The sequence below is a fragment of the Streptomyces sp. S.PB5 genome (assembly GCF_030403745.1).
Taxonomy (GTDB): domain Bacteria; phylum Actinomycetota; class Actinomycetes; order Streptomycetales; family Streptomycetaceae; genus Streptomyces.
Map to the genome: position 1 here is coordinate 228,942 of NZ_JAQMWP010000008.1, position 113,282 is coordinate 342,223.

The following is a 113,282-nucleotide window of genomic DNA, read 5'->3' on the forward strand; positions in this document are numbered from 1 at the left end:
GTCGCTGTCCGACACGGTGGAGCAGCACCTGCCCGGCCTGGTGCGCGGCGCCGGCAACGACGGCCGCGCCATCACCCTGCGCGCCCTGCTCACCCACACCAGCGGCCTGCACGACTTCACCACGGACACCGGGGGCCTGATCCCCCTCACCCCTCGTCAAGCAGTCCGAATCGCCCTCACCCACCCTCCGACCGCCCCCGGCCGCTACTCCTACTCGAACACCAACTACGTCGTACTCGGCATGGTCGTCCGGCGGCTCACCGGCCAGTCGTACGCCACCGAGGCCGAGCGCCGCATCATCGACCCGCTGCGCCTGACGGGCACCTCGTTCCCCGGTTCCGGCACCGCCCTCCCCGCCCCGCACGGCCGCGCCTACGACACCGACGGAACCGATGTCACCGAGCTCGACCCACGGGTGGCCGGTGCCGCCGGCGAGTTGGTGACCACGCTCGCCGATCTCGACCGCTTCTACGCGGCGCTGCTGGGCGGCGAACTCCTGCCCCCGCGCCGGCTGCGCGAGATGCTCGACACCCGCGCCGCACACGGCCTGTACGGCATGGGGCTGTTCCCGGTGAAACTGCCGTGCGGCACCACGGTGTGGGGGCACAACGGCCGTATCACCGGCAGCTACGTGCGGAGCGCTGCCGCCGTGGGAGGCCGACGCGTCCTGACGTTTCGCGTGAACACGACGGCGATTGCGGACCCCGGCCTCGAACCGCGGTTGCTCGCCGCCGAGTTCTGCCCTCGCACCTCCTAGAACGACCGGGCCCCGCACGTGGATCCCGGCCACCGACACTCGTTCGAGTGATCTCCGGAGCCCCGCGCCGGGGGCCCCGCCGGGAGCCCTGAGTCAGGAGCCCCGCGTCGGAAGCCCTACCGGCCCCCCTACAACGGCACGATGTCCGGCGCCCCCAGCCGCGCCGCGTCCGCCGTCAGGTCGTCCGGCTGCCGCTGCGACTCCCGCTCCGCCTCCACCCGCTTCTCGTAGTGCTCGATCTCCCGCTCGATCTGGTCCTTGTCCCATCCGAGCACCGGCGCCATCAGTTCGGCCGCCTCCCGCGCGCTGCGCGTCCCCCGGTCGAAGGTCTCGATGGAGATGCGGGTCCGCCGGGTCAGCACGTCGTCCAGATGCCGCGCCCCTTCGTGCGAGGCCGCGTAGACGACCTCGGCGCGCAGATAGTCGTCGGCCGCCTGCAGGGGCTCGCCCAGCGTGGGATCCGCGGCGATCAGTTCGAGCACCTCCTCCGCCAACGAGCCGAATCGGTTCAGCAGATGCTCGACGCGCACCACGTGCAGCCCGGTCCGGGCCGCGATCCGCGCCCGCGCGTTCCACAGCGCCCGGTACCCCTCGGCGCCCAGCAGCGGCACGTCCTCGGTGACGCACTCGGCGACCCGCAGATCCAGCCCGTGCACCGCCTCGTCGACCGCGTCCTTGGCCATGACCCGGTACGTCGTGTACTTGCCGCCCGCCACGACCACGAGCCCCGGCACCGGATGCGCCACGGTGTGCTCGCGGGACAGCTTGCTGGTCGCGTCCGACTCGCCGGCGAGCAGCGGCCGCAGTCCCGCGTACACGCCCTCGACGTCGTCGCGCGTGAGCGGCACCGCGAGGACCGAGTTCACGTGCTCCAGCAGGTAGTCGATGTCCGCGCTGGAAGCCGCCGGGTGCGCCTTGTCGAGATCCCAGTCGGTGTCGGTCGTCCCGATGATCCAGTGCCGTCCCCACGGGATGACGAACAGCACGGACTTCTCGGTGCGCAGGATCAGTCCGGTCGTCGACTTGATCCGGTCCTTGGGCACGACCAGATGGATGCCCTTGGAGGCGCGTACGTGGAACTGACCCCGCTCGCCCACCATGGCCTGGGTGTCGTCGGTCCACACACCGGTCGCGTTGACGATCTGCTTGGCGCGGATCTCGTACTCCCCGCCGGCCTCGACGTCCTGCACCCGGGCCCCGACCACCCGTTCGCCCTCGCGCAGGAACCCGGTCACCCGGGCCCGGTTGGCGACCTGCGCCCCGTACGCCGCCGCGGTCCGCACGAGCGTGGCGACGAAGCGGGCGTCGTCCATCTGGGCGTCGTAGTACTGAAGGGCACCCACCAGCGCGTCCTTCTTCAAGGCGGGCGCGATGCGCAGTGCGTGACGGCGGGTCAGATGGCGGTGCATCGGCAGGCCGCGCCCGCGTCCGCGCGCCATCGACATGGTGTCGTAGAGCGCGACGCCCGATCCGGCGTAGAGCCGCTCCCAGCCCTTGTGCTGGAGCGGATACAGGAAGGGCACCGGCTTCACGAGGTGCGGGGCGAGCCGTTCCAGCAGCAGTCCGCGCTCCTTCAGCGCCTCCCGCACGAGGGCGAAGTCGAGCATCTCCAGATAGCGCAGCCCGCCGTGGATGAGCTTGCTGGACCTACTGGAGGTGCCTGACGCCCAGTCACGTGCGTCGACCAGGCCGACGGACAGCCCGCGTGTCACCGCGTCGAGGGCGGTCCCGGCACCGACCACGCCGGCGCCCACCACCAGTAGGTCCAGCTCGCGCTCGGCCATGGCGGCCAGTGCCTCGGCTCGCTGTGCCGGCCCCAGTGTCGCTGTCCTCACCGCTGCCTCCTGCTGTCGGTCGGAGTGGCCCGGTCCGTATCCCCCATGCCCAAATTCTGACCGGCTTGCCCAAGTTCAGCCACCAGTCGCCCCACCCTGTGGACAACTTTCACGGAGGCCCCGGCGGAGACACACGGAATCAATCTCGTATTCCGGTCAGATTTACTCCTAGTCTGACATTGCGCTCGCTCGTCCAGTCCACAGGGCTTGCGCACCTGTCCCGCTTCGGTTATTGGGAAGGACGGCCCACGCCATGCCCGCAGATCTCGCCGTCATCGGACTCGGCCCCTACGGACTCCCCCTGGCCCAGGCCGCCGTCGCCGCCGGCATCCCCACGCTCGGTTATCGCACCGGCCCCGAGCCGGGCTCCCTCAGCCCCGCCGAACTGCGCCGGATGCTCTCGGGGGGCTTCCGGCCGGCCACCTCGCCCGCGGAACTGGGCCGCGTGCGCACCGCGGTCATCTGCGCGCCCACCCCGCGCGCGGCGGACGGCGGCCTCGACCTCACCCAGGTGGAGTCCGCGGCCCGCACTCTCGCCGCCGAACTGCGCCCTCACACCACGGTCATCCTGGAGTCCCCGGTCCCGCCGGGCACCACGGAGAAGCTCCTGCGCCCCCTCCTCGAAGAGGGCTCCCGCCTCCGCGCGGGCCGCGACTTCCACCTCGCCTACTCCCCCAGCCGCGTCGACCCCGGCAACCGCGACTTCACCCCCGCCAACACCCCGAAGGTCATCGGCGGCCTGACCCCCGCCTGCACGGAATCGGCCGCGGCCTTCTACTCCCGCCTCACCGACAAGGTGGTACGCGCGCGTGGACTGCGCGAGGCGGAGACGGTCCAGCTCCTGGAGTCCAACTTCCGCCACGTCAACATCGCCCTCGTCAACGAGATGGCCGTCCTCTGCCACGACCTCGGCGTCGACCTCTGGGACGTCATCCGCTGCGCGGAGACCAAGCCCTTCGGCTTCCACTCCTTCCGCCCCGGCCCCGGCGTGGGCGGCCACGCGGCCCCCCAGGACCTGACCGCCGCCCCGGTCGGCCGCAGCCTGCGCTTGGTGGAACTCGCCCAGCAGGTCAACAGCCACATGCCGCGGTACGTCGTCCAGCGCGCGGCCACCCTCCTCAACGAGCACGGCAAGTCGGCGAGAGGCGCCCGCGTCCTCCTCCTGGGCATCACCTACAAGCCCGACCTCGCCGACCAACAGGCCACCCCCGCCCATGAGATCGCCGTCCGTCTGATGGAACTCGGCGCCTCGGTCAGCTACCACGATCCGTACATCCCCTCCTGGAACGTCCTGGACCGCCCGGTCCCGCGCGCGGACTCCCTCTACGAGGCCGCCGCCGACGCCGACCTGACGATCCTGCTCCAGCAGCACCGGACGTACGACCTCCAGGGCCTGTCGGTGAAGGCGCAGCTGTTGCTGGACACGCGGGGGGCGACGCCGACGGGGGCGGCCCACCGTCTCTGACGGCGAAATTGGCTGGTGGACGCGGTCGGTACGGCTGCTACTGTTCGGCGACTCGCCTCCCCGGCGAGCCTCGTCGCACAGTCGTGCGCACACCTCACACCGCTCGTTCGCCAGTCCCATGGGGGGATCTCTGTCATGACCCAGCCAGCCCCGCCGCAGCAACCCGCCGACGGCAACCCGTTCGCCCAGCAGCCGGCCCCGGTACCGCAGGCCCCGGTACCGCCGGCCGCCCCGGCCCAGGGCAACGTCGCGCTGGGCGTGGTCGCCGGCGTCGTGGTCGCCCTGATCACCGCGGGCATCTACGGCTACATCCTCAAGGCCACCGAGCGCGAGATCGGCTACGCCGCGATCGGCGTCGGCCTCGCCATCGGCTTCGTCGCGGGCAAGGTCGGCGGTGCGAACCCGGTGCTGCCGATCGTGAGCGCCGCGCTGTCGCTCGCCGCGGTCTGCCTGGGCCAGCTCTTCGGCGTCGCGTTGATCATGGACGCCGGCGAGGACAGCGTCACCCTCACCACCGTGCTCACCGAGTACTCCGACCTGGTCGTCACCATCTGGAAGGAGTCGTTCGACGCGATGAGCTTCCTGTTCCTCGCGATCGGCGCCTTCGCCGCGTTCTCCGGCGCCAAGAAGGCCGTGGCCTGAGCCGTGCCCATGCGCGTACTGCTGCTCCTGACCGGTCCCGTCATCGCCGTATGGGGCGGTTTGCTCGCCTTCGACGTACGCGGTGCCGGGACCGCCAGGGCGGAGCACGCCCGGCTGGACCTCTGACCGGCTTCCCCCGGTACCCGAAAGGGCCCGCCCACCTCCCGGTAGACGGGCCCTTCCACGTCGTACGGTCTACCGCTGGTGCTGCGAGTCCGCGACCGTGACCTCGACGCGCTGGAACTCCTTGAGCTCGCTGTAGCCGGTGGTGGCCATGGCGCGGCGCAGGGCGCCGAAGAAGTTCATGGAGCCGTCCGGGGTGTGGGACGGGCCCGCGAGGACCTCCTCGATGGTGCCGACCGTGCCGAGGTCGACCTTCTTGCCGCGCGGAAGCTCCTCGTTCACCGCCTCCATGCCCCAGTGGTTGCCCTTGCCGGGCGCGTCGGTGGCACGGGCCAGCGGGGAGCCCATCATGACCGAGTCGGCGCCGCAGGCGATGGCCTTGGGAAGGTCGCCCGACCAGCCCACGCCGCCGTCCGCGATGACGTGCACGTACCGGCCGCCGGACTCGTCCATGTAGTCACGGCGGGCCGCCGCCACATCCGCGACCGCGGTCGCCATCGGCACCCGGATGCCCAGCACGTTCCGCGTGGTGTGCGCCGCGCCGCCGCCGAAGCCGACCAGGACGCCCGCCGCGCCGGTGCGCATGAGGTGCAGGGCCGCCGTGTACGTGGCGCAGCCGCCGACGATCACCGGGACGTCGAGCTCGTAGATGAACTGCTTCAGGTTCAGCGGCTCGTGCGAGCCGGAGACATGCTCGGCCGAGACCGTCGTACCGCGAATGACGAAGATGTCCACGCCCGCGTCGACGACGGCCTTGGAGAACTGCGCCGTGCGCTGCGGGGAGAGTGCGGCGGCGGTCACCACGCCCGCGTCCCGCACCTCCTTGATGCGCTGGCCGATCAGCTCTTCCTTGATGGGGGCGGCGTAGATCTCCTGGAGGCGCCGGGTCGCGGTCTCCGAGTCCAGGCCGACGATCTCGTCGAGCAGCGGCTGCGGGTCCTCGTACCGCGTCCACAGGCCTTCGAGGTTCAGTACGCCGAGGCCGCCGAGCTCGCCGATGCGGATCGCGGTGGCCGGGGAGACGACCGAGTCCATGGGGGCGGCCAGGAACGGCAGCTCGAAGCGGTAGGCGTCGATCTGCCAGGCGATCGAGACCTCCTTCGGGTCGCGCGTACGACGGCTCGGGACGACGGCGATGTCGTCGAAGGCGTACGCCCGGCGGCCGCGCTTGCCGCGCCCGATCTCGATCTCAGTCACGTGTGTGGCCTTTCCCTGATGCGTTGCAGCGCCTTCCAGTATCCCCGACGGGTACGACAAGGGCGGCCCCGGATACTCCCGGGGCCGCCCTCACGCGCGCGTGGTCTTCAGGAAGGACTCACTTGCGGCTGTAGTTCGGCGCCTCGACCGTCATCTGGATGTCGTGCGGGTGCGACTCCTTCAGACCCGCCGAGGTGATCCGCACGAAGCGGCCCTTGGACTCCATCTCGTCGATGGTGGCCGCGCCCACGTAGCCCATGGTCTGGCGCAGACCGCCGACGAGCTGGTGCAGGACGCTGGAGAGCGGGCCGCGGTAGGGCACCTGGCCCTCGATGCCCTCGGGCACGAGCTTGTCGTCGGAGCCGACCTCGGCCTGGAAGTAGCGGTCCTTCGAGTACGACTTCGCCTGGCCGCGCGACTGCATGGCACCCAGCGAACCCATGCCCCGGTACGACTTGAACTGCTTGCCGTTGATGAACTGCAGCTCGCCGGGCGACTCCTCGCAGCCCGCGAGCAGCGAGCCCAGCATCACGGTGTCGGCGCCCGCGGCGAGCGCCTTGCCGATGTCGCCGGAGTACTGCAGGCCGCCGTCGCCGATCAGCGGGATGCCGGCCGGGCGGGCGGCGAGGGAGGCCTCGTAGATCGCGGTGACCTGCGGGACGCCGATGCCGGCGACGACACGGGTCGTACAGATGGAGCCGGGGCCGACACCGACCTTGATGCCGTCGACACCGGCGTCGATGAGGGCCTGGGCGCCGTCGCGGGTGGCGACGTTGCCGCCGATCACGTCGACGGAGACGCTGGACTTGATCTTCGACATCCAGCTGAGCGCGTTGCTGTTGTGGCCGTGCGAGGTGTCGACGACCAGGAAGTCCACCCCGGCCTCGGCGAGCGCCTGGGCACGCTCCAGGGCCTCCGGGCTGGCGCCGACGGCGGCACCGACGAGCAGACGGCCCTCGCCGTCCTTGGCGGCGTTCGGGTACTTCTCCGCCTTGACGAAGTCCTTGACGGTGATGAGGCCCTTGAGGACGCCCGTGTCGTCGACCAGGGGAAGCTTCTCGATCTTGTGTCGGCGCAGCAGCTCCATGGCGTCGCCGCCGGAGATGCCGACCTTGCCGGTGACCAGCGGCATGGGGGTCATGACCTCGCGCACCTGGCGGCTGCGGTCCGACTCGAAGGCCATGTCACGGTTGGTGACGATGCCGAGGAGCTTGCCGGCCGGGTCGGTGACCGGGACGCCGCTGATGCGGAACTTGGCGCACAGCGCGTCTGCCTCGGCGAGCGTGGCCTCGGGGTTGACGGTGATGGGGTCGGTGACCATGCCGGACTCGGACCGCTTCACCAGGTCGACCTGGTTGACCTGGTCCTCGACAGAGAGGTTGCGGTGCAGCACGCCGACGCCGCCGAGGCGGGCCATCGCGATCGCCATGCGGGACTCGGTCACCTTGTCCATGGCGGCGGACAGCAGGGGGATGTTGACCCGGACGTTGCGGGAGATGCGGGACGAGGTGTCGACCGCGTTGGGGAGCACCTCGGACGCTCCCGGCAGCAGCAGCACGTCGTCGTAGGTCAGCCCGAGTGTCGCGAATTTGCCAGGCACTCCGTCGACGTTTGCAGTCATGACACCTTCCCCAATGGCCTTGATCGGTGCGGATGTCCATGCTAACGGGAAGGAAGGGTCCCGAATTCCACGGTTCCGTCCGGCTACCGGCTTCGTATGTTCGTACGGAAAACGGGGGCGGCCTGTTCAACAAAGGCACAACGCCAGGACAACCCCAGGGGACAGCGGCAGGAACCAGCAGCGGGGACTACTGCTCGGCGAGCGCCCGTAGCCGGCTCAGTGCCCGGTGCTGGGCCACCCGGACCGCGCCCGGTGACATTCCCAACATCTGTCCGGTCTCCTCGGCCGTCAGCCCGACCGCGATCCGCAGCAGCAACAGCTCCCGCTGGTTCTCGGGAAGGTTGGCGAGCAGCTTCTTGGCCCATTCGGCGTCACTGCTGAGCAGCGCCCGCTCCTCGGGGCCGAGCGAGTCGTCCGGTCGCTCGGGCATCTCGTCGGACGGCACGGCCGTGGACCCGGGGCCCCGCATGGCCGCGCGCTGCAGGTCGGCGACCTTGTGCGCGGCGATGGCGAAGACGAATGCCTCGAAGGGGCGGCCGGTGTCCCGATAGCGCGGCAGCGCAAGCAGTACCGCGACGCAGACCTCCTGCGCCAGATCCTCCACGAAGTGACGCGCGTCGCCGGGGAGCCGGGACAGCCGGGTGCGGCAATAGCGCAGCGCCAGTGGGTGGACATGGGCGAGCAGGTCGTGTGTCGCCTGCTCATCCCCGTCGACGGCGCGGTGGACAAGCCCACCGATCACCGTCGTCTCGTCCTCGCGCATCGGTCCATGGTGCCTTGCGGCCGATTCATCCGTGGCACCGCGTCCGATGTTGTGCACCGAAGCGTTATGAGCAGGTGCGCCGGAACTCATCCCCTGCGCCCTCCCCTTCCGCTCGACCGACTCGTCCCCGAGAGACTCCACACCTCAAGGATGCGGCATCGCCGCCGAAACAAGCACCGGGCACGATGACCCGCGCCCCAAAGGGGCGCGGGGCGAGACATTGTGCGGCTCCGCCGCGTGGGCGCGACCAGCCACGACGCGCCCGCAGCCGAGTTCTCAGCGAACCAGACCCCACCGGAACCCGAGAGCGACGGCATGCGCCCGGTCGGACGCACCCAGCTTCTTGAACAACCGACGGGCGTGCGTCTTGACCGTGTCCTCGGACAGGAACAGCTCCCGCCCGATCTCCGCGTTGGACCGCCCGTGGCTCATACCTTCGAGCACCTGGATCTCCCGCGCGGTGAGCGTCGGCGCCGCCCCCATCTCAGCTGACCGCAGCCGACGAGGAGCAAGCCGCCACGTCGGGTCGGCCAGCGCCTGAGTCACGGTGGCCCTCAACTCGGCCCGCGAGGCGTCCTTGTGAAGGTAGCCACGCGCCCCGGCGGCAACGGCCAGCGCCACCCCGTCGAGGTCCTCGGCCACGGTCAGCATGATGATCCGCGCACCCGGGTCGGCCGACAGCAGCCGCCGCACGGTCTCGACGCCGCCCAGCCCGGGCATGCGTACGTCCATCAGAATCAGGTCCGAACGATCGGCACCCCAGCGGCGGAGGACTTCCTCGCCGTTGGCCGCGGTCGTCACGCGCTCGACGCCGGGCACGGTCGCGACCGCGCGGCGGAGCGCCTCTCGGGCAAGCGGGGAGTCGTCGCAGACGAGGACGGATGTCATGGCCGCCCTCCGCAGCTGATGCACGTCACCTTGAGCCTCCAGGCTGGTACGAAATCGTCACCTGTGCGGTCGACCGTCTCGGACGCCTGCCCGAGCGCTTAGTTGTTTCAACCGCCTCCGCACTCTCAACGACGGTCACTCGAAAGAGTTACGGGGCCGTGTGCCATCTTCGGCACTCTACGTGAGGGTGCGGACACGGTGCAGACATGCACGACGGACCCACAACGTTTCATCACAACCAGTGCCCCGTTTAGCCCCTTTTCTTCCCTTTTCCTGGTGTCTGAGGCTAGATTCGCAATGAGTCATATTTTCATCTCCTTAGATCGCAGATGTACGGTCGTAGCCACCGAATCCGCCACAGAACGGCAACAAGGGGTCACGCAATGGCAGATTTCTCCCGCCTTCCCGGACCGAACGCGGACCTGTGGGACTGGCAGCTTCTGGCTGCCTGTCGCGGGGTGGACAGCTCGCTCTTCTTTCATCCGGAGGGCGAGCGAGGAGCGGCCCGGAGCGCTCGCGAGAACTCGGCCAAGGAGGTCTGCATGAGATGCCCGGTGCGCGCGCAGTGCGCGGCGCACGCGCTGGCGGTGAGAGAGCCGTACGGCGTGTGGGGCGGGCTGACCGAGGACGAGCGCGAGGAACTCATGGGGCGGGCCCGCAACCGGCTGATGACGGCGTCATCCGTCGGCGGGCACGCGGTATCGAACAACTGAAGGAACGTTTCTTCAAGTAAGGGCACGCGCACGCGTGCCCTTACTCACTTCCGCCCCGCCGCGACGGCGAGCTGGTCCAGCGTCGCCGCCACCGCCGGCACCTGGGCCAGATCCGGCAGCGTCAGCGCCACGATCTCCCGCCGCACCGCCGGTTCCAGCGTGACCGTGCGCGCACCCCGTGGCCGTACGGACTCGATCGCGAGCTGGGGCAGGACGGCGACCCCCAGGCCCGCGCCCACCAGTCCCACCACCGCCGGGTAGTCGTCGGTCGCGAAGTCGATGCGGGGAGTGAAGCCCGCGCCCTCGCACACCTCGACCAACTGCCCACGGCAGCGCGGGCAGCCGGCGATCCAGGGCTCGCGCGCGAGTTCGCCGATGGCGACGGACTCGGCGCGCGCGAGCCGGTGCCGGTCCGGCACGAGGGCCACGAGGCGGTCCCGCAGCAGGGGGCGTACGACGAGGTCGTCCCACTCGTCGCCGCCGCCCGCCGCTCCTTCGTACCGGAAGGCGAGGGCGACATCGCAGTCCCCTTCCCGCAGCATGCCGACGGACTGCGGGGGTTCGGCCTCCTCCAGGGAGACACGGGTGCCCGGGTGGGCGGCGCGCAGCGCGGCGAGCGCGGTCGGTACGAGGGTGGAGCTGCCGCTGGGGAAGGAGACGAGGCGGACGCGGCCGGCGCGCAGGCCCGCGATGGCGGCGACCTCCTCCTCCGCCGCCGTCAGTCCGGCGAGGATCCCGGCCGCGTGCCGCACCAGTGCCTCGCCCGCCTGGGTCAGGCGCATCTCACGGCCGCTGCGGATGAGCAGCGGGGTGCCGACGGAGGTCTCCAGGGCCTTCATCTGCTGGCTCACCGCGGGCTGGGTGCAGCCCAGTTCGCGGCCGGCGGCGGAGAAGGAGCCGGTGGTGGCGACGGCGCGCAGGACGCGGAGGTGGCGGGCTTCGATCACGGGTCGAGGATAAGCCGACCTTTGATACGGCGCCCAATAATGCGTGGCGCCTTTGATGACGGCCCCTTACCGTGCCGTACATGAAGCTTCTCTCCGTGAACCTGGGCCGGGCGAAGGCCGTGTCGTACACCGACAACCCGGAAGGACTGACCGGGATCGACAAGCAGCCGGTGGCGGGGCCGGTGCGGGTCGCGGCGCCCGGGCCGAAGGGGATCGGCGGGAGCGGCCTCGCCGGCGACGACGTGTGCAAGCGGCAGCATCACGGCGGCGACGATCAGGCGGTCTACGCCGTGGCCCGCGAGGACCTGGACGTCTGGGAGCGCGAGCTGGGGCGGACGCTGACCAACGGCGCGTTCGGCGAGAACATCACCACGCTCGGTCTGGACGTCTCCGGGGCGCTGATCGGCGAGCGCTGGCGGATCGGGCCCGAGGTGGTGCTGGAGGTCACCAGCGCACGGATTCCGTGCGGCACCTTCCAGGGCCATATGGGCGAGCAGCGGTGGGTGAAGCGGTTCACGGCGCAGGGCGCGCCGGGGGCGTATCTGCGGGTGATCCAGCCGGGTGAGATCCGTTCCGGCGACCCGATCGAGCTCGTGCACCGGCCCGACCACGACGTGACGGTCGCGCTGGCGTTCCGCGCGACGACCACCGAACGGGCCCTGATGCCGAGGATGTTGGCGGCGGGTGAGGCGCTGCATCCGGAGGTGCGCCAGTGGGCGCGGGAGTACCTGGAGAAGTACGGTGAGCCCGGCGGCGAAGAGGCCTGACGGCAAGCGGACGCACTCGGTCCAGGTCATTAACCTTGCGCCATGACAACGGCATTGATTACGGGATCGACCGCGGGCATCGGTGCCGCGTTCGCGCGGCGCCTAGCGGCCGACGGGCACAACCTTGTGCTCGTCGCCCGCGACACCAAGCGGCTGCGCGAGCAGGCGACCGAGCTGCACGACCGGCACGGCGTGGAGGTGGAGGTGCTCACCGCCGACCTCGCCACGGACAAGGGCATCGAGTCGGTGGCCGCACGGCTCTCCGACCGCAGGAACCCGGTCGACCTGCTGGTCAACAATGCGGGCTTCGGCAACAAAGGCCGCTATCTCGACGTGTCCATGGCCGACGAGCTGAAGATGCTCAAGGTGCACTGCGAGGCGGTGCTCCGGCTGACGTCGGCGGCGGCCGAGGGGATGCGGGAGCGGGGGCGCGGCGGGGTCGTGAACGTGGCGTCGGTGGCGGCGTTCGTGCCGCGCGGGACGTACGGGGCGTCGAAGGCCTGGGTCGTGCAGTTCACTCAGGGGGCGGCGAAGGATCTGGCGGGGAGCGGGGTGCGGCTGATGGCGCTGTGCCCGGGGTTCGTGCGGACCGAGTTCCATGAGCGGGCCGGGATGGGGACCGACAACATCCCGGGGTGGATGTGGCTGGACGCCGACAAGCTGGTGGCGGCGGCCCTGAACGACCTCGCGCGGGGCAAGGCGGTGTCGATTCCGGACCCGCGGTACAAGGCGCTGATGGGCGTGGTGAAGGTGGTGCCGCGGGGGCTGCTCGGCGGGATCAGCTCCCGGACGGGGCGGAAGTACGGGCCTCAGTAACCGCACCGGGATCGCACCCCGGTGGGAGAATGGTGCTGTTCAACCGGACCCAGGGGGCCGGAGGCGCCACCATGACCTTCGTACAGCTCATCGACTGCAGGACCAGCCGGTTCGACGAGATGAACCGGCTGATGGACACATGGGTCGAGCAGACCAAGGGGAAGCGGACGGCGACGCACACCACCATCGGGAAGGACCGGGGTGATGCGTCGCACTTCGTCGAGATCGTGGAGTTCCCGTCGTACGAGGAGGCGATGCGGAACTCGAACCTTCCGGAGACCGACAAGATCTTCCGGGAGATGGTCGCCCTGTGCGACGAGATGCCGACCTTCACCGATCTCGATGTGGTGCGGGACGAGCAGCTCTACGCCACCACCTGTCGGCGGTTCTTCGAGACGCTGGCGGCGCCGGGCGAACTGCCGCCGCTCAACGACCTGCTCATCGAGGACTACCACGATCACGATCCGTCCAACGACCAGGACGTCATCGGGCTGGACGCGGTGCGCGCCGAGGTCGGGATGTGGCGGGGGGCGTTCGACTTCGGATTCACCATCCATGAGCAGATCGCCCAGGGTGACCGGGTGTGCACCCGGTGGACGTGGAACGGCACGCACAACGGGGACTTCATGGGGATCCCGGCGAGCGGCAAGCGGGTCACCATGACCGGGACCACCATTCACCGCTGCGCCACGGACGGGAAGATCGCCGAGGGCTGGTGGCAGTACGACCGGCTCGGGCTGATGGCGCAGTTGGGTGCGCTGGACGATCTGGAGCAGTAAGGCGAAGGCCCGGCACCCGTGTCTGGCGGGTGCCGGGCCTTCTGCGAGCTACGAGCTAATCAGCTCAGTGGGAGTGGCCGTGGCCGTGACCGGCGGCGGCCGGCTCCTCCTCTTCCTTCTTCTCGACGACCAGGGTCTCGGTCGTCAGGAGGAGGGAGGCGATGGAGGCGGCGTTCTCCAGGGCGGAGCGGGTGACCTTGACCGGGTCGATGACGCCGGCCTTGACCAGGTCGCCGTACTCGCCGGTGGCGGCGTTGAAGCCCTGGCCCTTGTCGAGCTCGGCGACCTTGGAGGTGATGACGTAGCCCTCCAGGCCGGCGTTCTCGGCGATCCAGCGCAGCGGCTCGACGACGGCCTTGCGGACGACGGCGACACCGGTGGCCTCGTCGCCGGTCTTGCCCAGGCCGCCCTCCAGCACCTTCGCGGCGTGGACGAGCGCGGAGCCACCACCGGAGACGATGCCCTCCTCGACCGCGGCGCGGGTCGCGGAGATGGCGTCCTCCAGACGGTGCTTCTTCTCCTTCAGCTCCACCTCGGTGGCGGCGCCGACCTTGATCACGCACACGCCGCCGGCCAGCTTCGCGAGGCGCTCCTGGAGCTTCTCGCGGTCCCAGTCGGAGTCGGTGTTCTCGATCTCGGCCTTGATCTGGGCGACGCGGCCCACGACGTCGGCGGAGTCGCCGGCGCCGTCGACGATGGTCGTGTCGTCCTTGGTGATCGTGACGCGGCGGGCGGAGCCCAGCACGTCCAGACCGGCCTGGTCGAGCTTGAGGCCGACCTCCTCGGAGATGACCGTGGCGCCGGTGAGGACCGCCATGTCCTGCAGCATCGCCTTGCGGCGGTCACCGAAGCCGGGGGCCTTCACGGCGACGGCGTTGAAGGTGCCGCGGATCTTGTTGACGACCAGGGTCGACAGGGCCTCGCCCTCGACGTCCTCGGCGATGATCAGCAGCGGCTTGGAGGAACCGCCCTGGATGACCTTCTCGAGGAGGGGCAGCAGGTCCTGGATCGAGGAGATCTTGCCCTGGTTGATCAGGATGTACGGGTCGTCGAGGACGGCCTCCATACGCTCCTGGTCGGTGACGAAGTACGGGGACAGGTAGCCCTTGTCGAAGGCCATGCCCTCGGTGAAGTCCAGCTCCAGACCGAAGGTGTTGGACTCCTCGACGGTGATGACACCGTCCTTGCCGACCTTGTCCATCGCCTCGGCGATGAGCTCGCCGACCTGCTGGTCCTGGGCGGACAGCGCGGCGACGGCGGCGATGTCCGCCTTGTCGTCGATCGGGCGGGCGGTGGCCAGAAGGTCCTCCGACACGGCTGCTACGGCCGCGTCGATGCCCTTCTTCAGCAGCGCCGGGGAGGCACCCGCGGCGACGTTCTTCAGGCCCTCGCGGACCAGCGCCTGGGCGAGCACGGTGGCGGTGGTCGTACCGTCACCCGCGATGTCGTTGGTCTTGGTCGCCACCTCCTTCACCAGCTGCGCGCCGAGGTTCTCGTACGGGTCCTCGATCTCGACCTCGCGGGCGATCGTGACACCGTCGTTGGTGATGGTGGGGGCGCCGAACTTCTTGTCGATGACGACGTTGCGGCCCTTGGGGCCGATCGTCACCTTGACCGTGTCGGCAAGCTTGTTGACGCCGCGCTCGAGGGCGCGACGGGCGTCCTCGTCGAACTTCAGGATCTTCGCCATGGGAGCGGTTCAGCCCTCTCGGAAAACGTGGGTGAAACGAACTGCGCCCCTGACGCCCGGATTCATGAGGTCGCGGGGGCCCGGGGCGCAGCTCAAAGCAAAAAATGTGCTTCGCTGAGGAAGCGAAGCGAACTACTTCTCGATGACCGCGAGGACGTCGCGGGACGAGAGGACGAGGTACTCCTCGCCGTTGTACTTGACCTCGGTGCCGCCGTACTTGCTGTACAGCACGATGTCGCCGACCTTCACGTCGAGCGGCAGGCGCTCGCCGTTCTCGAAGCGACCCGGACCGACGGCGAGGATGACGCCCTCCTGGGGCTTCTCCTTCGCGGTGTCCGGAATGACCAGGCCAGAGGCCGTGGTCTGCTCGGCGTCGAGCGGCTGGACCACGATGCGGTCCTCGAGCGGCTTGATGGCAACCTTGGAGCTGGCGGTCGTCACGATCCGACCTCCCCCTTCGGAGATCTCACGGGGTTAACTGTCTGAGGTGGCGACCAGGTCGATCCGTCGTCGCGGGTGCCGGACCTGCCCGTCGCTGTTGGCACTCTCCAGGGGGGAGTGCCAGAGCCGAGACTATGACTGTGATTAGCACTCGGTCAAGCGGACTGCTAATCCGGCGCGAGAGCCGAGCGGATCGGGTGGGGTGCCGTGAGTGCCGCCGCGCCCGGCGTCGGCGTGCCCGTTCCCGGGACTCGGTCCTCCAGCCGCCCTAGACGTAGTCCTCCAGCCTGCCCACCCTCAGCCCCGCCCCCCGGATCTCCTCCAGCACCCGCTCCGTCCGCTCCACCAGCGGCAGGCCGGTCGGGTCCTGGGACGGTACGGAGACGATGTCGCCGGGACCCAGCCGCCGGGGGCCGTCGGTGTACGTCAGGGTGCCGTCGCTGTTCATCGCGGCCCGCCACAGGACCACCGCGGAGATCTGGCAGTGCGCCGCCGCCCGGAGGGTGGTGTCGTCGTACGTGCCGTGCGGCGGGCGGAAGAGGCGGGGCCGGACGCCGAAGCGGGCGTGGAGCTTCTCCTGCTGGCCGCAGATCTCGGTGCGCTGGCCGGCGTAGGGCAGGCCGCGGAGGGCGGTGTGGTCGAGGGTGTGGTTCTGGATGGAGGCGCCGACCGACTGGAGGCGCGCGAAGTGGCCGTAGCCGGGGCCGACCACGCTGTCCGTGAGAAACATGCTGACCGGGAGCCGCAGCTCACGGACCAGATCGATGAAGCGGGGGTCCTGTTCGGCGCCGTCGTCGTAGGTGAGGAAGACGACCTTGTCACCGGTGGGGACGCGGTGCACGACCGGGACCTGGACGGCTCCGGGGGCCCGCCGGGGCGGCCGGTCCGAGGGGCCTGCGGCCTGGGCGCAGCCGGTGAGGAGCACGGCGGCCAGTGCGGCCGCCAGCAGTGTCCTCACAAGTAGTCCTCCAGCCGCGCCACCGCGTACCCCTCGGCCGTGATCTTGTTCAGGAACCGGCGGATCATGTCAGGCATCGTGCCCTTCCAGTCCTCCCGGCCGCGGAAGTGACTCAGCACGATGTCACCCGGGTGGATGTCCCGGTCCCACTCGCGGTAGTCCCAGCGGTCGACGAAGACCTCCTCGTTCCACAGCGGCGCGTACTTCACCCCGCAGGCCTTCGCGGCGCGCAGGGTGTCCTTGTTGTAGTTGCCGAAGGGCGGGCGGAAGAGTGCCGGCCGCTTGCCGTAGCGCTTCTCGATGACGTCCTGCATGCCGCAGATCTCGTGCTTCTGGCGGGCGTAGGACAGGCCGGGGAGGTAGGGGTGGTGGAGCGTGTGGTTGTTGAGTACGACGCCCCTGTCCTGCATCCGCTTGAAGTAGCCGTAGTCCTCCTTGACCAGGTAGTCGCTGAGGAAGGCCGTGTACGGGATCTTCAGCTCGCTCATCATCCGCAGGAACGCCGGGTCCTTCTCGGCGCCGTCGTCGATGGTGAGGAAGACGATCTTCTGCTTGGTCGGGATCGTGGTGAAGACGGGCGGCAGGCCCAGCTCGGCATGGCCGTCCACCTCGAACCCCTTGCGGGTGGTGATCCTCGGCTTCTTCGCGGGCGGTGCCGGGGGCGTCAGCGGGACCTTGACCAGGCCCCAGCGCTTGGCGATCCTCGCCTGGGCGCGGAGCTTGGTGGCGTACGAGTCGAGGGCCCGGGCCGGGGGTGCCTTCAGGGGCTGCTGGCCGGGGGCGGGGCGGACCTCCTTCGCGCCGCCGCCCTGTGTACAGCCCGAGGCGATGGCGGCGACGGCGAGGACGGCGAGGCCGATCCGGAGGCGTACCCCTTGACCCGACCGGTTTTTGTCATTTTGTACTACTGATCCCATGGCGCCGGATCTTCGCAGGCCACCGCCCCGTTCCCGGCCCGACACCGCCGCCGGAAGCGCCACGTCCTCCGACTGGCCCACAATGAACCGGTGAACGACCTCGCCCCTCTCCTCACCCCCGAGGGCCGCGCCCTCCTCGACGAAGTGCGCGGCACCGCCCCCGCCGACGAGCTCGCCGTCGCCACCCGGCTGCGCCGCGAGCACCCCGCCGAGCTGGTGTCGGCGGCGCTCGGCCAGGCGCGGCTGCGGCAGCGGGCGGCGGTGAAGTTCGGCGCCGAGGACGCGGGCCGGATGTTCTTCACACCGAACGGGGTGGAGCAGTCGACGCGGGCGAGCGTGGCCGCCTATCGGGCCGAGCGCATGAAGGGGCTGGGCATCACCTCCGTCGCCGACCTGTGCTGCGGGATCGGCGGCGACGCGATCGCGCTGGCACGGGCCGGCATCAGGGTCCTCGCCGTGGACCGTGACCCGCTGACGGCAAAGACGGCCCGGGCGAACACGGAGGCGCTGGGCCTGTCCGACCTCATCGACGTCAGAGAGGCGGACGTCACGGAGGTCGACACCGCCGGTTACGACGCCGTGTTCGTGGACCCCGCCCGGCGCTCCGCCAAGCGCGGCCGGATCTTCGACCCGGAGGCCTACTCCCCGCCCCTGTCCTGGGCGATCGAAACGGCCCTCAGGGCCCCGCACGCCGCCCTGAAGATCGCCCCCGGCATCCCGCACGAGGCGGTGCCCGCCGAGGCCGAGGCCGAGTGGATCTCCGACGGCGGGGACGTGAAGGAGGCGGTGCTGTGGTTCGGGACGGCACCGGGCGCCGTCCGGGCGACCCTGCTGCCGGGCCCCCGCACCCTCCTCGGGCGGGGTCTGCCGGATCCCGAGGTCCGGCCCGTGGGACGGTACTTGTACGAGCCCGACGGCGCCGTCATCCGCGCCCATCTGGTCGCCGAGGTGGCCGAGGAGCTGGAGGGCGGCCTCGTCGACCCGACCATCGCCTACATCACCGCCGACGAACGGCACCTCACCCCGTACGCCACCGCCTACGAGATCACCGACCGACTCCCCTTCAACGTGAAGAAGTTGAAGGCGCTGCTGCGGGAGCGGGAGGTGGGGATCCTCACCGTGAAGAAGCGGGGGTCGGCGGTGGAGCCGGAGGAGTTGCGCAAGAAGGTGAAGCCGCAGGGGCCCAACTCGGCGACGGTGTTCCTGACCCGGGTGGCGGGGGCGCCGACGATGCTGATCGGCGCCCCCGCGTGACAGGACTCAGCGGAGGGTGAGGCGGGTCTCGGAGTCGACGCGGGTCAGTTTCTCCGGGTTGCGGACGTAGTAGAGGCCGCTGATGTGGCCGTCCTCGACGCGGAACGCCACGACGCCGTCGAACTCGCCGCCCAGGCTGAGGGCGAGGGCCGGGTTGCCGTTGACCACGGTGGGCGCGGCGGTGAGCGTGGCGCCGTTCTTGGCCATGGCGCCGAGGATGAAGCGGGCCACCTTGGAGGCGCCGGTGATGGGGCGCGGGGCGGCGACCTTGATGCCGCCGCCGTCGTTCAGCATGACGACCTCGGGGGCGAGTACGTCGAGGAGGCCCTGCAGGTCCCCGGTCTCCAGGGCGTGCTGGAAGGACTCCAGGGCCGCCCGGGTCGCCTTCACGGAGGCCGACTGGCGGGGGCGGCGGGCGTCGACGTGCTTGCGGGCGCGGTGGGCGATCTGGCGGACGGCGGCGGGGGTCTTGTCGACGGCGGCGGCGATCTCGTCGTAGTCGATGTCGAAGACCTCGCGCAGCACGAAGACCGCGCGCTCGGTCGGTGACAGTGTCTCCAGGACGAGCATCAGCGCCATCGACAGGCTCTCGGAGAGCTCGGCGTCCTCGGCCACGTCCGGGGCGGTGAGCATCGGTTCGGGGAGCCAGGGGCCGACGTACGACTCCTTGCGGCGGGTCATCGTGCGCAGCCGGTTCAGGGCCTGGCGGGTGGTGATGCGGACCAGGTAGGCGCGGTGGTCCCGGACCTGTGCCAGGTCGACGGCGGCCCATCTGAGCCAGGTCTCCTGGAGGACGTCCTCGGCGTCAGCCGCCGAGCCGAGCATCTCGTAGGCGACGGTGAAGAGCAGGTTGCGGTGGGCGACGAAGCTCTCGGTCGCCGGGTCGGTGCCGTGCTCGCTCATGTCTGCGGTTCCCCCTCGTTCCTTCGCGGCCTTCGGCTAGGCCGCCTGTTCGGCGGTGGCCGGCGTCCGGGCGCCCTCGGCTTCCTTGGCCCGCAGCAGCTCCTGGCGCCCCGGGTCCTTGGCCCACCAGGTGTGCCTGCCGGGCTTGCGGGCCTCGTAGCCCAGCTGCCAGACGGTGCTCCAGCAGATGATCTCCTTGACCTTCGCACCCGGACGGCCGCCGATGTGCTGCTTCTTGGCGATGTCGTCCTTGGTGGCGACCTGGAAGATGCCGTAGCGGCGGCCCAGGCTGATGCAGGTACCGGCGAACCCGACGCTCACCGGCGCCGGCCGGGTCCCGGCGAGCCGGGCAAGTACGGTCTCGGCGGCCTGCGGGCCCAGCTGGACCGCCGACTGGCAGCCCATCCGGAACGGCAGGTCCGAGGGCGCCGCCGAGTCGCCGGCCGCGAGGATGCGCTCGTCGTCGATGCTGGTGAGCGTCTCGTCGGTGCGGAGCCGGCCCAGGGCGTCGGTGCTCAGCCCGCTGCGCAGGGCCAGGTCCGGCACGCCGAACCCGGCGGTCCAGATGGTCACCTCGCTCGGCAGCTCACGCCCGTCCGCGAGCCGGACGGCGTCACGGGTCACCGCGGCGACCTTGGTGCCGCGGCCGTCGAGCACGGTCACCCCGAGCGCGGCCAGCCGCCCCGCGACCGAGGCCCGGCCGCGCGGGTGCAGGGTGGGACCGAGGTCCCCGCCGCAGACGAGGGTCACCTTCCGCCCCTGCTCGGCCAGTTCGGCGGCGGTCTCGATACCGCTCGGGCCGCCTCCGACGATCGTCACCGGCGCGGTGGCGGGCGCGGCGTCGAGGACCGGGCGCAGCCGCTCGGCCTCCTCGACGCTGGCGATCGGGTAGGCGAACTCGGCCGCGCCGGGCACGGTCGGGTCGGCGCTGCCGCTGCCCACGGCGTACACGAGGTAGTCGTAGCGGAGGGTGCCGCCGACGCCCAGCTGTACGGCCCGTCCGGCCGCGTCGATCCGGGTCACGGTGTCGACGACCAGCTCGACGCCCTTGGCCAGGACCTTGCCGTAGTCCACGGCCGCGTCGCGGGTGCCGGCGATCTGCTGGTGCAGCCGGATCCGCTCGACGAAGACGGGGCGGGGGTTGACCAGGGTGACGGTGACGTCGGCGCGCGCGGTCAGCCGGTTGGCGGCCATGACTCCGGCGTATCCGCCGCCGATCACGATGACTTCGGTGTTCCGGTTCATGGCGTCTCCTCGGTCGTTTCCGTCGTTTCCGTCGTTCTTGGGGGTTCGGCCACAAGACACCGGGGGCGTGACGACCGTGACAGGATGTGACCCAGATCACTCCACAGGGGGTTCGGGGAGTTCACGGAGCTTCGCCGCCAGCAGCTCCCGCTCCCGCCCGTTCCGCGCCAGCCCCGCCGCCCGCTCGAACTCCGCCCGCGCCTCCGCCGTACGCCCGAGGCGGGCCAGCAGGTCGGCGCGGACGCTGGGGAGGAAGTGGTAGTCGCGCAGGGCGGGCTCCGCGGCGAGCGTGTCGACGATGGCCAGGGCAGCCGCCGGGCCCTCCGCCATCGACACGGCGACCGCGCGGTTCAGCTCGACGACGGGTGAAGGAGCCCGGAGGGCGAGGAGACCGTACAGCGTCGCGATGGTGGGCCAGTCGGTCTCCTCGTACGTGTACGCGTGGGCGTGGCAGGCGGCGATGGCGGCCTGGAGGGCGTACGGGCCGGGGGCGCCCGTGCGGGTGGCGTCGGCGCGGGCGAGGGCCTTGATGCCGCGGGCGATGAGCATGCGGTTCCAGCGGCGGCGGTTCTGGTCCTTGAGGAGGACGGGGGCGCCGTCGGGGCCGGTGCGGGCGGCGGTGCGGGAGGCCTGGAACTCCAGGAGCGAGGCCAGGGCATGCACCTCCGGTTCCTTCGGCATCAGGCCGGACAGGACACGGGCCAGCCGGAGGGCGTCCTCGCACAGGCTCGGGCGGAGCCAGTCGTCGCCGGTGGTGGCGGCGTAACCCTCGTTGAAGATCAGGTAGATGACGTCGAGCACGTCGCCGAGGCGGGCCTCGCGTTCGGGGCCGTAGGGGACTTCGAAGGCGACGTTCTTGGTGGCGAGGGTTCGTTTCGCACGGACGATGCGCTGGGCGATCGTCGGCTCCGGGACGAGGAACGCGCGGGCGATCTCGGGGGTGGTGAGACCGCCGAGGAGGCGCAGGGTGAGGGCGATACGGGCCTCCGGGCCGAGCACCGGGTGGCATGCGGTGAAGACCAGGCGGAGCAGGTCGTCGTCGATGTCGTCCGGGTCGGTGGGTTCGGCTGGCGGGGCGGTCGTCGTCTCCAGGTCGCGGCCGATCTCCTGGAGCTTGCGGGCGTAGTTCTCCCGACGGCGCACCAGGTCGACGGCGCGGCGCCGGGCGGTCGTCATGAGCCAGGCGCCCGGGTTGTCGGGGACACCATCCCGAGGCCACTGCTCCAGGGCGGCCACGAGGGCGTCCTGGGCGAGCTCCTCGGCGATGCCGACGTCACGGACGATGCGGGTGACGGCGGCGATGACTCGGGGGGACTCGATACGGAAGACGGTTTCGATGGCGGGGCGGACGTCGGTGTCGCCGGGGGACCGTGGGCTCACAGTCCCCCATGCAACACCCGCGAGCGCCGCCCGCCAAGGAGACTCAGCCTTCCGCGATCTCCCGCACCTCGCAGGTGACCGTCCAGTGCTCCTCATGCACCTTCAGGAACCGCTTGGTCCACTCCAGGGCCTCAGCCATGTCCTTGCACTGCATGATCGCGTACCCGCCGACGACCTCCTTGGCCTCGGTGAAGGGCCCGTCGGTGACGGAGATCTTGCCGCCCTCCCAGTGCACTCGGACACCCTGTGCGGAGGGGATCAGACCGGCGGTGTCGAGCATGACGCCGGCCTTGGTGACCTCCTCGATCAGCTCCCCCATGCGCTGCATCAGCTCGGGGCTGGGGCCTTCGGCGGGGGCGGTGGACTCGTCGATCTGCACGAGGGAGAGGTAGCGGGGCATCGGTGGCTCCTAGGGTCGGGGGCCGGTTCCTTTCCGGCCTCTCGACCATGCGTCGATCGGGGACACCGGGGATCGACACACGCGCCGAAATTCATCGAAGATCTTTTACAGGCGGTCAGTCGGCGAACTCCTTGAGCTCCTCGGTGTCCAGGGTGAAGCCGACCGGGTCAGGCAAGTCGATCGCGGCGCCGAAGGCCCGGCTGGTGATCGAGCGGTACTCGCCCTTGTCCGGATCGGCGTACACGACGACGCTGGACGCGTCCCGGTCGATGAGCAGGTAGACGGGGATCCCGGCGGCCGCGTAGCCGAGCGGCTTGTCGATGCGGTCGCGCTGGTTCGTGTCCTGGTCGCGGGAGGTGACCTCGACGGCCATCAGGACACCGTCCGGCTCAGCCCACTCGCCCGCGCCGACGAAGTGTCTGCGAGGCGCCAGAGCACCGTCCGGCCTGGCCCTCCCCTTGCGGTACTCCTCGATCCTGAGCTCCCGCTCCGAATACAGCCACAGATCTGGCCGATGCTGCATGCACATCCGCTGAAGCCAGGCGATGATCTCGCTGTGGTTACCGTCCGGCACGGGCTTGACCACGACCTTTCCGTTGATGAACTCCAGCCGCACCAGCTCGTGCGCCTTGCGGGCGAGCTCCTCGAAGTCCTCGACGAGCATCTGGGGCTGATGGTCGGATGTCATGGGGGTCATGGCGTCGCCTCCTCCCCTCCATCCTGCCCCGATCACGGGCGGACCGTGCTGCAAGGTCGTCATGCGCCTGCTCCTTCCTGTGTACGACGTCCTGTGCGCAGAGCGGCACGCAGTTGCCCCGCATGGGCGTGCACCCGGTCCGCCGGGAGACCGGGCCGCCCACCCCGGCAGCCGTCGCACAGCCCGCCGCGCATACCGCCACCGCTCTCACCCGGCTCGCCGCACGCCGTGCACACGACCTCGTAGCGAACGGGCTGCACGGGCTCCGGCTCGGGCGGCAGCTTCTCCAGGAGCCGGGCGCGCACGAAGCCGAACGCGTACTCCACTCGCTTCGGAAGCCCCGACACCATCGCCTGCACCAGCTGCGCCTCACCCGCACCCCGCGCGAACCATTCCGCCGCGCTCTCCTCCAGCGCCCCGCACTCCCCCGCCGAGAGCGTCAGCCGCGCGTCGATCCGCCCGAGCCGGGCGAGCACGTTGAACGCCGCCGAACGCACCGCCTGGGGCGAGAGCTTGGTGACCGGTGCCTCACCGGCGAGGAAGGGGTCCCACCAGGCGTCGTCGCGGGCGGTACGGGAGAAGAACGTGTGCCAGACCCAGCGGGGACAGCCGTCGACGGTCACCGGTCGGCGTACGCGGCGCAGATGGCCAGCCGCGGAGAGGTTGTTGAGGGCGGTGCCGATGGCGCACTGGCCGTACGGGAGGTGCTTGGCCAGCGTCTTGATGGAGATGTCCGCCTCGTCGTCGAGCCGGTCGAGGTAGGCGGCGATCGATGCCTCGCGGGCGGGGAGGTGGGTGAAGTCCCGGCCCGTGCGGGGCTCTTGGTCGGGCGCGGACTTCTTTCCGTACCCCGGATTGGCCTTCGGGTGGGCGGACGGGGGCAGGGCAGCACTAAGCTGGGCGACAGCCATGGATCGAGTCTCTTTCGATCTGACGGTGAGACCCCCGCGTGGTGTTCCAGCACCCACGGGGGTCGATGCTTTCGTGGCGCACGCTACACGCCCGCCACGCTCCGCCGCGACCCGATCACGAAAAGTCATCTCGCCTGGCCAGCAAGGGGACTTGGGAGGGTGGGTGGGTTGAGCCACCCACCCATTCCTTACAAGAAGGGTCTCGAATCCCGACCCCCGAAGCTCAAGCGCCGACGTGCGTGACCGGGTCCGGATGCTCCCCGCGCTACCTGACGGCCGAACCGAACTGAACCCCCGTGTACTGCGCCCCCACCGACTTCCCGTCCAGCATCACCGCCGCCTCCGTCACAACCCCCTCGGCCCGCCCCCACAGCACATACACCCGCCCGTCGCCGTCACCCGCCCCCGGCGCTCCGACGGTCAGATCCGCGTGGCCGTCACCGTTGAGGTCGAGGAGACGCAGGGAACCGCCGAACCCGTCGCCCTGGTCGGCGGTGCCCGGCATACCGGGGGTCCCGGGCGTGAACAGCTGAGCGCCGATGCCGGTCGGGCCGGTGCGGGTGCCGGGCAGGACAAGGACGGCGCCCGAGGCGTCGGAGCGTCCGTCCTCCCCGTGCGCCGTCCCGATCAGGCCGACGGCCAAGTCGTCGATGCCGTCCCCCGTGATGTCCCCGGTGGCCAGCGCACCGATGTCCCGCCCGGCCAGCATGGCCGCCGCAGGTGTCCCCCGCACAGCCCGGTCGAGGGTCGTCCAGGTGTCGCGGGGCCGCACCCCGCCGGGGGAACCGAGGGCGATGGTGCCGACGCCCGCGTCGGTGGTGGCACCGCTCAGGACGTCGTCGTAGCCGTCTCCGTTGAGGTCGCCGTGTACGGCAGCGGCCGCCCCCGGGAGCTCGTAGCCCGGCACGCCCAGCCCCGACGCCGAACCGGAGTACAACCGAACGCAGGTGTTCTGGACAGTGGCCCCCGGACCGCAGACCCCCTTCAGGGTGAGCTCGTCACGGCCGTCCCCGTTCACGTCCCCCACCGAGCCGTCCCAGACGTCGAACCGTCGGAAGTCGTCCGCGAAGTCGCTCTCGCGGGCCGGGGTCCCGGAGCGCGAGAGCGGGCCGTACCGGATGGTCCCGGCGCCGCCGGGGGACGCGGCGTCGGCCGCTCTCCGGATCGCGGGGACCAGGACCAGGTCGAGGCGCCCGTCGCCGTCGAAGTCCCCCATCACCGGCATGTTGTCGGCGACCCGGGTGACACCCGCCGTGAGCAGCCCCCGGGGCCCGCCCCACACCACGACCGCCCCGTTCTCCCGCACCCCGCCGCCGAGCACGAGGTCCGCGTACCCGTCGCCGTCCAGGTCGCCCTTGAACGTCGGGGCGCCCAGCTGCTCCATGTCCATCGGCCCGCCTGGAACCCCCTGGGTGAGGCGGCTGATGACGACCCGTCGGTTGGTGGACGGGCCGTGGGGTCCGCCGTAGAGGACGGTCACGTAACCGGCGCCCGTTCGGTCGGCCAGCGCATAGCCGTCCGGGTCGTGGAACGTGGCCCCGGGGGCGGTAATCACCAGGTCCTGGTAGCCGTCGCCGTCGAAGTCGTCCCGCGAGAGGGCCCGGACCTCCTCGCGCGCCCGTTCCGGCAGACCCTGCGGGACCGACCCGATCGAGAGCAGCCCCGCCAGCAGCGGCACGCTCCACGGCACGTACGAACGCAAGGAGAACATCTCGGGACCCCCTCACCGGGAGCGGACGGGAGCGGACAACCCCGCCTCCGTCCAAGCTAGTTGACGGCGTACCCGAACGCGGCCTTCGCGTAGGGCGCCCCGACCGTCTTCCCGCCGAAGGCGAACGCCGCGTCGGTCACGATCCCCGCCGGCCGCCCCCGCAGCGACCACACCGCCCCGTCCCCGGAGTTCTCGTGCGCCGCCGACACCGCCAGGTCGGCGTACCCGTTGCCGTTGATGTCGAGGAGCCGCACCGCGGCGCCGAAGTCGTCGCCCGACTCCACGGCGCCGGGGACCCCGGCCGTGTCCTGGCTGAAGCCCTGGGCGCCCTTGCCCGTCAGACCGCCGGGCCCGCCGTACAGCACGTCGACGACACCCGCGCCGTCGTCGTAGCCGAGCTCCTCCCCGGGCGCGCCGACGGCGACGTCGTCGTACCCGTCGCCGTTGATGTCCCCGGCGGAGACGGAGGCGCCGAACAGGTCGACGCTCTCCTTGCCGCCGGGAACTCCTGGGGTGTTCTGGCTGTACGTCTTCCAGGTGGCCTCGGGTGAGAGTCCGGCGGCCGAGCCGAGGGCGACGGTGATGGTGGACCTGTCCTCGTCGCCGCGGACGAGGTCGTCGTACCCGTCGTCGTTGACGTCCCCGAAGGCCGCCTCGCCGGTCCCCTCGGGAGCGGCGGCGGAGGTGAAGACGCCTCCCGAAGCCGAACCGGAGGCAGAGGCCAGGTAGAAGGCCGAGCCATAGCCCCCGTCACCGATGTAGTACGTCAGCGCCAGGTCGTCGCGCCCGTCGCCGTTGACGTCCCCCGCAGCCGCGTCCAGCACGTCGTAGTACCGGAAGTCGTCGGAGCCGAAGGCCTTCGCGGCGGCCGGCCTGCCGGAGCGCGAGAGCGGGCCGGTCCACACCGTGGCCGTCGTGCCGTAAGGGTCGTCGACCTGGGAGCGGCCCGTGCGGAACAGGGCGAGGTCCTGCTTGCCGTCGCCGTCGAAGTCACCGGCGCGCGTGATCGCGGCGGGGACGGACACGCCGCCGGACAGTCCCCTCCTGCCGCCCCAGACGACGACCGCGTCCCGCACGGAGGAGGTGTGCCCGACGATCAGGTCCGTGCGTCCGTCGCCGTCGAGGTCGCCCTTGGACAGCTGGACGCCGAAGCCCTCGCCCGTGGCGGCGGCGCCCGGAATCCCGGTGGTGGCACGGCTGATGACGGTCCGTCGGGTCTTGTCCAGGCCGTGCTTGCCGCCGTACATGACGACGACGTGGCCCGCCTCCTGCTTCCCGCTCACGGTGGCGTTCGGGGCGCCGACGGCCAGGTCCTGGTATCCGTCCCCGTCGAAGTCGTCACGGACGGAGCCCGGCGTGGCCGCACCCGCGCTCCCCGTCACGGCCGGGAGCGCTCCAAACGCGAGCACTCCCGCCACGAGCGGCACGGCCCAAAGCTTGTACGAACGCCAGGTGGACACCAGGAAACCCCCTTGTTACGGCACCGCGGTCACCGCAACAGACCCGCCGGGGCACCCGAAAGTTGTATGAGCCCTTCGCGGCCTCGTCCTCAGCGCAGCGACTCCCACAGCTCGCTCGCCTCGGGCTCGTCCGCCACCACCCGGTTGGGGTCCGACGGGGCCCGCACGACCGGCATCATCACCGTCTTGACCCGGTCCGACGACAGGCCCTTCAGGCTCTCTCCGAGGCTCATCAGCTCGCTGAGGGAGTCGAGGCCGGTGTCGGTGGTGAGGCTGCCGGTGACGGCGTCGGCGACCTTGTAGAGCTTGGCCGGGCTGGTCAGCAGGTCGGTGGCGGCGATCTGCTCCAGCAGCGCCTTCACCAGCTTCTGCTGCAGGCCTATGCGGTCGAGGTCGCTGCCGTCGCCTATGCCGTGCCGGGTGCGGGCGAGCGCGAGGGCCTGCTTTCCGTCCAGATGGTGGGTGCCCGCGTCCAGGGTCAGATGGCTGCTGCTGTCGTCGATGTCCTCGTCGGTCGTCACGGTGACTCCGCCGAGGGCGTTCACCAGCTTCGCGAAGCCCGAGAAGTCGACCTCGATGTAGTGGTCCATGCGGACGTCCGTGATCGACTCGACGGTCTTCACGGCACAGACGGGGCCGCCGACGGCGTACGCGGTGTTGAACATCGCGCGGTACGCCATCGCCGTGGACCCCCCGTCCTCCAGCGGGCACGAGGGGCGGGTGACGAGCGTGTCGCGCGGGATGCTGACGATCGTCGCCTCGGTACGGCCGGCGTCGATGTGCACGACCATCGCCGTGTCGGAGCGGGCGCCGGTGCTGTCGCCGCCGCCGAGCTCCTGGTTCTCCTTGCCGCTGCGCGAGTCGGAGCCCAGGACCAGGATGTTCAGGGCCTCGGTGGGCAGCGGGGAGGCCGAGGCGGACGCCGAGGGGGCCGGGGCCGCCGGAGTCGTCACCGGCTTCGCCGGGCGGTCGTCGCCGAGGGCGCCGTTGATGTCGACGCTCTTGATGTTGTCGTTCAGATGCCAGTACGCCCAGCCGCCCGCCGCCGCGCCCAGCACCAGCACCCCCGCGAGAGTGAGGCCGGCGGCCCTCAGTACCCGGGACCGCCGGCCCGCTCGTCTGCCTTCGTCGTCTCCGCTCACGGGGAGGAACGTAAGTCCGAATTACTACGAGGAGCGTGCTCAGGGCATGTTTCTTCGGAAAATCTCAGACTTCTCAGCCCGGCGTCACGGTCGGTACGGGTTGCCGAGCCCGGCGTCCGGGTCGGCGGCGCGGGACCTTTCGAAAGTTTCGGCCTGACAAGCGACTGGCTTCGGGGCAGCGTGGGGTCGATCCGCTCAGACCGCCGGCGGCGCCCCCGTACTGCTGCGCACCACCAGACTCGTCGCCAGCTCCACCCGCGTGGCCGCCGGGGTCCCCTCCTCGCGCGCGAGGTCGAGCACCAGCTTGGCCGCCGCCTCGGCCATCTCGGTCAGCGGCTGCCGTACGGTCGTCAGCGGCGGCCCGACCCAGCGCGCGACCGGCAGATCGTCGAAGCCGACCACGCTCAGGTCCTCCGGGATCCTGAGCCCCAGCTCGCGCGCGGCCTCGTACAGCCCGAGCGCCTGGAGGTCGTTCCCGGAGAAGACGGCGGTCGGCCGGTCCGGGCGGCGCAGCAGCTCCAGACCCAGTCGGTAGCCGGCCTCGTGATGGAAGTCGCCGTTCTTGATGAGCGCGGGGTCGACCGGGAGCCCGGCGGTCTCCAGGGCCGCCCGGTAGCCGTCGATCCGGGCGCGGCTGCACATCATCCGGGACGGCCCGCTGATCGCGCCGATCCGGGTGTGGCCGAGGTCGACGAGATGCCGGGTGGCGGCGAGCCCGCCCTGCCAGTTGGTGGCGCCGATGGAGGGCACGTCGGCGCCGGGGTCGCCGGCCGGGTCCATGACGACGAACGGGATGGCGCGGCTGGTGAGCAGGGCGCGCTGGGACTCATCGAGGCCCGACAGCACGAGGATCACCCCGTGCGGCCGCCGGGCGGCGACCTGGTCGGCCCAGGTCCGCCCGGGCGTGAGCCGCCCCGCGCTCTCACTCAGCACGACGCTCAGCCCGGCGTCCCGGGCGACGTTCTCCACGCCCCGGATGACCTCCATCGCCCAGGCGCTCTCCAGTTCGTGGAAGACCAGGTCGATCAGGGGCGAACGGCTCGCCTCGGCCCGGCGGCGCCGGTAGCCGTGGGCGCGCAGCAGTTCCTCCACGCGGGTGCGGGTCGCCGGGGCGACGTCGGCGCGGCCGTTCAGCACCTTCGAAACAGTCGGCGCCGAGACGCCGGCCTCGCGGGCGATCTCTGCGAGCGTCGCCGTCTGCGTCGAACGGCCGATTGCTGGGGCTGTCGTCCTGGATTCAGCGGGCTCCGGGGGTGTCATGGCGGCGATCGTATCCCTGCACGACCTCTTGACGAACCCTTCTCACCCGCCTAGGTTCCCAAAACATTCGGCACGTATATCGAAACATTCGTTAGGGACATTCGATTAGGGACATTCGTGAGGGCCTTCACCCTGACAGGAGTTTCATGACCACCGCCCCTTGGCGTGACCCCGCCCTGCCCGCCGCCGCCCGCGTCGACGACCTCCTCTCCCGGATGACCCTCGCGGAGAAGACCGCCCAGCTCTACGGCGTGTGGGTGGGCGCCCGCACGGACGGCAACGGTGTCGCCCCGCTGCAGCGCGAGATGACCGCCGACTACGACTGGGACGAGCTGATCACCCACGGCCTCGGCCAGCTCACCCGCCCCTTCGGCACCGCCCCCGTGGACCCGGCGCTGGGCGCGCAGGCACTGGCCCGCGCCCAGCGCCGTATCGCCGAGGCCGGCCGCTTCGGCATCCCGGCCCTCGCCCACGAGGAGTGCCTGGCCGGCTTCACCGCCTGGCAGGCCACCGCCTACCCGGTCCCGCTCGCCTGGGGTGCGAGCTTCGACCCGGCGCTCGTCGAGGAGATGGCCCGGCACATCGGCCGGGACCTGCGCACGGTCGGAGTCCACCAGGGCCTCGCCCCGGTCCTGGACGTCGTCCGCGACCCGCGCTGGGGACGGGTCGAGGAGACCATCGGCGAGGACCCGTACCTGGTCGGCACGGTCGGCGCCGCCTATGTGCGGGGCCTGGAGTCGACCGGGATCGTCGCCACCCTCAAGCACTTCGCCGGGTACGCCTCCTCGGCGGGCGCCCGCAACCAGGCGCCGGTGCGGGCGGGCGTCCGCGAGCTCGCCGATGTCACGCTGCCGCCGTTCGAGCTGGCGCTGCGCGAGGGCGGGGCGCGCTCGGTGATGGCCGCGTACAACGAGACGGACGGCGTCCCGGCCTCCGCGGACCCGGGTCTGCTGACCCAGCTCCTGCGCGAGGAATGGGGGTTCACCGGCACGGTGGTCGCCGACTACTTCGGCATCCGCTTCCTCCACACCCAGCACCGCGTCGCCGGCTCCAAGGCGGAGGCGGCCCACGTGGCGCTCACGGCGGGCCTGGACGTCGAACTGCCCACCGTCGAGTGCTACGGAAAGCCGCTCCTGGATGCCGTGCAAGCGGGCGAGGTCCCCGAGGCGCTCATCGACCGCGCGGTCCGCCGAGTCCTCCTCCAGAAGTGCGAGTTGGGCCTGCTGGACGCGGACTGGGCCCCGGAGCCGCCCACCAGGATCGACCTCGACTCGACGGCGAACCGCGCGATCGCCCGCCGCCTCGCCGAGGGCTCGGTGGTCCTGCTGGACAACCCCGACGGCATCCTCCCGCTCTCCCCCGACACCAGGATCGCGGTGGTGGGACCCCGGGCGGCCGACGCGCTGGCGATGCTCGGCTGCTACTCCTTCCCCTCCCATGTCCTCACCGAGCACCCCGACATCCCGATGGGCATCGAGATCCCGACCGTCCTTCAGGCCCTGCGCGCCGAACTCCCGGACGCCAAGGTCACGTTCGCGGAGGGCTGCGACACCTCGGACCCCGACACGGCCGGCTTCGAGGAGGCGGTGGCCCGGACCTCCGAGGCGGATGTGTGCCTGGCGGTACTGGGCGACCGGGCGGGCCTCTTCGGCCGGGGCACCTCGGGCGAGGGCTGCGACGCCACCGACCTCCGACTGCCGGGCGTACAGAGCGAGTTGCTGGACGCGCTGGTGGCCACGGGCGTCCCCGTGGTCCTGGTCCTTCTGACGGGCCGCCCGTACGCACTGGGCCGCTGGCAGGGCCGACTGGCAGCGGCGGTTCAGGCGTTCTTCCCGGGCGAGGAGGGCGGCCCGGCCGTGGCGGGAGTGCTGTCGGGCCGCGTCAACCCGTCCGGCCGCCTCCCGGTGAGCGTCCCACGGGTCCCGGGCGGCCAGCCGTGGACCTACCTCCAGCCCCCGCTGGGCCTGGCGGGCGAGGTCAGCAACCTGGACCCCACCCCGCTGTACGCCTTCGGGCACGGCAGGTCGTACACGACGTTCACCTGGGAGAACGTCGAGGGCACCGAGGAGAACATCGGCACGGAGGGCTCGTACGACCTGACGGTGACCGTCCGCAACACCGGCGACCGCGAGGGCGCCGAGGTCGTCCAGCTGTATCTGCACGACCCGGTGGCGTCGGTGACCCGTCCGGACGTCCGCCTGATCGGCTACCAGCGCGTGGAGCTGGCGCCGGGCGAGGCCGCCCGGGTCTCCTTCCACTTTCACACCGACCTGTCGGCCTTCACAGACCGTTCACTCCGGCGGGTCGTCGAACCGGGCATCCTGGAACTGCGGTTGGCGGCGTCCAGCACCGACGTACGGCACACGGCCCGGCTGAATCTCACGGGCCCCGTACGGGTGGTGGGCCCGGACCGCGTACTGCGCTGTGAGACGGAGGTGTCGGGACCGGCCTGACCTCCGCGCCTGGGGAAGGCTCACCATGGACAGATACGTCCATCATGAACTGCGGTCCGTCTACACGGCGTTGGCCGCCCTCGCCGTCGGTCTGGCGGTGACGGGCGGCGTACGCGGGGCGCCGATGACGGCCTACGGGGCCGGCAAGTTCGCCCTGGGCCTGGTCGCCTTCACCGTGGTGTCCACGCTGTTGGGGGCGACCCGGCTCAAGTGGGTCGGCGAGATACGGGACTTCGAGGCCGCGGTCCCGCTGGCGGCGCCCCCGGCGGACGGCGTCGGTCTGCGCCGCCACCCCCTCAACTGGTGGCTCTTCACCGTGATGTCGGTCCCCACGTTCGTCCTCGCCATCGCCTGGGAACCCTGGATCGCCCTCCTCCCCCTCTGGCCGGCCCTGGCCTGGCTGGGCCAGGCATGGCTGGCGGTGGACTGGGAGCGGCGCAACGGGCGAGTCCTGTGGCGGGGCCTGGACTCGGACGCGCCGTGGAAACTGGCGTATTCCGTGGGCGAGCCCGGCGGCGCCGGCGCGGGGGCGCCAACCAGGACGACATCGGCCTAGGTCGGGGGCGGGGCCGGGCGGAACCGCACAGGAGCAGGTCCGCACAACCCGCACGGCCTCCCCCTGTGGCACAATCCGCCGACGCACCAGCGCGCGACGGGGGAACACGATGGACAAGGGCACCGCCGACAGACCCCTGACGGCCCGCGAGCAACCGCCCACCACCGGTGCTCACCCCTTCTCCGCACCCCGCGAATGGCTCCTCACCGCGTCCATGCTCGCGCTCGCCTCGCTGCCGCTCCTCGTCCTCGTGGCACTGCCGGCCCTCCTCGTCATGACGGACAGCGCGGCGACGGCCGCCCCGTTCGCCGTCCTGACGACCCTCGCCGTCCTCGGCGCCATCGCGGCCCGCAGACGCCTCCCGGGCCGGGCGGTACGGCCGCACGACGAACCGGAACTGGCGGCACTGGTCCAGGACGTGGCCGAGCGGCTCGGTTTCCGCGCCCCGCTCCTGGTGCGGATCGTCCCGGACGTACAGGCCTCCCTGAGCCGGGCCAGGGTCTCCGGTGTCCGGGCCTACGTCCTGGTCCTCGGCCTGCCGGTCCTCCGCACCCTGAGCGCCGACCAGCTTGCGGCCCTGGTCGCGCACGAGCTGACGCACGCCCGGCACGTCGGTCACCGCCGCACGGCCTGGCTGCTCATGGCCCGCCACGTCCTCGGGACCGAACTCAAGCCCCGCTTCCGCCCCTTGGCCCCGGTGGCCACCCCGCTCCTGCGCGCCTCCCAGCCCCGGGCCTGGCGCACGGAGACGGACTCCGACGCCGACGCGGCCCGCCTCCTCGGTACGGCGACGACGACCGCGGCACTCGAACGCTCGATCCTGCTCGGCGCGCTGTACGAGAGCTACGGCCTGCGCTGGTGGGACGCCCTCGCCCGGCACGACGGCGGCACCTTCCCGCAGGACTTCTACGAGGCCCTGGACAGCGCCCTGCACGACCCGCACGTGATCCGCACCATGGCCCGCGCCGCCGCGGACCACGACGCCCTCGACCCCTACGCCACGGCCGACCACCCCCCGCTCGTCCACCGGCTGGCCGCACTCCCGGACGCCGAGGCCGTCACGGCGTACGGCGATGAGCCGCTGCCGCTGCACACGGGCCCGGCGCTGGAGCAGTGGTGTGTCGCCCAACTGGCCGACGAACAGGCCGGGCCCCGCCGCCGACGCCGTGACCGGCAGCCCGCCCCTCGCCCGATACGCCTGCTCGCCCTGCCGCCCGAGGAGCTCCGCCGGCTCGTCGACCACGAGGGCCCGTCGCCGCTGCGGGCCGCGACCCGCCAGGACTCCCCCGCCCAGGCCCTGACCAGCGCGCTGGACGCCGTCGCCGACGGCAGCTGGCCCCGGCTGGCCCGCCGCATCGAGCCCGGCATAAGCCGGGCCCCCGCCTCCGTCCGTCCGGCGTACTCCCGGACCGTCCTGGCCGGGGCGATGACCCTGGCCCTCGCCGCCGTGCTCCGCGACGCGGGCTGGACCTACCCGAGCCGCTGGCGCACCGGCGTGCTCACCTCGCCCGACGGCATGGTCGTCGACGTGAACGAACTGCTCACCGTGGCGGTGGAGACCGGCGACACGGCCCCCGTCCGGGCGCTGCTCGCAACGGAGGTGGCCGCATGACCCGTACCAGCCTCGCAGTGCACCGCCAACGCCCCCTGCGCGTGGCCCTGTTCGGCCTCACCGTGACGCTCGTGGGGTACGCCCTGCTCGCCGCGTGGCTGGGCGGGCACGCGTACGCCATCGAGTACACCCGGGAGCACACGGCGACCTCGATGGGCGACGTCGTCGAGCGGGGCGTCGGTCCCGACGGCGACGACATCCTCGTCCGCTGGCAGGACCGGTCCGGCCGCACCCACGTCCAGCGCTTCCCCGACCGGGATGCCACCTCCTACACGGACGGCACCACCTTCCTCGTGGCCTACGACCCGGCCGAGCGGAACCCGAGCGGCCGGCCGATCGACTGGCAGGACATCCCCAAGAACGACGGATACGAGGACGATCTCCTCGGCGGGGCCGTCTTCAGCGGGTTCGTCGCGGCCGCGCTCTGCGGCGTCTGGGCCCACCGCGGCCTGCGCTTCCGCCGACTCGTACGCCGTCCCGGCCGCCCGGCGACGGCCCTGGTGCGGACCGGCGAGCGCAGGACGGGCCCGCTGGGCCAGGGCCTCCCGACGACCTGGCTGGTCCTCGACGACGGCACGGGCCCACGCCGGCAGCGCGTCATGTGGCACCCCGCGCTGGACGAACTCCCCGACGGCGTCCCGGTCACCGTCCACGGCCGCCGCACGGCACTGGTGGTCCTCCCGGACGGCACCCGCCTGGTCCCGCTGGGCCGCCTGCACCGCCATGACCCCCGGCAGACCCCCCTGGACGTCCCCTCGACCGTCCGCGGCGACCTCCGCGACTCCTTCATCGTCCCCGCCGGTACGGTCCTCCACCCGGTCCGCCCCTGGTGGCGCCCGGTCCTGCCCTTCACGACGACCGGAGCCGGCCTGGGCATCGCCATGGCCTACCTCGACGGCGACGGCACCCTGGTCTCCACGGTGGCCCTCACCCTGGCCTTCACGACCCTGCTGACCTCGGCCTGGGCCCTGCTGTCTCCCCAGCCGTGACCCCGTTGTCAGTGACGGCCCCTAGATTCCGACCATGGAACCGAAACTCCCGCAGTCCCTACCGCCGGGCAAGATCATCGAGTCGTACGGCCGCTCGGCACCACTGGTGTGGATGAGCGACGGCCACGTACCGGACGCGGACGACTGGTGGCGCCGCCTGTACGCCGAGCGGGCACGGACCGGCCTGTATCCCGTACTGCTCGAGTACTGCGAGGACTTCTCCGAGCTGAACGTCGGCAGGAACAACCCCGTGGACGTCGCCACCTACCTCCGCGGCCGGTGGAGACCCGGCTCCTGGCCAAGCTTCCCGCAGTGGCCGGGCCTCGCCGCCCCGGCCGCGACGGGGCTGGATCCCGATGTGCGCGCGGCGGAGGTCGCCACCCACGTGGTCCGTGAGCACTGGGCCCACTGTCTGGCCCTGGTCCAGGTGGAGCGGGGCGCCGACGCGGCGGCCGCCCTTCACTGGCCGGGCAGCTACGACGCCTTGACAGCCCTGCTCCACTCCTGGGAGGACCGCTTCGACACCCGGGTCGTGGCCTTCACGCACGGCGGCATGTTCCTCTCGGCCGCGATACCCCCGAAGGACCTCCACGAGGCCCACGTCCTCGCCTCGGAGCACTATCTGGCCTGCCCCGACGTCTTCCACAACAACTTCGACGACTGGGAGAACACCTACCCGCAGGAACTGCTGACCCAGCGGCAGTGGTACTTCTGGTGGGACTGAGCCCCCGCTAGCCCTGCACCGACTCGAACCGCCACCGATGCACGGCCCGGCTCACCAACCCGCCGTCCGGCTCCGGTAGTTCGGGCAGCTCGGCGTCGTACTCCGCGTCCCACCACGTGATGACGAGCACCCGGTCCTGAGGCGCCCGGAAGGTCTCCCGCCGCAGTGGCGCGACCGCCAGCTCCTGTGCCCGCGCCCAGGCGAGCAGTTCCGCGCCCCGCCCCTCGACGGCCCGCGCCTCCCACATCAACGCGACCGTCACGAGTAGCCCGCGGCGGAGCCGCTGTTGAATGCAGTCTCCTTGCTGACCTCGTGCACATGATCGTGGCCGGGGACATGCGGATCCGTCACCGGCAGCGAGGAGTCCGCCGACAGGTCCCAGCTGGAGGCGGGCCGGTTGCGCGCGACCATCTCCGCGCCCAGGGCGGCCACCATCGCCCCGTTGTCCGTGCACAGCTTCGGCCGCGGCACCCGCAGCCGGATCCCGGCCGCCTCGCACCGCTCCTGGGCGAGCGCCCGCAGCCGCGAGTTGGCGGCGACCCCGCCGCCGATCATCAGGTGGTCGACGCCCTCGTCCTTGCAGGCCCGCACCGCCTTCCGGGTCAGCACGTCCACGACCGCCTCCTGGAAGGAAGCCGACACGTCCCGCACCGGCACCTCCTCACCGGCGGCCCGCTTGGCCTCGATCCAGCGGGCCACGGCGGTCTTCAGCCCGGAGAAGGAGAAGTCGTACGCCGGGTCGCGCGGCCCCGTGAGCCCGCGCGGGAAGGCGATCGCGTTCGGGTCGCCCTCCTTGGCGTACCGATCGATGACCGGACCGCCGGGGAACCCGAGGTTCAGCACGCGCGCGATCTTGTCGAAGGCCTCACCGGCCGCGTCGTCGATGGTGGCGCCCATGGGCCGCACATCGGAGGTGATGTCGCTCGACAGCAGCAGGGAGGAGTGGCCCCCGGAGACCAGCAGCGCCATCGTCGGCTCCGGCAGCGGCCCGTGCTCCAGCTGGTCCACACAGATATGGGAGGCGAGGTGGTTGACCCCGTACAGCGGCTTGCCCAGCGCGTACGCGTACGCCTTCGCGGCGGAGACACCGACCAGCAGGGCGCCGGCGAGACCGGGACCGGCGGTGACGGCGATGCCGTCGAGGTCCCTCGCGCTCACCCCCGCCTCCTTCAGCGCCCGGTCGATGGTCGGCACCATCGCTTCCAGATGCGCGCGCGAGGCGACCTCGGGCACGACCCCGCCGAAGCGGGCGTGCTCGTCGACGCTGGAGGCGATGGCGTCCGCGAGCAGGGTCGTGCCGCGGACGATGCCGACGCCGGTCTCGTCGCAGGAGGTCTCGATGCCGAGGACGAGGGGTTCGTCAGCCATTGATCTCGGTTCCTTGTTCGGAGGTTGAACCCGCGGCGGAGCCGCTGTCGGATTGCATGGTCAGGCGCATGACCAGGGCGTCGACATTGCCGGGCTGGTAGTAGCCGCGCCGGAACCCGATCGCCTCGAAGCCGTACCGCTCGTACAGCTTCTGCGCGCGGACGTTGTCGATCCGGCACTCCAGCATCACTTCGGCGCATTCGAAGGCGGTGGCCGCCCGCAGCAGTTCGGTCAGCAGCAGTCCGCCGAGGCCGGTGCCCCAGTGGTCCCGGGCGACGGCGATGGTCTGTACGTCCGCCCCCGCGGCGGAGCCGCTATCAGATGCAGTCCCGGACGCGGCGAGCCCTGCGTACCCGACGAGCCGTCCGCCGTCCTCGGCGACGACGTACCGCCGGGTGGCCGAAGCGCCCCGCGCATGCGCCAGCTCGGACCAGAACATGCCCCGCGACCAGGCGTCCTCGGGGAAGAGGTCCTTCTCCAGTTCCAGCACGGGATCGATGTCCCACCAGCGCATCTCGCGCAGCACCGCGGTCACTTGGGGGTGACCACCTTGTAGTTCTTCGGCACCTGCGCATCGGGCCGGCGCAGATACAGCGGCCGCGGGGCGTCGAGTTCCTGCCCGGCGGCCAGCCGCTCGGCGGCGAGCGCGGCGAGCGCGGCGGCCGACACATGCTCGGGCTCACGCGCGTCCGGAAAAGTGTCGGGGTAGAGCAGCGCACCGGCCCCGACGGCGGGCAGGCCCTTCACGGCCTCGGCGATGTCGGCGGGCCGGTCGACGGCGGGCTCGGTGACCCGCGTCCGCGCGTCGGCGTAGCGGGCCCAGTAGACCTCCTTGCGCCGGGCGTCGGTGGCCACGACGAAGGGGCCGTCCTCGATGTCGGCGGCATGGGCGAGCCCGTCGAGCGTGCACACACCGTGCACGGGGACGCCGAGGGCGAGCCCGAAGGTGTCGGCGGTCATGAGCCCGACGCGCAGTCCGGTGTAGGGGCCGGGCCCGGTCCCTACGACGATGCCGGTGACGGCGTCGAGCTTCAGCCCGGCCTCGGCGAGCACACGGTCGACGGCCGGCAGCAGCAGCTCCCCGTGCCGGCGCGCGTCCACCTGACTCGACGAGGCGATGACATCCGTCCCGTCGTGCAGCGCGACGGTCACGGCGGGGGTGGCGGTATCCAGAGCGAGCAAGAGCACGCAAACAGCCTACGGCTCCCGCGCCGCACGTATCGCCGCCCCGGTCGGACGCTCACCGACTGCTAACGTCACCGAGGATCACGCCGTACGACAACAAGGTGGACGACCGTGCCAAGCACCAACGCCGGGATCGTGACCGGACTCACCGCGGCGGCCCTGATCACGGTCGGTGTCCTCGCCTACCAGGCCTCGGCGACGGTGCCCGCCTCCCTCGGCACCCGGCACACGACCGGCGACACCGCGGCGGCCGCCTCGAAGGCGCCGCGCGACACGAAGCACCCCACCGCCCTGCCCGCCGCCTCCGGCAAGGGTGAACGGGTCGTCTACTCGGTGGACGACGACCGGGTCTGGCTGGTCGGCGCCGACGACAGGGTCCGGCGCACGTTCGCGGTCACCCCCGGCTCGGTCGACCCGGCCCCGGGCTCCTACTACGTCACGTCCCGCTCGAACTCGGTCACCGGCACCGACGGCACGCCCATCGAGCACGTCGTCCGCTTCACCAGCGTCGACGGCGTGACGATCGGCTTCAGCGCGGCGGTGGGCGGCACGGCGCCGGAGACCGACCCGACCGTGCGGACGGGCGGCATCAGGGAGTCCCGCGAGGACGGCAACGCGATGTGGGACTTCGCCACGATCGGTCAGAAAGTGACCGTGATCCGGTGATCCGCTAGGCGGCTCGGCGCTGCTCGGTCCCGTGCGGCTGGAGTGTCTCCCGGTCCGGCACCCGTGGCGGTGTGGAGATCGCGTTCGCGGCGGCACACGCCGCCAGCAGGTCACGCATGGGCACCGCGGACACCGCGGATGCCGTACGCGGCGCCGTCTCGTCTCGTTCCGTGGCCGACATGGACGCCTCCTGAGCACCGGGGGCAGGCGTAGTTAGGTAGACCTAACTACGAACTGGATACCATGTGACCACGCACACGACCGCAAATGCAATAACTTGCCGACGTCTTGTCGGAATATTCATCCACCGATCCTCAAGCGCATCGCGGACCGGGACTACGGATCGCGGACAGGGACCGCGGACAGGGGACCAGAGGCCAGAGGGTCAGGCGGCCAGCACCCCGAGGTCGACGGCCGCCCAGCGGCCCCCGAGCCCGGTCAGCGTCACATGCCGCACCTCGTCCGTGGTGTCCCCGACGGCCCGGTGGATCTGGACCTGGAGCCGGTCGTCCGTCAACTCCTCGACCTTGCCCTCACCCCACTCCACGACGATCACCGAATCGGGCAGCGAGACATCGAGATCGAGATCCTCCATCTCGTCGAGCCCGCCGCCGAGGCGGTACGCGTCGACGTGGACGAGCGGCGGCCCGTCCCCCAGGGACGGATGCACCCGGGCGATGACGAAGGTCGGCGAGGTGACGGCGCCCCGGACCCCGAGCCCTTCCCCGAGCCCCCGGGTCAGCGTCGTCTTGCCCGCGCCGAGCTCCCCGCTGAGCATCACCAGATCCCCGGCGCGCAGCAGTTTGGCCAGTTTCAGGCCCAGTTCGCGCATCTGCTCGGGGGAGGTGACGGTCAGCTCGGTCGGCTCAGCCGGGCTGTGCGGTGCTGCTGGTTCCATAGCCACCCACGGTAGCCCCTGCCGGCACGGCCCCCGCGCGGGTGAGGAGGTCGGCGAGACGGTCGGTGACCACTTCCGGGTGTTCCAGCATCACCAGATGCCCGGCGTCCGGCACGAGCACCAGCTCGGCGTCGGGCAGCAGCCCGGCGATGGCCTCGCTGTGCTCGCTGGGCGTGACGAGGTCGCCGATCCCGGCCAGCACGAGCACCGGGAAACCCTTGAAGTGGGCGAGCGCCTCGGTCTTGTCGTGATCGGTGAACGCCGGATAGAACTCCGCGACCACGTCGATCGGCGTCCCCTCGATCATCCGCTCGGCGAACCGCGCGACGGCCGGATCGACATCCCGCGACGCGAACGAGTACCGCTTGATGATCCCGGCGAACAGATCGGCGGTCGCCTGCCGCCCCTTCTCCACCAGCGCGGCCTGCTGCCCCAGCGCCTTCAGCACCCCGGGCAGGATCCGCCGCACGGCATTCACCCCGGCGACCGGCAGCCCGAAGTTGACCTCGCCGAGCCTCCCGGACGACGTACCGACGAACGCGGTGGCGACGACCCGGTCCCGGATCAGCTCGGGATACTGGTCGGCCAGGGCCATCACGGTCATCCCGCCCATCGAGTGCCCGACGAGCACGAGCGGCCCGTCCGGCGCGGCGGCGTCGACGACGGCCTTCAGATCCCGCCCCAGCTGCTCGATGTCGACCGGCACCCCGTCCCGCACCTGCCGCGCCCCGCGCCCGGACCGACCGTGGCTGCGCTGATCCCAGTACACGGTCCGTACGACGCCCCGCAGCGCGGCCCGCTGGAAGTGCCAGGAGTCCTGGCTGAGGCAGTAGCCGTGGCTGAACACGACGGTGACGGGCAACGGCGCCTTGCGACCGAACAGCCGGCGCCGGCGCGGCGCGGACCCGCCCTCCGGCTCGACGTCGTCGACCTCGTAGTACAACTCGGTGCCGTCATCGGCGTACGCCTTGCCGGGCGTCCCGCGCAGCGCGCCGTACGGCCCGGCGGAGTCCAGCGCGAGCCGCGCCTTCTTGCGCATGCCGCGTCCGACGGTCATCCGCTCGATGGCGACACCGGCGGCCGCCCCGGCCGCCACCACGCCTATCGCGGCGCCCGCGATCCCGGTCGCCCTGCGCCAGTTCCCGGTCGCCCCCGTGGCGGCGGAGGCGACGGCCATGACAGCCTCCGCGCTGCTCTCGCTCACGTACCGCTCCTCTTCACCGGACTGCCGGAACTGGTGGACTGCTGTTGGCTTGCTACAAGTGCTGTGCCGGCAATGGTGTGTTGCCGATGATGTACTGCCGAGATTGTGCTTTCCGAAGCTGTGCTTCCGAAGGCGTGCTGCTGATGACGTGCTGCTGAAGCGGTTACCCCGCTTGTCCCTCATTCACATAGACGCGGGGGACCCGACTTCCGATCCGGGTGACGATCTCGTACGCGATCGTCCCGGCCGCCTGTGCCCAGTCCTCGGCGGTGGGCTCACCCCGGTCGCCGGCCCCGAAGAGGATCGCCTCCGACCCGGGCTCGGGCTCGTCCCCGCCGAGGTCGACGACGAACTGGTCCATCGCGATGCGCCCCGCGACGGTCCGCCACTTCCCGCCGACCAGGACCGGCCCGGCACCGGAGGCATGCCGCGGGATCCCGTCCGCATATCCGACCGGCACCAGCCCGAGGGTGGTCTCGCCGGGCGTGACGTAGTGATGCCCGTAACTGACGCCGTGACCCCCCGGAACCCGCTTCACCAGCGCGAGGGACGCGGTGAGCGTCATCACCGGGCGTAGTCCGAGCTCGGCCGAGCTGCCGATCTCGGGGCTCGGCGAGATGCCGTAGACGGCGACCCCGGTCCGTACGAGATCGAAGTGCGCCTCGGGCAGCGTGAGCGTGGCCGGCGAGTTGGCGATGTGCCGCACCTCGGGCCGGACACCGGCCTGTTCGGCGTGCGCGACCATCTCCCGGAACCGGTCGAGCTGGGCGGCGATGGAGGGGTGGCCGGGTTCGTCGGCGCAGGCGAAGTGCGACCAGAGCCCGGTGACGCGGACCAGTCCGTCCCGCTCGGCGCTCAGCGCGGCCCGGACGAGCCGGTCCCAGTCCTCCCCCGGCTGACATCCGTTCCGCCCGAGCCCGGTGTCGGCCTTGAGCTGGACACGGGCGGCCCGTGAGGCCCCCTTGGCGGCCTCGACGACCTCCTCCAGGGCCCACATCCCGCTCACGGCGACATCGAGACCGGCCTCGACGGCCTCCCGCCACGGCCCGCCGGGAGTCCAGAGCCAGCACATGATGCGTACGTCGTCGAACCCCTGCCGCCGCAGCTCCAGAGCCTCCTCGGGCGTCGCCGTGCCCAGCCAGGTCGCCCCCGCCTCGACGGCCGCCCGGGCACACCGCACCGCCCCGTGGCCGTACGCGTCGGACTTCACGACGGCCATCAGGGCCGCCCCCGGCGCGAGGGCGCGCAGGGTCCGCACGTTGGCCCGCAGGGCGGCCAGATCGATCTCGGCGCGAGCACGCAGCGGCGCGCTCGGCACGGCAGGGTTCTCACTCATGGCGCCCCCAGTCTCTCAGAGGGGTCGGACAGTCCCTCCGGACAGGCCCTAGCCCCCGGCTCTGCGCCCCCACACATAGACCCGATCACCCTTCTTCAGCACACCCCACAGCTTCCGCGCGTCCCCGAGCCGCAGATTGACGCACCCCATGGACCCGACGGTGGTGAAAATGCTGCCGTAGACGGCGTGAAAGGCCTGCCCGCCGCTGAAGAACTGCGCATAGGGCATGGGCTGGTGATACAGCGTGGACACATGGTTCTTGTGTTTCCAGTAGACCTTGAACCACCCTGTACGCGTCCGGTCCCCGACCCGCCCGCTCCGCATCGGCACCGGCCCGAAGACCACCTTCTTCCCCTTCTGCACCCAGGTGATCTGCCGAGTGAGATCGACACAGGCGACCCGATAGCTCCGCACAGGACACTTCTTGGCTGCGTTGGGATTCTCCCTGGCGGACAGATACTGCATCCGAGCCCAGGTGACAGGCCCCGCGAACCCGATCGCCGGCTTGATCTTCTGCTCGACCTGGAAGGCCCGGATGACCTTGCAGTCGCCCTTCGACTGCTTCCCGTCCACCTTCAACTTCAGCCACCGCTCCACCTGCCGCTGAAACGGCCCCCGCGACTTCGTACACGCCACCCGGGCCACCGCATCGCCCAACGGCACATATTCGACGAGGTCGTACGTCCCCGGCGCGGCGTCGGCAGGCTCGACGGCATCCTCCTCGGCGGTGGGCGCATAGACCTGCGGCGCGAGCACCTGATCCGGGGTGTCGACCTGCCAGGGCTGATACTCCCCGGGCACGAGCTCGGCCTCGGGGCCGGAGGCGGGGGGCGCGGGTTCGGCGACGGCGGTCCCCGCGGTGGCCACGGGGAGGACGGTGACGGCGACGAGGAGCACTGCGGCACTCTGACGGGCGATACGTCTGCTGATCATGCGATCAGAGAAACGCGACGACGGATGAGCCCGGGGATGCCGCGCGGCGGGGTCACCCTTATTGACCAGGGGTCACCGTCAGCCTGTCCGGCGTTTGAGGACGAGGCCCCTCAAGGGCCGACGGGGGTCTGGGGGCGGAGCCCCCAGGGACGGGAACGGGAAGGGGCGGCGGGGGCGAAAAAGCCCGCCGCGCACCCCTACCCACCCCGAACATCCCGCCAGGCCCCCCGAACCCCCTCCGCCACATCCTGCGCCCCCACCGGCGCCCCCTCCGCCGCGAACCGCCCCGCCAGCCCATGCAGATACGCCGCCACACTCCCCGCGTCCACCGCGGACAGCCCCGCCGCCAGCAACGACCCCGCCAGCCCCGACAACACGTCCCCACTCCCCGCCGTGGCCAGCCATGACGTCCCGGTCGGATTCACCCGCACCGCCCCACCCCCCGAGTCGGCAACCAAGGTCGTCGACCCCTTCAGCAGCACCGTCGCCCCGTACCGCCCCGCCAACTCCCGTACGGACTCCAGCCGCGCCCCCTCGACCGACTCCCGCGCCACCCCCAGCAACGCCGCCGCCTCCCCGGCATGCGGAGTCATCAGCGTCGGCGCGAGCCGCCCCCGCACCGCATCGGCGTCCGCCAGCCGCAGCCCGTCCGCGTCGACCAGCACCGGCACGTCCGCGGACAGCACCTCCGCCACGGTCGCCGCGTCGTCCCCGATCCCCGGCCCGACGACCCACGCCTGTACCCGCCCGGCCCGCTTCGGCCCCTGATCCGACACCAGCGTCTCGGGAAACCGGGCGATGACGGCCTCCGCGGCGGGCCCGACGTACCGCACAGCCCCGGCTCCGCCCCGCAACGCCCCGGCCACGGCCAGCACGGCGGCCCCCGGATACCGGGCGGACCCGGCGGCGATCCCGACGACCCCCCGCCGGTACTTGTCGCTCTCCACCCCCGGCACCGGTAGCAGCGCGGCCACGTCCGCATGCTGCAGCGCCTCCAGCTCGGCGTCGCCGGGCGGCGGTTCCAACCCGATGTCGACGAGCCGCACGGACCCGGCGTACTCCCGGGCCGGATCGATCAGCAGCCCCGGCTTGTGCGTCCCGAAGGTGACGGTCAGGTCGGCCCGGATCGCGGCCCCCCGCACCTCCCCCGTGTCGGCATCGACCCCACTGGGCAGATCCACGGCCACGACACCGGCCCGGGACGCCTCGACGACCGACGCCAACGCGGCCGCCTCCGGCCGCAGCCCGCCCTTACCCCCGATCCCGACGATGCCGTCGAGCACGAGATCGGCCCGCAGAATCGCCTCCTCCACACGACCACCACCACCGGAACCACCACCGGAACCGGAACCAGAACCGGCGTCACCGGAACCGCCACCGACCCCGACCACCACACCCCCGGCCCGCCGCAAGGCCGCAAGCCCCCCGCCATGAGCCCGCTCCGGCGCGAGCAGCACCGCCGTGACCCCCGCCCCCCGCCGGGCCAGCCGCGCCCCCGCGTACAACGCGTCCCCGCCGTTGTCACCGCTCCCCACCAGCAGCACCACCCGGCTGCCGTACACCCGCCCCAGGAAGTCAGCGCAGGCGGCGGCCAGCCCGGCCACCGCCCGCTGCATCAACGCACCTTCCGGCAACCGCGCCATGAGCTCCCGCTCGGCCGCCCTGACCGTCTCCACGCTGTACGCAGTACGCATGCGTCCGAGTCTCCTCCACGCGTGACGAACTTCGCGATCCGCGAAGCCCGTGCGGCACGAACCCGAGGAGCTCACCCCTCAGCGATCACCACCGCCGAGGCCACCCCCGCGTCATGGCTCAGCGACACATGCCACGCCCGCACCCCGAGCTCAGCGGCCCGCGCCGCCACAGTGCCGGTGACCCGGACCCGGGGCTGCCCGCTGTCCTCCACGTACACCTCGGCATCGGTCCACTGCAGCCCGCCCGGCGCCCCCAGCGCCTTTGCCAAGGCCTCCTTGGCGGCGAACCGGGCGGCGAGCGAGGCGATCCCCCGCCACTCCCCGCTGGGCAACAACAACTCGCTGTCGAGAAACAGCCGCGCCGCCATCCCAGGCGTCCGCTCCAACGACGCCGCAAACCGCTCGATCTCCGCCACGTCGATCCCGACACCGATGATGCTCATGCGGAGCACCCTACGAGGAGGCGACCGCCCGGCTCACTCCACCGTCACCGACTTGGCCAGGTTCCGCGGCTGATCCACCTCGTTCCCCCGAGCCGTCGCCAGCTCACACGCGAACACCTGCAACGGCACCGTCGCCACCAGGGGCTGCAGCAACGTAGGCGTGGCCGGAATCCGGATCAGATGGTCGGCGTACGGCACCACCGCCTCGTCCCCTTCCTCCGCGATCACGATCGTCCGTGCACCCCGAGCCCGGATCTCCTGGATGTTGGACACGATCTTGTCGTGCAGAACGGACCGCCCCCGGGGCGACGGCACGACCACCACCACCGGCAGATCCTCCTCGATCAGGGCGATCGGCCCGTGCTTCAGCTCCCCCGCCGCAAACCCCTCGGCATGCATGTAGGCGAGCTCCTTGAGCTTCAACGCCCCTTCCAGCGCCACCGGATACCCCACGTGCCGCCCGAGGAACAGCACGGTGTCCTTCGAGGCCAGCGACCGCGCCAGCGCCCGCACCGGCTCCATGGTCTCCAGCACCTGCTCGACCTCCGCGGAGATCTGCGAAAGGTCCCGGATGACGGCGGAGATCTCGTCCCCCCACTTGGTCCCCCGCACCTGCCCCAGATACAGGGCCACCAGATAGCAGGCCACCAGCTGCGTCAGAAACGCCTTGGTCGACGCCACCGCCACCTCGGGCCCGGCATGCGTGTACAGCACCGCGTCCGACTCACGGGGGATCGTCGAACCGTTCGTGTTGCAGATGGCCAGCACCTTCGACCCCTGCTCGCGCGCGTGCCGCAACGCCATCAGCGTGTCCATGGTCTCCCCGGACTGCGAGATGGCGATCACCAGCGAGCGCGCCCCGAGGATCGGATCCCGGTACCGGAACTCGCTCGCCAGTTCCACCTCGCAGGGAATCCGCGTCCAGTGCTCGATGGCGTACTTGGCGATGAGCCCCGCATGGAACGCCGTACCGCACGCGACGATCACCACCTTGTCCACTTCCCGCAGCTCGGACGCGCTGATCCGCACCTCGTCCAGCGTCAGCGAACCGTCCGCGTCGATCCGCCCCAGCAGGGTGTCGGCGACCGCCTTCGGCTGCTCGGCGATCTCCTTGAGCATGAAGTAGTCGTAGCCGCCCTTCTCCGCGGCCGAGGCGTCCCAGTCCACGTGGTACGACCGGACCTCCGCCGGACGTCCGTCGAACCCGGTGACGGTCACCCCGTCCCGGCGCAGCTCGACGACCTGGTCCTGGCCGAGTTCGACCGCCGATCGCGTATGGGCGATGAAGGCGGCGACATCGGACGCCAGAAAGGCCTCCCCCTCGCCCACACCCACCACGAGCGGCGAGTTCCGCCGCGCCCCCACCACCACGTCCGGCTCATCCGCGTGCACCGCGACCAGCGTGAACGCCCCCTCCAGCCGCCGGCACACCAGCCGCATCGCCTCGGCGAGATCAGCGCACGCCGAGAACTCCTCGGCCAGCAGATGCGCGACCACCTCGGTGTCGGTCTCGGAGGCCAGCGCATGCCCCCGCTCCGCCAGCTCGGCCCGCAGAGACGCGAAGTTCTCGATGATCCCGTTGTGGACGACCGCGACCCGTCCCGCGTTGTCGAGGTGGGGATGCGCGTTCGCGTCGGTCGGTCCGCCATGTGTGGCCCAGCGGGTGTGCCCGAGCCCCGTCCCGCCGGTCGGCAGCGGCCGGTCGACGAGCTCCTTCTCCAGATTGACGAGCTTCCCGGCCTTCTTCGCGGCCGCCAGCCCCCCGTCCGCCAGCACGGCGACCCCCGCCGAGTCGTATCCCCGGTACTCCAGCCGCTTCAGTCCGGCCATCACGACATCGAGCGCCGACTGCGACCCCACATAACCCACGATTCCGCACATGCGCCGCACCCTAAGGGCAAACAACCACCCGGACAGCACCCAAACCCGCCTCCCCCTGCCCGATTTCGGAAATTCCCACGGCCGTACGAGCGCCTTTCCGCGCAGCTCACCGCGCCGCACACCGGAGCCGTAGTGGAGGCGTGACGGACCCCACCCGCCATCCCGTTCAAACTCCGTTAACAATGGACTGTGATCTCTCCGGTCTCCTCGATGCCCCGGAGCGCCCACCGGCCAAGGCCGGAGGCGACTCCCTACGTCGACCTCACCCGTTCCGAGTGGAGCGCGCTGCGCGACAAGACGCCGCTCCCGCTCACCGCCGAGGAGGTCGAGAAGCTGCGCGGCCTGGGCGATGTCATCGACCTCGACGAGGTGCGGGACATCTACCTCCCGCTCTCCCGCCTCCTCAACCTCTACGTCGGCGCCACGGACGGCCTCAGAGGCGCGCTGAACACCTTCCTCGGCGAACAGGGCGCCCAGTCCGGCACCCCCTTCGTCATAGGGGTCGCGGGCTCGGTCGCCGGTGGCAAGTCCACCGTCGCCCGGCTCCTGCAGGCCCTGCTCTCGCGCTGGCCCGAGCACCCGCGCGTCGAGCGCGTGACGACGGACGGCTTCCTGCTCCCCACCAAGGAGCTCCAGGCCCGCGGTCTGATGTCGAGAAAGGGTTTCCCGGAGTCGTACGACCGCCGGGCCCTGACCCGTTTCGTCGCCGACATCAAGGCCGGCAAGGACGAGGTGACGGCCCCCGTCTACTCCCACCTCATCTACGACATCGTCCCGGACGAGAAGCTCGTGGTCCGCCGCCCGGACATCCTGATCGTCGAGGGCCTGAACGTCCTGCAGCCCGCCCTCCCCGGCAAGGACGGCCGCACCCGCGTCGGCCTCGCCGACTACTTCGACTTCAGCGTGTACATCGACGCCAGCCCCGAGGACGTCGAGCGCTGGTACCTCAACCGCTTCAAGAAGCTGCGCCAGACGGCCTTCCAGAACCCCGACTCGTACTTCCGCAAGTGGACCCAGGTGTCGGAGGAGGAGGCCCTCGACTACGCCCGCACCCAGTGGCGCACCATCAACCGGCCCAACCTCATCGAGAACATCGCCCCGACTCGCGGCCGAGCCACCCTGGTCGTCCGCAAGGGCCCCGACCACAAGGTCCAGCGGCTGCGCCTGCGCAAGCTGTGAACTCCCCGGCGGGGCCTGTTAGATAGGCGTCATGCTGCATCTGCGCCTGATCACCCCGGCCGACAGGACCGACGACGTGGTCCGCCTGATCGAGAAGATGGTCGGCACCACCCACCTGGTCGTGATGCCGGGCGCCGCCCGCAACCCTTCGGGGGACGTCGTGATGTGCGATGTGGCCCGCGAGGCCGGCGACGAACTCATCGGCGCGCTACGGGCGTTGGAGCTGGACGAGACCGGTTCCATCGCCGTGGAGAACATCGACCTGTCGCTGTCCAAGCGCGCCGACAAGGCCGAGGAGGAGGCGCCGGGCGAGGGCGCGGACGCGGTGCTGTGGGAGCACCTGGCGGACGCGACCCACGAGGAGTCGACCCTCTCCGTCACCTACCTCGCCTTCCTCACGCTGGCCACGATGATCGCCGCCTGCGGTGTCGTCCTCGACAACGCGATCCTCATCGTGGGCGCGATGGCGGTGGGCCCGGAGTTCGGGCCGCTGGCCGCGTTCAGCACCTCGATCGTGCAGCGCCACCCCGGACTGGCCCTGCGCTCCCTGAACGCCCTGCTGGTGGGCTTCGCGGTGGCGATGGCGGTGACGGTCGGCTTCAGCCACTTCATGGACTGGGTGAACCTCTTCAGCGACGAGCAACTGGACGCCCTCCGCCCCAACACCAACTTCATCTACCGCCCCGACTGGTTCTCCTTCGTCGTGGCCGTACTCGCCGGCTGCGCGGGCACCCTCTCGCTGACCTCGGCCAAGTCGGGTGCCCTGGTGAGCGTGGCCATCTCGGTGACGACGGTCCCGGCGGCGGCGAACGCCGCGGTGGCCTTCAGCTACGACGAGTACAAGCAGGCCTGGGGCTCCACCGAACAACTCCTGCTGAACCTGCTGGGCATCGTCCTGGCGGGCACCCTCACCCTGCTCGTCCAGAAGTGGCTCTGGAGGCGCCCCAGCAGCAGCGCCCCGTAAGGGGCGCGGGGCTGTGCTGAATTTGCGGCTACCGCCGCGCGGGCGCGACCAGCCACAGACAACCCGCGGCCCGCAACGCACAGAACCCCCCACCCCAGACCCGGCGACTTAACCCAGCGCCGACTTCACCGCATCAGCCAACCGCCCCGCCACAGACCGAGCCTGATCAATATCCGCCGCCTCGACCATCACCCGCACCAGCGGCTCGGTCCCGGACGGCCGCAACAACACCCGCCCGGTCTCACCGAGCTCCCGCTCCGCATCGGCCACCGCGGCCGCAAGATCCGCGGAGGTCCCCACCCGGGAACGATCCACGTCCGGCACATTGATCAGCACCTGAGGAAGCCGCTCCATCACCGCGGCCAGCTCCCGCAGCGACCGCCCGGTCTCCGCGACCCGAGCCGCCAGCATGAGCCCGGTCAGCGTCCCGTCACCGGTGGTCGCGTGATCCAGGATGATGACGTGCCCGGACTGCTCACCGCCCAGCGCGTACCCGTGCTCCTTCATCGACTCCAGCACATACCGGTCACCGACAGCGGTCTGCACCAGCTGAAGCCCCTCCCGCTCGAGCGCCAGCTTGAACCCGAGGTTGGACATGACGGTGGCGACCACGGTGTCGGCGCGCAGCGCGGAGCGCTCCCGCATGGCCAGCGCCAGTACGGCCATGATCTGGTCCCCGTCGACCTCCTCACCGGTGTGGTCCACGGCGAGGCACCGGTCGGCGTCCCCGTCGTGCGCGATGCCGAAGGCGGCCCCGTGCTCGACGACCGCGGCCTTCAGCAGACCGAGGTGGGTCGACCCGCACCCCTCGTTGATGTTGAGCCCGTCCGGCGACGCACCGATCGTGATGACCTCGGCCCCGGCCCGGGTGAACGCCTCCGGCGAGACCCGCGCCGCGGCGCCGTGCGCCTCGTCGAGGACGATCTTCAGCCCGTCGAGCCGGTTCGGCAGGACGGCGATCAGATGGGCGACGTACTGGTCGAAGCCCTCCAGATACTCCCGCACCCGCCCGACACCCGCACCGGTGGGCCGGTCCCACGGCTCCCCGTGCCGGTGGGCCTCGTAGACCGCCTCGATCCTGTCCTCGAGCTCGTCGTCGAGCTTGTGCCCGCCGCGGGCGAGGAACTTGATGCCGTTGTCGGGCATGGCGTTGTGGCTGGCCGAGAGCATGACGCCCAGGTCGGCGCCGAGCGCCCCGGTGAGGTACGCGACGGCCGGCGTCGGCAGCACCCCGACCCGCAGGACGTCGACGCCCGCACTGGCGAGCCCCGCGACCACGGCGGCTTCCAGGAACTCCCCGGACGCGCGCGGATCCCGTCCGACCACCGCTGTCGGCCGGTGGCCCTCGAACGAACCCGCCTCGGCGAGCACATGGGCCGCCGCCACCGACAGACCCAGCGCCATCTCGGCGGTCAGGTCCGCGTTGGCGACGCCACGCACGCCGTCCGTGCCGAAGAGTCGTCCCACTTGTCCTCCTGATAGAGCGTCGCTTTCGAAAGATCCCGAAGATCCCGAGGTGATCGTTCGATCGCACAAGCCTCAGAGCGTCTTGTGCCGTTATACGCCTATGCCTGTGATAAACGAACGCCCCGGCGGCACAGTGGCGTGCCGCCGGGGCGTTCGGACGTACTGCTGATGCGCAAGTACGAAGTACAGGCAGCGAAGATTAACGCTTGCTGTACTGCGGAGCCTTACGGGCCTTCTTCAGACCGGCCTTCTTGCGCTCGACCGCACGGTCGTCGCGGCGGAGGAAGCCGGCCTTCTTGAGCGGGCCGCGGTTGTTGTCGACGTCGGCCTCGTTCAGCGCACGGGCGACACCGAGACGGAGCGCACCGGCCTGACCGGAGACACCGCCACCCGCGATGCGGGCGATGACGTCGTAGCGGCCCTCGAGCTCGAGCACCTTGAAGGGCTCGTTGACTTCCTGCTGGTGCACCTTGTTCGGGAAGTAGTCCTCGAGGGTGCGACCGTTGATCTTCCACTTGCCGGTGCCCGGGACGATCCGGACGCGGGCGATGGCGTTCTTGCGACGGCCCAGGCCGGCGGCCGGCTGCGGGTCGCCGAAGCGGGACGCGAGCGACTCGGAGGTGTACTCGCCCTCGACGGGGACGTCCGACTCGGTGGTGTAGCTGTCGATGTCGACAAGCTCGGTCTCGGTCTCTTCGACCGGCTGCTCAGCGGTGGTCTCGGCCACGATGCTCCTCAGATTCTTTTCTGTTTAGGGGGTGGCCGGAACTACTGCGCGACCTGGGTGATCTCGAACGGCACCGGCTGCTGGGCAGCGTGCGGGTGCTGGTCGCCCGAGTAGACCTTCAGCTTCGAGAGCATCTGACGGCCCAGGGTGTTCTTGGGGATCATGCCCTTGACGGCCTTCTCGACGGCCTTCTCCGGGTTGTCACGGAGCAGGTCGTCGTAGCGGACGGAACGCAGACCACCCGGGTAGCCGGAGTGGCGGTACGCCATCTTCTGGGTCCGCTTGTTGCCGGACAGGTGCACCTTGTCGGCGTTGATGATGATGACGAAGTCGCCCATGTCCATGTGCGGGGCATAGGTCGGCTTGTGCTTGCCACGGAGGAGGTTCGCGGCGGTGGTGGCCAGACGGCCCAGGACGACGTCCTGAGCGTCAATGACGTGCCACTGGCGAGTCACATCGCCGGGCTTGGGGCTGTACGTACCCACTTCTCAGCCTTCTTCTTCTTCAGGATGGGTGCTGACACAAGGCATCACTGAAGCGATCGTGCAGCTGGGGACGACAGAAGCCGGGACCCTGCCCGTATGCCGCCCACTGGTAACTGCTCCAGGGAACCTACGTAAGGGCCACTCGTACGAGAACGAACCAGCCAATACGCATAACAAACCGCAAGAGTACTAGCGCGGCCCCGGACGGGTCAAAACGAGGACGCGCGACAGCCCCTCCCGTCCCCCGTCTAAGATGCGCCCCATGAGCTACGGGCAGCAGGGGGGACCCCCGTCCCAGTGGGATCCCTGGAAACCGAATTCCCAGCAGCCGTGGAACGGCGGCGCAGACGGCCAGACCCCGGACTGGGCCGCACTCGCCGAGGCGTCGGAGACCCGCAACAAACGCCGCAAGCTGCTCTTCATAGGCGGCGGCGCGCTCGCCACCGTGGCGATAGGCACGGCCGTCGCCGTGGCCGTCGTGTCGGCGAACGGCGACAGTGAGGCGTCCACCACATCCTCGCTCCCCGCGACCGCGGACATTCCCAGCCAGTCCGCCACGGCCCCCTCCTTCGCCCCGACCAGCGCCCCGCCCCCGCTGGACCCGAAGGACTTCGTCTCCAGCAAGACCAAGGACACGGACCCGCTCGGCGCCACCATCCTCTTCCCCGGCACGCAGCTGACCATGGGCGAGACGCTGTACAAGAAGGGCGCGACGGCCGAGACCAAGAAGTGCGCCTCGGCGGCCAAGGGCACCCTCCCGAAGGTCCTGACGGCCAACGACTGCACCCTCCTGATGCGGGTCTCCTACATCAAGGACGGCGTCGCGGTCACGGTCGGCGTCGCGGTCTTCGACACCGAGGCCCAGGCCACCAAGGCCAAGACCCAGGCCGACAACAGCAGCGTCGTGGCCTCCCTGTCCGGAAAGGGCATCAAGCCCTTCTGCGACGGCGCCATCTGCCGCACCACGACCAATTCCTACGGCCGCTACGCCTATTTCACGACCGCCGGCTTCATCAACGGCAAGGACGTGACGGAGAAGAGCACCGCGGTCACCTCCATCGGCAACGATCTGGCCGAATTCACCTTCCGCCAGATCCGCCGCCGAGGCGAGGCCCAGGCATCTGCGGCAGCCCAGGAGGGCTGACCGCCCGGAGTGCGGGACCGCCCGCTTCCCCTCAGGAAGCGGGCATGGTGTCGAAGTAGCTCACACCACTGCGCTGGAAGCCCTGGGCGGCCTTCTCCGCCTCCTTGGCCGAGAGCCGCTTGCCGCCCTGGTAGTAGAGCCAGTCGACCTTCATGTCCCAGGCCCGTTCGCCGGTGAACGGCAGGTCCACGAACCAGGTGTTGAAGTTGATCGCCATGTCGGCACGCGGCGCGTAGTCCGCGCCGCTGCGGTAGAGGGTCTTGCCGTCGAAGCTGTACGCGACCGAGTCCTTCGTCACCGTGATCAGCACGGTGTGCCAGCCGGCCATGCTCTTCTCGGTCTTGCGGGTGACGCGGTCACCGTCCTCGGCGTGCCGCCAGGTGGTGGTGTCGAGCTTCGGTCCCGGTGCACCCCAGCCGCCGTTCGGCATGTACTCGTTGTCGAGCTCGCTGTACTTGTTCCCCGATCCCCCGATGGTGAAGAACGTCTGGTTGATGTGGTCGCCATTCTCACCTGAGGTCGGCTTGTCGGTGAAGTGGATGCGTGCCGCATAGGTGCCGGTGCGGAACTTGGCCTCCTTCGTGCCGAGGGCGGACTGAAGGGTGCCCTTCTTCGTGCCGTCGGTGGCGGCGCGCAGATTGAGCACCTGCCCGCCCTGCGCCTCGTCGTCGGCGGGGAACGAGACGCCCTTCGCCGACCAGGTGCCGTCGATACCGGGTCCGCCCTTGCTGGTCCGCACCAGCCAGCCGTGCTTGAACAGCGCGGTGTCCTTCGGCCCCCGGTAGGCGAAGTCGTCGAAGAACCCCCCTTCGGGGAGCTCGGCGGCGGTCCGGGACGCGGTCGCGGCGTCGGCACTCCGGCCGCCGGGTTCCTCGCCCCACACCAGGGCGCCGCCGCGGTAGGCGGGGATGCGGTCGGAGTCCTGGTAGGTGCGCTTGGAGTCGTCGAAGGACCAGTCGCCGTCCTGCCGCACCGGCTTGTGGTCGGTCCTGAAGAGCTGGATCTCCAGTCCCTCGCTGTTCGCGCCGGGCTCGAGCACCCCCGCCTTCCCGGTGAAGCCGAGCTCCAGGAAGTGGTCGGCGCCCTCGTGGGGCTCGTCCATGGCCGTCACGGTGCCCGTGAGGTTCGAGCAGCCCACGGCGGCTTCCACACAGTTGAAGTTGTAGGACGCGTCCCCGTCGGCCGTGAAGTAGTAGCGCAGCGTGACCTCGCTCAGCGGCACGGGCTTCTCGGACGTGTTGAAGACCTCGAGCCAGGGCCGGACGGCGTCGGCGGCGGACTCGGTGGCCGTCCGGTAACGGACGGTGAGCTCGGGCGGCTCCGGGTTGAAGTGGTTCCACACCGGCTTGGCGGCCACTCCGGCGCCGGCGAGCAGAGCCAGCGCGAGCAGCACCTTGAACGCTCGGGCTATGCCGCCGCGGCGGCGTGGTTGACGGCGCGAGGTCGCCACGGGGACTCCTTCAGGGGCGCGGGGCATGCGCCCGGCGGTCAGGTCGGCAGAGAGAGTACTCGCCGTCGCGTCCCGCGCCAGGGGCTGCAGGGAACCGCAACACGCGTCGTAAGGGCCGACTCACGATGCGTGTGAAGGGTTGTACGCGCTTCACGTGACAATCGCGACTGTGATGGACCCATGGAGACAGAGTGACGCCGCTGTTAGCCTGCTCGCTCCGGTATTCGATTTCTTATGTGCGCCTTCCCATCGGAGCTACTGGGGGCGAGGGGGGCGCGGGGGCGGGATGCATTGCCGTGAACCGAAACTCCACAGTGGACCTCGTGATCGTAGGGCTCGGCTATGTCGGGCTGCCGCTTGCCCGCGCGGCAAGCGCTTCCGGTCTCAGGGTCGTGGGCCTCGACCGCAGTGAGCCGGTGGTCCAGGGGCTGAACGCGGGACGTTCGCACGTCGACGACATCAGCGACGCCGATGTGCGCGCGATGGTCGAGCAGGGCTTCCGGGCGGTGGACTCCCCCCAGGTCATCGCCGAGGCGGCAGCGGTCGTCATCTGTGTGCCGACCCCCCTGACCGACCACGGCGCGCCCAACCTGGACGCCGTCAACGCCGCGGTCGCGGACATCGCGGCCCACCTCACCCCGGGCACCCTGGTCGTCCTGGAGTCCACGACGTACCCCGGCACCACGGACGAGGTCGTCCGCCCGCGTCTGGAGGCCGGCGGTCTGAAGGCGGGCGTCGACTTCCACCTCGCCTTCTCCCCCGAGCGCATAGACCCGGGCAACCCGACCTACGGACTGGAGAACACGCCCAAGGTCGTCGGCGGCACCACCCCCGACTGCACCAAGGCGGCCCGCGCCCTGTACGAGCGCTTCGTGGGCGGTGTGGTGGAGGCCAAGGGCACCCGTGAGGCCGAGATGGCCAAACTGCTGGAGAACACCTACCGGCACGTGAACATCGCCCTCGTCAACGAGATGGCGATGTTCTGCCGCGAGATCGACGTCGACCTGTGGGACGCCATCCGCTGCGCCGCCAGCAAGCCGTTCGGCTTCGCGCCCTTCTACCCCGGTCCCGGCGTCGGCGGTCACTGCATCCCGATCGACCCCAACTACCTGTCGTACAAGGTTCGTTCGCTCGGCATACCGTTCCGCTTCGTGGAGCTGGCCCAGGAGATCAACCAGCGGATGCCCGCGCATGTCGTGTCGCGCGCCGCCGATCTCCTCAACGAGCGGGGCAGACCGATCCGCGGCTCGCGCGTCCTGCTGCTCGGCGTGACCTACAAGCCGAACATCTCCGACCAGCGCGAGAGCCCCGCCCTGGACGTGGCCGAGCTGCTGCTCGAGCGGGGCGCCGACCTGTCCTACTACGACCCCCGCGTCGAGAACTGGACCGTCGAGGGGGCCTCGGTACCCCGAGTCGAGGACTATCTCGCGGGCGCGCAGCAGGCGGACCTGACGATCCTCCTCCAGCAGCACAGCGAGCTCGACCTGGACCGGCTGGCCGACCACGCCCAGCTGCTGTTCGACACCCGGGGCAAGTCGGCCGACCACCCCCAGGTGGTCAAGCTGTGAGTGAGGACAGCTACATACCGGGCGCCGTCGACTCCGACGGCCGCCGTCGACATCGGCGCCGAAGGCATCTGAAGGTCTCGTACTTCGTCTTCCTCGCCATCGCCGCCGTGATCGTCACCAAGCTGGACCCGAGCTCGCTCCATCTGTACTCGTTCGGCGCGCTGGGACTGCTCGCCCTGAAGATGTTCGGTGCGCTGTTCTACCGGCCCGCCAAGGCGGACCGCGAGGAGCTGCTGCTCCTCGACAACTCCTGGGTCACCGCGGTCATCCCGATCTACAACGAGGACCCGGTGATGTTCGAGCAGGGCATGCGCAGCCTCCTGGCGCAGAGCCGGCTCCCCAACGAGATCCACATCATCGACGACTGCAGCGCCGACCAGGCCGGCATCAAGGCCGCCAAGAAGCTCCGCAAGGAGTTCGAGGCGCGGGGCGTGAAGTACACGGTCAGCATCCAGCCGGAGAACAAGGGCAAGCGCGAGGCCCTCGCCCTCGGTTTCGAGGCCGCCCCCTACACCGACCTGTTCCTGTGCGTCGACTCCGACACGATCCTCTCCAGGGACACGGTCCGCGAGCTGCTGCTGCCCATGGCCGACCCGAAGATCATGGCGTCCACGGGCATGGTGCTGGCGCTCAACCACGACAGCAACATCTTCACCCGCCTCCAGGACCTGCGGTACGGCAACTCGTTCCTCTTCGAACGCGCCGCGTACTCCCGGCTGAAGTCGGTGCTGTGCTGCTGCGGCGCGCTCTCGGTGTACCGCGGCACCCTGGTGCGCAAGTACCTGCCGGACTTCCTCAACCAGCAGTTCCTCGGCAAACCCGCCGTCTTCGGCGACGACCGCCGGATGACGAACTACTGCCTGATGGAGGGCCAGGTCGTCTTCCAGGAGACCGCCGTCGGCTACACCGCCGTCCCGGAGAAGCTCCCGCACTTCCTGCGCCAGCAGGTGCGCTGGAACAAGTCCTTCTTCCGTGAGTCCCTGTGGGCCTTCACGCACCAGAAGAAGTACCGGCCCGCCTTCTGGCTGACCTGCATGGAACTCGCCCTGTGGCTGATCTTCGGCTCCGCGATGTTCTACTCGATGGTCATCCTGCCTGCCATGCACCCCGAGCGGTTCGTCAACCACATCGGCGACTACCTGGTCTTCATGGTCCTCATGGGGTACCTGCGCAACGTCCGCTACCTCGACTTCCCACGCCGCGGCATGGGCATCGTCAAGCGGTTCGGCATGTTCCTGCTGGCTCCGCTGTACGGCGTCATCCAGCTGCTCCTGCTGACCCCGCTGCGGTTCTACGCCCTGCTCACCCTGCACAAGGGCAGCTGGGGCACCCGCCAGGGCGGTGTCGAGGTGTCGGTCGCCGGTGACCATGAGCAGGACGTCTCCGCGGTCTACGAGGAAGAGGACGAGTACTCGTCCCAGCAGGTCTCCTCGACCATCGAGATGATGCGCCTGGAGGGCATCGCCCTGGCCCGCACGGCCCCCCACGCCTCCCCGCGCAACCCCAACGGCATGGCCCAGGACTACACCGGCCACACCCAGGGCGAGCTGCGGAACATGGGCCGGAACGCGCCCCAGCAGGCGGTGGCGTGGAACGGGGTGACCCAGCAGCACCAGCAGCCGCAGCAGCCCCAACCCCAGATGCACCACCAGATGCAGCCGGTGCCGCCCCAGGGTCCAGGACCGTACGGCCAGGTCCAGGGCAGCTACCAGCAGCAGCCCATGTACCAGCACCAGCAGCCCGCGCAGACGTACGGCCAGTGGCACGGGCACGACCAAAGCCAGGGACAGGGGCACGGGCAGGGACAAGGACAGGGACAAGGGCACGGTCAGCAGCCGTACATCCCACACATCCCGCAGCAGCCGCAGGCTCCCCACCCCCACCAGCACCAGCACTGGGCTCAGCAGAACGAGACGCACCACTCTGGGCAGCCGCAGGAAGACCCCCAGTGGCAGGGCCAGGGGCAGGGACAAGGCCAGGGCCAGGACGGCTGGTTCGGCGAGCAGCGCTGACCGTCACGCGAAGCGGGCGGGGAGCCGCGTCCCCGTGACCCGGTACCCCACCCGCTTCGCCGCCGCCGTCCGCCGTCCGCCGTCCGCCGTCCGCCGTCCGCCGGTCAGGCGTAGTACGCCATCGCCTCCTGGACGGTGAGCACGGTGATGCCCCGCTTCTCGATCTCCGCCGTCAGCTGAGCGAGGCCCGCCCGGCTGAGCTCGGTGCTCTGTGTCGGCGTGCCTTCCACGATCCGGTGCAGACAGAGGATGAGCCAGTCACCGCTGCGGGCACAACGGTCGAGCGCTCCGCCCGCGCCGATCACCTTGGCCAGGGTCGTGCCCCCGACACCGGATCCGTCATTGATGCCGGTCAACGCCTTGAGCCGATAGGGCATGGCCGGGGCGAAACTCTCGATCGTCTCGGAAATGATCGAGCGGGCCGTACTGAAGTGGCGGGCGGCCAGAAGATCGACCGGCACCCCGTCCGTGGTCTTCTGAAAAGCACCGTGCGGATAGGCGAAGTGCTCGCTGGTGAATCCGTTGCCGACGAGCCATTCCCGGAGCTTGCGGAAATCGTCGTCGACCTGCTGCGCGGTGAGCTTGGGATAACTCGCCGTATGCACCGCGTTGGCATACGAGTGCCCCGCCATCTCCCAGCCGGAGGAGTCCTGGAGAGAGCGCATCTTCGCGATGTTCAGGAAGGAACCGGTGCCTATCGCATCGGCGATGTTGTAAACGGTGCCCGGCATTCCGTGCGGATCCATGACCGGGCGGGCGAGGTCGTGGACGGAGGTGTGCGAGTCGTCGAAGGTCAGCGACACGACGCCCTGGGGGAAGACCGAGGTGGTGTCGGGCACGAGCTCGATCGCCTGCAGATGGTAGGTGACCGCGGCGCCCGCGTCGTCGTAGACCGCGAACGACATGTCGGTGAATCCCGACCGCACAGAGGGCTGCCCCTGCGCGGACAGCGTGTACGTCCCGGACGCGGAGGTGACGTCGGCCCACTCCAGATGGACGGTGACCCATTCCCCGGACTGGACGTAGTTGGTGCCGGTCGCCGAGTGGGTGTGCACCCGCCAGCTGAAGCTGTTCGCCAGCCCCCCGGTTCCCAGGTAGAAGGCGATCCTGCTGAGATGGGTGACGTCCGCCACCCGGAAGATGAGCCGGATCATCTTGCCGGTGAGGTCCAGGGCACCCATGCCGGTCTTGCGAACGTACGACTGGACACCGCTGCCCGCGGTGGTGACGCGTATCGAGCGGTCGCCGCGGGTGAACACCCCGGTGTCCTCCGCCGACGAAGCGGTGCCCGCACCGCCGGCCGTCCAGCCGTGTCCCGACTGGAACTGCTGGCTCCAGGTCGCCCGGCGATAGCGCGGCCGCCGTCCGGTCGGAGCATACGGCGGTATCCCCAGCCCGTCCGCCGGGGCAGCGCTCGCGGTGGCGGGCATGCCCAGCGCGCCGGCCGTCGCCAGTCCGCCCAACCCGGCCAGGCGCAACGCGGAGCGGCGGCCCACCGAAACGGAATCCTTGCTGCCTCTCAAAGGTTCTCCTCACTTCCACCGCATACGAATTGAGGACGTCTCAAGTCCCCTGCCTCAGGCATTAGTTCACTTTTTGCGTGTTCAATGTGACTATTGTGACAGCAAAATCTTCACGGGCCGGGTGAGATCGGTGATTCTCACATTCCGCCCGACTTCACAAGCCCGGGGGGGGGCTTTCGCATGCAGGGCACTGGAGGGGTTTTCATGAACAGAGCCGTTGGAGCGGCCGCACTGCTCGTGGCGGGACTCGGAGTGGGCGGAGCCTCCCCGGCCGCCGCGGCGACCGAGCCCTGCCGGCCGACGGAAGGCTTCACCCACTGCCGGATCTTCGACCACTCCGGTGCCGCCGTGGACTTCCAGGTACCCGCCGGGGTGGCGGAGCTGGACTTCCGCGGCTGGGGCATGGGCGGCGACGGCAACGCGTTCGCCGGCGGGGGCAACGCGGCCTATGTGGCGGGCTCGCTCGACGTCACCCCTGGTGAGCACCTGACCGTGAACGTGGGCGGCTGGCGCGTCGGCGGCAAGCTCTTCGGCGACGCGCTCGGCGGCAAGGCGGGCGAGGGCAGCTGGGGCGGACGGGGCGGCGCGAGCACCGCGGTCCGCGCCGCCGACGGTTCCGCCCTGTTCATCGCCGCCGGCGGCGGGGGCGGCGGTCATGGCGTCAGGGGCGTGGGCCGCGCCGGAAGCGGCGGCACCCAGGACGGCTACGACGCCACCGAGAAGGACCTCGGCGGCATGGGCGCGAAGGGCGGCCAGGGCGGTGCGGCCGGCGGCGAGGGCGGCAAGCCCGGCGCCGATCACACACAGGGGGGCGCCGGTGGTGACGGCGGCGCCACGGCGGGTGGCGGCGGCGCGGGCTACGCCGGCGGTGGCGGCGGCGCGGGCAGGACCGCGGCGGGTGACTCCGGCAGTGGCGGCGGCGGTTCCAGCTACGCCGACCCCGAGCGCACCTCCGACGTACGCATGCTGAGCAGCATCACCTCCGATCCGGCGGCCGAGGACGATCCGTTCTGGGTGCACAACCCGATCGACGACCAGACGCCGGATCTGGCCGGCATCGGCCAGGGCGGCTGGAACGAGGGCGGCGGCGACGGCCGCGTGGTCCTGCAGTGGAAGGACCCCAAGGGCACCCCCGTGGTGTCCGAGCTGACCCGGGAGTCCGGGGACGACCAGACCGTCCTCCCCGTCGATGTCTCCGACCCCATGGTGGTCGTGGCCCGCGACAGGAACGGCGAGCCGCTTCCCGACCAGAAGGTGACCTTCACCCTGGAGGATCCGGACGGCCTCGGGGTGAAGTGGGAGGACTTCCCGACCGAGGTGTACACGGACGCCCAGGGACGCGCCCAGTCCCCCGGCGTCATCACCGGCGAGACCGAGGGCGACTTCGCGGTCCGGGCCACCTCCGGCGACACCTCGACGACGTTCACCGCCCACGTCAAGCAGGGCATCTACTCGATCGAGATCACCGGCGGCGACGAGCAGCGGGCCAAGCCGGGCGAGGCCTTCGCCGACCCGCTCGGCGTCAAGGTGGCCAAGCCCGGCGTCCCGGTGGCCGACACCCCGGTCGAGTTCAGGGTGGAGGACGACACCGAGGGCGCCCCGGTGTTCGAGGGTGACAAGCGCACGGCGTTCGTCACCACGAACGCAAGGGGCGAGGCCTCGGCCCCCGAACTCACGGCCGGCACGGAAGAGGGCACATACACCGTCGTGGCGACGGTCGGCGAGGCCACGGCCCGCTTCACCCTGGAGGTCACAGAGGAAGAGGCGACCTCCTCCCCCTCGCCGAGCCCCTCCGGCACCTCGGACACGGCCACGGGCGGCTCGGACACGGACAGTGGTACGGGCGCGCAGGGCGACTCGGGGTCCCTGGCCCTGACCGGCGCCGCGGGCATCGGCACCCTCGCCGGGGTGGCCGCGGCCCTCACCGCGCTCGGCTGGGCCGCCACGCGCCTGCGCACCCGCTCCCGCACGAACGACTGACCTCGCCCGAACGAGAGGGGGCTCCGCGATACCCACCGCGGAGCCCCTGTCTCCTGCTAGTGCACCTGCCCCCGCACCCGCCGAGCCTGCCGCTGCCGCTCGGCAAGCAGCCCGTCCGCCGGATAGGCGACCTCCTCCAGCGTCAGCCCATGCGGCCGTACGACGTGCACGGCACTGTCCCTGACCCCGGCGTCCAGCACCTTCCGCGGCCACTCCACACCCCGGTGCCCGTCCCCCACGAACAGCAGCGCACCCACCATGGACCGCACCTGGTTGTGGCAGAAGGCGTCGGCCCGGACCTCGATCTCGACGACCCCGCCCTCGGTCCGCCGCACCCCGAAGTCGAAGATCTCCCGCACGGTCGAGGCCCCCTCGCGCTTCTTCGCGTAGGCGGCGAAGTCATGCTCCCCGACCAGCGACTTCGCGGCCGCGTCCATGACATCGACATCCAGCTCCCAGTCGTGCCAGAGCACATGGTTGCGCAGCAGCGGATCCACACCCCCGGGCCGGTCCCCGACCCGGTACACATACCGCCGCCACAGCGCCGCGAACCGGGCGTTGAACCCCTCGGCCGCCTCCGTGAGCGCCCACACCCGCACATCCTTGGGAAGCCGACCGGCAAGCCGCTTCAGCAGCTTCTCCCGGTGCTCCGCCCACAGCGCCTCCGGCAGATCGACATGGGCCACCTGCCCCCGGGCGTGCACCCCGGCGTCAGTCCTCCCCGCCACAGTCAGCTCATACGTCGTCTCCCCCGACCGCGTCACCGTCCGCAGCGCATCCTCGATCTCCGCCTGCACGGTCCGCTGCCCACCGGCCTGCTTGGCCCACCCACGGAAGTCGGTCCCGTCGTAGGAGAGGTCGAGACGGACACGTACGAACCCGGGCGCTGCTTCTTCACTCACAGGGAGATCCTCTCAGGAACACGAAAGCGGGCCCGCTCCAGAAAAGGAACGGGCCCGCTTCGGAACGCTTACGCGTCCTTCGACTCCTCGGCGGGAGCCTCAGCGGCGTCCTCGACGACGTCCTCGGACTTGGCCTCGACAGCCTCGTCCTTCTTCAGGGCGTCTTCCTTGACCGCACGCTTGGTGGCGGCCTCGGCCTCGCCGGTGGCCTCCTGCGCGACCGTCAGCGCCTCGACCAGCTCGATGACAGCCATGGGCGCGTTGTCGCCACGACGGTTACCGATCTTGGTGATACGGGTGTAGCCACCCGGACGGTTCTCGTACCGCGGGCCGATCTCGGTGAAGAGCGTGTGGACGATGCTCTTGTCCGTGATGACCTGGAGCACCTGGCGGCGGTTGTGAAGGTCGCCCTTCTTCGCCTTGGTGACCAGACGCTCGGCGTAGGGCCGCAGACGGCGGGCCTTCGCCTCGGTGGTGGTGATGCGGCCGTGCTCGAAGAGGCTCTTCGCCAGGTTCGCGAGGAGCAGCTTCTCGTGCGCGGCGCTGCCGCCCAGACGGGCACCCTTGGTGGGCTTCGGCATGGTGTTTCTCCTGTATGTCTGCCCCGGCCGTACTAGGTACCGGGGTCAGTATCCGAGCGAGCGGTTGCCCGTCGGAGATCCGAGCAGGGCCCCGAAGGGGCCCGCTCGGAAGGGGCGCGGGGAACTGCGCGATCAAGCACAGCGCACCCGCACCCAAGATCGAACCGCATGGCCCGAGCTCTTAGTACTGCTCGGTCTCCACGAAGCCCGCGTCCGCGTCGTCGTCCGCGCCGAACGCGTCCGCCGCAGCGGTGGGGTCGAACCCGGGAGGCGAGTCCTTGAGCGCCAGGCCCATACCCGCCAGCTTCGCCTTGACCTCGTCGATCGACTTCGCACCGAAGTTGCGGATGTCGAGCAGGTCGGCCTCGGAGCGGGCGACGAGCTCACCCACGGAGTGGATGCCCTCACGCTTGAGGCAGTTGTACGACCGAACGGTGAGCTCCAGCTCCTCGATCGGCAGCGCCAGGTCAGCGGCGAGGGCGGCGTCCGTCGGGGACGGACCCATGTCGATGCCCTCGGCGTCGATGTTGAGCTCGCGGGCCAGACCGAACAGCTCGACCAGGGTCTTACCGGCCGACGCCATGGCGTCGCGGGGACGCATGGCCTGCTTGGTCTCGACGTCGACGATCAGCTTGTCGAAGTCGGTGCGCTGCTCGACACGAGTCGCCTCGACCTTGTACGTGACCTTCAGAACCGGCGAGTAGATGGAGTCGACCGGGATACGGCCGATCTCCTGGCCCACCTGCTTGTTCTGGACGGCGGAGACGTAACCACGGCCACGCTCGACCGTGAGCTCCATCTCCAGCTTGCCCTTGCCGTTGAGCGTGGCGAGGACGAGGTCGGGGTTGTGCACCTCGACACCGGCCGGGGGCGCGATGTCGGCGGCGGTGACCAGACCCGGGCCCTGCTTGCGCAGGTACATCACGACCGGCTCGTCGTGCTCCGAGGAGACGACCAGCTGCTTGATGTTGAGGATCAGGTCGGTGACGTCCTCCTTGACGCCCGGCACGGTGGTGAACTCGTGCAGCACGCCGTCGATCCGGATCGAGGTGACGGCGGCACCCGGGATCGAGGAGAGGAGGGTACGACGGAGGGAGTTGCCGAGGGTGTAACCGAAGCCCGGCTCCAGCGGCTCGATCACGAACCGGGAGCGGAACTCGTCGACGACCTCTTCGGTCAACGAGGGACGCTGAGCGATCAGCATGTGATTCCTTCAGTTCAGGGGCACCCACTATTTGATGCCCTGAGGTACTGCACAGGTATTACAAGGGTACGGGCGATACGACCCTTGCAGAGCCGTACCGCCCGAGAAGCCCGAGTGAAGCGAGGTCAGACGCGACGACGCTTCGGCGGACGGCAGCCGTTGTGCGGGGTGGGCGTGACGTCCTGGATGGAGCCGACCTCGAGACCGGTCGCCTGCAGCGAACGGATGGCCGTCTCGCGACCCGAACCCGGGCCCTTGACGAACACGTCAACCTTGCGCATGCCGTGCTCCTGCGCGCGGCGGGCGGCCGACTCGGCGGCCATCTGCGCGGCGAAGGGGGTGGACTTGCGCGAGCCCTTGAAGCCGACGTGGCCGGCGGAGGCCCAGGAGATCACGTTGCCCGAGGGGTCCGTGATCGAGACGATCGTGTTGTTGAACGTGCTCTTGATGTGGGCGTGCCCGTGAGCGACGTTCTTCTTTTCCTTGCGGCGCACCTTCTTGGCAGCGCCCTGACGACCCTTGGGGGGCATCTGTACTCCTACGGGAGGTGGTCGGTCCTACAGCGAAGACCGCTGGACTGCGAAGTCCGCTGTGGACTACTTCTTGCCCGGCTTCTTCTTGCCGGCGATGGCGCGACGCGGGCCCTTGCGGGTACGAGCGTTCGTGCTGGTGCGCTGACCGCGGACGGGCAGACCACGACGGTGACGGAGACCCTGGTAGCAGCCGATCTCGACCTTGCGGCGGATGTCGGCCTGGATCTCGCGACGGAGGTCACCCTCGGTCTTGATGTTGTTGTCGACGTACTCACGAATCGCGACGAGCTGCTCCTCGGAGAGGTCGCGAACGCGGGTGTTCGGGTCGATGCCGGTCTCGGCCAGCGTCTGCTGGGAGAGCGTCCGGCCGATGCCGAACACGTAGGTCAGGGCGACCTCCACGCGCTTTTCGCGCGGGATGTCAACACCGGAAACGCGTGCCATTCAATGGCTCCTGGTGATCTTCGGAGGTCTGCCGCAGAACCGACTCCCAGCCGCCGTACCAGGTACGAACTGGGTCCCCAGCCTCCGAACCGGGGGTGTCAGACGGACGTACGCCGCCTGGGTCCTGCGTATGAACAAATTCAGCTCGCGTCGCGCGAAAATCTGCGGATGCAGAGGAAAGGTCGGCGATCAGCCCTGGCGCTGCTTGTGGCGCGGGTTCTCGCAGATGACCATGACCCGACCGTGACGGCGGATCACCCTGCACTTGTCGCAGATCTTCTTGACGCTCGGCTTGACCTTCATGGGATTGAGGTTCTCCGAGTCAGAGGGATCTACTTGTACCGGTAGACGATCCGGCCACGCGTCAGGTCGTACGGAGACAGCTCCACCACGACCCGGTCGTCAGGGAGGATGCGGATGTAGTGCATACGCATCTTGCCGCTGATGTGTGCCAGGACCTGGTGGCCGTTCTGGAGCTCGACCTTGAACATGGCGTTCGGAAGAGACTCGACGACAGTGCCCTCGATCTCGATGGCACCTTGCTTCTTGGCCACGCTTCGCCCTTCGAATCGACTACCTTGATCGACTCCCACGCTTTTCCCTTGCGGGGCATGCGGACATGCGGGTGCACGAGAGCCGACGAGTCAGTCTACGTCAGCACACCCGGAAAGACGAATCGAGGAAGGATGCCCCGACGGGGAGATCCTTAAGCACGACACCGCTCAGGCCAGCGGGTCGGGAGCGGCCGTGATGCCGTACTCCGCGAGCTTCGCCTTACCCCCGTCGGGAGCCGTCAGCACCAGCGGACCGTCCACGGTCAGCGCGACGGAGTGCTCCCAGTGCGAGGACCACGTCCCGTCGGTCGTGATGACCGTCCAGTCGTCGGAGAGCACCTCGGTCCGGGGGGTGCCCAGGGACACCATCGGCTCGATCGCGAGGCAGAACCCGGGGACCAGCTTCGGGCCCTTGCCCCGCCGCCGGTCGACGTAGTTCAGCAGATGGGGGTCCATGTGCATCTCGGTGCCGATGCCGTGGCCGCCGTAGTCCTCGACGATGCCGTACTTGCCGCCGCCCGGCTTCGGCTGCCGGCGGATGTACGTCTCGATGGCCCGGGAGACGTCCACCAGGCGGTTGCCCTGCTTCATGGCCGCGATACCGGCCCACATGGACTCTTCCGTGACCCGGGAGAGCTCGATCAGCTCCGGAGCGTGACCGGAGCCCACGAAGGCCGTGTAGGCGGCGTCACCGTGCCAGCCGTCGATGATCGCGCCGCAGTCGACGGAGATGATGTCGCCGTCCTTGAGGACGACGTCCTCGGACGGGATGCCGTGGACCACGACCTCGTTCACGGAGGTGCAGATCGTCGCCGGGAAGCCGCCGTACCCCAGGAAGTTCGACTTCGCCCCGTGCTCGGCGAGCACCTTGCGCGCGACGTCGTCCAGATCCTTCGTGGACGCCCCCGGCACGGCGGCCTCACGCGTGGCCGCGTGGATGGCGGCGACGACCAGCCCCGCCGCACGCATCTTTGCGATCTGCTCGGGGCTCTTGATCTGCACCATGGGGGTCCTGCGCTCTCCGTCACTCGACCGGTTCGGGTTACCTGCACAACAGTACGGCCGTGCAGTCCCTCGGGACTCCACGGCCGTACCAGGAACGACGACTACTGGTCGTCGCCCTCACGCTTCAGCGCGGCCAGCGCACGAGTGGTGACCTCGTCCACCGGGCCCATGGCCTCGATCGTGACGACCAGACCCTGCGACTTGTAGTAGTCGATGATCGGCTCGGTCTGCGTGTGGTAGACCTCGAGCCGGGTGCGGACCGTGTCCTCGGAGTCGTCGTCACGCTGGTACAGCTCGCCACCGCAGACGTCGCAGACGCCCTCCTCGGCCGGCTTCTTGTACGTCACGTGGAAGACGTGCGAGGAGTCGTTACGGCAGATTCGCCGGCCGGCGATCCGCTGGACGACCTCCTCCTCGGGGGCCTCCAGGTCCAGCACCGCGTCCAGCTTGATGCCCTCGGTGGTGAGCAGTTCGTCCAGCGCCTCGGCCTGCGAGACGTTCCGCGGGAAGCCGTCCAGCAGGAAGCCGTTCACGGCGTCCGGCTGCTCCATACGGTCCTTCGCCATCGCGATGGTGACCTCGTCGGGGACGAGGTTGCCGGCGTCCATGTAGGACTTCGCGAGTTTGCCCAGGTCCGTCTGCTGGCTGATGTTGGCGCGGAACAGGTCGCCCGTGGAGATGTGCGGGACACGCAGCTTCTCGGCAAGGCGCGTGGCCTGCGTTCCCTTTCCGGCGCCAGGCGGCCCGACGAGGACGATTCGCATCAGCGGAGGAACCCTTCGTAATTGCGCTGCTGGAGCTGACTCTCGATCTGCTTCACGGTCTCGAGACCCACACCCACGATGATCAGGATGCTGGTACCGCCGAACGGGAAGTTCTGGTTTGCCCCGAAACCAGCCAACGCAATTGTCGGGACGAGAGCGATCAGGCCCAAGTACAGCGAACCCGGCCAGGTGATCCGGTTGAGTACGTACGAGAGGTACTCAGCGGTCGGTCGGCCAGCCCGGATGCCCGGGATGAAGCCACCATACTTCTTCATGTTGTCGGCGACTTCCTCGGGGTTGAACGAGATAGCCACGTAGAAGAAGGCAAAGAACACGATCAGCAGGAAGTACAAAGTGATGTAAATCGGGTGATCACCCTTGACGAGGTTCTGCTCGATCCAGGTTTTCCAGCCCGAGGTGCCACTCGAGAACTGCGCGATGAGGGCCGGGATGTAGAGCAGCGACGACGCGAAGATGACGGGAATCACACCCGCCTGGTTCACCTTCAGCGGGATGTACGTGGACGTACCGCCGTAGGCGCGGCGGCCGATCATCCGCTTCGCGTACTGCACCGGAATACGGCGCTGGGCCTGCTCGACGAAGACCACCAGGCCGACCATGACCAGGCCGACGATGATGACAGTGCCGAACTCGATCCAGCCGTCGGCCAGCGTGCCGGACTTCTTGATGGACCACAGCGCGGCCGGGAAGGTCGCGGCGATCGAGATGAACATCAGGATCGACATGCCGTTGCCGATGCCGCGGTCGGTGATGAGCTCACCGAGCCACATGACGACGGCCGTACCGGCGGTCATGGTGATGACCATGACGACGGTGGCAAAGATCGAGCGGTCCGGGACGATTCCCGACGCGGCGGTGCAGCCCTGGAACAGAGCGCCGCTGCGGGCGGTGGCGACGAGGCCGGTGCCCTGCAGAATGGCGAGCGCCACGGTCAGGTAGCGGGTGTACTGCGTGATCTTCGCCGTACCGGCCGAGCCCTCCTTCTTGAGGGCTTCCAGGCGCGGGATCACGACGGTCAGTAGCTGCAGGATGATGCTCGCCGTGATGTACGGCATGATCCCGAGCGCGAAGATGGTGATCTGCAGCAGCGCTCCGCCGCTGAACATGTTGATCAGCCCAAGAGGACCCGTGTTTGCGGACGCCTCGTCGACGCACTGCTGAACGGACTTGTAGTCGATGCCCGGAATCGGGATGTGGGTACCAACCCGGTACACCACGATGATGCCCAGCGTGAAGAGCAGCTTCTTGCGCAGGTCGGGCGTCTTGAACGCCCGGGCGAACGCGGTGAGCACGGTGCCTCCTGCGACCCCCGCGCTACTGCGTCAGAGGTGACGGTCTTGAGGTTCGACGGATAAAGACGAATACGTAACGGCCAGCTGCCGCTCAGAGTGCCCCACGTGAAGCACCCTGTGAAAGTTGGCAGTGCAGGCCACCTTACCGGCGCAACTGCCACCCTAGGAACGACCAACCGGGGATACCCCATTTGTGGGGTATCCCCGGTCGGGATCGCTCAAGTCATCGAGACGCCTGTGGTGTTCAGACGAGCTCGGTGACGGTGCCGCCGGCGGCGGTGATCTTCTCCTTGGCGGAGCCGGAGACGGCGTCGACCGTCACCTGCAGCGCCACGGAGATCTCGCCCTGGCCGAGGACCTTGACGAGGCTGTTCTTGCGAACGGCGCCCTTGGCCACCAGACCCTCGACCGTGACCTCGCCACCCTCGGGGTAGAGCGCGGCCAGCTTGTCGAGGTTCACGACCTGGAACTCGGTCTTGAACGGGTTCTTGAAGCCCTTCAGCTTCGGAAGACGCATGTGGAGGGGCATCTGCCCACCCTCGAAGCGCTCCGGAACCTGGTAGCGGGCCTTCGTGCCCTTGGTACCACGACCGGCCGTCTTACCCTTCGACGCCTCACCACGACCCACACGGGTCTTGGCGGTCTTGGCGCCCGGGGCGGGACGGAGGTTGTGGATCTTGAGCGGGTTGTTCTCCGCCATGATCAGTCGACCTCCTCGACCGTCACGAGGTGGCGGACGGTGTGCACCATGCCGCGGAACTCGGGGCGGTCCTCCTTGACGACCTGCGTGTTGATGCCCTTGAGACCAAGGGAACGCAGGGTGTCACGGTGGTTCTGCTTGCTGCCGATGTAGGACTTGACCTGCGTAATCTTGAGCTGCGCCATGATTACGCACCCGCCCCGGCACGCGCACGGAGAAGAGCCGCGGGAGCGACGTCCTCGAGGGGCAGACCACGGCGGGCCGCGATCTCCTCGGGACGCTGCAGACCCTTCAGGGCCTCCACGGTCGCGTGCACGATGTTGATGGCGTTGTCGGAGCCGAGCGACTTCGACAGCACGTCGTGGATACCGGCGCACTCGAGCACGGCACGCACCGGGCCACCGGCGATAACACCGGTACCGGGGGACGCGGGCTTGAGCAGAACGACGCCGGCAGCCTTCTCACCCTGGATGGGGTGCGGGATGGTGCCCTGGATACGGGGGACCTTGAAGAAGTGCTTCTTGGCCTCCTCAACACCCTTGGCGATGGCGGCCGGCACCTCCTTGGCCTTGCCGTAACCGACACCCACGGTGCCGTCACCGTCGCCCACCACGACCAGCGCGGTGAAGCTGAAGCGACGACCACCCTTCACAACCTTGGCGACACGGTTGATCGCGACGACACGCTCAACGTAAGCGGTCTTCTCGGCGGCAGCAGCGCCACCGTCACGACCCTTACGGTCCCGCCGCTCGCCGCCACCGGCACCGCTTCCGCGGCGCTGGGGTCCAGCCATTGGATTACCTCTCTCTTTCCGCTAGCTACGAGCGGCTCAGAACTTGAGCCCGGCTTCGCGGGCGGCGTCCGCCAGGGCGGCGATGCGCCCGGCGTACTGGTTGCCACCACGGTCGAATACGACAGCCTCGACACCGGCGGCCTTGGCGCGCTCGGCGACCAGGGCGCCGACCGACTTGGCCTGCGCGGACTTGTCGCCCTCGTTGCCGCGGATCGAGGTGTCCAGGGTCGACGCCGACGCCAGGGTGTGACCCTTGATGTCGTCGATGACCTGGGCCACGATGTGGCGGTTCGAGCGCGTGACTACGAGACGCGGACGCTCAGCCGTACCCGAGATGTTCTTACGGATACGGATGTGACGGCGCTTGATCGCGGCGCGCTTGTAGGCGTCGCCCTTGAGGATCTTCTGTCCGTATGCCATGGCTTACTTACCCGCCTTTCCGACCTTGCGGCGGATGACTTCGCCCTCGTACTTGACGCCCTTGGCCTTGTACGGGTCGGGCTTGCGCAGCTTGCGGATGTTGGCCGCAACCTCGCCGACCTTCTGCTTGTCGATGCCCTCGACCGAGAACCGGGTGGGGGCCTCCACCTTGAAGGTGATGCCCTCGGGGGCCTCGACGGTGATCGGGTGGCTGTAGCCCAGAGCGAACTCCAGGTTCGAACCCTTGGCGGTCACTCGGTAACCGACACCGCTGATCTCGAGCTTCTTCACGTAACCCTCGGTCACGCCGGTGATCATGTTCGCCACCAGCGTGCGGGACAGGCCGTGCAGGGCCTTGTTCTGACGCTCGTCGTTCGGGCGGGTGACGTTCAGAACGCCGTCCTCACCCTTAGCGATCTCGATCGGCGCAGCGACGGTGTGGGTCAGCGAGCCCTTGGGGCCCTTGACCGAGACCGTGCGGCCGTCGATGGTGACGTCCACGCCGGCGGGAACCGTGATGGGGAGCTTGCCAATACGCGACATAGCTTTTTCCTCCGATTCCTTTCCGCTACCAGACGTAGGCGAGGACTTCCCCACCCACGCCCTTCTTGCCGGCCTGCTTGTCGGTCAGGAGACCGTGCGACGTGGAGATGATCGCCACGCCGAGGCCACCGAGGACCTTGGGCAGGTTGGTGGACTTCGCGTAAACCCGGAGACCGGGCTTGGAGATCCGCTTGATGCCCGCGATGGAGCGCTCACGGTTGGGGCCGAACTTCAGCTCCAGGACGAGGTTCTTGCCGACCTCGGCGTCCTCGACCTTCCAGCCCGTGATGAAGCCCTCCTGCTGGAGGATCTCCGCGATGTGCGACTTGATCTTCGATGCCGGCATCGTCACGGAGTCGTGGTATGCCGAGTTCGCGTTCCGCAGACGCGTAAGCATGTCTGCGATCGGATCAGTCATGGTCATGAATTGGCCTTCGGCCTCTCTCGCCGGGGTTTCCAGGTGCCCATCCCTCTCCTCGATCCGAGACGAGGCGGGTGCGGTGCGGTGGACCTACGGCGTAGTAAGTCGTACGGGCGTCAGGGCGCCCAACCCTCCCAGCCTAAGCCATGGAGGGGTGGGCCCCTGACCACCCAGATGCTTACCGAGAGCTTCGGGAATCCCTAAAAAGCGGGGATTACCAGGAGCTCTTGGTCACGCCCGGCAGCTCGCCACGGTGAGCCATCTCACGAAGGCACACGCGGCACAGGCCGAACTTGCGGTACACGGAGTGCGGACGGCCGCAGCGCTGGCAGCGGGTGTACGCACGCACACCGAACTTGGGCTTGCGAGCAGCCTTGGCAATCAGAGCCTTCTTCGCCATCTCGCTCACGCCTCCTTGAAGGGGAAGCCGAGGTGACGAAGGAGCGCGCGGCCCTCAGCGTCGTTGGTCGCCGTGGTCACCACGGTGATGTCCATGCCCCGGGTACGGTCGATCTTGTCCTGGTCGATCTCGTGGAACATGACCTGCTCGGTGAGACCGAAGGTGTAGTTGCCACGGCCGTCGAACTGCTTGGGGGACAGACCACGGAAGTCGCGGATGCGCGGGAGCGCGAGCGACAGGGTGCGGTCCAGGAACTCCCACATGCGGTCGCCACGGAGCGTGACGTGGGCACCGATCGGCTGGCCCTCACGCAGCTTGAACTGCGCGATGGACTTGCGGGCCTTGGTGACGGCCGGCTTCTGACCGGTGATCGTGGTGAGGTCGCGGATGGCGCCCTCGATCAGCTTGGAGTCGCGGGCGGCGTCGCCCACACCCATGTTGACCACGATCTTGACGAGGCCGGGGATCTGCATGACGTTCTCGTAGGAGAACTCCTCACGCAGCTTGCCCGCGATCTCCTCGCGGTACTTCGTCTTGAGACGCGGAGTCGTGGTGGTAGCCATCAGATGTCCTCACCCGTCCGCTTGGCAACGCGGATCTTGTTGCCCTCGTCGTCGAAGCGGTAACCGACACGCGTGACGACCTTGTTGCCGTCCTTCTCCACGACCAGCTGGACGTTGGAGACGTGGATCGGGGCCTCGGTCGTGACGATGCCGCCGGCCTGGGAACCGCGAGCGGTCGGGCCGGCCTTGGTGTGCTTCTTGACCCGGTTGACACCCTCGACCAGGACACGCTCGTCGCGCGGGTAAGCGGCAATGACCTTGCCCTGCTTGCCCTTGTCCTTGCCGGTGATGACCTGGACCAGGTCGCCCTTCTTGATCTTCATGCTTACAGCACCTCCGGAGCCAGCGAGATGATCTTCATGAACTTCTTCTCGCGCAGCTCACGCCCGACCGGGCCGAAGATGCGGGTGCCGCGAGGGTCGCCGTCGTTCTTCAGAATGACGGCGGCGTTCTCGTCGAAGCGGATGTACGAGCCGTCCGGACGGCGGCGCTCCTTGACGGTGCGAACGATGACCGCCTTGACGACGTCACCCTTCTTCACGTTGCCACCGGGGATCGCGTCCTTGACGGTGGCGACGATGACGTCACCGATGCCCGCGTAGCGGCGACCGGAGCCACCGAGCACACGGATGCAAAGGATCTCCTTCGCACCAGTGTTGTCGGCGACACGCAGTCGCGACTCCTGCTGGATCACGTCTATCTCCTGTTTGTCTGCCGGTTCCCCGGGAGCCGCTCAGCGAGCGGCTCCCGGAGCCTGGCGGAACTGTCCTGCGGGATGATCCCCGCAGGAAATTACTTGGCCTTCTCGAGGATCTCGACGACGCGCCACCGCTTCGTGGCGGACAGCGGCCGGGTCTCCGCGAGGAGGACACGGTCGCCGACGCCGGCGGCGTTCTGCTCGTCGTGCGCCTTGAGCTTGTTGGTACGGCGGATGACCTTGCCGTACAGCGCGTGCTTGACGCGGTCCTCGACAGCGACGACGACGGTCTTGTCCATCTTGTCGCTGACGACGAGACCCTCACGGGTCTTGCGGAAGCCGCGGGCCTCTGCAGTCTGCTCAGTCACGTTGCTCTCACTCATCAGGCGCTCTCCACCGTCTCGATGCCCAGCTCGCGCTCACGCATCAGGGTGTAGATCCGCGCGATGTCCTTACGGACGGCCTTCAGCCGACCGTGGTTCTCGAGCTGACCGGTCGCCGCCTGGAAGCGGAGGTTGAACAGCTCTTCCTTGGCCTCGCGGAGCTTGTTCAGCAGCTCCTCGTTGCCCAGCTCGCGCAGCTCGGACGCCTTGGTACCGGCCGACATCACGCTTCACCTGCCTCGCGCTTGACGATCCGGCACTTCATCGGCAGCTTGTGGGCCGCACGAGTCAGAGCTTCACGCGCAATCTTCTCGTTCGGGTAGGACAGCTCGAACATCACCCGACCCGGGTGAACGTTCGCGATCCACCACTCCGGCGAACCCTTACCGGAACCCATGCGGGTCTCGGCAGGCTTCTTCGTGAGCGGGCGGTCCGGGTAGATGTTGATCCAGACCTTGCCGCCACGCTTGATGTGGCGGGTCATGGCGATACGGGCCGCCTCGATCTGGCGGTTGGTCACGTACGCCGGCGTGAGGGCCTGAATGCCGTACTCGCCGAACGCGACCGTCGTACCGCCCTTGGCCTGACCACGGCGCTTCGGGTGGTGCTGCTTGCGGTGCTTGACCCTACGGGGGATCAGCATGTCGGTCAGGCCTCCGTTCCGGTGCTCTCAGCCGGAGCGGCGGCGGCGGGAGCCTCGGCCTTGGGGGCCTCGGCGCCGGCAGCCTGCTGCGGCTTACGACCGCGACCGCCGCGCTCGCCGCCACGGCCACCACGGGCCGGACGGTCGGCGCCACCACGGGCCGGGCGGTTACCCGCACGGGCCGCGGCGTTCTCGGCGCGGACCTCGGCGATGTTCTTGACATCGCCCTTGTAGATCCAGACCTTCACACCGATGCGGCCGAAGGTCGTCTTGGCCTCGAAGAAGCCGTAGTCCACGTTCGCGCGGAGCGTGTGCAGGGGCACACGGCCCTCGCGGTAGAACTCCGAGCGGGACATCTCGGCGCCACCGAGGCGGCCACCGCACTGGATCTTGATGCCCTTGGCGCCGGCCTTCATCGCCGACTGCATGCTCTTACGCATGGCGCGACGGAAGGAGACGCGGGAGGAGAGCTGCTCGGCGACGGCCTGAGCAACCAGCTGAGCGTCCGTCTCGGGGTTCTTGACCTCGAGGATGTTCAGCTGGACCTGCTTGCCCGTGAGCTTCTCGAGGTCACCGCGGATGCGGTCGGCCTCGGCGCCACGGCGGCCGATGACGATGCCCGGACGCGCGGTGTGGATGTCCACGCGGACGCGGTCACGGGTGCGCTCGATCTCCACCTTCGAGATGCCGGCGCGCTCCATGCCGGACGTCATCATCCGACGGATGGCGACGTCTTCCTTGACGTAGTCCTTGTACAGCTTGTCGGCGTACCACCGGGACTTGAAGTCCGTGGTGACACCGAGCCGGAACCCATGCGGGTTAACCTTCTGGCCCATTACCGGGTTCCTTCCTTGCTGCTGACGACCACGGTGATGTGGCTGGTCCGCTTGCGGATCCGGTAGGCACGGCCCTGGGCGCGCGGACGGAACCGCTTCAGGGTCGGGCCCTCGTCGACGTAGGCCTCGGAGATGAAGAGGCTGTCGGCGTCGGTGTGGTCGTAGTTGTGCGCGGCGTTGGCGATGGCGCTGTCGAGCACCTTGCCGACCGGCACGGAGGCTGCCTGCGGAGCGAATCGCAGAACAGCCTGAGCCTCCGTGGCATCCATGCCACGGATCAGGTCCACCACGCGGCGGGCCTTCATGGGCGTGACGCGGATGTACCGCGCCTGGGCCCTGGCTTCCATGGTTGTCCCTCTCAGTTACTTACGTGTCTGAAGTGCGATCCGCTACTAGCGGCGCTTCGACTTCCGGTCTTCCTTGACGTGACCCCGGAAGGTACGAGTCGGCGAGAACTCGCCGAGCTTGTGACCGACCATCGACTCGGTGACGAACACCGGGATGTGGGTCTTGCCGTTGTGCACCGCGAGCGTGTGGCCGAGCATGGCCGGCACGATCATGGAGCGACGGGACCAGGTCTTGATGACGTTCTTGGTGCCGGCTTCGTTCTGGGCGTCCACCTTCTTGATCAGGTGGTCGTCGACGAAGGGCCCCTTCTTGAGACTGCGCGGCATCTAAACCCGCTCCTAGCGCTTCTTGTTCGTCTTGCGGCGGCGGACGATGTACTTGTTCGACGCCTTCTTGGGCGAACGAGTACGACCTTCCTTCTGACCCCACGGGGAGACCGGGTGGCGACCACCGGAGGTCTTGCCCTCACCACCACCGTGCGGGTGGTCAACCGGGTTCATCGCCACACCGCGAACGGTCGGGCGGACGCCCAGCCAGCGCTTACGGCCGGCCTTGCCCCAGTTGATGTTGCTCTGCTCGGCGTTGCCGACCTCGCCGACGGTGGCGCGGCAGCGCACGTCGACCAGGCGGATCTCACCGGAAGGCATGCGGAGGTGAGCCATCTGGCCCTCCTTCGCGAGCAGCTGCACGGAGGCACCGGCGGAGCGGGCGAACTTGGCGCCGCCACCGGGACGGAGCTCGATCGCGTGGATCGTGGTACCGACCGGGATGTTGCGGAGGGCCAGGTTGTTGCCCGGCTTGATGTCGGCCCCGGGACCGTTCTCGACGCGGTCACCCTGCTGCAGGTTGCGCGGGGCGAGGATGTAGCGCTTCTCGCCGTCGGCGTAGTGCAGCAGCGCGATGCGCGCGGTGCGGTTGGGGTCGTACTCGATGTGCGCGACCTTCGCCGGCACGCCGTCCTTGTCGTGACGACGGAAGTCGATCACGCGGTAGGCGCGCTTGTGTCCGCCACCCTGGTGGCGAACGGTCACACGACCGGCGTTGTTACGGCCGCCCTTGCTGTGCAGGGGGCGGACCAGCGACTTCTCCGGCGTGGACCGCGTGACCTCGACGAAGTCGGCGACGCTGGAGCCACGACGGCCCGGCGTAGTCGGCTTGTACTTGCGGATTCCCATTTCTCAGTCCTCGTCCGATATCGGACGATCCGACCCGCTTACGCGGTCGGACCGCCGAAGATGTCGATACGGTCGCCCTCAGCAAGGGTCACGATCGCGCGCTTGGAGCCGGCACGCTGGCCGAAACCGGTGCGGGTCCGCTTGCGCTTGCCCTGGCGGTTGAGCGTGTTCACGCCCGTGACCTTGACCGAGAAGACCGCCTGGACGGCCTGCTTGATCTGGGTCTTGTTGGCGTCGGGGGCGACGATGAACGTGTACTTGCCCTCGTCGAGGAGCGCGTAGCTCTTCTCCGACACGACCGGCTTCAGCAGCACGTCACGGGGGTCCGTGAACGCCTTGCTGGGCGCGGTGACGACGGTGTTCTTGCCCTCGGCGGCGTGACGACGCGCCTTGGCGACGCGCGCGGCCTTGGCGGCCTTGGCCGCCTTGGAGGCGATAGAGGGGTGACGGACGGCCATCAGACCTCAGTCCCTTCGGTGTCGTTGGCCTTCGGGCCGGCGACGAAGGACTCGAGAGCGGCCTGGGTGAAGACCACGTCGTCCGAGACGATCACGTCGTACGTGTTCAGCTGGCCCGGCTCCAGGATGTGGACCTGGGGCAGGTTGCGGGCGGACAGCCACGCGGCCTCGTCGGCGCGCTCGACGACCAGGAGCAGGTTCTTGCGCTCCGAGATCTTGCCGAACAGCGACTTGGCGGCCTTCGTGGAAGGAGCCTCGCCCTCGATCACGCCGGTGACGACGTGGATGCGGTTGTTGCGGGCCCGGTCGGTGAGGGCGTGGCGCAGGGCCGCGGCCTTCATCTTCTTCGGGGTCCGCTGCGAGTAGTCACGCGGCACGGGACCGTGCACGACGCCACCACCGGCGAACTGCGGCGCGCGGGTCGAGCCCTGACGGGCGCGGCCGGTGCCCTTCTGGCGGTAAGGCTTCTTGCCACCACCACGGACTTCGCCACGGGTCTTGGTCTTGTGCGTGCCCTGACGGGCAGCCGCGTTCTGCGCGACGACGACCTGGTGGATCAGCGGGATGCTGACCTTCTCCACGCCGAAGATCTCCGCGGGGAGTTCGACGCTTCCGGTCTTCTCGCCGGCAGGCGAAAGGATGTCAACAGTGCTCATCGGTACCTCAGGCCCCCTTGGCCGCGGTGCGGACCAGGACGAGGCCGCCGTTCGGACCGGGGACAGCGCCCTTGATGAGCAGCAGACCCTTCTCCGCGTCAACGGCGTGGACGGTCAGGTTCTGGGTGGTGACGCGCTCGTTGCCCATACGACCTGCCATGCGGAGGCCCTTGAACACGCGACCCGGGGTGGCGCAGCCACCGATCGAGCCCGGCGAGCGGTGCTTGCGCTGGGTGCCGTGTCCGGCGCCGAGGCCCTTGAAGTTGTGACGCTTCATGACACCGGCGAAGCCCTTGCCCTTGCTCTTGCCGGTCACGTCGACCTTGATCCCGGCCTCGAACACCTCAGCGGTGATCTCCTGGCCGAGGGTGTACTCGGAGGCGTCCGCGGTGCGGATCTCGACGAGGTGGCGACGCGGCGTGACATCGGCCTTGGCGAAGTGGCCCTTGAGGGGCTTGTTCACCTTGCGCGGGTCGATCTCGCCGAACGCGATCTGGACGGACTCGTAGCCGTCGACGTCGTTCGTGCGGACCTGGGTGACGACGTTGGGGCCGGCCTTGACGACGGTGACCGGAACAACACGGTTGTTCTCGTCCCACACCTGCGTCATGCCCAGCTTCTCGCCGAGGATGCCCTTGATCTGCTTAGCCATTCTCAGATCACCGACCCTTAGAGCTTGATCTCGATGTCGACACCGGCCGGGAGGTCGAGTCGCATCAGAGAGTCAACGGTCTTGGGCGTCGGGTCGAGGATGTCGATCAGGCGCTTGTGCGTGCGCATCTCGAAGTGCTCGCGCGAGTCCTTGTACTTGTGCGGCGACTTGATGACGCAGTACACGTTCTTCTCAGTGGGCAGCGGCACCGGGCCCGCGACCGACGCACCAGTGCGAGTCACCGTCTCGACGATCTTCTTCGCCGAGGAGTCGATGACCTCGTGGTCGTAGGCCTTGAGCCGGATGCGGATCTTCTGTCCCGCCATGGCTACTCAGTAGTCCTTTGTCTCGTAAACGCTCTGGAACCCGGCGTTCCTGACGTCTCGCTCCGACCCACGCGGTCGGGCGTGTCGCGCTTTCGCTGACACAGATGTCCCTTGTTCGAACATCCCTTGCCTGAGAAAGAGATCCACCGGGTGCCTGGTCGGCGCCGCACCTTGCTTCCCGAAAGATTCCCGTACGTCCGCCCCAGCGCTGCCGTGTGGCAGTTAGGGCGACGAGTACTGTGGGACTCGCTTCCGGTCCTCCCGGCGGGAGGCGCGCAGCATCAACACTCGACCGAGCAACTCCGACAGTCTGCCATATGGGGCAGCGCCTCCGCCAATCGAGCCGGAGAGAATACCCCGGGAGTGACGCAGGTCAAACTCCCCTCGCGCGATCCCGCAGGGGGTTCGGGCCCGGCCGCCAGTCATGGGCCGGACCGCCAGAGGGCCCCTCCCGGCGTCCGTCAGAGCCACTCCCCCGCGTCGCCGTCCTCACCCGTGCCGTACTCACGCAACACCACGACCAGCTGAACCGGCGCCTCGGTGTCGTCGTGCTTGACGCCGGCCAGGAGGACCTTCTCCGCGATCCGCCATGCCGTGTGGTCGGTGTAGTCCGCGCCGCCCGTCAGGTCCTCGTCGGAGGTCTCGAGCCGGCTTCCGGGCGATCCGGCGACCACACGCGGAAGTTCCGCGGAAGCGGTGCCGTACAGACCATCCTGTCCATCGAGCTCCTCATTCATTTGCCGACCGGCCCACGGTCCACACGGCACCCTCGTAGCAGCGCCCCCGGAAAGCCCGCCGGGGGTCCTGCTGCAGAACGGTTCGATGCGGGTGCGACCGGTCTGCGGGCAGACGAAGATCATGAGACGGCCGTTGCGACCCACGACGACCCCGGTCGGAGTGTTCGCGGCGGTGTTCACCACGGCACGGTCCTCGATGGGAACCCAGCTGCGAGTGCCCCCGTCCCACTCCCTGCTGTCGACCTCCAGCCCGGCGGAATGGACAGATCGAACTGATGGCTGACGGCGTCCTCGTCCTCCCAGTCCTCCCACTCGTCGAGGCGCTCGCGGATCGCGTAGGGAAGCAGGTCTCCCCACTGGTGCTCAGTGACCCGTTCCGGGTGCAGCACACAGGGATTCGGTACGTACTCGGCGCGGCCCACGACCACCGGCTCGGGCTGCTCGGCCAGCACCTCGGAGACGTCGGAGCTCCGGCGTCGAGCAGGGGTCCGGCGACGGAACTGTGCTCCGGCCCCGGCGCGCCCGGCCGTGGGTGCAGCCGGGTACCGAGACCGCGGTGTACGGACAGCTCGGGGATCACCGCCTCGATGCCCACGGGGCGCTCGGGGGTCGTGCGGGTCATCGGTGGATCAGTCGCGCAGGCGTGCCGTGGCGAAGGCGACGAGTTCGTCGATCCCGATCTCGCGCGGCGTGCCGTCCTGGTTGTCCCACTCCGCGATGAGCCACACCCCGTCCCACATCACGCGCCATACGTGACTGTGCCGGTTCTCGAACTCGACGATGCTTCCCGCTCCGCCCTCCATCTGACGGAGTTCCTGCACCAGGCGCCGCGGCGCCGTGAAACCGCGGCCGGGGTTGGTACTGCGGCCACGGGTACGTGTGTTGATGTACCGCATCTTCAGGAAGGGGAGCGGCTCACGGCCGAAGTTGGTCAGCCGGAGCATGCGGTACCGGGTGATGGCCTCGTCCAGCGTTTCGTCACCGGAGAACTCGCAGGCGTACGCCGGGAAGACAAGCCGGACGTGCGGCGTCAGCTCTGGTTTCTCCACCCGGTAGAACTCGTGCACCTCCGGCGCGATACCCACGACCGCGTCGAAGTGACGACCGACCGGGGGGCCGAAGCCGTCCAGTGAGCCCAGAAAGGGATTGGCGACAAAGATCTCGTCCTCATGCTCACGCGCGAATGCCAGCGTGGCCAAGGCCAGATCTTCGTCGTAAGAATCGCGGCTGCTGAGTTGCAGCAGTCGTTTCCCGTCCGCGGACAGCGCCCCGGCGAAATCAATACCCGGCGCCGGCGACCAGTGCCAGCTGTCCGGCAGTCCCGGGAGCGGACCCACGCCCTTGAAGGTGGTGACTACCGATCGGATGTCCATGAATCCTCCGTGATCAGTCGCATGAGTACCCTTCTCCGACCTCTTGCAGGTACGTGTCGGACATCAGTCCTCCGCCCCTGGAGTTCTCACGTCCGTCCATCGGTTCGAGATTGTCCGTGTTGTTGTAGAAGTCATTTCGGGTGGCACGGTCGGTGAAGCGGCCCTCGTCGTTCCAGTGCTGGACCACGGGGTCCAGGTGTTCGTAGGTCACCGTACGGTGGAATGGCCTGGTGTTGTCCGCTCGGGGGTCCCAGATCAGCTGGCCATCGCCATTGCGCCACGTCAACTGGTCTCGCGGGATCCGCTGATTGTCGGAGTCACGAGGTACTCCACCGAGCGCCCGCCCCTCATCGGTGTAGTTCGTGACCATGTGGTCATGCGTGGACTGACGGTAGCCGGACGGGTACTGGTTGTCCCGCGTGTATTCCCGGTCCCCCTCAGGGAGACTCGGGTCCCGCGCGAACTGGTTGTTGTTGTTCGGGTCCTGCCACCACAGACCGAGCGGGTCGCTCCACCGGTACGGATTGGGGACATAGGCACTGTCGTTCGTGGCGGGCGCGAGCCCCAGCGGGTCAGGACTGACGTACTGGCCCGTGAGCGGGTCGTAGTGCCGCATGAAGTTGTAGTGCCAGCCGGTTTCGTCGTCGGCGTACTGCCCCGGGAAACGGAGCGGACATACGACGTCGTCACTGTCGTCGGCCCGCGCTCCCTGGCCGGGGAGGAGGCTCCCCCACAGTGTGGTGCGTCGTTGCCACACCACCTCGCCCTCCTCGGAGACCAGTTCGGCCGGTGCGCCGGACAGGTCGGCGACGATGGCCTGGAATCGCGCCTCCGTGTCCGCCGCTGTCCGGTCGAGCTGGGTGACCGGATGGTGGCTGCCCGGTGTGTAGTCCCATGTCGTCGCACGCCCGTCGGGAGCCAGTTGTTCGGCCAAGCGCGTGCCGTCCCAGGAGAAGAGGACCTCCTCCGCGACCCTGTCGCCCTCGTCCAGCCGTTGTTTCGCCACTCGGCGACCGGCCGGATCGTAGAGGTACTTCCACCGGTCCCCGTCCGGAGTCGTCGCCCCGATGAGCTGACCACGGCTGTTCCAGGTGTACGTCCGCACCCGCCGCTGCCCGTTGAGCAGGCGCTGAACCGTGCGTATGACGCGACCTTCGCCGTCCCGCTCGTAGTGGGTGCGCCCGCTTCGCCTGATCCGCGTTCCCGTGAATGTCCGGTCCGCGCCCTCGTCGTCGGCCACGGGGCTCGACGCCCGCGTCAGGTTGCCCAGCGCGTCGTACTGGTAGCTCTCGTGCCATCCGCGTGCCTCCACGGCGGTGACCCGGCCTGCCACGTCGAGGGCGTAGCGCCGTGTCCCGCTGCTGAGTTCCTCGACCGCGGTCGGTATGCCGTCCGCCCGATACGTGTAGGCACGCTCCTGCAGCAGGGCCTGGTCCGCGTCGGGGGCCGCGGAACGGAACAGCCGCTGGGCGGCGAGCCTGCCCGCGTCGTCCCAGGACTGGTCGAGGGTGACACCGCCCGGCAGATGGCGGGCCGTCTCGCGGTCCTGATCGCCGAAGTCGAACCCGATACGGCGGCCGTCCGACTCGAGCGCGACGGGCCGTCCCGCCTCGTCGTACGTCCATGTCGACTCGATCCCCGTGGGGGTACGCCGTCTGGCCCGTCGCCCCAGCGCGTCGTACTCGTACGTCGTCGTCCTGCCGTTGATGCTCTCCGCGAGGAGCAGGCCGTCCGGGCTGTAGGTGCGCTCGACACTGACGTCCGGGCAGTCCTCCCGGATCAGGTGCCCTGCCGTGTCGTAGGTGTAGTGGGCGACGACGCCGTCGTACTGCGCCTCGACCGTGCGGCCCAGGGCGTCCCGGAGGAATACGACCGCCTCGCCGGCACCGTTGACGCGGGACATCAGGTCGCCCATGGCGTCCAGCTGGTAGCTGAGGGTGCGTCCGCCGAAGTCGGTCTCTGACACGAGGCGGTTGGCTTCGTCGTAGGTGTACTGCCAGGTGTTGCTCTGGGGGTCGGTCACCCGCAGCAGGTTGAGCTCGGTGTCGTAGGCGAAGGAGTGGGTGGTGCCGTCGGCGAGCCGACGGGCGGCCACCTGGCCGAAGGGAGCGACCTCGAATGTGGTCGTGCGCCCCAGGCAGTCGGTCTGCGAGAGCAGATTCCCTTCCGCGTCCCAGGTCCAGGACTCCTCGGTTCCGTCGGGCGTTCGGCGCCACACCGTCCTTCCCTCGACGTTCGTGCGCAGCCGTGTGACACGCCCCAGCGCGTCCGTGAAGCTGCTGATCCGGCCGAAGGGGTCCCGCTCGACGCGGCTCACGGCACTCCGGGCGTCGATGAACTCGATCGGCAGCCCCGCGGCGTCACACCGAGCCCGGCTGGTACGCCCCATGGCGTCCGTCACGGCGACGAGGCCGCCGGTCCGGTCGTACTCGTAGCGGGTCTCGGTACCGGAGGGTCCGAGGGAGGAGATGTGGTTCCCGAAGCGGTCGTAGGAGTACCGCCATATCGCTCCGCTCGGCCTGACCGCGCGCACCAGCTGGTGCAGCTCGTTGTACTCGGCCTCGGAGACCGCGCCGTCGGGACGGGTGATGGTGGTGAGATTGCCGGCGGCGTCGTAGGCGTATCGGGTGGTCCGGCCCAGAGCGTCGGTCTGGGCGAGGAGACGGTCGTGGCGGTCCCACTCGTTCGTCAGTGACTGGCCGAGCGCGTTGGTGGACGAGACGAGCTGCAGCCTGTCGTTGTAGTGGTACGTCGTGGTGCGGCCGAGCGAGTCCGTGTAACGGGTGGTACGGCTCTCCGTGTCGTAGGAGATGGTGCAGCTCAGGATGGAATCGACACCCTCACCTCGTATGACACGGTGGGCCTCGTCGTAGGCGAAGCGGTACCAGGAGCCCGTGCGGTCGGTCCACGAGGTGATGCGGTCGTCGATGTCGTAGGTGAACCGGTACGGCAGATCGGTGGAGTTGAAGATCTCGGTGAGCCGGCCGGCCTCGTAGCCGTAGCGCACCAGGACCGTCGGCGCACCGCCGGAGTCGATCAGACAAAGCCCCGTCACACGGTCGTCGGCCGAGTCGACCGCCACGTGGTAGCCGCCGGAGTGACGCAGGGAGAGCGGCCTGCCGTCCGCTGCGTACTCGAAGTCGACGCGGTTGCCGTTGCGGTCGGTCAGCGACTGGATGGGCATGGTGAACGTGACGTCGTGCTCAGGGCTCTCCACCGGAGCGAAACAGCGGACGACCCCGGACTTCGGATCCGTGACGCGCATGCCGCCCGGCCGTCGGTCGTCCCAGGACAGGGGCCACCGGGGCCCCTCCAACGGCATGACCTCGCCGTCGTCCTGAGGGATCGGATAGACCAGGATCATGCCGTCCTCGGTGGCGAACAGCACTCCCTCGTCGTCGAGTTCCAGTCGCTGGTCGAGCGTGGAGGTCCACGAGGAACCGAACCAGCGGCCCCAGCGATACGTCGACAGGTGCGTACGGGCGACGCCGAGCCTCAGCACCCCGGGGAGGAGCACGTCGGTCGCCGTCATCAGCATTTCGCCGGACACCATGTCGACGGGGTCGCCGTTCTTGCAGCGGCCCTTCGGCGGCTTGCCCTTCCCTATGGCGTCGTCGGCTCCCTTGCGCAGACCGTTTTTGCCCAGTCCCTTGGCCATGGCCTTGAGCCCGCCCTTGCCGAGCGCCTTCATGCCCTTCGCGAGGCCGCCGAGCGTGGTCAGGCCCTTCATGCCGGGTATGCAGTCCAGCGCCGCGAACCCGACGTCCCACAGGGAGGCTTGGCCCTTGGAGTATTTGTAGAGCGTGTCCGCGAGCACCACGACCGCGGCGATCAACACGATCGCGCCGAGGATCGGCCCACCGATGATCATCGCGACGATGCCCACGACCGCGACGACGATCTTGCAGGCGGCGACGATGTTGTCCCAGTTGTCGGTGAACCAGTCGCCGACCTCCTCCCACCAGGAGCGGTTCTGGATACCGGCGTCCGAGGCCTCGTCGATCTTCGACTTGGCGTCCCGGGCCGCGTCCTCCCGCATCTTGCGGGCATCCGCGGCCATCTTCTTCGCCGCGTCGAGGGCATCCTGGGCACTGTCGACGTCCGACTGCGCCCGGGTCTGGGCGGACTGGGCGTGCTGGGCATCCCGGGTCGCGGCACGGACCTTCGCCTCGTCCGGCTTGTCGGCGCTGGACTTGCTGCCGGTGGGATCGTCCTTGTACTTGTCGGCTTCCTTGTTCGCCCGCGTCACCCATGAATCGGCCGAGGAGAGACGGGAGTTGGCGGAGGAGAGGTCGGCCTGGGCCTCCCGCGCCTTGGCCAGCGCCCGGTCGGCCAGGGCCTGGGCGCGCTCCAGCTTCGGCCAGAAGTCCGCCAGCGCATCCCCGCACAGGTCGTAGGACTTCTTCAGCTTCTTCAGGTTCTTCGGAACCCCGCCGAACTCCTCCTTGAACACCTCCGCCGACTTGCCCGCCCACTCCAGCAGGGTGTTCTCATCCGACATGCCCTTGATGAGCCGCAGCGCGTCCGAGACATCGTCCGCGAAGTCATGCAGCGTCTTGGCCAGCTTCCGCACCCGGTCCGGATCACCTGGCGTCGGATCCTTGTCCAGGTCAAGGACATGCCAATCCGTCGGCCGATGCCCCGCCATACCGCAACCCCCGTCACACGTGCACCGTCAACAACCGTATGCACACGTGAACTTACCCGGTACGGGCGTTCGACGGGAAGAACGGGGGTTCGGGGTCGTGTGCCGCGGCCGCGCACCCCAGGGTCTGCCCCAAGCCCTACCCAGGGTCTGCCTATGGCCAGTCGACCAACGCCGCAAAGGCGACGTAGGCAAACGGCACCATCAACGGAGCCGCGAGGGCGAAGATCGCGCGGCGGTCCCTGTGCCGCCGCTCCCACGGCAGCGCCCAGCTCACGAACAGCAGCACCAGGGCGACGGCGAGCCCGCCCAGCAGAACGGGAAAGGCGACGCCGTAGCTCGCGTCGAACGCGTCGGCCTGCGCGTCACCGCAGGAGTCGCACGCCATCGGGGAGAGCCCGCCGATGAGGTAGGCGACGAAGGACGCGGGGAGCGTCACCAGGGTCGAGATCAGGGGAGCGATCCACGCCCCGGGGGCACGCTCGGCAAGGGTGGTGTTCGGCATGGGTTCATCCCAGCGCCCGGGCGAGGTCGACGGCATGAGCGTTCGTACTCAGAACGCCTGGTCACCGTACGGAGATTCAACGTACGGCGATCATGTCCCCGCGTTCCTGAGCCGTGCGAACGACGTGTCCAACCCCCGCTTCAACCACCCCGCCACCGGCCGCTCCACAAACCGGTGCACGAGCCAGCTCAGCACCAGAAACCCGCCGATCACCGCCACGACCAGCACCCGGGCGTCCATGACATCCCGCAGCCGGTTGATCACCGTCGTACCGGCGACGTAGTGCATGAGATAGAGCGGATACGTCAACGCCCCCGCCGTCACCAGCCACTTCCCTCGCACCCGATCGGTCGCCCCGAGCGCGATCGCGACCATCGCCAGCAGGAACACGGTGAAGATCAGCACGCTCCCCCGCCACCCGGAGACATGCTCGACCTCGTCGATCCGCTGCCCCAGCTCCAACTGGCCCATCAGCCAGGCCATTCCGAGGATGCCCCAGAGCAACAGGTCCTGCCCGAAGCGGTGCATGAGGTAGAGGGCGAGGCCGGCGATGAAGTACCAGGCACCGTCCGGGTTGGCGATCAACTCCAGCAACGGCAGCTTCGACACCGGGGCCAGCATGGCCACCGCGCCCCACACACAGCAGAAGACGACGACCTTCTTGTACGTCAGCCCGGTCGCGACCACGAGCAGGAAGAGCAGATAGAAGCGGAGCTCGGACCAGAGGGTCCAGTACACGCCGTCGACGTTGCCGACGCCCGAACCGGACTGCAGCATCGTGAAGTTGAGCAGGACCTCGCGCAGCGGCTGCCGTGTCCAGACGCCGGGCAGGGCGACCAGGACGGCGGTGGTGAAGACGATGGCGAACCAGTACGCCGGGTAGAGCCGGATCACGCGGGAGACGAAGAACTGCCGCGGGGTACGCCCCCAGCACGACATACAGATCACGAAGCCGCTGATCACGAAGAAGATCTCGACGCCTATCCAGCCGTAGGAGGCGAACCGGAACACCGTCGGCATGATGTCCGACACCGGCCGGTCCCAGATCACGTTGCCCGGCCGGTCCGCGCGGTACGTCCCGGCGTAGTGGTGGAGGGCCACCATCAGGGCGGCGGCCAGGCGGAGGCCGTCGATGGCGTAGAGGCGGCGGTCCGGGCGTCTGCGGCGACCGGCGGGCTGCTGCTTCGTCGTCGGCTCGGTCGACGCGAGAGGCGGGAGCGGCTGCTGCAGTCCGCGTACCACCACACGCAACGGCATCGTCGGTCGGCTGTCCGCACCGCGCATCAGCACTCTGCCCGTCGTCTTGGGGACCCCGCCTCGGAGGGCGGCCGAAGAACGACTCACGCTACGTCTTCACAACAGCCCCACAGCAAACAGACAAGAACATTCCTCACTACTCGGACACGAAGTTGCCCGAACTCTCGCCGGCCCGCCGCACAGAGTTGGCCCAGTCTTCACGGGAACCGCTACAACCATCGGTAGCGGCCGCCCGCCTCAGCGCACCGGGAGACAGGCCGCCGCCATGGCTCAGCGCACGTCGACGTGGTCCCCGCCGCTGGTCGCGGCGCCCGTCGTGTCGTTGCCGCGGTACACCCAGCGCCAGGTGCCGTCGGTGGCGGCGGTGACCGTGGTCTTCAGGGCGCCGGTGCTGCTCGTGGTGACCTTCTTGACCGTCTTGAAGGCGTCGGTGCCCGTCTGCCGGAACTGGAGCTCGACCGTACGACCGCCGTAGCCGCCGTACTTCTTGGTCTCCCAGTTGGCGCGGGTGAGCTTGCCGGTGACGGTGATCGCCTTGCCCTTGGCGACCGGTTCCGGCGAGGCGTTCACGGTGACCTTGGCGGCACGCTTGAGGCGTACGGTGGCGGATCGCGTCTCGCGCTCATGGGCCTTGAGGCCGCCGTCGGCCTTGAAGAGAAACAGTGAGACGCCGACCTTCCACTTGGTGGCGTCACTGTTGGAGTCCACGTGCTCCTGGCTCGGGTGGGGGTCGATGTAGAGCTCCCCCTCACAGCGGGCCTTCTTGGAGCCTTCCTCGTAGCAGGTGTAGCCGCCGGGTCCTATGAAGTTCTCGCTGTCGGCCACCTTGTCGATGTCGCCGCGGTAGAGGAAGGGAAACGCGTCGTACCGGAACGGGTCATCCGTGCTGTACCCGGCCGGCAGCGCGATCCTGAAGGTGAGAGACGGCCCCACCTCCTTCGTCGTACCGACCACGATCGGCTTGCCGTTGTTGATGACGATGTCGGACACGGTGATCCCGGTGTCCGCCGCCTGGGCCGCCGGGGCGCCCAGCACCGAGAGGCCGAGCGCCCCAACGAGCGTTGCCACGGCGGCCGTTCGTCTGCCTGTTCTCACGTACACCTGCTTCTGTGGTGCGGATACGAAGGAGGCAGACTGTCCGCCCGGTCCGACAACGCGATCATGCTGCCCGGCCCTCTCGGAAGAGCAGCTCCTCCAACGCCGCGTCGTACGCCCGGAACCCCGCCTTGCCGTACTCCGGCGCGTCCGACCCCGTCGGATGGAGAATGCGCGGCAGATGGGCAACCCGCCACATCCGAAAGACCTGCCCCGGATCGACACCACCGGTCGCATCCGCAAGATCGCAAGCGATCGCGAGTACGTCGACGATCCGCGCGGCGCCGCCCCGCCCGGCCTCCGTCCCCGCCACGACGGCGGCGCTGATGACGGCCTGCAGGAACTCCGTCAGCTGCAGATCCGCCGCCATACGGCACATCCGCCGGACGAGAAGCGGTTCGTCGAGCCGCTCCAGGTTCTCGGGAGTGATCGGAGGCAGAGCCCCGGACCACAACACCAGATGCGCCGCGACCACCTCGTACTCCCGAAACCACCCCAGCTCCTCGGCAACCCCCATGGCCGCGTCATCGAACCGGCAGACCTCCCGCACCCCGCCCACGAGCCGCTCGAAGTCGCCTCGCCGCCCCGCCAGGAACTCCCCCACCGACACCCCGGCCAACCCCCACGTGCCGGTGGCGTTCACGGCCCCGACCGCGACGACTCCACCAAGCGGCCCGAAGACCCCCCGCGCATACCTCATGCCTTCGGGTACGGCGCACACACCGGACGCCCCGCGAGGGCCTCGTCCAACTGGTCCTGAAAATGGGCGAAGTCGGCGAGGGCGGCACCGAGCTCTTCGTGCGCCACCGTCCTGAAGTACCCCTTGGACCAAGGCCAGTTCATCGTGAGGAACGGCGGCCCGATCTTGACGATCCGCCCGAACCGGTAACCGCCGCCCTCCACGCACGGCGCGAACACATCACCGACCCGATGCCGACGACGCTGCCCCGTCATCGCCCTCAACGGCATGTGCGCCCGCCCCAGCTGTCACAGCTCATACGGCAACCCTGTTCGCGGCGTCTCACGGCCCGTCCACCCCGGAAACCCCACCCACCACCTGCCCCACCACGTCCAACACACCCTGCCCGAACGCCGTCGGAGCGATCAGCAGCCCGAACACCAGCACAAGCCCCACCGTCAGCCGCTCGTCGGCCCGGCTCCGCGCCTCGGTGCGCCGCCGCAGCCGCAGGACGATGACGACGGCCAGCAGAACCGCCACGTTGACCGACAGGATCATCGAGCGAGCCCTTCCCTCTTCCCTCCCGCCAAGGCCGACCCCCCGGCCATGGGCGACATGTACGGTACGCACCCCGACTCGCGTCCGCCTCGACCGACGCCCACGGGGAAACCACCGGCACCCACCGGACATGTCCCCAACTCCCCAGCTCACACCGGCCATGCGCCCCATAACCTCACCCCATGACCCGCAGGACCCCACCCCGCCCCCTCGACGTCCCCGCCCACTTCCCCGAACTGGCCCCCCTGGCCCGCACCACCATCCGCCTGCACCCCCGCCCCGGCGCCCCCACGCCCACGGACAGCTCCATAGGCGGCCCCCTGCTCTGGCCGACAGCAGACCCCTGGCCCACCTGTCCCGACCACACCGCCCCCGCCCACCTCGGCCACACCCCGGACGACATCCACCGACGCCGCCGCATCCTCGCCGAAGCCCACAACCGCCCCCGCGCGGAAGGCGCCGACTTCCTCACCGAGGAGGAACGCACCGTCGTAGACCGCGCCTCGACCCCTCGCCGGCTGCCTCAGGACGGCCCCGTCCCCCTGATCCCCGTCGCCCAGCTCTACGCCCGCGACGTCCCCGGTCTCCCCCGCCCGCCCGGCACCGACCTCCTGCAACTCCTGTGGTGCCCGTTCGGCCACGAGAGCCCGGTGGGCCCCATGCCCCACACCGTGCTGCGCTGGCGCGCCTCCGCCCACCTCGTCGACCCGATCACCGACGCCCCTCGCCCCTCCGTGATCGGCCATGACCGCTACCTCCCTGAACCGTGCGTCCTGCACCCCGAACCCGTCACGGAGTACCCGGCCCCGCACGAACTCCCCGACGACCTCGCGGACCGCGTCGAGGACTGGGCGGAGGAACACGGCGCGGACTACCAGTACGACCTCTCCGTCGCCCCCGGCTGCAAAGTCGCCGGCCACGCCCCCTGGAGCTACACCGACCCGTTCCCCATGTCCTGCGAGGAGTGCGGTTCGGACGTACGCCCCCTCCTCACCATCGACGGCTGGGAATGCGACGGCGGCAGCAGAAGCTGGTTCCCGCTCGGAGACACCGGCTCAGCCTGGCCCACCCACCTCAGCATCGGCCGCGACCACGCCCTCCAGCTCTACGTCTGCGTGACGTCGTACGACCATCCCCACCTGCGGAACATCCAGTGACCGGTGCCTTGCCAGAGGTCAGAGGTGGGAGAGCGCCCCGCCCACACCCACCGTCACGACCCTCGGCCCGCAGCCCGAACCCGCGTAGCAACGCGAAAGGGCCCGCACGACCGAAGTCGTACGGGCCCCTTCAGGAGCTCAATGAGCGAGCTACCAGGCGTTCAAGCCAACAAGAATTACTTGTTGATCTTGGTGACCTGGCCGGCGCCCACGGTCCGGCCACCCTCACGGATGGCGAACTTCAGGCCCTCTTCCATGGCGACGGGCTGGATGAGCTCCACCTTCATCTCGGTGTTGTCACCCGGCATGACCATCTCGGTGCCCTCGGGGAGGGTCACCACGCCGGTCACGTCCGTCGTACGGAAGTAGAACTGCGGACGGTAGTTGTTGAAGAACGGCGTGTGGCGGCCACCCTCGTCCTTGGACAGGATGTAGGCCTGGGCCTCGAACTCGGTGTGCGGCGTGACCGACCCGGGCTTGATGATGACCTGGCCGCGCTCGACGTCCTCGCGCTTGATGCCACGGAGAAGCAGACCGACGTTCTCACCGGCCTGGCCCTCGTCGAGCAGCTTGCGGAACATCTCGATGCCGGTGACCGTGGTGGTGGTCTTCTCGGTCTTGATGCCGATGATGTCGACGGTCTCGTTGACCTTGAGGACACCACGCTCGATACGACCGGTGACGACCGTGCCACGACCGGTGATCGTGAAGACGTCCTCGATCGGCATCAGGAACGGCTTGTCGACGTCACGCTCGGGCTCCGGGATGGACTCGTCGACGGCCTTCATCAGGTCGAGGACGGTCTGGCCCCACTCCTTGTCGCCCTCAAGGGCCTTCAGAGCGGAAACCTTGACGACCGGCAGGTCGTCGCCCGGGAACTCGTACTCGGAGAGGAGCTCACGGACCTCGAGCTCGACGAGCTCCAGGATCTCCTCGTCGTCCACCATGTCGGCCTTGTTCAGGGCGACGACGATGTACGGAACGCCGACCTGGCGGGCCAGGAGCACGTGCTCCTTGGTCTGCGGCATCGGGCCGTCGGTGGCGGCGACCACGAGGATGGCGCCGTCCATCTGCGCCGCACCCGTGATCATGTTCTTGATGTAGTCCGCGTGACCGGGGCAGTCGACGTGGGCGTAGTGACGGGTCTCCGTCTGGTACTCGACGTGCGCGATGGAGATGGTGATACCGCGCTGGCGCTCCTCGGGAGCCTTGTCGATCTGGTCGAACGCCGAGGCCTCGTTCAGGTCCGGGAACGCGTCGTGCAGCACCTTGGTAATGGCGGCCGTGAGGGTCGTCTTACCGTGGTCGATGTGACCGATGGTGCCGATGTTGACGTGCGGCTTAGTCCGCTCGAACTTCGCCTTCGCCACTGGGGTCCTCCTGTGGAGTGGTTCTGTACGCCTTGGTTCAATCGGCGCCAGGTGATCTTTGCTGTCAAATCCCGGGCCCCGGGTCATTCCGCCACGATTGCGGAGGAACGACCCGTGAGGCTCCGGGGTCAAGCCTAAAGCGTGAGCACGCGGTGCGTTAAACGCAGGTGCGTTAACGCAGACGCGGTACTACTCGCCCTTGGCCTTCGCGATGATCTCCTCGGCGACGTTCCGCGGAACCTCGGCGTAGGAGTCGAACTGCATGGAGTAGCTCGCACGGCCGGACGTCTTGCTGCGCAGGTCGCCGACGTAACCGAACATCTCCGAGAGGGGCACGAGGCCCTTCACGACGCGGGCACCGGCCCGCTCCTCCATGGCCTGGATCTGACCACGGCGGGAGTTGATGTCGCCGATGACCTCACCCATGTAGTCCTCGGGCGTGGTGACCTCGACGGCCATCATCGGCTCAAGGAGCACGGGGGACGCCTTGCGCGCGGCCTCCTTGAAGGCCTGCGAACCGGCGATCTTGAACGCGAGCTCGGAGGAGTCGACCTCGTGGTAGGCACCGTCGAGAAGCGTGACGCGGACGCCCGTCATCTCGTACCCGGCGAGGATGCCGAACTGCATGGCCTCCTGCGCACCGGCGTCGACCGAAGGGATGTACTCCTTCGGGATACGACCACCGGTCACCTTGTTCACGAACTCGTACGAGGCGTCGCCGCCCTCGATCGGCTCGATCGCGATCTGCACCTTGGCGAACTGGCCGGTACCACCAGTCTGCTTCTTGTGCGTGTAGTCGACGCGCTCGACGGCCTTGCGGATCGTCTCGCGGTAGGCGACCTGCGGCTTGCCGACGTTGGCCTCGACCTTGAACTCACGGCGCATACGGTCGACCAGCACCTCGAGGTGCAGCTCGCCCATACCACCGATGATGGTCTGGCCCGTCTCCTCGTCCGAGTGGACCTGGAACGACGGGTCCTCCTCGGCCAGGCGCTGGATCGCGACGCCCAGCTTCTCCTGGTCGCCCTTCGACTTGGGCTCGATGGCGACCTGGATGACCGGCGCCGGGAAGTCCATGGACTCCAGGATCACCGGCTGCTTGTCGTCGGACAGCGTCTCACCGGTGGTGGTCTGCTTCAGGCCCATGACGGCGACGATGTCGCCGGCGCCCACCGACTCGATCTCCTCACGCTTGTTCGCGTGCATGCGGTAGATCTTGCCGATGCGCTCCTTCTTGCCCTTGACGGAGTTCAGCACGGCGGTGCCGGACTCCAGGCGACCGGAGTAGATCCGGACGAAGGTGAGCTTGCCGAGGTGCGGGTCGCTCATGATCTTGAACGCCAGCGCCGAGAGGGGCTCCTCGTCGGACGGCTTGCGCTTGACGACGACCTCGGGGTCCTTCACGTCGTGGCCCTCGATGGCCTCGACGTCAAGCGGGGTCGGCAGGTAGCGCACGACCGCGTCGAGCAGGGGCTGGACGCCCTTGTTCTTGAACGCGGTGCCACAGAACACCGGGGTGACCGTGGTGTCCTTGGACTTGCCGGACGCGATGGTGATACGACGGATCGCGGCGTACAGCTGCTCCACGGAAGGCTCCTCGCCCTCCAGGTACAGCTCCATGATCTCTTCGTCGTTCTCCGCGACGGCCTCGATGAGCTTGCCGCGGTACTCCTCGGCAGCCTCGGTGTGCGTGGCCGGGATGTCGACGACGTCGTACATCTCGCCCTTGGCGGCCTCGGCGGACCAGACCAGGGCCTTCATCGTCACGAGGTCGACGACGCCCTTGAAGTCGGCCTCGGCGCCGATCGGGAGCTGCATGACGAGCGGCTGGGCGCCCAGGCGGTCCGAGATCATGTCCACGCAGCGGTGGAACTCGGCGCCGGTACGGTCCAGCTTGTTGACGAAGCAGATGCGGGGCACGCCGTAACGGTCGGCCTGACGCCACACCGTCTCGGACTGCGGCTCCACGCCGGCAACGCCGTCGAACACCGTCACGGCACCGTCGAGAACGCGGAGCGAACGCTCCACCTCGACGGTGAAGTCGACGTGACCCGGGGTGTCGATGATGTTGATGGTGTGGTCGACGCCCTCGAGCGGCCAGTGACAGGTGGTGGCAGCAGAGGTGATCGTGATGCCACGCTCCTGCTCCTGCTCCATCCAGTCCATGGTGGCGGCGCCGTCGTGGACCTCACCGATCTTGTACGAAACGCCGGTGTAGAACAGGATCCGCTCGGTGGTGGTCGTCTTGCCCGCGTCGATGTGGGCCATGATCCCGATGTTGCGGACCCTGGCCAGGTCAAGCGAAGTGGTAGCCATAAGGCTTCAGTCTTCTCTCGGTCTCGATGGGGTCTGCGACTACCAGCGGTAGTGCGCGAAGGCCTTGTTGGACTCGGCCATCTTGTGCGTGTCCTCGCGCTTCTTCACGGCCGCACCGAGGCCGTTGGAGGCGTCGAGCAGCTCGTTGAGCAGACGCTCGGTCATGGTCTTCTCGCGACGGGCGCGGGAGTAACCGACCAGCCAGCGCAGCGCCAGGGTGTTGGCACGGCCGGGCTTGACCTCGACCGGCACCTGGTAGGTCGCGCCACCGACACGGCGGGACTTGACCTCGAGGGTCGGCTTGATGTTCTCGAGCGCGCGCTTGAGGGTGATGACGGGGTCGTTGCCCGTCTTCTCACGCAGACCCTCCATGGCGCCGTAAACGATCCGCTCGGCAGTCGAGCGCTTGCCGTTCAGCAGCACCTTGTTGATCAGGGAGGTCACCAGAGGAGAACCGTAGACCGGGTCGATGATGACCGGGCGCTTCGGGGCGGGGCCCTTACGAGGCATTCTTACTTCTCCTTCTTGGCGCCGTAACGGCTGCGAGCCTGCTTGCGGTTCTTGACACCCTGGGTGTCGAGGGAACCACGGATGATCTTGTAGCGAACACCCGGCAGGTCCTTCACACGGCCGCCGCGCACGAGCACGATGGAGTGCTCCTGCAGGTTGTGTCCCTCACCCGGAATGTAAGCGGTGACCTCGATCCCGCTGGTCAGACGCACACGCGCGACCTTACGCAGGGCCGAGTTCGGCTTCTTCGGGGTGGTCGTGAACACACGCGTGCAGACGCCACGACGCTGAGGGGAACCCTCGAGTGCGGGCGTCTTGTTCTTCTCGACCTTGTCCTGCCGGCCCTTACGGACCAGCTGCTGGATCGTAGGCACTACTTCTCCGGTTTCTGTGTGCCGAATGGTGAAGCTAACCTGGAACGTCGCCGACCCACGCGGTCGGGTGTGTCGAACCCCGCAGACTTCCGCCGGAAGGCAAAAAGAGCGCAGATTTCGGTGGCCGATTCAGGCTCGCCATGCGGTTGATGGCACGCACGAGAGCCAGGGCACACCCCAGGCACAAGGTCTGAGCGTACCTACCTCATTCGCTGCGGTCAAAACAAATGGGCCTCGCCCGTATCCCCGGACGATCCGTGTCAAGCCCCTACGCCGTAGTGGATCTTCGATTTCACGTTCCGCAACATCCCGCAACGTCCTGCAACGTTCCGCACACACGCGCGCAGCACTGCGCGCACTGCACACACTGCACGCACTGCGCGCCCCTCATCCGCCCCCGACGGCGAACGCGAGCATCAGGGTCAGCATCACGGTCCAGGCGGCCACCGACATCCACCCGAGCACCAGCCCGATCAACGCCAGCCCGTCCCCGCCCTCCCCCGTGCGCTGGATCTCCGAACGCGCCGCCTGCCCGAGCACGACTGCCGGAATCCCGGTGAACCCGAACGTCGGCAGACACAGCACCCCGCACACGGCGGCCCCCACGGCCTTCCCGTTGGTCCGCGGCCGGGCCACCGGCAGAAACGTCCGCGGCACCACCGCCGGCTGCCCGAGCGGCCCCTGCGGCAGATCCGCGACCAGCACCGCCAGCTCCCCCACGGTCCGAGCCGCATAGGCCCGCCCCACCCGCTTGTCGAACTCCCCCTTCTCCAGCCGCCCCTCCCCGTACCCGGCCCGAAGCACATCGACGGTGCGCTCGCGGTCGGCGTGGGAGGCGAGCATGGACGGGGCGCTGACGGGCTGCCACGGCTGCGGGAGGCCATGGGGCTGCCCGGGCTGTGGACCGCCCTGCCAGGGCTGCCACGACGGATTCGACACGGAAGTACCTCCCCAACCCCCCGAGCTCCCTCCATGATGCGCCGAGGCGGCATTTCCGGCACAGACCGCGCCACCACCGAAAACGCCGAAGGGCGCTCACCCCGCACGAAACGGGGTGAGCGCCCTTCAGGACTTCGGAGCCGGACGACTACTGGTTGTACGGCCCGTAGTCGTAGTCCTCCAGCGGAACGGCCTGGCCGGAGCCCGTGCCGAACGGCGAGTAGTCGATGTCGTCGTAGCCGACGGCCGAGTACATCGCGGCCTTCGCCTCCTCGGTCGGCTCCACCCGGATGTTGCGGTAGCGGGACAGACCCGTACCGGCCGGGATGAGCTTACCGATGATGACGTTCTCCTTGAGGCCGATGAGGCTGTCGGACTTGGCGTTGATCGCCGCGTCCGTCAGGACTCGGGTCGTCTCCTGGAAGGAGGCGGCCGACAGCCAGGATTCCGTCGCCAGCGAGGCCTTGGTGATACCCATCAGCTGCGGACGACCGGAGGCCGGGTGACCGCCCTCCTGGACCACACGACGGTTCTCGGTCTCGAACTTCGAGCGCTCGACCAGCTCACCGGGCAGCAGCTCGGCGTCGCCGGACTCGATGATCGTCACGCGGCGGAGCATCTGCCGGATGATGATCTCGATGTGCTTGTCGTGGATCGACACACCCTGCGAGTTGTACACCTTCTGGACCTCGCCGACCAGGTGGACCTGGACGGCACGCTGACCCAGGATGCGCAGCACGTCGTGCGGGTTGGTGGCACCCACGGTGAGCTTCTGGCCCACCTCGACGTGCTCGCCCTCGCTGACCAGGAGTCGGGCACGCTTCGAGATCGGGTACGCCGTCTCGTCGCTGCCGTCGTCCGGGGTGACGACGATCTTCTTGGTCTTCTCGGTCTCCTCGATCCGCACGCGGCCGGTGGCCTCGGAGATCGGGGCGACACCCTTCGGGGTACGGGCCTCGAAGAGCTCGACGACACGCGGCAGACCCTGGGTGATGTCGTCACCGGCCACACCACCGGTGTGGAAGGTACGCATCGTCAGCTGGGTACCGGGCTCACCGATGGACTGGGCGGCGATGATGCCGACCGCCTCACCGATGTCGACCAGCTTGCCGGTGGCCAGGGAGCGGCCGTAGCACATGGCGCAGGTGCCGACCTGGGACTCACAGGTCAGGATCGAGCGGGTCTTGACCTCCTCGACCCCGTGGAACACCAGCTGGTCGATGAGCACATCGCCCAGGTCCACGTTGGCCGGCGCGATCACCTTGCCGTCGATGACGACGTCCTCGGCGAGCATGCGGGCGTAGACGCTGGTCTCGACGTCCTCCGCCTTGCGCAGCACACCGTCGGCGCCGCGCTCGGCGATCCGCAGCTTCAGACCGCGCTCGGTGCCGCAGTCCTCCTCACGGATGATGACGTCCTGCGAGACGTCCACCAGACGACGGGTCAGGTAACCCGAGTCGGCGGTACGCAGGGCGGTGTCGGCCAGACCCTTACGGGCACCGTGCGTGGAGATGAAGTACTCCAGCACGGACAGACCCTCACGGAAGGACGCCTTGATCGGACGCGGGATCGTCTCGTTCTTGGCGTTCGACACCAGACCACGCATACCGGCGATCTGCCGCATCTGCATCATGTTTCCTCGGGCACCCGAGTCAACCATCATGAAGATGGGGTTCGTCTTGGGGAAGTTCTCGTTCATCGCCTCGGCGACCTCGTTGGTCGCCTTGGTCCAGATCGCGATGAGCTCCTGAGTGCGCTCTTCCTTGGTGATCAGACCGCGCTCGTACTGCTTCTGGACCTTCTCGTCCTGTGCCTCGTAGCCGCGGACGATCTCCTTCTTCGCCTCGGGAACGACGACGTCGGAGATGGCGACGGTGACACCGGAACGGGTCGCCCAGTAGAAGCCGGCCGCCTTCAGGTTGTCGAGCGTCGCCGCCACGATGACCTTGGGGTAGCGCTCAGCGAGGTCGTTGACGATCTCGGAGAGCTGCTTCTTGCCCACCGAGTAGTCGACGAACGGGTAGTCCTCGGGCAGCAGCTCGTTGAAGAGCGCACGGCCGAGCGTGGTCTTCAGACGGAAGCTGTCACCCTGCTGCCACTCCGGCTCGCCCTCTTCGCGCGCCGGCGGGGTCCAGCCGCGCGGCGGGATGGTGCCCACCGGGAAGCGGATGTCCACGGACGACTGCAGCGCGAGCTCGCCGGCGTCGAACGCCATGATCGCCTCGGCCGTGGAGGCGAACGAACGCCCCTCGCCCTTGACGTCACGCAGCTCACCGTCGGTGGTCAGGAAGAACAGACCGAGGACCATGTCCTGGGTCGGCATCGTCACCGGACGACCGTCGGCGGGCTTGAGGATGTTGTTCGAGGACAGCATCAGGATGCGGGCCTCGGCCTGCGCCTCCGCGGAGAGCGGCAGGTGGACGGCCATCTGGTCACCGTCGAAGTCCGCGTTGAACGCGGTGCAGACGAGCGGGTGGATCTGGATGGCCTTGCCCTCGACCAGCTGCGGCTCGAAGGCCTGGATGCCGAGGCGGTGCAGGGTGGGAGCACGGTTCAGCAGAACCGGGTGCTCGGCGATGACCTCTTCGAGGACGTCGTACACGACCGTACGGCCGCGCTCCACCATGCGCTTGGCGCTCTTGATGTTCTGCGCGTGGTTCAGGTCGACCAGGCGCTTCATCACGAACGGCTTGAAGAGCTCCAGCGCCATGGCCTTCGGCAGACCGCACTGGTGCAGCTTCAGCTGCGGACCGACGACGATCACGGAACGCGCGGAGTAGTCCACACGCTTACCGAGCAGGTTCTGACGGAATCGACCCTGCTTGCCCTTCAGCATGTCGCTGAGGGACTTCAGCGGGCGGTTACCGGGACCGGTGACCGGGCGACCACGACGACCGTTGTCGAAGAGGGCGTCAACAGCCTCCTGAAGCATGCGCTTCTCGTTGTTGACGATGATCTCGGGCGCACCGAGGTCGAGGAGCCTCTTCAGACGGTTGTTGCGGTTGATCACACGGCGGTACAGGTCGTTCAGGTCGGAGGTCGCGAAGCGGCCACCGTCCAGCTGCACCATCGGACGCAGGTCCGGCGGGATGACCGGGACGCAGTCGAGGACCATGCCCTTGGGGCTGTTGGAGGTCTGCAGGAAGGCAGACACGACCTTCAGCCGCTTCAGCGCACGGGTCTTCTTCTGGCCCTTGCCGGTGCGGATGATCTCGCGGAGGCGCTCGGCCTCCTCGTCGAGGTCGAAGGTCTCCAGGCGCTTCTGCAGGGCAGCGGCACCCATGGAGCCGTCGAAGTACGTGCCGAAGCGGTCACGCAGCTCGCGGTAGAGCAGCTCGTCGCCCTCGAGGTCCTGGACCTTGAGGTTCTTGAACCGGGTCCACACCTCGTCGAGACGGTCGATCTCGCGCTGCGAACGGTCGCGCAGCTGCTTCATCTCACGCTCGGCACCCTCGCGCACCTTGCGGCGCACATCGGCCTTGGCACCCTCGGCCTCGAGCTCGGCCAGGTCGGTCTCGAGCTTCTTGGCGCGGGCCTCCAGGTCGGCGTCCCGGCGGTTCTCGATCTGCTGCCGCTCGACGGAGACATGCGCCTCCAGGGAGGGCAGGTCACGCGTACGGCGCTCTTCGTCGACGTACGTGATCATGTACGCCGCGAAGTAGATGACCTTCTCCAGGTCCTTCGGGGCGAGGTCGAGCAGGTAGCCAAGGCGCGACGGAACGCCCTTGAAGTACCAGATGTGGGTCACGGGAGCGGCCAGCTCGATGTGGCCCATCCGCTCACGGCGCACCTTGGCGCGAGTGACCTCGACGCCGCAGCGCTCACAGATGATGCCCTTGAAGCGGACACGCTTGTACTTGCCGCAGTAGCACTCCCAGTCCCGGGTCGGACCGAAGATCTTCTCGCAGAAGAGTCCGTCCTTTTCGGGCTTGAGGGTGCGGTAGTTGATGGTCTCGGGCTTCTTGACCTCGCCGTGGCTCCACTGACGGATGTCGTCAGCGGTGGCCAGACCGATCCGGAGCTCGTCGAAGAAGTTGACGTCGAGCACTATGCGTCAATCCCTCTCAGGGTTGTAAGTCATGGGGTCTGATACGGGGGTCCTGGGGCCGGAGGCCTTCATGACGAAGGCCTCCGAACTCCCGTCAGACCTCTTCGACGCTGCTCGGCTCGCGCCGGGACAGGTCGATGCCAAGCTCCTCCGCAGCGCGGAAGACATCCTCGTCGGTGTCGCGCATCTCGATGGACATGCCGTCCGAGGACAGCACCTCCACGTTGAGGCACAGGGACTGCATCTCCTTGATGAGCACCTTGAAGGACTCGGGGATGCCGGGCTCGGGGATGTTCTCGCCCTTGACGATGGCCTCGTAGACCTTCACGCGGCCGGTGACGTCGTCGGACTTGATGGTCAGCAGTTCCTGGAGGGCGTACGCGGCGCCGTAAGCCTCCAGCGCCCACACCTCCATCTCACCGAAGCGCTGGCCACCGAACTGGGCCTTACCACCCAGCGGCTGCTGGGTGATCATCGAGTACGGACCGGTCGAACGCGCGTGCAGCTTGTCGTCGACCAGGTGGTGCAGCTTGAGGATGTACATGTACCCGATGGAGATCGGGTCCGGGAACGGCTCGCCGGAGCGGCCGTCGAACAGCCTCGCCTTACCGGTCGGCTGCACCATGCGGTCGCCGTCGCGGTTCGGGATGGTGTGGTTCAGCAGGCCCGCGAGCTCGTCCTCACGCGCGCCGTCGAACACCGGGGTGGCGACGTTGGTGCCGGCGGCGACCTGGTCGGCGCCGATGGCCTGCAGACGCTGCGCCCACTCGTCGCCGAGCCCGGAGACGTCCCAGCCGCGGCTGGCGAGCCAGCCGAGGTGGATCTCCAGGACCTGTCCCGGGTTCATTCGGGACGGCACACCCAGCGGGTTGAGGATGATGTCGACCGGGGTGCCGTCCTCCAGGAACGGCATGTCCTCGATCGGCAGGATCTTGGAGATGACACCCTTGTTGCCGTGGCGGCCGGCGAGCTTGTCACCGTCCGTGATCTTGCGCTTCTGCGCCACGTAGACACGAACCAGCTGGTTCACGCCCGGCGGCAGCTCGTCGCCCTCTTCACGGTCGAAGACGCGGACGCCGATGACCTTGCCGGTCTCGCCGTGCGGCACCTTCAGCGAGGTGTCACGGACCTCACGGGCCTTCTCACCGAAGATCGCGCGCAGCAGGCGCTCCTCGGGGGTCAGCTCGGTCTCACCCTTCGGGGTCACCTTGCCGACGAGGATGTCGCCGGCGATGACCTCGGCGCCGATGCGGATGATGCCGCGCTCGTCGAGGTCGGCGAGGACCTCCTCGGAGACGTTCGGGATGTCCCGGGTGATCTCCTCGGGGCCGAGCTTGGTGTCACGGGCGTCGACCTCGTGCTCCTCGATGTGGATCGAGGAGAGGACGTCGTCCTGCACGAGGCGCTGCGACAGGATGATCGCGTCCTCGTAGTTGTGACCCTCCCACGGCATGAACGCCACGAGCAGGTTCTTGCCCAGCGCCATCTCGCCGTTCTCGGTGGCCGGACCGTCGGCCAGGACCTGGCCCTCGATGATCCGGTCGCCCTCGTTGACGATGACCTTCTGGTTGACCGAGGTGCCCTGGTTGGAGCGGGCGAACTTGGCCAGGCGGTACGTGATGTACGTGCCGTCGTCGTTGGCGGTGGTGATGTAGTCCGCGGAGACCTCCTGGACCACACCCGCCTTCTCGGCCTTGACCACGTCACCGGCGTCGGCGGCGGAGCGGTACTCCATGCCGGTGCCGACGAGCGGGGACTCGGACTTAATCAGCGGCACGGCCTGACGCATCATGTTCGCGCCCATGAGGGCACGGTTGGCGTCGTCGTGCTCGAGGAACGGGATCATGGCGGTCGCGACCGACACCATCTGGCGCGGCGAGACGTCCATGTAGTCGACGTCGTCACCGGGGACGTAGTCGACCTCGCCGCCACGACGGCGGACCAGGATGCGGTTCTCGATGAAGCGCATGTTGTCGTCGAGCGTGGCGTTGGCCTGCGCGATGACGAATCGGTCCTCTTCGTCGGCGGTCAGGTAGTCCACCTCGTCGGTGACCTGGCCGTCGACGACCTTGCGGTACGGCGTCTCGATGAAACCGAACGGGTTGATCCGGCCGTACGAGGCGAGCGAACCGATCAGACCGATGTTCGGGCCTTCCGGCGTCTCGATCGGACACATGCGCCCGTAGTGGGACGGGTGCACGTCTCGGACCTCGAAGCCGGCCCGCTCACGGGAGAGACCACCCGGGCCGAGGGCGTTCAGACGACGCTTGTGCGTCAGCCCCGACAGCGGGTTGTTCTGGTCCATGAACTGGGACAGCTGCGACGTACCGAAGAACTCCTTGATCGACGCCACCACGGGGCGGATGTTGATCAGGGTCTGCGGGGTGATCGCCTCGACGTCCTGGGTGGTCATGCGCTCGCGCACGACACGCTCCATACGGGCGAGACCCGTACGGACCTGGTTCTGGATCAGCTCGCCGACGTTACGGATACGGCGGTTGCCGAAGTGGTCGATGTCGTCGGTCTCGACGATGATCGAGCGGCCCGACTCGGCGACGGTCTCGGTCTCACCGGCGTGCAGACGCACCAGGTACTTGATGGTCGCGATGATGTCGTCGGTGGTCAGGACACCGGCGTCCAGCGGCTCGTCCGCACCCAGCTTCTTGTTGACCTTGTAGCGGCCGACCTTGGCGAGGTCGTAGCGCTTGGGGTTGAAGTACAGGTTCTCGAGCAGCGTCTGCGCGGCCTCGCGCGTGGGCGGCTCGCCCGGACGCAGCTTGCGGTAGATGTCGAGCAGCGCGTCGTCCTGGCCCTGGGTGTGGTCCTTCTCCAGGGTGGCGCGCATGGACTCGTACTCGCCGAACTCCTCCAGGATCTGCTCGGTGGTCCAACCGAGAGCCTTGAGCAGGACGGTGACGGACTGCTTGCGCTTGCGGTCGATGCGGACACCGACCATGTCGCGCTTGTCGATCTCCATCTCCAGCCAGGCACCCCGGGACGGGATGATCTTGGCCGAGAAGACGTCCTTGTCGGAGGTCTTGTCGATGGAGGAGTCGAAGTAGACACCGGGCGAACGGACCAGCTGCGACACCACGACACGCTCGGTGCCGTTGATGACGAAGGTGCCCTTGTTCGTCATGAGCGGGAAGTCGCCCATGAAGACCGTCTGGGACTTGATCTCACCGGTCTCGTTGTTGGTGAACTCCGCCGTCACGAAGAGCGGAGCGGCGTACGTGAAGTCGCGCTCCTTGCACTCGTCGATGCTGTTCTTCGGCGGCTCGAAGCGGTGGTCGCGGAACGTCAGCGACATCGACCCGGAGAAGTCCTCGATCGGGGAGATCTCCTCGAAGATCTCCTCCAGACCGGACTTGGTGGGGACGTCCTGACCGGACTCCAGAGCCTCCTCGACCCGACTCTGCCAAGCGGTGTTGCCGAGCAGCCAGTCAAAGCTCTCGGTCTGCAGCGCGAGCAGGTTCGGAACCTCGAGGGGCTCCTTGATCTTTGCAAAGGAGATGCGCAGCGGGGCAGTGCTGGCGCCGTTGTTCATATTCGCGTTCGAGGCAGTGCGCGAGGCGGCCAAGAGGGGGTCCTTCCGAGGGCTCGGACTCACTACGCGCGTACCGGTCCCTCTCCGACGCACAGACAAGAAATCCCAGGTCAGGGATGTTCTGGTCATCGATGCTGAGGCGAGGGCAGACCCCTGGTGACGGGCAGGGGACAGCTAACAGGCAGCGCAAAGGGTCAGTGTAGCCACTTGGCGCACTGATGTCCAGCCCCGATTTTCTGTGACCCTCGTTGTCCTCAACGCCTTCGGCATGCCTGCCCTCAACGCACGTTGATACTGCCCTCTTCGTCGCCGATCCATGCCTCGGATTCGGACCGTTCTGGCGACGCGTCCTGAGAATTGCGCGCTGCGTGCGGTTCGTCAAGGCCTGTCTCGCCCAAACCGGTCGCCACCAGCGGTGCTCGGAGGCACGGCGAAGATCACCATACCTCTCGCGTCCTCGGGTACAAGTCAGCCGCCACTGGAACCCCGGGAACGCCGAAGAGCGACCACCCGGATGGATGATCGCTCTTCGGTGCGTCAGCGTTACAGCCCTCTTACGAGGCCTGCAGCACGCGCGAGTCCGTGCGGACCCGTGAAGGTGTTACTTGACCTCGACGGACGCGCCCGCGGCCTTGAGGGACTCGGCGGCCTTGTCAGCGGCCTCCTTGTTGACCTTCTCGAGGACCGGCTTCGGGGTGCCGTCGACGAGGTCCTTGGCCTCCTTCAGACCCAGGGAGGTCAGCTCACGCACGACCTTGATGACCTGGATCTTCTTCTCGCCGGCGCCGGTGAGGATGACGTCGAACTCGTCCTTCTCCTCAGCAGCCTCGGCCGGGGCGGCCGGACCACCGGCGGCGACCGCGACGGTGGCGGCAGCGGCGGTGACGTCGAACTTCTCCTCGAACGCCTTCACGAACTCGGAGAGCTGGATGAGGGTCATGCCCTCGAACTCGGCGAGCAGTTCGTCCTGGGTGAGAGCCATGATGGCTTCCTTCCAAATCAATTCGGCTGGTGCCGGATGTACATGTCTGGCGGGCGTACGTTCGGCCCGCTACGACCACTTCCTGCGGCGCAAAGCCTCAGGCGGCGATCATGATGCGAGCCGAATTACTCGGCACCGCCCTGCTCGTCCTGCTTGGCACGAAGCGCGTCCACGGTGCGGACGAGCTTCGACGGGAGCGCCTGGAAGAGCTGTGCAGTCTGCGTCTGCTTGCCCTTCATGGCACCCGCCAGCTTGGCGAGCAGAACCTCGCGGGACTCGAGGTCCGCAAGCTTCTTGATCTCGTCGGCGGAGAGCGCCTTGCCGTCAAGGACACCGCCCTTGATGACGAGATTCGGGTTGTCCTTGGCGAAGTCACGAAGACCCTTCGCCGACTCCACCGGGTCACCGGTGACGAAGGCGACGGCAGTCGGACCAGCGAAGAGCTGGTCGTCCAGCGTGATCCCGGCCTCGTTGGCCGCAATCTTGGTCAGCGTGTTCTTCACCACGGCGTACTGGGCGTTCTCACCGAGGGAACGGCGCAGCGTCTTGAGCTGCGCCACGGTGAGACCCCGGTACTCGGTCAGCACGGCGGCGTTCGAGCTGCGGAACTTGTCCGTGAGCTCGGCTACCGCGGCAGCCTTGTCGGGCGTCGGCATAAAGCGTCAGCCTCCTTCCGGGTGATGAGGACCGCGCGGACCCGAAGGAGGACTGGGGAAAACGAAACGCCCCGGCGCAGGCGCACGGGGCGTAGCTCGACCATCATGGAAAACCATGCGGGAGCAACTTCCACAGTCACCTGCGCGGGTCGTCCGCAGTTCAGCGGATCCTTCGGCCACCGCACCCTCGGAACGAGCGCACGGCAACGACCAGCGGTCTTTGGCTTCTGTAGGAGAGTACGTGACCGGATCGCCGTCAAGCAAATCCGCTTCCCGCAGGGACCAGGTGCGTACGGCGCTCAGCTGCTCTGGAGTTCCTTCATCATCTCGGCGAGGTCCATGACCTCCTTGGCCGGCGGCGCCTCGACGGTGACGGGCTTGTTGTAGTCGAGGAAGGTGATGGTCATGTCGAGCGCGCCCTTGTCGGCGTCACCCTTCATGCGGAACTGCTTGGTCTTGTCCTCGCCGTCGATCCACATGTCCATCGTGAGCTTGTCGACGCCCATCTTCTCGTACTGCTCGACGCTCTTCTCGCGCTGCTCGCGCGTGGCCTTGTCCTCGTCCTTGAAGGAGTCGCGGAGGGAGTCGAGGGTGACGGTTCCCGTGTAGTGGGTCGTCTCGACCCCGTCGACCTTCTCGGTGCCGACCTGCTTCACGTCCTTGGCGCCGGTGAGGAACGTGGACTCGGCCGCCGGGTTCTGCTCGGCCTGACCGGCAGCGGCCCCGCCTGCGCCGAGCTCCTGCTCGCTGAGCGCGGACATGTCGAACTTGATCCAGGTCTTGCCGTCCATCTCCTTGGCCATCTCGGCGTTTCCGCCGATGTACATGGCCTTGTCGACGAGCCGGATCTCCGCGGAGCCGTCCTCGCCCTGGTCGAGCGCCGTCATCTTCATGCTCATCGCGACGGTGGGCTTCATCCGCATGGAGGCCTCGGCCTTGATGCGCCCCTGCTCCGGGTACTCCCCCGTCATCCGGTAGTGCAGGGACGTGATGTCGTCGGAGTTCTTGGCCGCCTTCGCCACGGCCGCCGCGGGAGTCATCTTCGGCGACTCCTCGGAGGCCCCCTTGGAACAGCTCACCGCACCGGCGGCGAGGGCCACGGCGGCGAGCCCGGCGCCGATCGTCCGAGAGCGTGCGGAGCGTCGTACAGAAATTCCCATCGATTCCCCCCAAGGAACACATGAGCGATACACAGATGAGCCGCGAGCGTAGCCGATCGGGGCGGAAGCGGTCTCGTGAATTCCGTGTGGCTCAGGAGGCGGAGGGTTTCAGCAGGGCCTTGAAGTCCTCGGTGTCGGCTGCCGGGGGCTTCTCGACGGAGACCTTGACGCCGTAGTCGCTGTAGTGGGCGGTCTGGGTGATCTGCTCGGCGGCCGTGCGGCTCTTCTCGACCTTCTTGACCAGCAGGTTCTTGTCGTTGACCCAGATGTCGACGGTCTCGGTGGTGACGCCGGCCCGCTCCAGCTGCCCCCGCAGTTCCGGGTCGGAGACGTCGGCCACGGCCACGGTCCCGGAGTAGTGCGTGGCCGACTGGCCGTCCATCTTCTCCTCGCCGACCTTCCGCAGGTCCGCGGAGTCCAGCAGCAGTTTCACGGACTGGTCGGGGGTGGTGCTGCGCATCTGGTCGGCGAAGTTGGCACCACCGCCGAGGGCCTTCAGGTCCTCGTAGGCGTACTTCACCCAGTGCCTGCCGCCCATCCGCGCGGCGAACCTGTCGCCCATGTGCGCGTAGTAGGCGTCGGCGAGATAGCGGGCCTGCATGGACGTGACGCCCATGTCGCGCATGGTGTCGGCGACCGTGCCGCCGGTGTACGTGATGGTCATGGCGCCGGTGAGCCCGTCGCCCCAGCCGATGACACCGTCGCCCTTGATGGAGAGCTGGGTGCCCATGACGGTCACGGACCTCACCCTGGCCGAGCGGGCCTCTTCGGTGGAGCGCTCGGCGGCGCGCAGGGCGACGGTGACGGAGGTGGCGGGCGTCGCCTCGCGGCTGCTCCGGGCGGGCCGGTCGTCGGAGGGAGCGGAGGAGGTACAGGCGGCCGCGGCTGCCAGTACGGCGGCCACCGCGAGCGAGCAGGCCGTACGGCGGCCCTTGGTGCTCTTCATACGTCCCCCTGTGCGATTGCCCTGACCAGACGCTAACCCAGGGCACAGCACCCACACACGGGAACGGGCCCCGCAACCGGCGAAGGTTGCGGGGCCCGTGACCTGACTTCGGTGAGCCTCAGGCTCAGACCGCCGCCGGGTCCTCCTCGACGAGGAGGTTGCGGGTGCGGTTCGGGTCGAGCTGGATGCCCGGGCCCATGGTGGTGGAGACGGCGGCCTTCTTGATGTAGCGGCCCTTGGCGGCGGACGGCTTCAGACGGAGGATCTCCTCCAGCGCGGCGCCGTAGTTCTCCACCAGCTTGGTGTCGTCGAAGGACACCTTGCCGATGATGAAGTGCAGGTTCGAGTGCTTGTCGACGCGGAACTCGATCTTGCCGCCCTTGATCTCGTTCACGGCCTTGGCCACGTCCGGGGTCACGGTGCCGGTCTTCGGGTTCGGCATGAGGCCACGGGGACCGAGCACGCGGCCGAGGCGGCCGACCTTGCCCATGAGGTCCGGGGTGGCGACGACGGCGTCGAACTCGTTGAGGCGGTTGCCCTTCGAGATCTCGTCGATGAGCTCGTCGGAGCCGACGATGTCGGCGCCCGCGGCGAGTGCGGCCTCGGCACGGTCACCGGTCGCGAAGACCAGGACCCGGGCGGTCTTACCGGTGCCGTGCGGGAGGTTCACGGTGCCACGGACCATCTGGTCGGCCTTACGAGGGTCGACGCCCAGACGGAAGGCGACCTCGACGGTGCCGTCGAACTTGGTCGTGGAGGTCTCCTTGGCGAGACGGACGGCCTCGAGCGGGGCGTAGAGCTTGTCCCGGTCGACCTTGGCGTCCGCAGCGCGGAGAGACTTGCTGCGCTTGCTCACTGCTTCTCCTGGTGAGTCTTAGGAGTCGTGGTCCGGGCCGAGCCGGCCCTGCCACTTCTGCTGATGTACGGGGGTGGGGCTCAGCCCTCGACGACGACGCCCATGGAACGCGCGGTACCGGCGATGATCTTCGCGGCGGCGTCCAGGTCGTTGGCGTTGAGGTCGGGGAGCTTGGTGGTGGCGATCTCGCGGACCTGCGCCTCGGTGATCTTGGCGACCTTGGTCTTGTGCGGCTCGCCGGAGCCCTTCTCGATGCCCGCGGCCTTGAGGATCATCTTGGCGGCCGGCGGCGTCTTGGTGATGAAGGTGAAGGAACGGTCCTCGTAGACCGTGATCTCCACCGGGATCACCCAGCCACGCTGCGACTCGGTCGCGGCGTTGTACGCCTTGCAGAACTCCATGATGTTGACGCCGTGCTGACCCAGCGCGGGGCCGACCGGCGGAGCCGGGTTGGCGGCACCGGCCTGGATCTGGAGCTTGATGAGCCCCGTGACCTTCTTCTTCTTGGGAGGCATTACTCTCCGGGTCCTTTCAATCGAGGTGTGCCCACGCCCGGGTCGCGTCCCGGATGGAGGCATACCGCACAACGATAACGGGTATAGGTGTGCGGCTAAAAACCGAGCAGGTCAGACAAGCTTTGACAGCCCGTCTGACCTGGTCGGAAGCGTGCGGTCCGAAGAACCTCAGTTCTTCTGGATCTGGTCGAAGGAGAGCTCGACCGGGGTCTCGCGGCCAAAGATCTCGACGAGGCCCTTGACCTTCTTCGAGTCGGCGTTGATCTCGTTGATCGTGGCCTGCAGCGTGGCGAACGGGCCGTCGGTGACGGTGACCGAGTCGCCGACCTCGAAGTCCAGGACCTGGACCTCGACCTTGCGCTGCGGAGCCGGCTTGCCCTCGGCCTCGGCGGCCTCGCGAGCGGCCTTCTCCTCGGCCTCCGGGGCGAGCATCTTGACGATCTCGTCCAGGGTCAGCGGGTACGGGTCGTAGGCGTTGCCCACGAAGCCGGTGACGCCGGGGGTGTTGCGGACGACGCCCCAGGACTCGTTCGTCAGGTCCATGCGCACCAGGACGTAGCCGGGGAGCTTGTTCTGGCGGATGGTCTTGCGGTCGCCGTTCTTGATCTGGACGACCTCTTCCTGCGGCACCTCGGCCTGGAAGATGTAGTCCTCGACGTTCAGCGAGACGGCGCGCTGCTCGAGGTTGGTCTTCACGCGGTTCTCGTAACCGGCGTAGGTGTGGATGACGTACCACTCGCCGGGCAGGGTGCGCAGTTCCTCGCGCAGGGCGACGACGGGGTCGACCGGCTCGGCCGGCTCCTCCTCGACGAGCTCTTCTTCCTCGTCCTCGACGGCCTCGACGTCGCCGCCGGACTCGGCCTCGGCGTCCTCGTCGGACTCGTCCTCGACGTGAAGAGCGGCCTCCTCGGCGGGCTCGCCCAGCTCGGCTTCGGCAGCCTCGAACTCGTCCTGCTCATCCGCGCCCTCGACGATGTCGAGTTCGTCGTCCACGGACTGGTCCGGCTCGACGGCGTCGTTCAGGTTCGGGTCAGACACGGTGGCTGCTTCTTCCTGGATACAAGGGGTGGAACACGCGAAAGGGGCGCCGGTGACGGCGCCCTTCGCTCTCGGCTCAGCCGAAGACGTACTTCGCGGCGTGGTCGAGTCCATAGTCAATCACGGTGACGAGGCCGATCATGACGATGACGAACACGATCACGACGGTCGTGTAAGTGGTCAGCTGACTGCGCGAAGGCCAGACGACCTTGCGGAGCTCAGCGACGATCTGCCGGTAGAAGAGGGCAAGACGCTTCAGCGGGCCCTTCTTGGCTCGCTTGCCGCCCTTGCGGGTCTTCTTCGACTCCGCCGCCTCGTCCTGGGCGTCAGGCGTGTCGATGGAGCCCACGGCGTCCGCCATTCGTCCTCACCTGTTCCCGGGTCGTGGCCGTGCCGCGCCCGGTCTGAGCCGCACGGCGGTGCATTACCTGTACGTACATGCGCACACATCCTGGCGGTGTGTGTAGCAGGGCCGGAGGGACTTGAACCCCCAACCGCCGGTTTTGGAGACCGGTGCTCTACCAATTGAGCTACGACCCTTTGTGGTTCCCCATAAACGTACCGCATCCGCCCGAGTGCTCGGTGTGCACCGGATGAGTGCGGCCGTTGTGAGGCCAACGAGGTGAGAGTGTACGTGGTCCCGAGCCCCCCGTCGAACAGAAAGCGCCCGTAGGGGCTTTGCCGGGTGGCGGGCACCCGGGGCGGCCGTCGAAGATCATCCAGGTCACCGGGCGAATCCGGACGGATGTTCAGCTCATGTTCAGTCTGTGAAACCCGTGTGCCGGGGGCGTTTCCGGTCTGGAACGATGGGCCCCATGAGCGCTGCAACCCCTCCCACCGAGCGCCGGGTCTCCGCCCGAGTCGGCGCGATCTCCGAGTCCGCCACCCTCGCCGTGGATGCCAAGGCCAAGGCCCTGAAGGCCGCCGGGCGCCCGGTGATCGGCTTCGGCGCCGGTGAGCCGGACTTCCCGACCCCGGACTACATCGTCCAGGCCGCCATCGAGGCCTGCTCCAACCCGAAGTACCACCGGTACACGCCCGCCGGCGGCCTGCCCGAGCTGAAGGCCGCGATCGCCGCGAAGACGCTGCGCGACTCCGGCTACGAGGTCGACGCGAGCCAGGTCCTCGTCACCAACGGCGGCAAGCAGGCCATCTACGAGGCATTCGCCGCGATCCTCGACCCGGGCGACGAGGTCATCGTCCCGGCCCCGTACTGGACGACGTACCCGGAGTCGATCCGTCTCGCGGGCGGTGTCCCGGTCGACGTCGTCGCGGACGAGACCACCGGCTACCGCGTCTCCGTGGAGCAGCTGGAGGCGGCCCTCACGCCGAACACCAAGGTCCTGCTCTTCGTCTCGCCCTCCAACCCGACCGGTGCCGTCTACACCCGCGAGCAGGTCGAGGAGATCGGCCGCTGGGCGCTGGAGAAGGGCCTGTGGGTCCTGACCGACGAGATCTACGAGCACCTGGTCTACGGCGACGCGGAGTTCCACTCCCTGCCGGTGGTCGTGCCGGAACTCGCCGACAAGACGATCGTCGTCAACGGTGTCGCGAAGACGTACGCCATGACCGGCTGGCGCGTGGGCTGGGTCATCGGCCCGAAGGACGTCGTCAAGGCCGCCACGAACCTGCAGTCGCACGCCACGTCGAACGTCTCCAACGTCGCCCAGGTAGCCGCCCTCGCGGCCGTCTCCGGTGACCTGTCGGCCGTCGAGGAGATGAAGGAGGCCTTCGACCGGCGCCGCAAGACGATCGTGCGGATGCTCAACGAGATCGACGGCGTGCTCTGCCCGGAGCCCGAGGGCGCGTTCTACGCGTACCCGTCGGTCAAGGGGCTGCTCGGCAAGGAGATCCGCGGCAAGCGCCCGCAGAACTCGGTCGAGCTGGCCGCGCTGATCCTGGACGAGGCCGAGGTCGCGGTCGTCCCGGGTGAGGCGTTCGGTACGCCGGGCTATCTGCGGCTGTCGTACGCGCTGGGCGACGAGGACCTCGTCGAGGGTGTCTCGCGGATCCAGAAGCTGCTGGCCGAGGCCACGGACTGACCTCGTGCACTGTGCGGGCCGTCTCCTTCGGAGGCGGCCCGCTTCGTGTTTGCGTGCGAGCAAGACCACGTTCGGGGAATCCGCTACCGGTGCGGGAGGGACGTACGGCAGGATCGGCGAATGGAGCGTGTACGTGATGTCTCTGAGCTGCCGAAAGCCCATCTGCACCTGCACTTCACGGGGTCGATGCGGCCAGGGACCGTTCTGGAACTGGCCGACAAGTACGGCGTACGACTGCCCGAGGCGCTGACCGAGGCACTGACCAGTGGGGAGCCGCCGCGGCTGCGGGCCACGGACGAGCGCGGCTGGTTCCGGTTCCAGCGCTTGTACGACGCGGCGCGGTCCTGTCTGAGAGAGCCGGAGGACATCCAGCGGCTGGTGCGCGAGGCCGCGGAGGAGGACGTGCGGGACGGGTCGGGGTGGCTGGAGATCCAGGTCGATCCGACGTCGTACGCGCCGCGGCTCGGTGGGCTGATCCCGGCGCTGGAGGTCATCCTCGACGCCGTCGAGACGACCTCGCGGGAGACCGGGCTGGGGATG

The 113,282-nt window shown here is 68.9% G+C and carries 116 protein-coding genes and 1 tRNA gene (2 of these 117 cut by a window edge); 23 read left to right on the forward strand and 94 right to left on the reverse strand.

Annotation, left to right across the window (positions count from 1 at the left end; all coding sequences use genetic code 11):
- Positions 1-757, forward strand: the 3' portion of a protein-coding gene (locus tag PH203_RS22205; protein WP_289922106.1) for a serine hydrolase domain-containing protein. Its footprint begins 287 nt before the window's first position; 757 of the gene's 1,044 nt are visible here — the last part of the coding sequence; the start codon falls outside the window, past its left edge; its stop codon occupies positions 755-757.
- 128 nt (positions 758-885) lie between these two features.
- Here the strand turns inward: PH203_RS22205 and PH203_RS22210 are convergent, their stop codons facing one another.
- A complete protein-coding gene (locus tag PH203_RS22210) occupies positions 886-2,592 on the reverse strand; it encodes a glycerol-3-phosphate dehydrogenase/oxidase (RefSeq protein WP_289922107.1) in 1,707 nt (568 codons plus the stop codon).
- A gap of 253 nt (positions 2,593-2,845) precedes the next feature.
- Here PH203_RS22210 and PH203_RS22215 point away from each other — a divergent pair, with 253 nt between their 5' ends.
- The gene (locus PH203_RS22215) at positions 2,846-4,057 is read left to right on the forward strand and encodes a nucleotide sugar dehydrogenase (RefSeq protein WP_289922108.1); all 1,212 of its coding nucleotides are present in this window, start codon (positions 2,846-2,848) and stop codon (positions 4,055-4,057) included.
- A gap of 135 nt (positions 4,058-4,192) precedes the next feature.
- Positions 4,193-4,699 carry a hypothetical protein gene (locus PH203_RS22220; RefSeq protein ID WP_289922109.1) on the forward strand — a complete coding sequence of 169 codons (507 nt, stop codon included), beginning with the start codon at positions 4,193-4,195 and terminating at the stop codon, positions 4,697-4,699.
- 195 nt (positions 4,700-4,894) lie between these two features.
- On the opposite strand, the gene PH203_RS22225 is transcribed toward PH203_RS22220, so the two are convergent.
- The 4 genes from PH203_RS22225 to PH203_RS22240 form a co-directional block, all read right to left on the reverse strand.
- On the reverse strand, positions 4,895-6,019 hold the full coding sequence (locus tag PH203_RS22225) for a GuaB3 family IMP dehydrogenase-related protein (protein WP_289922110.1): 1,125 nt from the start codon (positions 6,017-6,019) through the stop codon (positions 4,895-4,897).
- 118 nt (positions 6,020-6,137) lie between these two features.
- Complete coding sequence (gene guaB, locus PH203_RS22230; RefSeq protein WP_289922111.1) at positions 6,138-7,640, reverse strand: IMP dehydrogenase; 1,503 nt, start codon at positions 7,638-7,640, stop codon at positions 6,138-6,140.
- A 187-nt stretch (positions 7,641-7,827) separates the two neighbouring features.
- Positions 7,828-8,403: a sigma-70 family RNA polymerase sigma factor gene (locus PH203_RS22235; RefSeq protein WP_059192858.1), complete on the reverse strand. Its 576-nt coding sequence runs from the start codon at positions 8,401-8,403 to the stop codon at positions 7,828-7,830.
- A gap of 276 nt (positions 8,404-8,679) precedes the next feature.
- The gene (locus PH203_RS22240) at positions 8,680-9,291 is read right to left on the reverse strand and encodes a response regulator transcription factor (protein ID WP_003948568.1); all 612 of its coding nucleotides are present in this window, start codon (positions 9,289-9,291) and stop codon (positions 8,680-8,682) included.
- Positions 9,292-9,674: 383 nt separating this feature from the next.
- On the opposite strand from PH203_RS22240, the gene PH203_RS22245 reads away from it, so the two are divergent.
- Entirely contained in the window at positions 9,675-10,004 is a 330-nt protein-coding gene (locus PH203_RS22245; protein ID WP_289922112.1) for a WhiB family transcriptional regulator, read from the forward strand.
- 44 nt (positions 10,005-10,048) lie between these two features.
- Here PH203_RS22245 and PH203_RS22250 read toward each other — a convergent pair whose 3' ends face one another.
- Positions 10,049-10,951, reverse strand: a complete 903-nt coding sequence (locus tag PH203_RS22250) for a LysR family transcriptional regulator (protein WP_289922113.1) — start codon at positions 10,949-10,951, stop codon at positions 10,049-10,051.
- A gap of 80 nt (positions 10,952-11,031) precedes the next feature.
- Between PH203_RS22250 and PH203_RS22255 the strand changes: the two genes are divergently transcribed.
- The 3 genes from PH203_RS22255 (at position 11,032) to PH203_RS22265 (ending at position 13,313) form a co-directional block, all read left to right on the forward strand.
- On the forward strand, positions 11,032-11,718 hold the full coding sequence (locus PH203_RS22255; RefSeq protein ID WP_289922114.1) for an MOSC domain-containing protein: 687 nt from the start codon (positions 11,032-11,034) through the stop codon (positions 11,716-11,718).
- 42 nt (positions 11,719-11,760) lie between these two features.
- Complete coding sequence (locus PH203_RS22260) at positions 11,761-12,534, forward strand: SDR family oxidoreductase (RefSeq protein WP_289922115.1); 774 nt, start codon at positions 11,761-11,763, stop codon at positions 12,532-12,534.
- Positions 12,535-12,605: 71 nt separating this feature from the next.
- The gene (locus PH203_RS22265) at positions 12,606-13,313 is read left to right on the forward strand and encodes an ester cyclase (RefSeq protein ID WP_289922116.1); all 708 of its coding nucleotides are present in this window, start codon (positions 12,606-12,608) and stop codon (positions 13,311-13,313) included.
- Between the two features lie 64 nt (positions 13,314-13,377).
- On the opposite strand, the gene groL is transcribed toward PH203_RS22265, so the two are convergent.
- The 4 genes from groL to PH203_RS22285 form a co-directional block, all read right to left on the reverse strand.
- Positions 13,378-15,003 carry a chaperonin GroEL gene (gene groL, locus PH203_RS22270; RefSeq protein ID WP_289922117.1) on the reverse strand — a complete coding sequence of 542 codons (1,626 nt, stop codon included), beginning with the start codon at positions 15,001-15,003 and terminating at the stop codon, positions 13,378-13,380.
- A 132-nt stretch (positions 15,004-15,135) separates the two neighbouring features.
- Positions 15,136-15,444 carry a co-chaperone GroES gene (gene groES, locus PH203_RS22275; RefSeq protein ID WP_031477499.1) on the reverse strand — a complete coding sequence of 103 codons (309 nt, stop codon included), beginning with the start codon at positions 15,442-15,444 and terminating at the stop codon, positions 15,136-15,138.
- A 268-nt stretch (positions 15,445-15,712) separates the two neighbouring features.
- The gene (locus tag PH203_RS22280) at positions 15,713-16,402 is read right to left on the reverse strand and encodes a polysaccharide deacetylase family protein (RefSeq protein WP_289922118.1); all 690 of its coding nucleotides are present in this window, start codon (positions 16,400-16,402) and stop codon (positions 15,713-15,715) included.
- Positions 16,399-17,319: a polysaccharide deacetylase family protein gene (locus PH203_RS22285; protein ID WP_289922119.1), complete on the reverse strand. Its 921-nt coding sequence runs from the start codon at positions 17,317-17,319 to the stop codon at positions 16,399-16,401. Before PH203_RS22285 ends, PH203_RS22280 begins: the two co-directional genes overlap by 4 nt.
- A 90-nt stretch (positions 17,320-17,409) precedes the next feature.
- On the opposite strand from PH203_RS22285, the gene PH203_RS22290 reads away from it, so the two are divergent.
- A complete protein-coding gene (locus PH203_RS22290; protein ID WP_289922120.1) occupies positions 17,410-18,573 on the forward strand; it encodes a methyltransferase domain-containing protein in 1,164 nt (387 codons plus the stop codon).
- Positions 18,574-18,579: 6 nt separating this feature from the next.
- Here PH203_RS22290 and PH203_RS22295 read toward each other — a convergent pair whose 3' ends face one another.
- From PH203_RS22295 to PH203_RS22340, 10 genes are all read right to left on the reverse strand, one after another.
- On the reverse strand, positions 18,580-19,476 hold the full coding sequence (locus PH203_RS22295) for an RNA polymerase sigma-70 factor (protein WP_289922121.1): 897 nt from the start codon (positions 19,474-19,476) through the stop codon (positions 18,580-18,582).
- Positions 19,477-19,512: 36 nt separating this feature from the next.
- Entirely contained in the window at positions 19,513-20,721 is a 1,209-nt protein-coding gene (locus PH203_RS22300; RefSeq protein ID WP_289922122.1) for an FAD-dependent oxidoreductase, read from the reverse strand.
- Between the two features lie 96 nt (positions 20,722-20,817).
- Positions 20,818-22,101 carry an RNA polymerase sigma factor gene (locus PH203_RS22305; RefSeq protein ID WP_289922123.1) on the reverse strand — a complete coding sequence of 428 codons (1,284 nt, stop codon included), beginning with the start codon at positions 22,099-22,101 and terminating at the stop codon, positions 20,818-20,820.
- A 43-nt stretch (positions 22,102-22,144) separates the two neighbouring features.
- Positions 22,145-22,501: a YciI family protein gene (locus PH203_RS22310; RefSeq protein ID WP_289922124.1), complete on the reverse strand. Its 357-nt coding sequence runs from the start codon at positions 22,499-22,501 to the stop codon at positions 22,145-22,147.
- A gap of 115 nt (positions 22,502-22,616) precedes the next feature.
- Complete coding sequence (locus PH203_RS22315; protein WP_289922125.1) at positions 22,617-23,198, reverse strand: Uma2 family endonuclease; 582 nt, start codon at positions 23,196-23,198, stop codon at positions 22,617-22,619.
- 59 nt (positions 23,199-23,257) lie between these two features.
- Positions 23,258-24,109: a hypothetical protein gene (locus PH203_RS22320; protein ID WP_289922126.1), complete on the reverse strand. Its 852-nt coding sequence runs from the start codon at positions 24,107-24,109 to the stop codon at positions 23,258-23,260.
- A gap of 265 nt (positions 24,110-24,374) precedes the next feature.
- Entirely contained in the window at positions 24,375-25,820 is a 1,446-nt protein-coding gene (locus PH203_RS22325) for a VCBS repeat-containing protein (protein ID WP_289922127.1), read from the reverse strand.
- A gap of 56 nt (positions 25,821-25,876) precedes the next feature.
- Entirely contained in the window at positions 25,877-27,280 is a 1,404-nt protein-coding gene (locus tag PH203_RS22330) for an FG-GAP-like repeat-containing protein (RefSeq protein ID WP_289922129.1), read from the reverse strand.
- A gap of 89 nt (positions 27,281-27,369) precedes the next feature.
- Positions 27,370-28,422 carry an LCP family protein gene (locus tag PH203_RS22335; protein WP_289922131.1) on the reverse strand — a complete coding sequence of 351 codons (1,053 nt, stop codon included), beginning with the start codon at positions 28,420-28,422 and terminating at the stop codon, positions 27,370-27,372.
- Between the two features lie 195 nt (positions 28,423-28,617).
- Positions 28,618-29,682, reverse strand: coding sequence for a LacI family DNA-binding transcriptional regulator (locus PH203_RS22340; protein ID WP_289922132.1), 1,065 nt, complete (start codon positions 29,680-29,682; stop codon positions 28,618-28,620).
- 146 nt (positions 29,683-29,828) lie between these two features.
- On the opposite strand from PH203_RS22340, the gene PH203_RS22345 reads away from it, so the two are divergent.
- The 5 genes from PH203_RS22345 to PH203_RS22365 all read left to right on the forward strand — a co-directional run bounded on the left by PH203_RS22345 (position 29,829) and on the right by PH203_RS22365 (position 36,016).
- Positions 29,829-32,135 carry a glycoside hydrolase family 3 N-terminal domain-containing protein gene (locus PH203_RS22345; protein ID WP_289922134.1) on the forward strand — a complete coding sequence of 769 codons (2,307 nt, stop codon included), beginning with the start codon at positions 29,829-29,831 and terminating at the stop codon, positions 32,133-32,135.
- 25 nt (positions 32,136-32,160) lie between these two features.
- Complete coding sequence (locus PH203_RS22350) at positions 32,161-32,691, forward strand: hypothetical protein (RefSeq protein WP_289922135.1); 531 nt, start codon at positions 32,161-32,163, stop codon at positions 32,689-32,691.
- A 109-nt stretch (positions 32,692-32,800) separates the two neighbouring features.
- Positions 32,801-34,303 carry a M48 family metallopeptidase gene (locus tag PH203_RS22355; protein ID WP_289922136.1) on the forward strand — a complete coding sequence of 501 codons (1,503 nt, stop codon included), beginning with the start codon at positions 32,801-32,803 and terminating at the stop codon, positions 34,301-34,303.
- The gene (locus PH203_RS22360) at positions 34,300-35,292 is read left to right on the forward strand and encodes a hypothetical protein (RefSeq protein WP_289922137.1); all 993 of its coding nucleotides are present in this window, start codon (positions 34,300-34,302) and stop codon (positions 35,290-35,292) included. The genes PH203_RS22355 and PH203_RS22360 overlap by 4 nt, the downstream gene beginning before the upstream one ends.
- Positions 35,293-35,326: 34 nt before the next feature.
- Positions 35,327-36,016: a DUF4253 domain-containing protein gene (locus PH203_RS22365; protein ID WP_289922138.1), complete on the forward strand. Its 690-nt coding sequence runs from the start codon at positions 35,327-35,329 to the stop codon at positions 36,014-36,016.
- Positions 36,017-36,023: 7 nt separating this feature from the next.
- Here the strand turns inward: PH203_RS22365 and PH203_RS22370 are convergent, their stop codons facing one another.
- The 4 genes from PH203_RS22370 to tsaB are packed head-to-tail and all read right to left on the reverse strand — an operon-like array spanning position 36,024 to position 38,572.
- Complete coding sequence (locus tag PH203_RS22370; protein WP_289922139.1) at positions 36,024-36,278, reverse strand: hypothetical protein; 255 nt, start codon at positions 36,276-36,278, stop codon at positions 36,024-36,026.
- Positions 36,275-37,384: a tRNA (adenosine(37)-N6)-threonylcarbamoyltransferase complex transferase subunit TsaD gene (tsaD, locus tag PH203_RS22375; RefSeq protein WP_289922140.1), complete on the reverse strand. Its 1,110-nt coding sequence runs from the start codon at positions 37,382-37,384 to the stop codon at positions 36,275-36,277. The genes PH203_RS22370 and tsaD overlap by 4 nt, the downstream gene beginning before the upstream one ends.
- Positions 37,377-37,898 carry a ribosomal protein S18-alanine N-acetyltransferase gene (gene rimI / locus PH203_RS22380; RefSeq protein WP_289922464.1) on the reverse strand — a complete coding sequence of 174 codons (522 nt, stop codon included), beginning with the start codon at positions 37,896-37,898 and terminating at the stop codon, positions 37,377-37,379. The genes tsaD and rimI overlap by 8 nt, the downstream gene beginning before the upstream one ends.
- Before the next feature lie 17 nt (positions 37,899-37,915).
- Entirely contained in the window at positions 37,916-38,572 is a 657-nt protein-coding gene (tsaB, locus tag PH203_RS22385) for a tRNA (adenosine(37)-N6)-threonylcarbamoyltransferase complex dimerization subunit type 1 TsaB (RefSeq protein ID WP_289922141.1), read from the reverse strand.
- Between the two features lie 108 nt (positions 38,573-38,680).
- Here tsaB and PH203_RS22390 point away from each other — a divergent pair, with 108 nt between their 5' ends.
- Complete coding sequence (locus PH203_RS22390) at positions 38,681-39,235, forward strand: hypothetical protein (protein ID WP_289922142.1); 555 nt, start codon at positions 38,681-38,683, stop codon at positions 39,233-39,235.
- Between the two features lie 4 nt (positions 39,236-39,239).
- Here PH203_RS22390 and PH203_RS22395 read toward each other — a convergent pair whose 3' ends face one another.
- The 8 genes from PH203_RS22395 to glmS form a co-directional block, all read right to left on the reverse strand.
- Entirely contained in the window at positions 39,240-39,416 is a 177-nt protein-coding gene (locus PH203_RS22395; RefSeq protein ID WP_289922143.1) for a hypothetical protein, read from the reverse strand.
- A 204-nt stretch (positions 39,417-39,620) separates the two neighbouring features.
- Positions 39,621-40,133 carry a tRNA (adenosine(37)-N6)-threonylcarbamoyltransferase complex ATPase subunit type 1 TsaE gene (gene tsaE / locus PH203_RS22400; RefSeq protein WP_289922144.1) on the reverse strand — a complete coding sequence of 171 codons (513 nt, stop codon included), beginning with the start codon at positions 40,131-40,133 and terminating at the stop codon, positions 39,621-39,623.
- The gene (locus tag PH203_RS22405) at positions 40,102-41,337 is read right to left on the reverse strand and encodes an alpha/beta hydrolase (protein WP_289922145.1); all 1,236 of its coding nucleotides are present in this window, start codon (positions 41,335-41,337) and stop codon (positions 40,102-40,104) included. The genes tsaE and PH203_RS22405 overlap by 32 nt, the downstream gene beginning before the upstream one ends.
- Before the next feature lie 163 nt (positions 41,338-41,500).
- A complete protein-coding gene (gene alr / locus PH203_RS22410; RefSeq protein ID WP_289922146.1) occupies positions 41,501-42,673 on the reverse strand; it encodes an alanine racemase in 1,173 nt (390 codons plus the stop codon).
- 48 nt (positions 42,674-42,721) lie between these two features.
- A complete protein-coding gene (locus PH203_RS22415; RefSeq protein WP_289922147.1) occupies positions 42,722-43,606 on the reverse strand; it encodes a L,D-transpeptidase in 885 nt (294 codons plus the stop codon).
- A gap of 197 nt (positions 43,607-43,803) precedes the next feature.
- Positions 43,804-45,300, reverse strand: coding sequence for an NAD(P)H-hydrate dehydratase (locus PH203_RS22420; protein ID WP_289922149.1), 1,497 nt, complete (start codon positions 45,298-45,300; stop codon positions 43,804-43,806).
- Positions 45,301-45,371: 71 nt separating this feature from the next.
- Positions 45,372-45,743 carry a holo-ACP synthase gene (locus PH203_RS22425; RefSeq protein ID WP_289922151.1) on the reverse strand — a complete coding sequence of 124 codons (372 nt, stop codon included), beginning with the start codon at positions 45,741-45,743 and terminating at the stop codon, positions 45,372-45,374.
- A 33-nt stretch (positions 45,744-45,776) separates the two neighbouring features.
- Positions 45,777-47,624 (reverse strand): glutamine--fructose-6-phosphate transaminase (isomerizing), encoded by a 1,848-nt coding sequence (gene glmS / locus PH203_RS22430; RefSeq protein WP_289922153.1) that lies wholly within the window; start codon positions 47,622-47,624, stop codon positions 45,777-45,779.
- A gap of 189 nt (positions 47,625-47,813) precedes the next feature.
- Between glmS and coaA the strand changes: the two genes are divergently transcribed.
- Both coaA and PH203_RS22440 read left to right on the forward strand, forming a co-directional pair.
- Complete coding sequence (coaA, locus tag PH203_RS22435; RefSeq protein ID WP_354671254.1) at positions 47,814-48,803, forward strand: type I pantothenate kinase; 990 nt, start codon at positions 47,814-47,816, stop codon at positions 48,801-48,803.
- Positions 48,804-48,834: 31 nt separating this feature from the next.
- On the forward strand, positions 48,835-49,767 hold the full coding sequence (locus tag PH203_RS22440; protein WP_289922154.1) for a DUF389 domain-containing protein: 933 nt from the start codon (positions 48,835-48,837) through the stop codon (positions 49,765-49,767).
- A 108-nt stretch (positions 49,768-49,875) separates the two neighbouring features.
- On the opposite strand, the gene glmM is transcribed toward PH203_RS22440, so the two are convergent.
- The 3 genes from glmM to rplM all read right to left on the reverse strand — a co-directional run bounded on the left by glmM (position 49,876) and on the right by rplM (position 52,446).
- Positions 49,876-51,234 carry a phosphoglucosamine mutase gene (gene glmM, locus PH203_RS22445; RefSeq protein ID WP_289922156.1) on the reverse strand — a complete coding sequence of 453 codons (1,359 nt, stop codon included), beginning with the start codon at positions 51,232-51,234 and terminating at the stop codon, positions 49,876-49,878.
- Positions 51,235-51,433: 199 nt separating this feature from the next.
- Complete coding sequence (rpsI, locus tag PH203_RS22450) at positions 51,434-51,961, reverse strand: 30S ribosomal protein S9 (RefSeq protein ID WP_289922157.1); 528 nt, start codon at positions 51,959-51,961, stop codon at positions 51,434-51,436.
- 41 nt (positions 51,962-52,002) lie between these two features.
- Positions 52,003-52,446 (reverse strand): 50S ribosomal protein L13, encoded by a 444-nt coding sequence (gene rplM / locus PH203_RS22455; protein WP_289922158.1) that lies wholly within the window; start codon positions 52,444-52,446, stop codon positions 52,003-52,005.
- Between the two features lie 262 nt (positions 52,447-52,708).
- Here rplM and PH203_RS22460 point away from each other — a divergent pair, with 262 nt between their 5' ends.
- Positions 52,709-53,590 (forward strand): hypothetical protein, encoded by an 882-nt coding sequence (locus tag PH203_RS22460; protein WP_289922159.1) that lies wholly within the window; start codon positions 52,709-52,711, stop codon positions 53,588-53,590.
- Positions 53,591-53,621: 31 nt separating this feature from the next.
- Here PH203_RS22460 and PH203_RS22465 read toward each other — a convergent pair whose 3' ends face one another.
- The gene (locus tag PH203_RS22465) at positions 53,622-55,040 is read right to left on the reverse strand and encodes a cellulose binding domain-containing protein (RefSeq protein ID WP_289922160.1); all 1,419 of its coding nucleotides are present in this window, start codon (positions 55,038-55,040) and stop codon (positions 53,622-53,624) included.
- A 296-nt stretch (positions 55,041-55,336) separates the two neighbouring features.
- Here PH203_RS22465 and PH203_RS22470 point away from each other — a divergent pair, with 296 nt between their 5' ends.
- Together PH203_RS22470 and PH203_RS22475 are read left to right on the forward strand one after the other, a co-directional pair.
- Complete coding sequence (locus tag PH203_RS22470; RefSeq protein WP_289922162.1) at positions 55,337-56,608, forward strand: nucleotide sugar dehydrogenase; 1,272 nt, start codon at positions 55,337-55,339, stop codon at positions 56,606-56,608.
- Positions 56,605-58,620, forward strand: coding sequence for a glycosyltransferase (locus tag PH203_RS22475; protein WP_289922165.1), 2,016 nt, complete (start codon positions 56,605-56,607; stop codon positions 58,618-58,620). The genes PH203_RS22470 and PH203_RS22475 overlap by 4 nt, the downstream gene beginning before the upstream one ends.
- A gap of 104 nt (positions 58,621-58,724) precedes the next feature.
- Here the strand turns inward: PH203_RS22475 and PH203_RS22480 are convergent, their stop codons facing one another.
- A complete protein-coding gene (locus PH203_RS22480) occupies positions 58,725-60,143 on the reverse strand; it encodes a polysaccharide deacetylase family protein (RefSeq protein ID WP_289922166.1) in 1,419 nt (472 codons plus the stop codon).
- A gap of 204 nt (positions 60,144-60,347) precedes the next feature.
- Here PH203_RS22480 and PH203_RS22485 point away from each other — a divergent pair, with 204 nt between their 5' ends.
- Positions 60,348-62,123, forward strand: coding sequence for a hypothetical protein (locus PH203_RS22485; RefSeq protein ID WP_289922169.1), 1,776 nt, complete (start codon positions 60,348-60,350; stop codon positions 62,121-62,123).
- A gap of 56 nt (positions 62,124-62,179) precedes the next feature.
- Here the strand turns inward: PH203_RS22485 and truA are convergent, their stop codons facing one another.
- The 41 genes from truA to PH203_RS22690 form a co-directional block, all read right to left on the reverse strand.
- Positions 62,180-63,025 carry a tRNA pseudouridine(38-40) synthase TruA gene (truA, locus tag PH203_RS22490; RefSeq protein WP_289922172.1) on the reverse strand — a complete coding sequence of 282 codons (846 nt, stop codon included), beginning with the start codon at positions 63,023-63,025 and terminating at the stop codon, positions 62,180-62,182.
- Positions 63,026-63,093: 68 nt separating this feature from the next.
- Positions 63,094-63,606 carry a 50S ribosomal protein L17 gene (gene rplQ, locus PH203_RS22495; protein ID WP_289922174.1) on the reverse strand — a complete coding sequence of 171 codons (513 nt, stop codon included), beginning with the start codon at positions 63,604-63,606 and terminating at the stop codon, positions 63,094-63,096.
- A gap of 181 nt (positions 63,607-63,787) precedes the next feature.
- Positions 63,788-64,810, reverse strand: coding sequence for a DNA-directed RNA polymerase subunit alpha (locus PH203_RS22500; protein WP_003966937.1), 1,023 nt, complete (start codon positions 64,808-64,810; stop codon positions 63,788-63,790).
- 125 nt (positions 64,811-64,935) lie between these two features.
- Positions 64,936-65,340 carry a 30S ribosomal protein S11 gene (gene rpsK / locus PH203_RS22505; RefSeq protein WP_003956432.1) on the reverse strand — a complete coding sequence of 135 codons (405 nt, stop codon included), beginning with the start codon at positions 65,338-65,340 and terminating at the stop codon, positions 64,936-64,938.
- A 66-nt stretch (positions 65,341-65,406) separates the two neighbouring features.
- Entirely contained in the window at positions 65,407-65,787 is a 381-nt protein-coding gene (gene rpsM, locus PH203_RS22510; protein WP_020135802.1) for a 30S ribosomal protein S13, read from the reverse strand.
- A 189-nt stretch (positions 65,788-65,976) separates the two neighbouring features.
- Positions 65,977-66,090 carry a 50S ribosomal protein L36 gene (gene rpmJ, locus PH203_RS22515; RefSeq protein WP_003998809.1) on the reverse strand — a complete coding sequence of 38 codons (114 nt, stop codon included), beginning with the start codon at positions 66,088-66,090 and terminating at the stop codon, positions 65,977-65,979.
- A gap of 29 nt (positions 66,091-66,119) precedes the next feature.
- The gene (gene infA, locus PH203_RS22520) at positions 66,120-66,341 is read right to left on the reverse strand and encodes a translation initiation factor IF-1 (protein WP_003948620.1); all 222 of its coding nucleotides are present in this window, start codon (positions 66,339-66,341) and stop codon (positions 66,120-66,122) included.
- 168 nt (positions 66,342-66,509) lie between these two features.
- Entirely contained in the window at positions 66,510-67,346 is an 837-nt protein-coding gene (map, locus tag PH203_RS22525; protein WP_289922187.1) for a type I methionyl aminopeptidase, read from the reverse strand.
- 101 nt (positions 67,347-67,447) lie between these two features.
- Positions 67,448-68,110: an adenylate kinase gene (locus PH203_RS22530; RefSeq protein ID WP_289922189.1), complete on the reverse strand. Its 663-nt coding sequence runs from the start codon at positions 68,108-68,110 to the stop codon at positions 67,448-67,450.
- Positions 68,110-69,423, reverse strand: a complete 1,314-nt coding sequence (gene secY / locus PH203_RS22535) for a preprotein translocase subunit SecY (RefSeq protein WP_289922192.1) — start codon at positions 69,421-69,423, stop codon at positions 68,110-68,112. The genes PH203_RS22530 and secY overlap by 1 nt, the downstream gene beginning before the upstream one ends.
- A 244-nt stretch (positions 69,424-69,667) precedes the next feature.
- The gene (rplO, locus tag PH203_RS22540; protein ID WP_003974249.1) at positions 69,668-70,123 is read right to left on the reverse strand and encodes a 50S ribosomal protein L15; all 456 of its coding nucleotides are present in this window, start codon (positions 70,121-70,123) and stop codon (positions 69,668-69,670) included.
- A 2-nt stretch (positions 70,124-70,125) separates the two neighbouring features.
- Entirely contained in the window at positions 70,126-70,308 is a 183-nt protein-coding gene (gene rpmD / locus PH203_RS22545; protein ID WP_003974250.1) for a 50S ribosomal protein L30, read from the reverse strand.
- 2 nt (positions 70,309-70,310) lie between these two features.
- On the reverse strand, positions 70,311-70,916 hold the full coding sequence (gene rpsE, locus PH203_RS22550) for a 30S ribosomal protein S5 (protein WP_019753099.1): 606 nt from the start codon (positions 70,914-70,916) through the stop codon (positions 70,311-70,313).
- Between the two features lie 36 nt (positions 70,917-70,952).
- Positions 70,953-71,336: a 50S ribosomal protein L18 gene (rplR, locus tag PH203_RS22555; protein WP_059192903.1), complete on the reverse strand. Its 384-nt coding sequence runs from the start codon at positions 71,334-71,336 to the stop codon at positions 70,953-70,955.
- A gap of 3 nt (positions 71,337-71,339) precedes the next feature.
- Positions 71,340-71,879 (reverse strand): 50S ribosomal protein L6, encoded by a 540-nt coding sequence (gene rplF, locus PH203_RS22560; RefSeq protein ID WP_289922194.1) that lies wholly within the window; start codon positions 71,877-71,879, stop codon positions 71,340-71,342.
- Between the two features lie 25 nt (positions 71,880-71,904).
- On the reverse strand, positions 71,905-72,303 hold the full coding sequence (gene rpsH, locus PH203_RS22565; RefSeq protein ID WP_007384075.1) for a 30S ribosomal protein S8: 399 nt from the start codon (positions 72,301-72,303) through the stop codon (positions 71,905-71,907).
- A 211-nt stretch (positions 72,304-72,514) separates the two neighbouring features.
- Positions 72,515-72,700 (reverse strand): type Z 30S ribosomal protein S14, encoded by a 186-nt coding sequence (locus tag PH203_RS22570; RefSeq protein WP_003956452.1) that lies wholly within the window; start codon positions 72,698-72,700, stop codon positions 72,515-72,517.
- A gap of 5 nt (positions 72,701-72,705) precedes the next feature.
- Complete coding sequence (rplE, locus tag PH203_RS22575; RefSeq protein ID WP_003974255.1) at positions 72,706-73,263, reverse strand: 50S ribosomal protein L5; 558 nt, start codon at positions 73,261-73,263, stop codon at positions 72,706-72,708.
- A complete protein-coding gene (rplX, locus tag PH203_RS22580) occupies positions 73,263-73,586 on the reverse strand; it encodes a 50S ribosomal protein L24 (RefSeq protein ID WP_053674523.1) in 324 nt (107 codons plus the stop codon). The genes rplE and rplX overlap by 1 nt, the downstream gene beginning before the upstream one ends.
- A 2-nt stretch (positions 73,587-73,588) precedes the next feature.
- Positions 73,589-73,957 (reverse strand): 50S ribosomal protein L14, encoded by a 369-nt coding sequence (gene rplN / locus PH203_RS22585; RefSeq protein WP_003998823.1) that lies wholly within the window; start codon positions 73,955-73,957, stop codon positions 73,589-73,591.
- A gap of 98 nt (positions 73,958-74,055) precedes the next feature.
- Positions 74,056-74,343: a 30S ribosomal protein S17 gene (gene rpsQ, locus PH203_RS22590; RefSeq protein WP_007384073.1), complete on the reverse strand. Its 288-nt coding sequence runs from the start codon at positions 74,341-74,343 to the stop codon at positions 74,056-74,058.
- Positions 74,343-74,567 carry a 50S ribosomal protein L29 gene (gene rpmC / locus PH203_RS22595; protein WP_010036720.1) on the reverse strand — a complete coding sequence of 75 codons (225 nt, stop codon included), beginning with the start codon at positions 74,565-74,567 and terminating at the stop codon, positions 74,343-74,345. The genes rpsQ and rpmC overlap by 1 nt, the downstream gene beginning before the upstream one ends.
- A complete protein-coding gene (gene rplP / locus PH203_RS22600; protein ID WP_004927269.1) occupies positions 74,567-74,986 on the reverse strand; it encodes a 50S ribosomal protein L16 in 420 nt (139 codons plus the stop codon). The genes rpmC and rplP overlap by 1 nt, the downstream gene beginning before the upstream one ends.
- Before the next feature lie 5 nt (positions 74,987-74,991).
- Positions 74,992-75,822 (reverse strand): 30S ribosomal protein S3, encoded by an 831-nt coding sequence (gene rpsC / locus PH203_RS22605; protein WP_030317320.1) that lies wholly within the window; start codon positions 75,820-75,822, stop codon positions 74,992-74,994.
- Positions 75,822-76,169 carry a 50S ribosomal protein L22 gene (gene rplV, locus PH203_RS22610; protein WP_003974262.1) on the reverse strand — a complete coding sequence of 116 codons (348 nt, stop codon included), beginning with the start codon at positions 76,167-76,169 and terminating at the stop codon, positions 75,822-75,824. The genes rpsC and rplV overlap by 1 nt, the downstream gene beginning before the upstream one ends.
- Before the next feature lie 45 nt (positions 76,170-76,214).
- Positions 76,215-76,496 (reverse strand): 30S ribosomal protein S19, encoded by a 282-nt coding sequence (gene rpsS, locus PH203_RS22615; RefSeq protein WP_023547380.1) that lies wholly within the window; start codon positions 76,494-76,496, stop codon positions 76,215-76,217.
- A gap of 12 nt (positions 76,497-76,508) precedes the next feature.
- Positions 76,509-77,345: a 50S ribosomal protein L2 gene (gene rplB / locus PH203_RS22620; RefSeq protein ID WP_059192905.1), complete on the reverse strand. Its 837-nt coding sequence runs from the start codon at positions 77,343-77,345 to the stop codon at positions 76,509-76,511.
- Positions 77,346-77,383: 38 nt separating this feature from the next.
- Complete coding sequence (gene rplW / locus PH203_RS22625; protein ID WP_289922199.1) at positions 77,384-77,803, reverse strand: 50S ribosomal protein L23; 420 nt, start codon at positions 77,801-77,803, stop codon at positions 77,384-77,386.
- Positions 77,803-78,459, reverse strand: coding sequence for a 50S ribosomal protein L4 (gene rplD, locus PH203_RS22630; RefSeq protein ID WP_059192907.1), 657 nt, complete (start codon positions 78,457-78,459; stop codon positions 77,803-77,805). Before rplD ends, rplW begins: the two co-directional genes overlap by 1 nt.
- 7 nt (positions 78,460-78,466) lie before the next feature.
- Entirely contained in the window at positions 78,467-79,111 is a 645-nt protein-coding gene (gene rplC / locus PH203_RS22635) for a 50S ribosomal protein L3 (protein ID WP_020135811.1), read from the reverse strand.
- Between the two features lie 17 nt (positions 79,112-79,128).
- Positions 79,129-79,437 carry a 30S ribosomal protein S10 gene (rpsJ, locus tag PH203_RS22640; RefSeq protein ID WP_003948644.1) on the reverse strand — a complete coding sequence of 103 codons (309 nt, stop codon included), beginning with the start codon at positions 79,435-79,437 and terminating at the stop codon, positions 79,129-79,131.
- A gap of 461 nt (positions 79,438-79,898) precedes the next feature.
- Positions 79,899-80,111: a hypothetical protein gene (locus tag PH203_RS22645; RefSeq protein WP_289922204.1), complete on the reverse strand. Its 213-nt coding sequence runs from the start codon at positions 80,109-80,111 to the stop codon at positions 79,899-79,901.
- 239 nt (positions 80,112-80,350) lie between these two features.
- Entirely contained in the window at positions 80,351-80,626 is a 276-nt protein-coding gene (locus tag PH203_RS22650; RefSeq protein WP_289922207.1) for a hypothetical protein, read from the reverse strand.
- A gap of 177 nt (positions 80,627-80,803) precedes the next feature.
- On the reverse strand, positions 80,804-81,547 hold the full coding sequence (locus PH203_RS22655; RefSeq protein ID WP_289922208.1) for a hypothetical protein: 744 nt from the start codon (positions 81,545-81,547) through the stop codon (positions 80,804-80,806).
- A 13-nt stretch (positions 81,548-81,560) separates the two neighbouring features.
- Positions 81,561-86,195, reverse strand: coding sequence for a DUF6531 domain-containing protein (locus PH203_RS22660; protein ID WP_354671255.1), 4,635 nt, complete (start codon positions 86,193-86,195; stop codon positions 81,561-81,563).
- Positions 86,196-86,346: 151 nt separating this feature from the next.
- Positions 86,347-86,697: a hypothetical protein gene (locus tag PH203_RS22665; protein ID WP_289922214.1), complete on the reverse strand. Its 351-nt coding sequence runs from the start codon at positions 86,695-86,697 to the stop codon at positions 86,347-86,349.
- Between the two features lie 90 nt (positions 86,698-86,787).
- On the reverse strand, positions 86,788-87,987 hold the full coding sequence (locus PH203_RS22670) for an acyltransferase (RefSeq protein WP_289922466.1): 1,200 nt from the start codon (positions 87,985-87,987) through the stop codon (positions 86,788-86,790).
- A 237-nt stretch (positions 87,988-88,224) separates the two neighbouring features.
- Positions 88,225-89,022, reverse strand: a complete 798-nt coding sequence (locus PH203_RS22675) for a hypothetical protein (protein WP_289922216.1) — start codon at positions 89,020-89,022, stop codon at positions 88,225-88,227.
- A 91-nt stretch (positions 89,023-89,113) separates the two neighbouring features.
- Positions 89,114-89,692 (reverse strand): hypothetical protein, encoded by a 579-nt coding sequence (locus tag PH203_RS22680; RefSeq protein WP_289922217.1) that lies wholly within the window; start codon positions 89,690-89,692, stop codon positions 89,114-89,116.
- A gap of 53 nt (positions 89,693-89,745) precedes the next feature.
- Positions 89,746-90,003 carry a hypothetical protein gene (locus PH203_RS22685; RefSeq protein ID WP_289922218.1) on the reverse strand — a complete coding sequence of 86 codons (258 nt, stop codon included), beginning with the start codon at positions 90,001-90,003 and terminating at the stop codon, positions 89,746-89,748.
- Positions 90,004-90,070: 67 nt separating this feature from the next.
- Positions 90,071-90,286, reverse strand: coding sequence for a hypothetical protein (locus PH203_RS22690; RefSeq protein WP_289922219.1), 216 nt, complete (start codon positions 90,284-90,286; stop codon positions 90,071-90,073).
- A 182-nt stretch (positions 90,287-90,468) separates the two neighbouring features.
- On the opposite strand from PH203_RS22690, the gene PH203_RS22695 reads away from it, so the two are divergent.
- A complete protein-coding gene (locus PH203_RS22695) occupies positions 90,469-91,443 on the forward strand; it encodes a hypothetical protein (RefSeq protein WP_289922220.1) in 975 nt (324 codons plus the stop codon).
- A gap of 176 nt (positions 91,444-91,619) precedes the next feature.
- Here the strand turns inward: PH203_RS22695 and tuf are convergent, their stop codons facing one another.
- The 16 genes from tuf to PH203_RS22775 all read right to left on the reverse strand — a co-directional run bounded on the left by tuf (position 91,620) and on the right by PH203_RS22775 (position 111,240).
- Positions 91,620-92,813 carry an elongation factor Tu gene (gene tuf / locus PH203_RS22700; protein ID WP_059192910.1) on the reverse strand — a complete coding sequence of 398 codons (1,194 nt, stop codon included), beginning with the start codon at positions 92,811-92,813 and terminating at the stop codon, positions 91,620-91,622.
- A gap of 189 nt (positions 92,814-93,002) precedes the next feature.
- Positions 93,003-95,129: an elongation factor G gene (gene fusA / locus PH203_RS22705; protein WP_059192911.1), complete on the reverse strand. Its 2,127-nt coding sequence runs from the start codon at positions 95,127-95,129 to the stop codon at positions 93,003-93,005.
- 39 nt (positions 95,130-95,168) lie between these two features.
- On the reverse strand, positions 95,169-95,639 hold the full coding sequence (gene rpsG / locus PH203_RS22710) for a 30S ribosomal protein S7 (protein WP_003998848.1): 471 nt from the start codon (positions 95,637-95,639) through the stop codon (positions 95,169-95,171).
- 2 nt (positions 95,640-95,641) lie between these two features.
- Positions 95,642-96,013 carry a 30S ribosomal protein S12 gene (rpsL, locus tag PH203_RS22715; protein WP_003948652.1) on the reverse strand — a complete coding sequence of 124 codons (372 nt, stop codon included), beginning with the start codon at positions 96,011-96,013 and terminating at the stop codon, positions 95,642-95,644.
- A 387-nt stretch (positions 96,014-96,400) separates the two neighbouring features.
- Entirely contained in the window at positions 96,401-96,952 is a 552-nt protein-coding gene (locus PH203_RS22720) for a DUF1707 and DUF4190 domain-containing protein (protein WP_289922221.1), read from the reverse strand.
- A 148-nt stretch (positions 96,953-97,100) separates the two neighbouring features.
- Positions 97,101-101,000 (reverse strand): DNA-directed RNA polymerase subunit beta', encoded by a 3,900-nt coding sequence (locus tag PH203_RS22725; RefSeq protein WP_289922222.1) that lies wholly within the window; start codon positions 100,998-101,000, stop codon positions 97,101-97,103.
- Positions 101,001-101,094: 94 nt separating this feature from the next.
- Positions 101,095-104,580: a DNA-directed RNA polymerase subunit beta gene (rpoB, locus tag PH203_RS22730; protein WP_289922223.1), complete on the reverse strand. Its 3,486-nt coding sequence runs from the start codon at positions 104,578-104,580 to the stop codon at positions 101,095-101,097.
- Between the two features lie 568 nt (positions 104,581-105,148).
- Entirely contained in the window at positions 105,149-105,532 is a 384-nt protein-coding gene (gene rplL / locus PH203_RS22735) for a 50S ribosomal protein L7/L12 (RefSeq protein ID WP_289922467.1), read from the reverse strand.
- 122 nt (positions 105,533-105,654) lie between these two features.
- A complete protein-coding gene (rplJ, locus tag PH203_RS22740; protein ID WP_289922224.1) occupies positions 105,655-106,185 on the reverse strand; it encodes a 50S ribosomal protein L10 in 531 nt (176 codons plus the stop codon).
- A gap of 299 nt (positions 106,186-106,484) precedes the next feature.
- A complete protein-coding gene (locus PH203_RS22745; protein WP_289922225.1) occupies positions 106,485-107,345 on the reverse strand; it encodes a DUF1396 domain-containing protein in 861 nt (286 codons plus the stop codon).
- Between the two features lie 91 nt (positions 107,346-107,436).
- Entirely contained in the window at positions 107,437-108,291 is an 855-nt protein-coding gene (locus tag PH203_RS22750) for an LppX_LprAFG lipoprotein (RefSeq protein ID WP_289922226.1), read from the reverse strand.
- 124 nt (positions 108,292-108,415) lie between these two features.
- Positions 108,416-109,147 (reverse strand): 50S ribosomal protein L1, encoded by a 732-nt coding sequence (rplA, locus tag PH203_RS22755; RefSeq protein WP_289922227.1) that lies wholly within the window; start codon positions 109,145-109,147, stop codon positions 108,416-108,418.
- Positions 109,148-109,227: 80 nt separating this feature from the next.
- On the reverse strand, positions 109,228-109,662 hold the full coding sequence (gene rplK, locus PH203_RS22760) for a 50S ribosomal protein L11 (protein WP_079312374.1): 435 nt from the start codon (positions 109,660-109,662) through the stop codon (positions 109,228-109,230).
- A 168-nt stretch (positions 109,663-109,830) separates the two neighbouring features.
- Positions 109,831-110,700 carry a transcription termination/antitermination protein NusG gene (gene nusG / locus PH203_RS22765; RefSeq protein WP_289922228.1) on the reverse strand — a complete coding sequence of 290 codons (870 nt, stop codon included), beginning with the start codon at positions 110,698-110,700 and terminating at the stop codon, positions 109,831-109,833.
- A gap of 76 nt (positions 110,701-110,776) precedes the next feature.
- Entirely contained in the window at positions 110,777-111,061 is a 285-nt protein-coding gene (secE, locus tag PH203_RS22770) for a preprotein translocase subunit SecE (protein ID WP_289922229.1), read from the reverse strand.
- 106 nt (positions 111,062-111,167) lie between these two features.
- Positions 111,168-111,240, reverse strand: a tRNA-Trp gene (locus tag PH203_RS22775).
- Between the two features lie 275 nt (positions 111,241-111,515).
- Here PH203_RS22775 and PH203_RS22780 point away from each other — a divergent pair.
- Together PH203_RS22780 and PH203_RS22785 are read left to right on the forward strand one after the other, a co-directional pair.
- On the forward strand, positions 111,516-112,742 hold the full coding sequence (locus PH203_RS22780; protein WP_289922230.1) for a pyridoxal phosphate-dependent aminotransferase: 1,227 nt from the start codon (positions 111,516-111,518) through the stop codon (positions 112,740-112,742).
- A gap of 120 nt (positions 112,743-112,862) precedes the next feature.
- Positions 112,863-113,282, forward strand: partial view of an adenosine deaminase gene (locus PH203_RS22785; protein WP_289922231.1) — the start only. It continues 621 nt past the right edge of the window; only the first 420 of its 1,041 coding nucleotides appear in the window; the start codon lies at positions 112,863-112,865; its stop codon lies off the right edge, out of view.

Excerpts from the sequence above, each read along its gene's own strand:
- PH203_RS22215 (WP_289922108.1), top strand. The coding sequence starts at position 2,846 with ATGCCCGCAGATCTCGCCGTCATCGGACTCGGCCCCTACGGACTCCCC.
- PH203_RS22220 (WP_289922109.1), top strand. The coding sequence starts at position 4,193 with ATGACCCAGCCAGCCCCGCCGCAGCAACCCGCCGACGGCAACCCGTTC.
- guaB (WP_289922111.1), bottom strand. The coding sequence starts at position 7,640 with ATGACTGCAAACGTCGACGGAGTGCCTGGCAAATTCGCGACACTCGGG.
- PH203_RS22235 (WP_059192858.1), bottom strand. The coding sequence starts at position 8,403 with ATGCGCGAGGACGAGACGACGGTGATCGGTGGGCTTGTCCACCGCGCC.
- PH203_RS22240 (WP_003948568.1), bottom strand. The coding sequence starts at position 9,291 with ATGACATCCGTCCTCGTCTGCGACGACTCCCCGCTTGCCCGAGAGGCG.
- PH203_RS22245 (WP_289922112.1), top strand. The coding sequence starts at position 9,675 with ATGGCAGATTTCTCCCGCCTTCCCGGACCGAACGCGGACCTGTGGGAC.
- PH203_RS22255 (WP_289922114.1), top strand. The coding sequence starts at position 11,032 with ATGAAGCTTCTCTCCGTGAACCTGGGCCGGGCGAAGGCCGTGTCGTAC.
- PH203_RS22260 (WP_289922115.1), top strand. The coding sequence starts at position 11,761 with ATGACAACGGCATTGATTACGGGATCGACCGCGGGCATCGGTGCCGCG.
- PH203_RS22265 (WP_289922116.1), top strand. The coding sequence starts at position 12,606 with ATGACCTTCGTACAGCTCATCGACTGCAGGACCAGCCGGTTCGACGAG.
- groL (WP_289922117.1), bottom strand. The coding sequence starts at position 15,003 with ATGGCGAAGATCCTGAAGTTCGACGAGGACGCCCGTCGCGCCCTCGAG.
- PH203_RS22285 (WP_289922119.1), bottom strand. The coding sequence starts at position 17,319 with ATGGGATCAGTAGTACAAAATGACAAAAACCGGTCGGGTCAAGGGGTA.
- PH203_RS22295 (WP_289922121.1), bottom strand. The coding sequence starts at position 19,476 with ATGAGCGAGCACGGCACCGACCCGGCGACCGAGAGCTTCGTCGCCCAC.
- PH203_RS22300 (WP_289922122.1), bottom strand. The coding sequence starts at position 20,721 with ATGAACCGGAACACCGAAGTCATCGTGATCGGCGGCGGATACGCCGGA.
- PH203_RS22310 (WP_289922124.1), bottom strand. The coding sequence starts at position 22,501 with ATGCCCCGCTACCTCTCCCTCGTGCAGATCGACGAGTCCACCGCCCCC.
- PH203_RS22315 (WP_289922125.1), bottom strand. The coding sequence starts at position 23,198 with ATGACCCCCATGACATCCGACCATCAGCCCCAGATGCTCGTCGAGGAC.
- PH203_RS22320 (WP_289922126.1), bottom strand. The coding sequence starts at position 24,109 with ATGGCTGTCGCCCAGCTTAGTGCTGCCCTGCCCCCGTCCGCCCACCCG.
- PH203_RS22325 (WP_289922127.1), bottom strand. The coding sequence starts at position 25,820 with ATGTTCTCCTTGCGTTCGTACGTGCCGTGGAGCGTGCCGCTGCTGGCG.
- PH203_RS22340 (WP_289922132.1), bottom strand. The coding sequence starts at position 29,682 with ATGACACCCCCGGAGCCCGCTGAATCCAGGACGACAGCCCCAGCAATC.
- PH203_RS22345 (WP_289922134.1), top strand. The coding sequence starts at position 29,829 with ATGACCACCGCCCCTTGGCGTGACCCCGCCCTGCCCGCCGCCGCCCGC.
- PH203_RS22350 (WP_289922135.1), top strand. The coding sequence starts at position 32,161 with ATGGACAGATACGTCCATCATGAACTGCGGTCCGTCTACACGGCGTTG.
- PH203_RS22355 (WP_289922136.1), top strand. The coding sequence starts at position 32,801 with ATGGACAAGGGCACCGCCGACAGACCCCTGACGGCCCGCGAGCAACCG.
- PH203_RS22360 (WP_289922137.1), top strand. The coding sequence starts at position 34,300 with ATGACCCGTACCAGCCTCGCAGTGCACCGCCAACGCCCCCTGCGCGTG.
- PH203_RS22365 (WP_289922138.1), top strand. The coding sequence starts at position 35,327 with ATGGAACCGAAACTCCCGCAGTCCCTACCGCCGGGCAAGATCATCGAG.
- tsaD (WP_289922140.1), bottom strand. The coding sequence starts at position 37,384 with ATGGCTGACGAACCCCTCGTCCTCGGCATCGAGACCTCCTGCGACGAG.
- rimI (WP_289922464.1), bottom strand. The coding sequence starts at position 37,898 with ATGCGCTGGTGGGACATCGATCCCGTGCTGGAACTGGAGAAGGACCTC.
- PH203_RS22395 (WP_289922143.1), bottom strand. The coding sequence starts at position 39,416 with ATGTCGGCCACGGAACGAGACGAGACGGCGCCGCGTACGGCATCCGCG.
- tsaE (WP_289922144.1), bottom strand. The coding sequence starts at position 40,133 with ATGGAACCAGCAGCACCGCACAGCCCGGCTGAGCCGACCGAGCTGACC.
- alr (WP_289922146.1), bottom strand. The coding sequence starts at position 42,673 with ATGAGTGAGAACCCTGCCGTGCCGAGCGCGCCGCTGCGTGCTCGCGCC.
- PH203_RS22415 (WP_289922147.1), bottom strand. The coding sequence starts at position 43,606 with ATGATCAGCAGACGTATCGCCCGTCAGAGTGCCGCAGTGCTCCTCGTC.
- PH203_RS22420 (WP_289922149.1), bottom strand. The coding sequence starts at position 45,300 with ATGCGTACTGCGTACAGCGTGGAGACGGTCAGGGCGGCCGAGCGGGAG.
- PH203_RS22425 (WP_289922151.1), bottom strand. The coding sequence starts at position 45,743 with ATGAGCATCATCGGTGTCGGGATCGACGTGGCGGAGATCGAGCGGTTT.
- glmS (WP_289922153.1), bottom strand. The coding sequence starts at position 47,624 with ATGTGCGGAATCGTGGGTTATGTGGGGTCGCAGTCGGCGCTCGATGTC.
- PH203_RS22440 (WP_289922154.1), top strand. The coding sequence starts at position 48,835 with ATGCTGCATCTGCGCCTGATCACCCCGGCCGACAGGACCGACGACGTG.
- PH203_RS22460 (WP_289922159.1), top strand. The coding sequence starts at position 52,709 with ATGAGCTACGGGCAGCAGGGGGGACCCCCGTCCCAGTGGGATCCCTGG.
- PH203_RS22485 (WP_289922169.1), top strand. The coding sequence starts at position 60,348 with ATGAACAGAGCCGTTGGAGCGGCCGCACTGCTCGTGGCGGGACTCGGA.
- rplQ (WP_289922174.1), bottom strand. The coding sequence starts at position 63,606 with ATGCCGAAGCCCACCAAGGGTGCCCGTCTGGGCGGCAGCGCCGCGCAC.
- PH203_RS22500 (WP_003966937.1), bottom strand. The coding sequence starts at position 64,810 with ATGCTGATCGCTCAGCGTCCCTCGTTGACCGAAGAGGTCGTCGACGAG.
- rpsK (WP_003956432.1), bottom strand. The coding sequence starts at position 65,340 with ATGCCCCCCAAGGGTCGTCAGGGCGCTGCCAAGAAGGTGCGCCGCAAG.
- rpsM (WP_020135802.1), bottom strand. The coding sequence starts at position 65,787 with ATGGCACGCGTTTCCGGTGTTGACATCCCGCGCGAAAAGCGCGTGGAG.
- rpmJ (WP_003998809.1), bottom strand. The coding sequence starts at position 66,090 with ATGAAGGTCAAGCCGAGCGTCAAGAAGATCTGCGACAAGTGCAGGGTG.
- map (WP_289922187.1), bottom strand. The coding sequence starts at position 67,346 with ATGGTGCAGATCAAGAGCCCCGAGCAGATCGCAAAGATGCGTGCGGCG.
- PH203_RS22530 (WP_289922189.1), bottom strand. The coding sequence starts at position 68,110 with ATGCGAATCGTCCTCGTCGGGCCGCCTGGCGCCGGAAAGGGAACGCAG.
- rplO (WP_003974249.1), bottom strand. The coding sequence starts at position 70,123 with ATGGCGGAGAACAACCCGCTCAAGATCCACAACCTCCGTCCCGCCCCG.
- rpmD (WP_003974250.1), bottom strand. The coding sequence starts at position 70,308 with ATGGCGCAGCTCAAGATTACGCAGGTCAAGTCCTACATCGGCAGCAAG.
- rpsE (WP_019753099.1), bottom strand. The coding sequence starts at position 70,916 with ATGGCTGGACCCCAGCGCCGCGGAAGCGGTGCCGGTGGCGGCGAGCGG.
- rplR (WP_059192903.1), bottom strand. The coding sequence starts at position 71,336 with ATGGCATACGGACAGAAGATCCTCAAGGGCGACGCCTACAAGCGCGCC.
- rplF (WP_289922194.1), bottom strand. The coding sequence starts at position 71,879 with ATGTCGCGTATTGGCAAGCTCCCCATCACGGTTCCCGCCGGCGTGGAC.
- rpsH (WP_007384075.1), bottom strand. The coding sequence starts at position 72,303 with ATGACCATGACTGATCCGATCGCAGACATGCTTACGCGTCTGCGGAAC.
- PH203_RS22570 (WP_003956452.1), bottom strand. The coding sequence starts at position 72,700 with ATGGCGAAGAAGGCTCTGATTGCCAAGGCTGCTCGCAAGCCCAAGTTC.
- rplE (WP_003974255.1), bottom strand. The coding sequence starts at position 73,263 with ATGGCTACCACCACGACTCCGCGTCTCAAGACGAAGTACCGCGAGGAG.
- rplX (WP_053674523.1), bottom strand. The coding sequence starts at position 73,586 with ATGAAGATCAAGAAGGGCGACCTGGTCCAGGTCATCACCGGCAAGGAC.
- rpsQ (WP_007384073.1), bottom strand. The coding sequence starts at position 74,343 with ATGAGTGAGAGCAACGTGACTGAGCAGACTGCAGAGGCCCGCGGCTTC.
- rpmC (WP_010036720.1), bottom strand. The coding sequence starts at position 74,567 with ATGTCGGCCGGTACCAAGGCGTCCGAGCTGCGCGAGCTGGGCAACGAG.
- rplP (WP_004927269.1), bottom strand. The coding sequence starts at position 74,986 with ATGCTGATCCCCCGTAGGGTCAAGCACCGCAAGCAGCACCACCCGAAG.
- rpsC (WP_030317320.1), bottom strand. The coding sequence starts at position 75,822 with ATGGGCCAGAAGGTTAACCCGCATGGGTTCCGGCTCGGTGTCACCACG.
- rplV (WP_003974262.1), bottom strand. The coding sequence starts at position 76,169 with ATGGAAGCCAGGGCCCAGGCGCGGTACATCCGCGTCACGCCCATGAAG.
- rpsS (WP_023547380.1), bottom strand. The coding sequence starts at position 76,496 with ATGCCGCGCAGTCTCAAGAAGGGGCCCTTCGTCGACGACCACCTGATC.
- rplB (WP_059192905.1), bottom strand. The coding sequence starts at position 77,345 with ATGGGAATCCGCAAGTACAAGCCGACTACGCCGGGCCGTCGTGGCTCC.
- rplW (WP_289922199.1), bottom strand. The coding sequence starts at position 77,803 with ATGGCCGTCCGTCACCCCTCTATCGCCTCCAAGGCGGCCAAGGCCGCC.
- rplD (WP_059192907.1), bottom strand. The coding sequence starts at position 78,459 with ATGAGCACTGTTGACATCCTTTCGCCTGCCGGCGAGAAGACCGGAAGC.
- rplC (WP_020135811.1), bottom strand. The coding sequence starts at position 79,111 with ATGGCTAAGCAGATCAAGGGCATCCTCGGCGAGAAGCTGGGCATGACG.
- rpsJ (WP_003948644.1), bottom strand. The coding sequence starts at position 79,437 with ATGGCGGGACAGAAGATCCGCATCCGGCTCAAGGCCTACGACCACGAG.
- PH203_RS22655 (WP_289922208.1), bottom strand. The coding sequence starts at position 81,547 with ATGGACATCCGATCGGTAGTCACCACCTTCAAGGGCGTGGGTCCGCTC.
- PH203_RS22660 (WP_354671255.1), bottom strand. The coding sequence starts at position 86,195 with ATGGCGGGGCATCGGCCGACGGATTGGCATGTCCTTGACCTGGACAAG.
- PH203_RS22665 (WP_289922214.1), bottom strand. The coding sequence starts at position 86,697 with ATGCCGAACACCACCCTTGCCGAGCGTGCCCCCGGGGCGTGGATCGCT.
- PH203_RS22685 (WP_289922218.1), bottom strand. The coding sequence starts at position 90,003 with ATGACGGGGCAGCGTCGTCGGCATCGGGTCGGTGATGTGTTCGCGCCG.
- PH203_RS22690 (WP_289922219.1), bottom strand. The coding sequence starts at position 90,286 with ATGATCCTGTCGGTCAACGTGGCGGTTCTGCTGGCCGTCGTCATCGTC.
- PH203_RS22695 (WP_289922220.1), top strand. The coding sequence starts at position 90,469 with ATGACCCGCAGGACCCCACCCCGCCCCCTCGACGTCCCCGCCCACTTC.
- fusA (WP_059192911.1), bottom strand. The coding sequence starts at position 95,129 with ATGGCTACCACTTCGCTTGACCTGGCCAGGGTCCGCAACATCGGGATC.
- rpsG (WP_003998848.1), bottom strand. The coding sequence starts at position 95,639 with ATGCCTCGTAAGGGCCCCGCCCCGAAGCGCCCGGTCATCATCGACCCG.
- rplJ (WP_289922224.1), bottom strand. The coding sequence starts at position 106,185 with ATGCCGACGCCCGACAAGGCTGCCGCGGTAGCCGAGCTCACGGACAAG.
- PH203_RS22745 (WP_289922225.1), bottom strand. The coding sequence starts at position 107,345 with ATGGGAATTTCTGTACGACGCTCCGCACGCTCTCGGACGATCGGCGCC.
- PH203_RS22750 (WP_289922226.1), bottom strand. The coding sequence starts at position 108,291 with ATGAAGAGCACCAAGGGCCGCCGTACGGCCTGCTCGCTCGCGGTGGCC.
- rplK (WP_079312374.1), bottom strand. The coding sequence starts at position 109,662 with ATGCCTCCCAAGAAGAAGAAGGTCACGGGGCTCATCAAGCTCCAGATC.
- secE (WP_289922229.1), bottom strand. The coding sequence starts at position 111,061 with ATGGCGGACGCCGTGGGCTCCATCGACACGCCTGACGCCCAGGACGAG.
- PH203_RS22780 (WP_289922230.1), top strand. The coding sequence starts at position 111,516 with ATGAGCGCTGCAACCCCTCCCACCGAGCGCCGGGTCTCCGCCCGAGTC.